The organism is Blautia sp. DFI.3.45, from assembly GCF_020593505.1.
GTDB classification, from domain to species: Bacteria; Bacillota; Clostridia; order Lachnospirales; family Lachnospiraceae; genus Blautia_A; species Blautia_A wexlerae.
On the sequence record NZ_JAJDMI010000001.1, the window covers coordinates 57672 to 173014 of the forward strand.

Sequence of the window (115343 nt, forward strand, 5' to 3'; positions counted from 1 at the left end):
GTGAACGATTAATGAGTGGGATGTGCAGGCTCTGCGGATGCTTTGTGGAACTGCGGGCTGTACAGAAGGTGCGAAAATGTCCGGATCTGCCGGCAAAATGGGAGGCGCAGAAATGAAAGAAGGTTTAAAGAGCAGTTTGCTGAATAAGGTAAAAGTAACGGATAAATTCTGGCGAGGATATCAGGAACTGGTAATGGATACAGTAATTCCTTATCAGGAGAAAATATTAAATGATGAGATTCCGGGAGTGGAAAAGAGCCATGCATTGGCAAACTTCCGTATTGCAGCGGGACTGGAAGAGGGTGAATTTTACGGAATGGTTTTCCAGGACAGTGATGTTGCCAAATGGCTGGAAGGTGTGGCGTATGCACTGGAAGTCCGACCGGATGCTGAACTGGAAGAACGTGCAGATAAGGTTATTGAAATCATTGAAAAAGCGCAGCAGGATGACGGTTATCTGAATACTTTTTTCACGATCAAAGAGCCGGAACACCGCTGGCAGAACTTACAGGAATGCCATGAATTATACTGTGCCGGACATATGATGGAAGCAGCGGCGGCTTACTATGAGGTGACTGGAAAAGACCGTCTGCTTCATGTAATGGAGCGCATGGCAGAACATATCGGGAAACGTTTTGGAACAGAAGAAGGTAAAGAAGCGGGCATTCCGGGACATCAGGAAATCGAGTTGGGACTTCTGCGTCTCTATGAAGTAACCGGAAAAGAAAATTACAAAGACCTTGCCAGATATTTCATTGAACAGCGTGGAAAAGATCCGGATTACTTTGTCAAAGAGAGGAAAAAAAGAGGCTGGGTTCACTTTGATATGGATGTGCATAACAGAGAATATAACCAGGCACATGCTACTGTCTATGAGCAGAAAGAAGCAGTAGGACACAGTGTCCGTGCAGTTTACATGTATACTGCCATGGCAGAACTGGCTTCTCTTTACAAAGATGAAAAACTCTATCAGGCATGCTGTGATCTCTGGGAGAACATGACTCAGAAGAGAATGTATATCACCGGAGGAATCGGCAGTACCGTAGACGGCGAGGCATTTACCATTGATTATGATCTGCCGAATGACACCGTTTATGCGGAAACCTGTGCATCCATCGGGCTGGTATTTTTTGCAAGAAAGATGCTTGATAATGTGATGGATGGACGCTATGCAGATGTGATGGAACGAGCACTTTATAATGGGATCATCAGCGGAATGCAGCTTGACGGAAAGAGATTTTTCTATGTAAATCCACTGGAAACAGAACCTGGAGTCAGCGGAAAATTATATGGATATAAGCATGTTCTGCCGGAGCGTCCGGGCTGGTATACATGTGCATGTTGTCCTCCCAATGTAGTGCGTCTGCTGATGTCTCTTGGCAAATATCTGTGGAGTGAGACTGAAGAGGGAGTTTATTCTCATATCCCGGCAGGCACAGAAGCACACTTTGATAAGATGGATGTAACTGTAGAAAGCAACTATCCGTGGGATGGCAGAGTGACCTATCATATAACCGGAAAAACAGAGGAAGAGACTATCCTGGGAATCCATATCCCATCCTGGGTACGCCCGGGTTCTGTTCAGGTACGTATAAATGGAAAAGAGAAGAATATCACTGCAGATGTGGAAAAAGGATATCTGATCCTTAAGAGAGTGTGGGAAAATGATGAAGTAGAACTTGCTTTTCCGATGAAGATCCGCAAGATTTATGCAAACCTTAAAGTAAGGGAAGATGCCGGCTGTGTAGCATTTATGCGCGGGCCGATCGTTTATTGTTTCGAGGGTGTGGACAATCCGGGCCTGCTTCAGTCTTACCACATCTTTGAAGATGCAAAGATGGAAGAGGAAGTCTGCAAAGAAGGCCTGCTAGAAGGCTGCGTCCTGCTTAAGATCAAAGCACGTAAGCTGGAAACAGTGGGAGATTCTCTGTACAGTGATATTGCACCGGTGAGAACTCTGACAACACTGACAGCAGTGCCGTATTACACATGGGGCAACCGCGGAGAAAATCAGATGAGAGTCTGGATGCGCGGAGAATAACCGGAGAATCAGATGAAATATAAAACAAAAGCAAGGAACTATGTGGCAAAACACATCGGTTCCTTGCTTTTTGCTGTTTTCAGATATTCTGTAAAATTATACATTTGGAGTATAATGCACTTTCACATTAATATCCTGATTATAGTTTCCGAAATCTTTTCCGAAGAGTGTCAGACCGCCAATATTCTGAGATGGTTCATCCACCTGGAAACGGAATACCATATCATCCTGAGAGGTAAAAGTGAGCTGCTGTGTATTCACATCAGAGATCTTTAATCCATCGATAAAAGTACCGTGACGGTCAATGACAAGCATCTTCAGAAGACCATACTGATTCCAGTTCGGGAACCACCAGTCGGGAGTGAACATACCGTGGACATCACCGAAATCTCCGGGGCTTGTCCAGGTTCCGACCTTTGTATTATTCAGGAAAAAGGAAATATCAGAAGGCCAGTCACTGTTGACTCCGGGAGCTTCTGAACTGATTTCAAAGGAGAGTGTCAGCCGGTCAATCTTCTGTCCCGGAGGCAACATATTTGGAATGCGGTAATCAATAAATCCCCGTCCAAACCATAAAATCTTTGCATCTACATGGCTCGGATGAGCAAAATAACGAGGATCATCTACCTCACCGATGAGATTATCGGTAGTAGACAGCCCACAGGTTGGATAGACAGAATAATTAAAGTAGTTGCCGATCGGAATGTCAATAGAGTAACTATCCTCAGCCGGGCTGTCATTGTTAGAGGCAATATCAACCAGGATCTTGTCAACATTAATGCGGCAGACCTTCTGGTTTCCGTGGCCGGAATGCTCCGGAAGAATTGCGAGAATTCCGGCTTCTTCGAGTTTCTTTACATGGCTGGTCAGGGCACCGTTGGTAATCCCCAGACTGGAAGCCAGTTCATTCATATTCATTTCCTGATGCTCAAGGAGAGTCTGGATCAGCCGTATGCGAATGTCAGAACCAAGAGCTTTGAAGACAGGGACCGCCTGCTCCAGACTTTTAATATATAACATAACGGATTTCCCTTTCTGTTAAAAATGATTTTACAGCGTTTACGGTAGATTATAACGAATCTGCAAAAAATGTGCAACGAAAAGAAAAAAATATAGTTGATATTTTCTGAAAAATGCAGTACAATTTTAAATACATAAAAAATAATTTATATAAATCTAAAATAAAAACAGACAGGGGGACACACAATGAGTGAAGAACTTAAGTATAATGAGCCATGGATTCTGCAGAGAGCAGATCCATATGTTTATCGCCACACAGACGGAAACTATTATTTTACAGCATCCATACCGGCCTATGACCGGATTGTACTGAGAAGAAGCGAAACTCTGGCAGGACTGAAAGATGCGGAAGAAGTGACAGTCTGGGAGAAACACAAAGAAGGAATCATGAGCGAACATATCTGGGCGCCGGAGCTTCATTATCTGGACGGAAAATGGTACATCTATTTTGCGGGCGGAGATAAAGATGATATCTGGGCAATCCGCCCTTATGTGCTGGAATGTGCAGATACAGATCCGCTTACAGGAGCCTGGACAGAGAAAGGCAAAATGGGACGTGCGGATGCAGATGAATTTTCTTTTGAAGCTTTCTCTCTGGATGCAACAGTATTTGAAAACAAAGGAAAACATTACTATGTATGGGCTGAGAAGGTAGGGGTCGGCAAGCAGATTTCCAACCTTTATATTGGCGAAATGGAAACTCCGTATAAACTGAAAACCGTTCAGGTACTTCTCACTTCACCGGATTATGACTGGGAAAGAGTTGGTTTCTGGGTGAATGAAGGACCGGCAGTTATTCATCATGACGGCAGGATTTATCTTACCTATTCTGCATCTGAGACAGGTGCTGCATACTGCATGGGAATGCTTACAGCAGATGAAGATTCTGATCTTCTTGACCCGAAATCCTGGACAAAAGAACGTTATCCGGTTCTTCGTACAGATGAGTCCAGAGGAATCTATGGACCGGGGCATAATTCCTTCACTGAAGACGAAGAAGGAAATCCGGTCATGGTTTATCATGCGAGAACAGAAGCAGAGATTGAAGGGAATCCGCTGTACAATCCAAACCGTCATGCCATGCTGATGAAAATCCGCTGGGATGAAAAAACAGGCGCACCGATATTTTCTTACGAAGATTAACGTAATCTGAGAGAGAATAATATTTGGAGAACAGGAGAGCTGGTATGAGAAAAAAATGGGGAATGATCCTGGGGCTGACAGGAATGATGCTTCTCGGAGCACAGAGTATATATGCTGCGGAAGCTGCTGATGGCACAGCAGAGACAACAGATGCGGCAAACGAAAAAGAAACAGCAGGCGCAGATGATATTGAGAGCAAGATTAAGAAAGGTGGCTTTACTGCCGGAGCTTCCGTGCATGATCCATCTGTCATCAAAGACAATGACACTTACTATATCTTTGGCTCCCATATGGAATCTGCGAAGTCTGCAGATCTGAGAAACTGGACCGGTTTTTCCTCCGGGGTCAATGCAGAGAATAAGCTGTTTGACAATCTTTTTGACGGAGAAGAAGACGGCGATCCGGCAGCGTTTACTTATGTAGGAAAGAACGAGGAAGGTGGTTATTCCGTGTGGGCACCGGATGTCATCTATAACAAAAAAATGGGAAAATATGTGATGTATTTCTGCACCACATCTTCTTATGTGAAATCCAATATCTGCTTTGCAACAGCAGATGATATTGAAGGTCCGTATCACTATGAGGACACATTCCTGTACTCTGGTTATAGCTATCATGATGTTAAGGAAAGTAATATCGAAGAACTGATGGGAACAGACCCAAGGCCATATACAGCAGCGTCTTATGACAATAATAACTGGCCAAACTGTATTGACCCGGATGTTTTTTATGATAAAGACGGGCGTATGTGGATGGTTTATGGCTCCTGGTCCGGCGGTATTTTTCTGATTGAGATTGATGAAGAGACCGGCTATCCGATTTATCCGGAAGCAGACGAGGAAAATCATGTGGACAGCTATTATGGCAAGAAACTTCTCGGTGGTTATCACAACTCCATCGAAGGTCCGCATATTATGTATGATGAGACCAGTGGATATTATTATCTGTTTTTGTCCTATGGAAATCTGCAGGCAAAAGGAGGTTATCAGATGCGTCTCTTCCGCTGTGACACTGTGGACGGAACTTATACAGATGCAGCAGGGAAGGATATGTATTTATTTGTGGAGCATAAAGATCATGGACTGAAAATGATGGGAAATTATACATTTCCAAGTCTTACCCAGACCTATATGGCACCAGGCGGACAGACTGCATTTGAAGATGAAGATGGTAAATTATACCTGGTTTATCATCAGCGTTTTGCTAAAACCGGAGAACTTCATGAGCCTCGTGTACATCAGTTGTTCCGCACAAAAGACGGATGGCTGGTTGCTGCGCCATTTGCCACAGACGGCGAGACGTTGAAAGAGGATGGATATTCCGGAGATGAAATCCAGGGTACTTTTTATCTGGTAAATCATGGTACGGATATTTCGGACAGGGTACATAAACCGCAGAGGATTCAACTTAATGCAGACGGAACAGTTACCGGAGAAGAACTGGAAGGCAAATGGGAAGCAGAAGAAGGCACACCATATATTGATGTGACTCTCGGTGAAAATACTTATACAGGAGTTGTCCTGGAAATGACCGATGAGGCAGGCAATGATACGATGTGCTTCAGCGCTAAGGGTGACAATAATGAAACTATATGGGGTGTGAAATATCTGTTGCCATAAATGGCTGTGGGAGTATTCGGGGCAGTATATAAATCTGAAGTCAGGCGGAGAAATCAGATGTTTTCGGGATGATAACCGATGGTAATCCGTATATGCTGGTTATAATCTCCGAAACCTGCACCAAAAAGAGTACACCCGCCGGGATGTTCGGCGCCCGGAAGAACAGAAAAGCGCAATTTCATAACGGACTGATCAGTGAGTGCAAGCTGTCTGGTGGAAACATCGGACAGCTTTTCTGTGTCCAGAAAAGTGCCTTCAGGGGTGATCGTCAGTTTTTTCAGCAAACCATACTGATTCAGAAAAGAAAACCACCAGGAAGGATTGTATTTCCCTCTGCGGTCCCCATAATCACCAGGGCTGGTCCAGGTGCCAAGGATTACACCGTTCAGGGAAAAGGTAATATCAGAAGGCCACACATTACAGAATCGGGGGGCTTCGGAACTGATCTCAAAGGAAACTGTCAGTTCTTCAATCACGCTGTGATCAGGGATGAAATTGGGCAGTATATACTCCAGATATCCGGTGGTGAACCAGACGATCCTTGCCTGGCGGCTGCCTGGGTGTATGAAATACCGTGGCTGATCCAACTGTCCCACAAAAGAAGTAGAAGTTGCCATACCACAGGTGGGAGTTACCGAGAAATCAGAAAAATGTCCCACGCCGATTTCTGCACTGTAAGTCTGCAGATCAGGACCGTAAAGCGCCATATTTACCAGAAGCTGATCCCAGTCTTTTATAAAATAGCAGCGTTTCTGTGTTCCGTGTGAGAGAGATTCATCCCTGAATTCTATCAGCCCGGCTTCGGCCAGAAGATTAAGGTGAGGGGACAGGGTTGTAACGGGAATTTTCAGGTTTTGTGCAATTTGTTTAATATTCAGACCTTCTCTTTCTTGGATCAGACGCAAAATTTGTACACGGACAGGGGAACCGAGAGCTTTGAAGATGGCAAGACCATCGGAAACAGAACAGGATTTCATGTAAAAACCTCCTTTTGACTGTATTTACAGGTATATAACACTAAATAAGAATTTTTAGAAAAATACGTTTTGATTAGTTATTTTACCATAAAATTGGTTAAAAAAATATAGGGAAATAGCAAAAAAATAGATAGATTGATGAATAAATAACGGGCATTTATTTTAGATAAAACTAAAATAATAAAAATAAATCAAAAATATATTGACATTTACAGGAAAGAATTATATAATATCAACATAAACCGGAGCTGAAAATAAAAAAGTTGTGCAAAATGACCATAACAAAAAGATGGACTATATATTTTAAAAAAATACGAAATGATTATGGGGTTTGTACAATGGCATCATTGAAACCGGAAGAGCGCAAAGAAATGCAAAAAAGGAGGATCTTTTTATGAAGAGAAGAAAATTGTTCGCGTTACTTATGACTGCGGCTATGGCAGTGTCCAGTATGAGCATGGCAGTGAATGTCTTTGCAGAAGAAGACACAACAGAGGAAGCTGCTGAGAGCGAAGAACCGGCTGAAGGAGAGCCTACAGCAGTAACAACCGTAGGTCCTGATGATGGAACAAAATTCGAGATGTGGTCATTCGTAGACCTGCATAATGAGTTTTATGGTCAGATGGTAGATAAGTGGAATGAAGAGAATCCGGACAAACAGATCCAGATTACATTCAGTACATATCCATACTCTGATATGCATAACAAATTAATGATGTCCTTACAGGCAGGATCCGGTGCTCCTGACCTCTGCGATATCGAGATCGGACAGTTCCCGAACTATTCCGGTGATGACAGCCCTCTGTATTCCATGAATGATGCACTTGCTCCTTATGAAGATACAATGGTGCAGTCAAGACTTGATGTTTATTCCAAAGCTGACGGAACAAGACTTGGTGTTCCTTTCCATGTAGGTGCAACTGTTATGTACTGGAACGCAGATCTTCTTGAATCTTATGGATTAGATTACAAATCTGTAAAGACATGGGATGATTATACAAAACTTGGTGAAGAATTAAAAGAAGCTTCCAACGGTGAAGTGTACTTAACTTCTGTTGATACAGGCGGTGTTGACTGGATGTGGCTTGCAATGGCTGAGAATGGTGAAGACTGGACAGGCGGTCCGGACGGAACTGTAAACGTACAGCTTGATTCTGTAAAAGAAATGCTCACAATGCAGCAGAACTGGTTAAACGATGGAATCGCAATGGTATCCACAGACGGACATGTTGACCTTGAAGCTGGTTTCTCCAACATCATGGAAGGTAAAATTGCTTCCTTCCCGAAAGCTATGTGGTACATGAGCCGTTTCAAAGATTACATGCCGGAGATGGAAGGCAAATATGACATCACAACATGCCCTGTATTTGAAGAAGGACAGAAATGCTCCGTTGGTATCGGTGGTACAGGTACTGTTGTAACAAATCAGTGTGAGAATCCTGAACTTGCAGCTGAATGGCTTGCATGGGCTAAATGCTCTGAAGAAGGTGAAAACCTGATCTGGAACGAACTTGGATTTGACGTCTGCAACACAGCATTATGGTCTGACGAAGATTTCGCATATGATGAATCCAATACTTATAACACATTCTTCCGTGTAAAACCATACGAAGTTCTGAATGAACTTGCTGAAAACGATGCAATCGGAACTATTTACACAACAAAGAACTCTCCGACACTGAACGATTACATGTGTACAACAACTCTGAACAATGTATTAGAGGATGGCATGGATGTAGATGAAGCGCTTCAGGATGCACAGGATTATCTTGATTTCGAGTGTGAATAATAAAATGATAATGGTTCACTGATCAAGTGAATAAAGAACGGTTACTGCAGTGACCGAAATGATATGGGAGGCCAGGGAACCGCATTCCCTGACCTCCTCTACTGTTATCCTGGTGAGAAATGAGATTTTCACAGGATGTGGAGTCTGATTTCTTTTCAGGATAATGGTAATAAGAAAAAAGAAATTATCTGTGACTGTTCAGTAAATCATGATTCTGTGAGATACTGAAAAGTTACCGCTATTTTTAGAAGAGGAGGAATTCATTGTGAATAAAGTGAAAAAGATGCTCTATTCTCAGAAGGTGGCACCCTACGTATTCGTACTTCCGTTTGTTATCAGCCTTCTGGTATTCTGGTTATATCCGCTCATCAGTGGTATTGTAATGAGTTTTCAGGATATTTCATTTGGCGGTTCTCAGTGGGTTGGTCTGAAGCATTATCAGAAACTGGCTTCCGATAAGTTCTTCAAGACGGCTGTATTTAACAGTGTGGAATACATGCTTTTGACACTGCTCCTGCTGATTCCAATCCCAATGATGCTTGCAGTACTGATGGAAAGCCGTCTTACCAAAGCCAAAGGCGTATGGAAAGTGATCATGTACATTCCGGCACTTACATCTGTAGTTATTTCCGGTATGTTATTCCGACTGATGTTCTCAGAAGGTGATAACGGACAGATGAACCAGTTAATGCATTTGCTTGGAAATGCAAGTATTCCATGGCTGAAAGAAAAGACTACCGGATGGATAGCTTTGTTATTACTCTGTATGTGGAGATGGACAGGTGTTAACATGCTGTATTTTATTTCCGGTTTAAAGAGTATTGATACATCTCTTTATGAATCAGCAGATATCGACGGTGCCAATGCAAAACAGAAATTCTGGTATTTGACACTGCCGCTTCTGAAACCGACAACCATCTATGTTATTACAATTTCCGTATATGCCGGTCTGTCCATGTTCCTTGAGAGTTTCATGTTGTGGAATGGTAACTCCTCACCGAAGAACATTGGTCTTACTATCGTAGGATATCTGTATAAACGTGGTATTGAGAAAAATGATATGGGTTATGCGTGTGCTGTAGGTATGGTGCTTCTGGTCATTGCCCTGGCTATCAATGTTGTCCAGCTTGTGGCAACAGGAACATTCAAGAAGGAGGAAAAGTGATATGGCAAAAACAGCAGCTCAGCCAAAGACAATGGAATCAAATCATAAAGTTGCGTCTGTATTATCCACAGGGCTTTTCGCTATCCTCTGTGTGCTGATCGCATTCCCGCTTCTTGCAGGTTTCTTCGCTTCCTTCCAGGAAGGCCGTGAAGTGGTTATGAAAGGTATGTCCCTGAATCTTGATTTTTCCAAGATGCATCTGGATAACTACAAATACCTGTTTTCCGGAAATGAGGATTCCCGAAAATATTTCATGTGGTATAAAAACAGTCTGATCCTGACACTGATCACAGTAGTTCTGACACTGCTGGTATGCTACTTCATCGCATACGGTCTGACCATGTACAAATTTAAACTTCAGGGATTTTTATTCTTCCTGGTAATCGCAACTATGTGTGTTCCTTTTGAAATCCTGATGCTTCCTCTGTATAACGAAGTTACATCTCTTGGAATCATCAATACAAGAGCCGGTGTTATTCTCCCCGGACTATGTGGTGCGTCGACGATTTTCTTCTTTAAACAGTACATGCAGAGTCTTCCGAAAGAGCTTCTGGATGCAGGAAGAATCGACGGATGCACAGAGTATGGTATCAGTGTTAAGATTATGATGCCGATCACCAAACCGGCATTTGCATCCATGGCAATCCTCTGTGCAATGGGTTCCTGGAACAACATGTTATGGCCGATGCTGGTATTCCGTGATACAAGTAAATTTACACTGCAGATCGGTCTGAATACACTGCTGACACCTTATGGAAATAACTACAACCTTCTGATCGCAGGTTCCATGTTCGGTATTCTTCCAATCCTGATCATCTACCTGATCTTCCAGAGATACCTGATCGATGGTATGACATCCGGTGCTGTTAAGGGTTGATCAAAAGTTGTAAGTATTTGAATCATAATTTACTGATATGATAAAAAATGAGCTGTCCCATTGAGTTTTGAAATTAATGTTACTGTAACTGGTGATCATTTAACATTACTTATGAGGCAGCTCAAATAATATAATGATAAACTAATTTTTCAAACCAATTACTAAGAACGGAGGTTCAAAAAACATTATGGCGAAACAGGCAAAAATGGTAGTGGACAAAGCATTTTCCATTTCCAAGATCGACAAAAGAATTTATGGTTCCTTTATTGAACATCTGGGAAGAGCTGTATACGATGGAATTTATCAGCCAGGACATCCACTTTCCAATGCTGACGGATTCCGTAAGGATGTCATTGATCTGGTAAAAGAGCTGGACGTGCCGATCGTACGTTATCCGGGCGGAAACTTTGTATCTAACTTTTACTGGGAAGACAGTGTAGGACCGGTTGAGGAAAGACCTCACAGACTGGAGCTTGCATGGAGAAGCCTGGAAAAGAACGAGGTAGGACTCCATGAATTTAAGAAATGGGCAGATGCAGCCAACTCAGAGGTTATGATGGCGGTCAATCTGGGAACAAGAGGAATCACAGATGCCTGCAACCTTCTGGAATACTGCAATCATCCAGGTGGAACCAAATACAGTGATCTCCGTATCAAACACGGACAGAAGGATCCATACGGATTCAAAACCTGGTGCCTTGGGAATGAAATGGACGGTCCATGGCAGATCGGTCACAAGACTATGGATGAGTATGGAAGACTGGCAGAAGAGACAGCCAAAGCAATGAAGCTTATTGACCCGTCTATTGAGTTTGTTGTATGCGGAAGCTCCAATCAGGAGATGCCGACCTTTGCACTCTGGGAAGACCATGTACTGAGCCACACATATGATTATGTAGATTATTTATCTCTTCATACATATTATGGAAACCGTTCTGATGACAGCAATGACTTCCTCGCAAAGTCCGATGATATGGACGAATTTATCCGCACCATTATCGCAACCTGCGATTATGTAAAAGCAAAAAAACGCAGCAAAAAGAATATGTACCTCAGCTTTGATGAGTGGAATGTATGGTATCATTCCAACGCTGTTGATAATGATATCACAGAAAACCATCCATGGCAGGTGGCACCGCCGCTTCTTGAGGATATCTACAACTTCGAAGATGCCCTGTTGGTAGGTCTGATGCTGATCGTTCTGATCCGTCATTCTGACAGAGTAAAAGTAGCATGCCTTGCACAGCTCATCAACGTTATCGCTCCGATTATGACAGACCCGAACGGTGGCGGTTCCTGGAAACAGACAATTTTCTATCCGTTTATGCATGCCTCCAAATATGGCCGCGGTGTTGCACTCCAGCCGGTGATCTCTTCCACAGAGCATGAGACAAGCGGACACGGAAGCATCACAGATATTGAAGCAGTTGCTGTTTACAATGAAGAGAAAGAAGAAGTTACTGTCTTTGCAGTAAACAGAAATCTGAAAGAGGATGTTGTTCTTAATACAGATGTAAGAAGCTTCGAAGGCTACAGAGTTGCTGAGCATATCGTACTTGAAAGCGATGACCTGAAGGTAGTCAATGCTTTCGGACAGGAAAATGTAAAACCAAAGACAACACAGCAGACAACAATGGACAATGGGGAATTGACAAGTATGCTGCATAAAGCATCATGGAATGTGATCCGTCTTGTAAAAGACAGTAAATAAAAATAATCCCTCTTAAGTAGACAAGGTAAATAACCAAAATCTTCTTAAGAGGGATTTTCTATGGCTATTTTGGCAGTGGATAGTGTCGGGAATGTTTCCTGCATATCAGAATTATTTAATCAGAAATGGCTGAAGTGTCTGTATCGTATATTCATGCAGAGCTTCTTTTTTGCTCCTGTCAATCTGCAGATAGTGAGCATAAAGTACATCCAGAACCAGCAGAATAGGAAACTGTGGGGAAATGATATTTCCATATTCCAGATGTTCCATGCTTGCGAAGATGAGCGTCTCATCGCAGAAGTCCTGATAGGATTTGTCCTGTCTTGCGGTCATAAGAAGTGTATAAGCTCCGTGCTGATGTGCAGCCTTCAGAGAAGAGATAATATCATCCGTCTGTCCGCTGACACTGATACCGATGACCAGACAGTTCTCATCCAGAATAACAGAATTCACCTTCATAATATGACTGTCTGTAACTGCTTCGATATTCAGTCCGATACGCATGAAACGAAGCTTCATCTCCTGAGCTACGAGACCGGAACTGCCTCTTCCGTAAACATAAACACGAGGTTTGGAAACCAGCAGATTTGTGATCCGTGTGATCTGCGCTTTGTCCAGCAGAGCGTTAGATTTATTCAGAAGTTCCTGATAAGTATTAAATTCCGATACTTCAAAATTCGGAATATTTTCTTCGGGACCTGGTGCCAGTCTCTGCTTATACTCATAAATAAATTCTCTGTATCCGTGAAAACCACATTTCTGGGCGAAACGTGAAAGTGAAGCTTCAGATACATAAAGAAGCCCGGAAATATTTCTGGAAGAAAAATCCTGCTCTTCAGTATTATGAATAAAGAAATCGGCGATTGTTCTTTCCAGCGGAGTGAATGTATGGTAATAAGATTCAATTAAAGGAATAATTTTATGTTTGTTTAATGACATATGGAATCCTTTCTGTATGGTGGAATTGCTATAGATTACTATAACATTGTACAATTTGTTTCACAAGGAGAATGTAAATATTTTCATGAAAAATATAAACAAGGAAAGTAATTTCGGCAAGCTTTAAAAACCGAACTGCAAAATGGCTCAAAATAATAAAAAATGAAAGAAGATTCTAAAAACAATACATTCATTGAAAATAGAACCAACGGGAATTATAATGAGCTTATAACAAATCGGCAGTGTCAGATGACACGCAAAAAAGGAGAAAACTATGATTATTTATGTAGGTAAAGATTATCAGGACGTAAGCAGAAAAGCAGCTAATATCATGTCTGCCCAGATTATTATGAAACCAAACGCAGTTCTTGGACTGGCAACAGGCTCTACACCGGTCGGATTATATAAACAGCTTATCGAGTGGTACAACAAAGGTGACCTTGATTTCTCACAGATCACATCTGTAAACTTGGATGAGTATAAAGGACTTTCCGGTGACAACGACCAGAGCTACCGTTATTTCATGAACACAAACTTGTTCGATCATGTAAACATTGACAAAAACAAAACCTATGTACCAAATGGACTGGAAGAAGACAGCGACAAAGCATGTGCAGATTATAATGAGATCATCCGCAGTGTAGGTGGAATTGATATCCAGCTTCTGGGAATCGGCGGAAACGGACATATTGGTTTCAATGAACCCGGAGAAGCTTTTGAGAAGGAAACTCATTGTGTAGACCTTACAGAAAGCACTATCAAGGCAAATGCAAGATTTTTTGAAAGTATGGATGAAGTTCCGAAACAGGCATACACCATGGGAATCAAGAACATTATGGCAGCAAAGAAAATTCTTCTTGTAGCAACAGGAAGTGCCAAGGCAGATGCTTTGTACAAATCTCTGTACGGACCGATCACACCGAATGTACCTGCATCTATCCTTCAGCTTCATCAGGATGTAACTGTAGTGGCAGATGAAGATGCTTTAAGTCTTATTAAAGAAAAAGGACTTTTATAATATCGGCTCTTGTGTGATAATAACAGTATCAGTGGAAAGAATTGCCTGACAGAGATAAGGTCAGGGAAATACTTAATAATTCACTTCAGCGAGAAAAGAGGCAAAAATCAGATGATTATAAAGAATGGAAAAGTTTTTCAGAAAGATGGCAGTTATAAAGTCACAGATCTGTATGTAGAGAACGGCAGAATTGTGGCTTCAGCAGATGAAGTAACCGACAAAACGCAACTGGATGCATCGGGACTGAAGGTTCTGCCCGGACTGGTAGATATCCACAGCCATGGTGCAGTCAGACATGATTTCTCAGATGCAGATGTTGATGGGTTAAGAACAATCCTTCAGTATGAAAAATCTCATGGAATCACATCCTATTGCCCGACATCCATGACACTTCCGAAAGAAGAATTACTTAAGATTTTCCAGACTGCAAAAGATGTAGAACAGGATGAAACCTGTACACGTATTGTGGGTATCAATATGGAAGGGCCTTTCCTTGATCCTGTGAAAAAGGGAGCACATGTAGAAGGCTATATCCGTAAACCGGATATTGAATTTTTCAGAGCATGTAACGAAGCTGCGGGCGGAATGATCAAACTGGTAACTCTTGCACCGAATATGGAAGGCTCTGAGGAATTTATCAGAGAATTACATAATGAAGTGGTTATTTCCATCGGACATACAGCAGCAGATTATGGCTGCGCAGCAGAAGCGATGAAAGAGGGAGCACTTCATGTGACTCATCTTTATAATGCCATGAATCCTATGGGACACAGAGAACCCGGTGTGATTGGCGCAGCAGCAGACAATCAGGACTGTATGGTAGAACTGATCGGTGATGGGATTCATATCCATCCTGTAACTGTACGCAATACCTTCCGTTTATTTGGAGACAGCAGAGTCGTCCTTATCAGTGACTCCATGATGGCAACAGGTATGGAGAATGGATTGTATGAACTGGGCGGACAGGAAGTGACCATGAAAGACAGAAAGGCAACTCTGGCAGACGGAACGATCGCCGGTTCTGCAACCTGCCTTTTTGATTGTATGAAGTGTGTTATTTCCATGGGTGTACCGGAAAGAGAAGCGATTCTGGCAGCAACAGCAAATCCGGCGAGAAGTATTGGGATTTATAATGAAGTGGGTTCCCTTACTCCCGGAAAACGGGCAGATATTGTGTTGACAGACGAAGAGTTGAATATTGTTAAGGTACTGTAGTGTAAAAGAAAAGCTTTCCGACAGAATGTGCACAGATAAGAGTATGGACATTTTGCCGGAATGCAGTTCTGTATCAAGGAGAAAAATGATAACTAAAAAAGAAATTTTAGATGCGATTCATGGAAAAATGATCATTTCCTGTCAGGCGGTAGAAGATGAACCATTATATGTAGAAGAGAAATCCATTATGTACCTGATGGCACGCGCTGCAAAACAGGCAGGTACACCTGCAATCCGTACAAGCAGTATCCGCGATGTCATAGCGATCAAAGAAGAAACAGGTCTTCCGGTAATCGGTCTGGTGAAAATCCAGTATCCCGGATATGAAGGATATATCACACCTACCATGAAAGAAGTAGACGATCTGGTAGCAGCAGGATCTGATGTTGTAGCTCTTGACTGTACACTTCGCAAGCGTGGTGATGGCATAACTGTCAATGAGTTTATCGCACAGATCAAAGAGAAATACCCGGATATTATCCTGATGGCAGATATTTCTAATTATGAAGAAGGTATCAATGCATGGAAGTGTGGTGTGGATATTGTTGGAACAACCATGAGCGGTTACACTGATTACACTTCAAAAAAGGATGAACCAGATTATGAACTGATGGAGAGGCTTGCAAAAGATACAGATATTCCGGTTATCGGAGAAGGCAAGATCCATTATCCGGATCAGGCTGTAAAAGCACTACAGACAGGTGTATGGGCGATCGTGGTAGGCGGAGCGATCACACGTCCGCTGGAAATCGCACAGAGATTTCAGAAGGCAATTGAAGCAGGTAAATAAAATGCGAACAAAAAAGGATGTGTCAGAGTTGCACATCCTTTTTTTGTTATAGCAAGTGCAGTATTTTATGGAATGGCTATAAATAAACAGCCGGCCGACTTTTGCAGTAACTGAACCGGACTGCAGAGAATTTTTGGTGCAGAAACCGGAACTTGGTGTTAGAATAGAAGCGTCATATGATAAGCAGAACTTATCCACATCAGAAGATATTTAGTTACTGTGAACGGAGTGAACAGTAACAATATTTATGAGGAAACAATCCCTCCGGTTACAGAAGAATGTGGAAATTAAAAAAACTCAGATAAGATCTATGAATGGAAGATGCCAGACTATTTGGATACGATCTGATCTGAGATAATAGAAGAACTGAGACAAAAGAAAGGAACAATACGAATGAGATTATTGATCGTGCGACATGGAGATCCGGATTATTCCATTGATTCTCTTACAGAAAAAGGCTGGAAAGAAGCAGAATATCTATCAGAAAGACTGTCAAAACTTGATGTAAAGGATTTCTATGTATCACCTCTTGGAAGGGCAAAGGATACAGCCTCTTTTACATTGAAGAAAATGAACCGTACAGCAGTTGAGTGTGACTGGCTGAGGGAATTTGATGTTCTGATCGATCGCCCGGATGTTACTGACAGGCAGAAGAGATTATGGGACTGGCTTCCGCAGGACTGGACACAGGACGAGAGATTTTACCAGTATGATCACTGGTATGAAAACGAGAGACTTCAGCAGTCTGATGCCAAAGGATACTATGACTATGTAACAGGAAAGTTTGATAAGCTTCTTGCCGAACATGGTTATGTACGTGAAGGACATTATTACAGAGTGGAGAAACCAAATGAAGATACGCTGGTATTCTTCTGCCATTTTGGTCTGGAATGTGTGCTTCTTGCGCATCTGATCGGTGCTTCTCCAATGGTACTGTGGCATGGATTCTGCGCAGCACCAAGTTCAGTGACAACTGTCAATACAGAAGAACGAAGAGAAGGAATCGCAAGTTTTCGTATCAGCGCATTTGGTGATATTTCCCATTTATATGTGCATGATGAACCACCGGCATTTGCTGCAAGATTCTGTGAAATGTACAGTAATACGGATGAGCGCCACGATTAATTAACCAGGTAATTCACCTGCGGAGCCATGCATTTCCTGCAGGAACTGGTTCAGGATTATCTGATCCTGGCACATCCACAGGCAGATCTTCCGCAGATTAAGCATGCAGAGGAAATTACACATGGAGATAAAGAAGAGATATCCACCGGAAAGTCCGCTCCTGTGGAGTTTCCATCACTGTTTTACTGACAGCAATGATGCTGTGTTCTATTCGGGAAGAGATTCCAAAGAATCAGCAGAAACGACCGGTAGCATTGATGATTCCGGTGAATCTGAGAAATTATTTTCCGTCTCAGTCTATGACAAATTTCTTTGGATGGATTGAGGTGGGATATATATTTTCTGATGAAACAACCTTTGAAGATGTACTTTTATCTGTGAAGAAACAGTTCGAAGAAGAACTGGTAAAAGAAAAGATTGCCATGCATATGAGCGGATATGTGCGCATTGAGAAGAATCCTTTTGTACGTGCTGTTCCGTTGGAGATCAAGAAATATTTTCTGATGATCGGAGCCAATCTGGGAAGCAGGAGCATTACGGCAGTTTATTCTAATATCGGCATTATTCGTTTGCCGGAGGAGTACAAAGAATATATTCAGCATTTTGGGATTTTTGCAAGTACCAATTCTCTGCAGATGTGTTCCTGTTCTTATGGGGATGAGATGGTACTGGGATTTACTTCCAAGATACCGGATGACAGTATCCAGAGGAATTTCCAGCGGATGCTCGGCGAGGAGAATGTTTCCCACAGAGAATTAAAGAATGAATTTCCGGGATATGGGGAAAAGCACAGGCTTGAGAAAAAAGAAAATCAGAAGGTTATCCAGACTTTCAGCTTCCTGTGTCTGGCAATTGCGGTAATCTGCGGAATGATTAATTTTATGATGGCAGGTGTACTGAACTGGTTCTGGTTTGCAGGAGCAGGATGTGCCTGTGCATGGCTGGTTGTTATGGTAGCATATTATAAACGCAGGAATATTCTGAAGAATGAAATGTGGCAGCTTTTGCTCATATCAGCAATCGCAATCCTATGGGACCGGTTTACCGGATGGAAGGGCTGGTCTGTGGATTTTGTGATTCCTTTCGGGATATTGGCAGTGCAGTTTTCTGTTCCTGTGATCGCAAAAATAAACCGTCTGGAAAGGGAAGAATATCTGTTTTATCTTGTACAGGCCGGAATTGCAGGACTGATTCCGATGATATTGGTTTGGACTGGAATCGTGCAGTTTGCCGTACCTTCAGTAATCTGTGCCGGAATCAGTTTTCTGACATTGGCTGCACTGTTTATCTTCTGCAAGAAGGATACGATGCGGGAGTTTCATAAGAAACTGAGGATGTAGAAATATGGTCTTGACACACATGGGATAAAAGATTATACTTTATCCATGTAAAGAAAGGGGAGCTTGTGAGTGCAGGCTGAGAGGAAGTCATCAACTTCGACCCATATACCTGATTTGGATAATGCCAACGTAGGAACCTATAAGATATGATTTTAAAGGGAGATGACTGGCATCTCCTTTTTATTTATCTCATGCATTTGAAGAAATTCAGCTGTCCGGTAATCAATCTGTAATAAGTGAGAGAAAACCGGGGGCTTACAGGGAAATTTACATTATAACAGATGAATATTGGGAAAGATGAGAGTGAACAGAGTTCATGAAGGGGTGCACCACCGCGGGTGTATTCTTTTGTGGACTCTTTTTTATGTTGTAGAGGCCGGACCTTCTTTTCCCGGAAAGGAGAAAGTATGCTTATTACTGTTAATGGAAAAACAAAAGAATTGCAGAATACTCTTACAATAGGGCAATATTTGGAGGAAAACAGCTATGTGCCCAGCCAGATCGCAGTAGAATTAAATGAAAGAATTCTGTCAAAAGCCGAGTACAGCACTACTGTTTTACATGAAAATGACATACTGGAAATAGTCAGCTTCATGGGAGGTGGAAGATAAACAGGAATATCCTGATATCACATTATAATATACGAAAGAAGGACTTAAATTATGAGTACAAATAATGAAGACAAACTGATTCTGGGAGGTCATGAATTTACTTCCCGTTTTATTCTGGGATCCGGAAAATTTTCTCTGGATCTGGTGAAAGCATGTATTGAAAAGGCAGATGCGCAGATCATCACTCTGGCTCTGCGTCGTGCCAATGAAGGTGGACTGGCAAATATTCTGGACTATATTCCGAAAAATGTTACTCTTCTTCCCAATACTTCAGGTGCCAGAAATGCAGAAGAAGCAGTTCGTATTGCCAGACTTTCCAGAGAAATCGGATGCGGTGATTTCGTAAAGATCGAAGTGATCCATGATTCAAAATATCTGCTTCCGGATAACTATGAAACTGTCAAAGCTACAGAAATTCTTGCAAAAGAAGGATTTGTAGTAATGCCTTATATGTACCCGGATCTGAATGCTGCCAGAGATCTGGTAAATGCCGGAGCTGCCTGCATCATGCCGCTGGGTTCTCCGATCGGCTCTAATAAAGGTCTGTGCACTAAGGAATTTATCCAGATTTTGATTGACGAAATTGAGCTCCCAATCATTGTAGATGCAGGAATCGGACGTCCTTCTCAGGCGTGTGAAGCCATGGAGATGGGGGCATCTGCAGTTATGGCAAATACTGCGATTGCCACAGCAGGTGATGTGCAGATAATGGCTGAAGCATTTAAAAAAGCTATTGAAGCAGGACGAAGTGCATACCTTGCCGGACTGGGAAGAACCCTGGAAAAAGGTGCAAGCGCATCCTCTCCACTGACTGGTTTTCTTCATGAGTAATAAATAAAAAATCATTCTAAAATGAGATTTTTGATTATAGCAATCCTCGTAAATAATGCATTTAAGACAGTTCAGCAGCGTGCGAAAGACAAGGAAGATATCTGCAGGCGTGCTGACGCACGGCAAAGATATCTGACGCAGGATTTCACACTCTGATGGGCTGGATTAAGATGCATTATTTTAGAGGATTGCTATAACTGCGGAGTAGGTATTAATTTATAGGAAAACGAAAGTTGCCAAATGGTAATAAAGAGGAGAAAACATCAATGGAAACAACAGAAAAAAATATGGAACATGGGGAACACTTCAACGAAAGTATTGTCAATGAAGTGATTCTGGAAGATATGAAAAAGAACAGGATCGATCATATGAAATATCTTCCGGGAATGGAAGTACTGGAAGAATCAGACGTGATGGATCAGGTTATTTCTGCCATGAATGCTTACGATTATGATAAATATACAGAGGCAGATGTACGCAGGGCACTTGCTCATGATAACCGTACACCAGAGGATTTTCAGGCACTGCTGTCTCCGGCTGCATTGCCTCTTCTGGAGGAAATCGCACAGGCTGCGCAGAAAGAAACCAGGAAACATTTTGGGAACAGTGTGTATATGTTTACCCCTATTTATATTGCAAATTATTGTGAGAATTACTGTATTTACTGCGGATTTAACTGCCATAATAAGATCCGCAGAGCAAAGCTGAATGCAGAAGAGATTGATAAGGAAATGGCTGCTATCGCAAAGACAGGACTGCAGGAAATCCTGATTCTTACAGGAGAGAGCAGAGCAAAATCTGATGTAAAATATATCGGAGAAGCATGTAAGATTGCCCGGAAATATTTCAAAGTAATCGGACTTGAAGTTTATCCTATGAATTCAGATGAGTATGCACATCTCCATGAATGCGGAGCTGATTATGTAACGGTATTCCAGGAGACTTATAATTCAGATAAGTATGAAACTCTGCATCTTGCAGGGCACAAGCGTATATTTCCTTATCGTCTGAACGCACAGGAACGTGCTTTAAAGGGTGGTATGCGAGGGGTAGGATTTGCTGCACTTCTGGGACTGGATAATTTCCGTAAGGATGCTTTTGCCACCGGATATCATGCATATCTTTTGCAGAGAAAATATCCTCATGCAGAGATTGCATTTTCCTGTCCGAGACTTCGGCCGATCATCAACAATGACCGTATTAATCCTATGGATGTACATGAACCACAGCTGCTTCAGGTGGTCTGCGCCTATCGTTTGTTCATGCCATTTGCAAGCATTACGGTATCTACCAGAGAGTGTGAGCGTGTCCGCGATAACCTGGTTGGAATTGCTGCGACAAAGATTTCAGCAGGAGTCAGCACAGGAATCGGAAGTCATGTGGAGGATATCGAAGATAAAGGAGATGACCAGTTTGAGATTTCAGACGGAAGGTCTGTAGATGAAGTCTATAAGGCACTTTTGGATCATGATCTTCAGCCGGTTATGAATGATTATGTGTACCTCTAAAATGCAGAAAAATCCTTATGAAAATGTAATTGCAGTGACCAACCGCTCCCTGTGTCAACGTCCCTTTGCAGAACAGATCGAGCGTGTATGCAGCCTTCATCCGAAGGCGGTTATTCTGAGGGAAAAGGATCTGCCGGAGGAAGAATATTCTCGTCTGGCAGAGCAGATACTGGAAATCTGTAAGAGATATCAGGTTCCCTGCATATTACATACCTATGTAAACGTAGCAGAAAAACTGCATCATCCATACATTCATCTGCCAATATTTCTGTTGGAAAAATATGAGGGAAAGCTTGGAGGTTTCCGGCAGATCGGAAGTTCGGTCCACTCCGTAGAAGATGCATTGAAAGCAGAAAGTCTGGGAGCTGATTATCTTACGGCAGGACATATTTATACAACTGACTGTAAAAAAGGACTTCCACCCAGAGGACTGGAATTTCTGGAGAATGTCTGTAAAGCAGTAAAGATTCCTGTATATGCCATAGGAGGGATACATCCGGGAACAGGACAGTTAAATGAGATTATGGAACATGGTTCAGCCGGTGGATGTATTATGTCAGATATGATGAAGATATAGTAAATAAAAAGCCGTATTTCAACAATCAAACATGTTGAAATACGGCTTTTATAAAAGCATCATTCATCAAAAATAGTAACAATTTCACCATCCAGAATACGGTTTGTATTCTTTACGGCACAGAAGTTTCCGCACATACTGCAGGTGTCTTCTTTCTCAGGTTTGGCCTCTGCGCGGTAGCGTCTTGCTTTCTCAGGATCCATGCTGAGTTTGAACATTTCTTCCCAGTCAAGACGTTTTCTCGCTTCGCTCATCTTATAATCCCATTCTGCGGCACCGGGAACTCCTTTGGCAATATCAGCAGCATGAGCAGCAATTTTGGCAGCGATAATTCCCTCTTTTACATCAGCTGCATTTGGCAGACGAAGATGTTCTGCAGGTGTTACATAGCAGAGGAAAGCAGCACCTGAATAAGCAGCAATCGCACCGCCGATTGCGGAAGTAATGTGGTCATATCCGGGAGCAACATCTGTTACAAGCGGTCCAAGTACATAGAAAGGAGCGCCATGGCAAAGAGTTTTCTGGATTTCCATATTAGCTGCGATCTGGTTCAGCGGCATGTGGCCAGGTCCCTCGATCATAACCTGAACATCCTTTTCCCATGCACGTTTGGTAAGCTCACCGAGAGTGATCAGCTCTTCAATCTGTGCAGTATCAGTTGCATCTGCAATACATCCGGGACGACATGCATCTCCCAGACTTAAAGTGATATCATACTCTCTGCAGATATCAAGAATTTCATCAAAATGCTCATAGAACGGGTTCTCTTTTCCTGTCATTTCCATCCATGCGAACATAATAGAACCACCTCTGGAAACAATGTTCATGAGACGTTTATTCTGTTTGAAACGTGCTGCGGTTGCACGATTCATACCGCAGTGGATAGTCATAAAATCCACGCCGTCTTCTGCATGCATACGTACGATATCAATCCACTCTTCAGAAGTAATCTTGCCAAGTGCTTTGTGATAATATACTACTGCGTCGTAGATCGGAACAGTACCGATCATTGCCGGACATTCGGATGTAAGTTTGCGGCGGAAGCTTCTGGTATCTCCGTAGGAGCTGAGATCCATGATGGCTTCTGCACCCATTTCTACTGCTGAATGTACCTTTTCATATTCCATATCAACGTCTTTCCAGTCTCTGGAAACACCTAAATTTACATTGATCTTGGTGGTCAGCTTTGCACCGACACCGCTCGGACTGATGCTCTTGTGATTTTTGTTGCAGGGAATAATTACCTGTCCTTTTGCAATCAGTTCTCTTAATTCTTCCACGTCAAAGTGTTCTTTTTCTGCTACGATTTCCATCTGTGGTGTGATGATTCCCTGACGTGCCGCGTCCATCTGCGTTGTATACTGTGTCATTTTTTCCTCCTTGCCCTGCACTGTGGGCTCTTAATTGCTGCACATAGTAATAGATAAACAGCAATATTAAATGAACTGCGTCTCCTGCATACAGCAGGGACTTGCACCTGCGCATATTCGTAAGTTTTTAAGTAAACTACTGGTGTGACAGAGAGTGGTGCCCCCGGTCTGTCGTGGCAATATTTTATTGCCTTTCAAGCGTATGAAATCATTTGCCTGACTATTTGTCCGCAATTAAAACAGGGGGGGAGATAATATGATATGTCCGTTCAGAGTAAAAGGAAAACTGCAACATGCCAACAAGCATATTGCAGTGTGGAAGAACTATAACTTTCCCTACGTTGGCATTATCCAAATCAGGTAATGGGTTAAAGCGATACAGCTTACTCTCAGCCTGTTTACACAAGCACCCCTTGTCTCAATTATAATCAGTGTATCACTTAGATATGGGAAAGTCAATATAAAATTTTGGCTACGTCATTGATAACGTAGCCGGATTTATGCAATTGCTATGGATAACTATGGTCAGACTAAGGACATATTATAGGCTTTGGAATCAGAATGCCATACTTTGTTTTTCACTTTTTTATTGGCAATTACCTTAATGCCGTACTTGGTATTCTTTTTCATTCCGGTGAGTGTAAAGAAATTGGAAGTTGTTGTTTTTACTTTTTTGAAAGAACTGCTTCCCGGATATTTTATGTAAATACTGTAATTGTCTGCACCGGCAGTTCTGTTCCATTTTACGCTCATGGAGCTGTTTGTGTTGCCTGCTTTCTGAAGAGTGATGACATTGGAAATATATCTGTCCGTAGAGGTTGAACTTACATACCGTTTATTTCCCAGAACCAGGTAAGGGTAAATCTTCACCTGATAAAATGTATTGCCGGATATTGGAATGGTAAAGGAATATCTGGTATTAAAATATTTAGTTATAAGTTTGTGGGCTGCAGAACTCTGGTATACAACCTTATAACCTGTAATGGAGTTTGAAGGGTTTACAGTCTGCATATTGAAGGTATATCTGCCGGTTGATGCATAGGAAGATTTAATCTTTACCTTTGAATAAAGCGTGGTACATCCCACAGTACGGGAAGAAATCGCAATGCCGGATGAATTCAGTGCTGTGATTTTAATAACGTAAGCAGTTCCTGCTTTTAGCTTATTGATCTTAGCTTTGTTGTGGGTATTGCCAATATAGCCGAGAAAACGATAGGAAGAGGAACTTAAAGGGCTGATATTGACAGCATATTTGGAAGCATTGGTAACAGGGTTCCACTGAATAGTTACAGAATTCTCGGAAGCTGCTGTCTGTCTGATCCCTGGCTGGGCGGTAAGAGAAGCGCAGGCATTCTGTGCATCGGATGATTCAATGGCAGGGGTGTCAGAATCGTCACTTTGAGCCAGTTCCACAGATTGTTCAGCGGGTGCCAGCTGTGCTGTGGCTGCGAATACAGAGGAAGCGGACGATAACGTGAGAACAGCACTGAGTGCAATACTCACAAAGAACTTTTTGAACTTTTTTGCGTTCATAGTAAAACCTCCTTTTTTGAAGTGCAAAACGAGAGAAAAAAATCGTTTTGCAGATAGTACACCGAAGTGCGTCTGAGCAGATTTAAATGATAAAAAAGCTCCGTTAATGTTTGTTTTATTGTAACATAACGGAGCTGAATTTCTGTAATTTGTCGTTGCGGGTAGTGGTTACTCATCCCATCCGTCATACATACGGATGTTGACCTGAATATTTCTTACAATATCTCCCTCCAGCAGATCCAGATCGGATTCATCGGAAATTGCAGGGAGATCCATTTCATCTTCCATTACTTCTGCATAAATCCAGTTATAAGCAGCCTCGTTTGCATTATCGATCGCATCGTCGAGAGTGTCGCCTTCAGCTTCACAACAGGCAAGATCCGGAAAAAATGCTTTATATCTGCCTTCTTCATTTTTGCGGAAAACCGCAGGATATATAAATTTCATTGGTAAGAACCCCTTTCTGCTTTACGTTTATACTTAGAATAGTATATAATACATTCATATATTCATCAAGAAAAAAAAGAGTTATTAGTAACGTTACTGAGAACGGAGTGAACAGTAACATTGGTAACAGAAGGATAAGGGGTTATATAGTATGCTGACAATAGAAATGGATAATTTTGACCTGGGGCAGATCTGCAGATCCGGGCAGTGCTTTCGGATGGATCAGATCGGTGATGACCGTTACCGGGTGATTGCGGGAGATAAATATCTGGAACTGACTCAGGAGAGAGGAATTGTCAATTTCTTTTGTCCGGAAGAAGATTTCATTTTCTTCTGGATCCGGTATTTTGATCTGGATTGTGATTACAGTGAATATATAAACATGATCAATCCAAGGGATAAATATCTGACAGCAGCAGGAGAGATGGGAAGCGGAATCCGCATTCTGCAGCAGGACCTGTGGGAGATGATTATTTCATTCCTGATCTCTCAGCAGAATAATATTACAAGAATAAAGAAGTGTATTGAAAATATCAGCCGGGAATTTGGAGTAAGAAAAATAAGCAGTACAGGCGCAGAATATTATGCGTTTCCGACTGCACAGGCACTGGCTTTGGCAACGGAAGAACAGCTTCGGGAGTGCAATCTGGGATACAGAGCAAAATATGTTCTGGATACAGCCAGAAAAGTCTGTTTCGGAGACATTTCACTTGACAGTCTGCATGATATGACTTATAAAGCTGCACGAAAAGAACTTCTGGGACTGTACGGAGTTGGTGAGAAAGTAGCTGACTGTATCTGTCTTTTCGGACTGCATCAGCTGGATGCATTTCCTGTAGATACTCACATTCGCCAGGCATTGGATGCCCATTATAAACGGGGATTTCCAAACAGACGTTATAAGGGTTGTCGGGGCGTGATGCAGCAGTATATATTTTATTATGAACTGATGAAGTAACTGTTCAGTCAGGGATTCTGCATGAAAATGGCAAAGTTGATTTTCAAGAGAGTCTTACTTGTATCAGGAGGAGTGTAAGCTCCTTCTGATAAACTGCGGAGCAGTTATTCGGTGTAGAGCTGCGTAGCGAAGCGGATTGCAAATATCTGCTTGACTAAAAAGTATATAAGAGGAGGAATGTTATTATGGAAGTCGGGGCAATGTTAGACGAATTAAGAGAAAAAGCACTGAAAGACCGTAACATCTGGCAGGAACTGATGGATACCAGAAAGGCGGAACAGCCGCTTGCCGCTTTCTGCGCGAAGTGTCGGGAACTGGGATATCAGATTTATGAGATGGATCTGATCACAGCCGGAGAAGAATTTTATGCTACCATGCGAAGAAGTACAAACGGTGGAGGTGAAAACTCTCCGAAGCTTGCAGGGGAAGACGATTTCTATGAACTTTTCTTCGCAAGCCTTGAGGAGCACATTTAGACAAATAAGAAAGTCCTCATCTGCTGAGCTAGAGTGTGTCTGAAAAATCATTCCCGCAATCTGCACGCCCCACTTTGCGGGATATTTCACCCGAATTCAGTTGCCGTAGCCCACTACGGCGCCCTCATCCGGGCAAAATATCCCACAAATTGTGACGCACATCTTGCAGAAAGCCTTTTTCAGACACGCTCTGGTTAAAGAAACACAGAGATGGGGATTTTCTTTGGGATAATGTGTATAATGGTATGGATTATTTTGGTTATATGTGTATAAAATAATTATTCCCGGCTGTCTACACCATTTTTTTCACAGATATCATTCAGACAGCACCTGTCACAGTAAGGTTTAGTGCGTGCTGTACAGACATCGCGGCCATGATTGACCAGGCGGTGACAGAGATCATTGCCTTCTTCGGGCGGAATGATCTTCCATAAAGCCATTTCTACTTTCTTAGGTTCTTTCATATTATCGACCAGACCGATGCGGTTGGAGAGACGGATGCAATGGGTATCTGTCACGATCGCCGGTTTGCCGAATACATCTCCCATAATCAGATTGGCACTCTTTCTTCCAACTCCGGGAAGCTTCAGCAGAGCATCAAAATCCCCGGGAACATTGTCATGATACTGTTCGTGGAGGATTTTCATGCAGGCACTGATATCTCTTGCTTTACTCTTACCCAGACCACAGGGACGTACGATTGCTTCGATATCTGCAACATCTGCATTTGCAAGAGCTTCTACAGTAGGAAACTTTGCATACAGATCCTGTACAACTACATTTACTCTTGCATCTGTACACTGTGCAGCCAGACGCACACTTACCAGTAATTTCCATGCATTATCATAATCCAGAGTGCAGTCTGCATCAGGATATTCCTTTTTTAACCGTTCAATGACCTCGAGAGCCAGTTCCTGTTTTGTCATAAGTGTTCTATCTCCATTCTGCTGATATTTTATATTTGTTTTTCCTCAGGTGTATTTGAAAAATCATTCTCACAAATTATGACACACATCTTGCGAAAAACATTTTTCAAACACGTTCTTTTATTTCAGATGAGTTACTGTTTACTCTGTTCTCAGTAACGCAGCCAAAATTCATTCCAGATTGCCTGCGGCAATGGGATTTTGGCTTGTATGTCTCGGGATTTTGGCATATTTATGCTAAAACACCTCGCGGAATAGTGATATGTGAACAGTAACCAGTAATCATACGACACTATAATAACACAAACAACACCCTCTTGCATTTCCAATTTCCCTATATTAAAATAAAACTAACCATTGTAAACAAGAGGGAAAAGAATGAAGGTACGAATGTATAATGTAGGTTTCGGAGACTGCTTCTGTCTCCGGGACAGAAAGAAGAGTCTGCTGGTAGATTTCGGAACAAATAACAGCAGGATAGAGGGGCGCCCCAGAAGAGAAATATTTGATGTGATCATCTCAGATCTGTCTACGATCAAGAGTAAAAATCTGCTTCTGACACATTTTCATATGGATCATCTGTCAGGGCTTCTTTATATGATGAAGAAAAAAGATATTTCTGTTGACTTTGGGAAAATTTATCTTCCCGATGTTTTTTCAAAAAAAGAAATGAGCAGAACACTGGTGCTGCTGCTTCTGGCAGATTTGTTAAAAGAATCCGGATTGCCAAGCCGTCAGGTCAGCCTGTTTGCACTGGTGGATGCACTTCTGGAGAACAAACAGAACGTGGAACTGTTAAGCAGGGGAAAACTGTTTGAAAACAAATATCAGGCACTCTGGCCGGATACAGATGTAATCCGGAAGGAGACGGACGAAGTCTATAACAGAATCTGCGAAGATGGGAAATTTAAAGAAGTAATGGATGTTCTGCTTGAATTTGCAGAGAAACTGAGACTGATCGTATGGTCTATGACTGCTGAAGGCAATAAACCGGCGGAAACTGTGGAAAAAGAAACAGATTTAACAGCATCTGAGCTGACAGAACAGCCGGAGGTCCGTCAGAAAATTATCCGGGCATATGTGTATGAGCGTGAATTTCGCAGAATCAAAGCACTTCCTGATTTTAAGAAACTGCTGGCATGGCTGAATGAGAATCAGATAAATCTGCGGCAGTTCAAACATAAGATCAGTATTGTGTTCCAGAATGCCAGAGACGGAGAATTAAATCTTTTGTTTACCGGGGATGCACAGCCTGAGCATCTGAAAATGATCGCAGAGAACTATGATGGAAAATTGCCATTATACGAACATTACTGGTGTATCAAGGTGCCCCATCATGGAACACAGGGACATTATTTTGATTTCTCTCAGTATGAACCTGAAAATATGCTGATCTCTAATGGAATCCATTTTGCCAACAGCAAGAAAGAGTCAAAAGAACTCCGTACTTCACCGCTCTATGGAGGCTTGTTTTATATCCCGGATACTCATATGTACTGTTCAAACTGTGACTGCTGCGACAGTTACGAGAACGGATGTTCCTGTAAGGAGGCGGATGTTATCTCTCCTGCTTATTACAAGGATATATAAAGCGGTATATTTTGCTCGGATTCGGTTGCCGTAGTTATAGTCTGATTTGAATTAATACAGTGGGAGATTTTTATGATTTTATGATCTGATAAACATAAAACAGCAGACATCTGTATATTCCATCGAATATACAATGCCTGCTGTTTGTTTTTTACAGAATTTATATGATCACAAATTTTATTGGATTATTTTGCCGGTGTCAGGTGCCAGATATCGTTGTTGTACTGTTCGATAGTTCTGTCAGAAGAGAAGAATCCGGCTTTTGCAATATTAACCAGCATCTTCTTTGCCCATGTTTTTCTGTCTGCGTAATCAGCCAGTGCCTGATCTTTCTTCTCAACATAATCGTTGAAGTCAAGCAGTGTCATAAACCAGTCTTTGCTTACCAGTTCGTGGTGCAGTCTTTCGAGATTTTCTTTGTGGCCAAGTGCCAGCATCTTTTCACTTACAATGAAGTCAACACATTCCTTGATGCGTTTGTCATTTTCATAAATATCTCTGGAGCAGTAGTCAGCTTTCTCGTAATGTTCGATAACTTTCTCACTGGATTCACCGAAGATATAGATGTTATCTTCACCAACCAGTTCGCTGATCTCAACATTAGCGCCATCCATAGTTCCCAGAGTAACGGCACCGTTCAGCATGAACTTCATGTTACCTGTACCACTTGCTTCTTTGGAAGCCAGGGAGATCTGCTCAGAAATATCGCATGCAGGGAATAATTTTTCGGCTGCGGATACATTGTAGTTCTCAACCATAACAAGCTTCATGTATGGTGCAACTTCCGGATCATCTTTGATGAGATCCTGGAGTGTGAGCAGAAGATGAATGATATCCTTTGCAATCACATAAGCAGGAGCTGCTTTTGCACCGAAGATAAAGGTTACAGGCTGAGCTGGTTTCTTTCCACCCTTAATCTCCAGATATTTGCTGATGATGTACAGAGCGTTTAACTGCTGACGTTTGTACTCATGGAGACGTTTGATCTGGATATCATAAATGCTGTTCTCATCAATTTCAACACCTGTGTTAGAGAGGATAAATTCTTTACAGGTTTTCTTAGCTTCTGTTTTGATCTCAAGAAGCTTGTTCAGAACTGCCTCATCATCCTTATATTTCAGGAGATTTTCCAGAGCAGTTGCATTTGTTTTAAACTCATCACCGATCAGAGAGGTAATATAGTCTGTTAGCGGATGATTGCAGTGCATTAACCAGCGGCGGAATGTGATACCGTTAGTTTTGTTGTTGAATTTCTCCGGATAAATATCATAGAAAGCTTTCAGCTCGCTTGTTTTCAGGATTTCTGTATGCAGGGCAGCAACACCGTTGATGGAGAATCCATAGTGGATATCCATATGTGCCATGTGAACCAGGTTGTTCTTGTCGATGATGGCTACATTTTCCTGAGGATATTTTGCTTTGATCTTTTCATCCAGCTTTTCGATGATTGGTACAAGGTGAGGAACTACATCAAGAAGGTAGTCCATTGGCCATTTTTCCAGAGCCTCTGCAAGGATAGTATGGTTTGTGTAAGCGCATACTTTGGATACAATCTCAGCAGCCTCATCAAAGTCAATTCCACGCTCTGTCAGGAGACGGATCAGTTCAGGAATGACCATACTTGGGTGAGTATCGTTGATCTGGATCACTGCGTAGTCTGCAAGGTCATGCAGGTTGCAGCCTTTCTTTGTTGCTTCGTCCAGGATGAACTGAGCGGCATTGGATACCATGAAATACTGCTGGAAGATACGGAGTTTACGTCCGTCATCATCGCTGTCATCCGGATACAGGAACAGTGTCAGGTTGTGAAGGATGTCCTTTTTGTTAAAGGAAATTCCATCGTGAACCATGGATTCATCTGCCAGATCAATGTCAAATAAGTGCAGATGAATGGATTTGTTATTGTAGCCTGCAACGTCGATATCGTACAGGGAAGATTTCAGTGAGAATCCGCGGAACGGTACAGTATAGGAAACACCTGCAGGTGTGAGCCAGCTGTGTTCTTCAATCCATGGGTTCGGAGTTTCCTTCTGAAGTCTGTTCTCAAAGAGCTGTTTGAAAAGACCCAGATGATAATTCAGACCAATACCTTCGCCCGGAAGACCGAGAGTTGCGATGGAATCCAGGAAGCATGCTGCCAGACGTCCAAGACCACCGTTTCCAAGAGATGGTTCCGGTTCAACTTCTTCGATGTCAGCGATGGCTTTTCCATTCTCTTTTAAGAATGCAGCAACATCATCATAGATTCCCAGATTGATCAGGTTGTTGGATAATAATTTACCGATCAGGAACTCTGCGGAAATGTAATAGATTTTCTTCTTTCCATCCTGATAGCCTTTTTCGAAGAGCTGGTTTTTGGTATAAATCAATAATGCGTTGTAAATTTCTTCGTTTGTGCACTGGCGTGTGTTTTTCTTATACAGGTCGTAGATGAGCTTTTCTAAATTTTCCATCGTAATCTCCCTTTCTGAAATGAATATGTGTTTTTTTATGAGTTAGATTGCTTATTTTTTAGTTTTGAATAGTGTATTGTTTTTGATTTATATCAGGAAGAGAAGTTCTCTTGCTGACATCTATAACTATATCAGCAGTCTATTTAAAAAAATACAACAAAATTGCGATTTTATGACAGGTTTCTGCGAAACTTATGAGGAGACATTCCGGTTGCCTGCTGGAACTTCTTGATGAAATAGCTGGTGTTGTTGAAACCTACTTCCAGTGCGATCTCTGTGACAGAGGAGTCGGAGTGCAGAAGCATAGGCTTTGCTTTCTCAATGCGCAGGTCATTGATATAGGCAATCAGAGTCTTACCGGTATATTGCTTAAACAGTTTCATAAAGTAGTATTCGCTGTAATTAGAGAGAGCAGTGAGCTCTGCTGCGGTCAGCGGCTGTGAATAATTGAGGTTGATGTAGTCCAGGATCTTTTTAATAGAAGCAAGACTTTTGTTCTCTTCCTTATCTGCGGGAGTGATGTAATTTCCCATGAGCATTTCGTAGAAAAAGCTGAAGAACAGAGCCTTTAATTTTACGAAATAATATGGCTTTTTTTCTTTATGGCAGGCATGTATCCTGTCAAAAAGCTGGCAGATATTTCCGTAATTCTCATCAGATCTGGAAATAATATGGGTAAATTCCGCCTGATTATCCATCAGTAAGGAAATGACACGTTCCTGACATAAATCTCCCGCCGGGCCTGACAGGAAGTTCAGGTCAAAAACAATACTACGGAAATAAAGGATATTCTTCAGATCTGTTTTTATGCCATGGAGAACTCCACGGTTCACAATGATCAGGTCACCGGTCTTGACGCGGAGGATCTCTTTATTCAGACGGACCAGTCCACTGCCGGATTCAATATAGATCAGTTCCATCTCGTCATGCCAGTGGTTGTAGAGAGAATGGAAGATTTCGCAGTTGTCTGTATATGTTTCTATGGGAAGCTCAAAGGAGCCGTGAGAGCTTCGTTCTTTCAGGGTATCATCTACTTCGATTGTGGGAGTAACTGGCATGGAAAGCGCCTCCTTTTTTCAGAGATTTTTTATCTGTAGTAAGACAATGGAATCAAAAGTATTATTATGGTCGATCCACTGATAGGAGCCATTATACTTCTGGCAGATATCTTCAATAATAGAAAGCCCATATCCATGAGCTCCCGGTTCTGATTTCGTAGTCTTATGTGTAAAAGTCTGCATCGGGTTCTTGGTATTGTGCATATACACAGTCAGAAATCCGTTGGAAATGTTTGCAGACAGCCGGATTGCAGGATCAGGATTGCCGGAAGCGCTACAAGCTTCGATAGCGTTGTCCAGAAGATTAAAAAATATACTGCTCAGGTCAGTCGTATTAATGGAAATCTTTTCCGGTAAAAGGATCTCGTAGGATATATGGATATGTTCCTGTTCTGCACGAAGCCGTTTTCCTTCCAGGATTGCCTGTAACAGGTTATTTTGACAGTAAGGATGAAAACGCTTTTTCTGAAAAGTCTGATTCAGATTTCTGATTGCAGTATCAGCCTGTTCATATTTTCCCTGTTCCAGAAGTATCTGGAAATCCTGAAGTTCCTGTACAGTTTTGGTCTGAAAATCCCGAGTATCCTGTCTGCGGATCTGAAGACTGTAATCCTGTTCCTGTTTTAACTGTTTCTGTTTTTGGAGAAAAGTCAGTTCCATTTCAGTATTGGATTTCTTTAACACATCAGAAAGAACGCAGTATAAAAGGATACAGATAAGGACCATAAATACTGCCAGGATCAGAAACATATGATCAATTTTTTCTGTATAAATTGTAGACAGAAAATATAGTAGCTGGAATACAAAGAGGAAGAGAAATAAAGGAATCAATTTAATGTTCTTTCTCATGACTGCAATCCTCCTCTGGTTGTTTTTCTTTTGGTCTGCAATTAAGTCTGGACAGAACAGAAGCGGTATATGTTCCGGCTTCCTCATATTTTTTCATATCCATCAGATACATGACAGACATGATGTGATTCTCAATATCATGATTCCATTTCCGGAGACTGGCATATTCATTACTTAACTGAACGGAATCATTTATCTGCTTTTTCATCAGCTCAATTTCCATTTTTTTCTGTAAATATTCCCTGTGCTGTTGGGCTAAAGAATGGACTGCACGCAGAAACAACAGATAACTGCCGATGCATATGATCCAGTAAATGATGCTCAGAGCCAGAACTGCTTCGGGCTTTTTCTGAAGGGAAATTATAACATTGAGAAAAACCGGAGCGACCAGTGGCAGTAACAGTTGTAAAAAGGTGAGTATTTTCAAATAATCTATACACTGTCGCAGGATTTCTGATATTTTCCAGAGAAGAAACAGGCCAAGCAGGATGTTGGAGAGTTCGATAACGAAATATTCTGCAGGTGAACAACTGGATATCAGGTTGTGCGGAGTATAGGTATTGGTCGGTATAAAAAGATTATGAAGTGCAATGAAAACACTGGTACATAAAATTTCCGGACAGATTACCAGCAGCTGGAAAATAAAATAAACAGCTAATTTTTTCATAAAAGATGCCTGGAATAAAAAAAGTGTTACAAGAAATGTTGTAAGCTGAAATACGATTGTTATTCCATTATGCTGTGATTCACGCTTGAACCAAAATAACAATGCCATAAATACTGACAGACACAAAAACAGTGGAAGTGAGATCTTGCGTTTGCAGAGCAGGATTCTGCAGCAAAAGTAAAGCAGTCCAAAACACAGATAAAGGCTGGATAGAATACACAAAAATAGATTGATCATATGACTGCCCATTTACTGTACCTCCCTGTGACCGGCAAGCATCATGAAAGCAAATGAATCCTTAAACTGCTGGTAATAAGATCTGCTGACAGGGATCTCTGTGTTATCAGAAAGTATAATGCCCTTATGACTGTAAGTACGTACAGCATGGAGATTGACGGCAAAGCTGTTATGGCAGAGACAGAAATCTGGTTTCATTCTTTCTGTAAGAGCTGTCAGTCTTTCTTTTGTTGTATATGTTCCTGTTCTGGTATAGATCGTGGTCTGCCTCAGATTTCGTTCCAGATAAAGAATATCGGAGCAGAGCACCTGATAATTGCGTGAATTTCCGGAGAAATACAGATATCGTGTATGCAGTTTCTCGAGCTTCTGGCACGCTGCTCTCAGAGCCAGAGGAAGATACTTTTCCATCTGCTGTTTATGGATAAAGTAGGTGTGTTCTGTCTCATATACTGCGGTAGCATATTGCAGATACTGGCTGATAAAAATAATCTGAGTGTCCGGATTGATATGGTTGATCTTTTCTGCAAGTGAGATGCCATTTACAGTGTCAGAACCAAGATCAATATCCGTCAGTACAATGGGATAAGGGCATCCATTTTCAGCAACAGCCCGGAGAAATTCATCACCGGATATAAAATGTGTTATTTCAAAAGCTCCCGGAGGATACTTTTGCAGAATAGTATGTATTATTTCATAATGTGAAGGGTTGTCTTCGCAGATTGCAAGTTTCAAAATTGGATTAAGCTCCTTTGGATTAAAGTGGTTGTAGTTTCTTATGTCAGTGACAATATCTGTCGGATATGCCAGATGGATAAAATGAACTGTATTTCCAATAATCATACTATAAAAAATAACGGGATGCAATTTGTCTGTGAGGAAGATTGGAAAAAATTGGTTAAATATGTAGTGAAATATAGTTGTTTGTGTGAATGTATGCGATTTCGGGAGTCTGTGTGATACAATCAGGATATGGAAACAAAGAAGCGATTTTAAAGATTTTGTACGTGAAAAAATTATTAATTCCTGGTACTTTCAAGCGCTGAGTATAGAATATATGTGAAAGCGGTATTGTTTCCATGGGAGAAGAAAAATATTATAAGAATGACTGTCTGAAAATCATTATGGACATATATAAAGTGATTGGAAGTATCAGGAAACTTCTGGTAATAATACAAATGACGAAGGAATAGACAGAGAGTGGGAATGGGTTAGCTTACAAGAGCTTCCCATTCCTGCATTTCTTTTCTCGTATAGATAATCGGTAAGATGTTCTTCGTAAAGGACAATCAGCCCCTTTATTATTTCTCAGAGTATTTTTCGATTACACAATTATGTGTTTTCTGTTTTTTATCATAAGAAATTCCAACAAGTAAAATATTGTCAGTATAATTTGTAATAGCCTCAGGGTACTGCCTGTTTTTTATCTGCCGGATTGCGGTCTGGGCATTTTGATTCCATTTTAACTCAACAACAAGTGCAGGGTAATCTCTGGAATATTCTGGTTTTGGGAGGTAGACAAAATCTGCAAAACCTCTGCCTGCAGGAAATTCACGTATAGGTTTAAAATAATACCGCATAGTGCTGAGATAACCGATGGACAGAATGCTGCTGAGGGAGTTTTCGTTGTTGTACTGAATAGCTGAAGCGTATTCATTGTGTATTTTTTCAATGGATCTGGCCACAGTGTCTGCGTCCATGTCCAGAGTGGCATCCAGCAACTCTGAGGATTCCTGCTGGAATGTCAGAAATTCATTCCATTTCTTTCGTTTAACAGCTTTGGCAAGTTCCTGACGGATTTCTTCGTTTGGAACAAATGCAGAATGAGTGTCCTGATCATAACCCAGATATCCCAGATGGATCAGGCAGGTAAGAATATCATCTCTGCAGGTAAAGTTCACCATATCATTCTGGAAAGTCGTAGGATCGATTTCTACGGAATTACCGGACAACATTTCTATAATGGCAGTTTTGAGTCCGTCAAAATCCATATTGATCAGAGGCACAATTGCTTCGTAGGTTCCGGTATCCGACCAGTAGCTTTGGAATTTATTCCAGATCATTAATTCTACTACTGCTTTAGGATTGTATACCTGATATTGCTCCAGCAGATAACCGTCATACCAGTGCTTGGTTTTGGAGAAATCCCGGTGGTATTTTTCGCAGAGCATTCGTACTTCTTCCTCCGTAAAGCCAATATATCTGGAAAAGATCCTGGCGTCAGTCATTGTAAACTCCGCAAAATTGTTCAGAGCTGACTGTGTTTTGATTTTTTTGATTGGAAGAATCCCGGTGAGGTAAGCCAGTTGAATATATTTGGTAGGTTCAGAACCTTTGAACATACCGCGGAGAAAGTTGATGTATTCCTCTTGGACTATCAGGTCGGTAGAGGCATCTCGGATTAAAACATCCCATTCATCAATAATTACTACGAACTTTTGACCAGTGGCAGTGTTAATGCAGGACAGAGCCTCAGGCAGAGAGCTTATGGAGTCAGGCAGAATTTCAGGGTAATAATTTCTTAATTCCAGAATCGTTTTTTCAGTGATGTAGGAAACTACATTCTCCGGACCGCCGGCTGGTTCCATACACCATTGAATATCCAGATGGATCACATCATATTGATTCAGATATTTCGTGAAACCAGGTGCCTGACCGATTTCCAGAGATGAGAACATTTCTTCGGAACTACAGCCTTTACAGTAATATGCGGTGAGCATATCGGCAGTGATGGATTTCCCGAACCTACGGGGGCGACTGTTGCATATGAATTTTGCAGTGGTGTCCATAACCTTATTTGTATATGCCAGCAAACCGGTTTTATCTACATAGATTTCTGAATTCAGCGCAACCTGAAAAGCACTGTTTCCGGAATTTACAAATCGTCCCATGGAAATGACTCCTTTCTGTTCAGTGATTTTTATCATGTATACTGATTGGTTTCTTTGGTCTATTGTAAAATGCTATATTCAGAATGTCAATGAGGTATGGGAAAGATATCAGACATCTGATACGGGAGCGCAGGAATAAATTTTGTCAATAGAATAATCCCCTGGAAGTACTGATTAACTTCCGGGGGATTATCTTGTGATACAAATATGTACTGTTATATAGTGCGTATATAACGTTTTAACTCCTCGTAAAAATTTTCTCTGGTTCCGGCCATGATAACGATGATTATCAAATCATCAAGCTGTCTCACCCGATATGTCAGTTCATAATTAGTTTTATTATAATAAATGTCATAACCGTACATTCCTGCCAGATCACCTGTCTTTTCTTCGCCGATGGAATAATCTTCACATATCATTTCAATAGCTTCTTTGTACAGAGATTTCAGCTTTTTATCTTTAAGTTTTTTCAGAAATTTTGCTGCAGGTGGAAGGATCTGTACCTGTGTCATTTTTCATCCTCCGTTCCGAAAACATCCTCTAAGGAGTATCCTCCTGATTTAGATTCTGCGACCCGGTCTGCTTCGGCAAGCATTGCTTCAACTGCCGGACGGATTTTTCGCTGTGTCTGTTTAAATTTCTCAAGTAATTCTTCACCGCTATATCCCTGTCTGATCAGATCGGCAAGAATCTGTTCGGCAAATTCACCACTGGTATTTTCTTTAACGGGGCGTAAAACCAGTTCGTTTCCACGCATGATACATTCTGCTTCCGTATTAAAACCCAGAAGCGTAAAAAATTTCTGCGGGATAGTAATCTGGCGTTTAGATGAAATACTGACTTTTTTTGATTCCATGGATGTGCTGCCTTTCAATGGGATTGTTGCTGTTGCCATTCGTGTATGTCTCCTTCCTATTTTATGTTTGTTTATTCTGTAATATACATACTGCTTGGTTTCTTTGTTCTTTGTTATATTGTAAAATATTATGTTTGGGATGTCAATTACAGAGAAGTAAAATCAGTTTCTTTATTGAATAGAAAAATTTTTCTATTTGGCAGAAAATATGATTAGTGATATCATAAAAACATATCTGTAAAATTGTGCAAATGTATCCTGCTTCTGCATTGCGGTAATTCCATGAAACGATGCAATGGATTCTTTTATCAAGTGTGTTAAACAGAATCGGCGAAAGACATTGTACAGAAACAGCAGGAGTTAAGGATGGAAGATATAATGGAAGACAATTTTGAAAAATTAAATCTGCTTCTGGAGCAGGAACAGTGTGAATTTGTGGATATTCCAGATGGTTTTACCGGACAGACGGAGAGTGGAGAATTACGACTGATCTATCTGATGAATGATGCAGTGGAGAGTTTTCTGGTTCTGAAAAATGCCAGGATGACGGGAAATTATGTCAGGGATTATGAAGGTGAGTTTGAGGGCTCTGTAGAGAAGGCAGACAGGGATTTATGTGAAGTAGAGTATATTCTGGTGGTTCATCAGGGGCGAAATGTGTTTACTGTATTTTTTGAAGATATTTTGTTGGAAACACAGTTGTATAATTATGGAGAGCTGGGACATTTCTGGGTGAAGGGCTATGAAAATCTCAGGGTAATGGAGTATCAGATTGCCATATTGCGTGATAAATATGAGTATCTGGGAGAAAAATATTGCACTGAGTATGAAGGAAAGCTGGCAATGCTGCGTGATTTCCCGCCGTTAAACTATCTTTTTTATCCGGCAGTACCGGAGAAGTATATTGTTCCGGTGGACAACCCATGGGAGGTAACGGCGGAAGCACTGGCAGTTATGCAGGAACTGGCAACGGAAGCAGGAGATGAAAAACTGGGAAAAATGCTCAGGCGTTATGAAAAAAATCCGGATATATCAAATGCCAAAAAGATAGCCGGAATGCTTTGCAGGAGCAGTCATTTACCGGTGATTACTCTGCTGGGAGAAAAAATCAGGGAAGCAGCATCGGTCTATCCGGACAGAGATTTTGGCAGGAAACAGAATGAATATCTGCATGAACTGATGGAAAAAGCGGAACGAAGAAAAGAAGAATTGGAAGCAGAGAATGTTCAGACTCTGATCTACAGAGAAGAACCTTTCATTTATGACTGTGATTCCATATCGTTTCAGGTATATCTTATGATTGTGAGAAAAGGTGTATGGAAGCAGAAAATAATGGTTGAGAAAATATAAAGTAGTCCGAACAGGAATAAAGAAGGGATTATAATAATAATGGATAAATTATTAGACTTAACAAGAGACTTTGATGCAGCGAAAGCTGCTTTTGAAGCATATCTGGATGAATATGACAGAGCAGATGATAAGATTCATCTGAAGATCGTACATACTTATGGAGTGGTTGATGCAGCAGAGGACATTGCCCGCCGTATGGGGCTGGGTGAGGAAGATGTACAGCTGGCGAAGGTAATCGGATTGCTCCATGATATTGGAAGATTTGAACAGATTAAACGATTTGACAGCTTTGAACCGGGAACCATGGAGCATGCAGTATATGGTGCACAGCTTCTGTTCGGACCGGAGAAAATGATCCGCAGATTTGTGAAGGATGACAGGTTTGACAGTTTGATCTGCACTGCGATTGAGAAGCACAGTGATTTCAAACTGGAAGGAATTACGGACGAGAGAACCCTGCTTCATGCAAAGTTAATCCGAGATGCAGACAAGCTGGATAATTGCAGGGTAAAGCTGGAAGAGTCAATGGAAACACTTCTGGGAGTGGATGAGAAGGGTGTTGGTGAAGGAGTAATCGCACCAAAGGTATGGGAGTCCTGTATGGCAAAGGAATCTGTATTATCTTCAGACAGAGTTTCAAAAGTGGACTACTGGATTTCCTATATTGCTCAGTATTATGACATCAATTTCCCGGAAACCTATGAGATCATGCGTGAACATGATTATGTGAAAAGGATCATGGACAGGGTTCCTTATGCATTGCCGGAAACACAGGAAAAGATGGATATTCTGGCAGCAGAGATGGGGGAATATATGGATGAGAGAATTCGAAACAAAAAATAAAAATTGCGAAAAGCAATAAACAGTGGGTGGGGACATATGAAAAGACAAGAGTGAACAAAATGGATATGGATAAAACAGAGAAGAATCAGGAGAAATTCACCTGCGGAGAATTTGAATATCAGGTCATAAGAAGTGCCAGAAAAACCATGACTCTGGAGGTTCGCAGGGATGGAAACGTAATCGTTCGCGCACCTCTCCGTACAGGTCTGCCGAGGATCAAAAGATTTGTAAACCAGAAGCAGGAGTGGGTTCTGGGATGTCTGGAACGGACAAAAGAATACCGGGAACAGAAGCCGCTGAGCGCAGATCTGAGCGAATCGAAACGAAATGTCTATATACGAAAAGCAAAAGAAACGATTACCAAAAGAGTTTCTTATTTTGCCAGACTCATGGGCGTTTCTTACCGCAATATCACCATCAGAGAACAGAAAACAAGATGGGGAAGCTGTAGCAGTGAGAAGAATCTGAACTTTAACTGGAAACTGATACTGGCGCCTCCGGAAGTGCTGGATTATGTAGTGGTACATGAACTCTGCCATCTGAAGGAAATGAATCATTCGAAGGCATTCTGGGACGAGGTCGGGAAAGTAATGCCGGAGTATGAGACGTACAAGTTGTGGCTGAAAGAAAACGGATGGAAGTTATAAATATATCTTTGGGTGTTGATATTTTATAACTCTGGAAAAGAAATACTTTGATGTGAATTTAAGGGGATAAATGTTAATGAAAATGATAGCTGATCTGCACATTCATTCCAGATTTTCCATGGCGACAAGCAAAGAGGGCACGCCTGAAAATCTGGATTTCTGGGCGAGAAAGAAAGGAATTTCACTGATTGGAACAGGTGATTTCACGCATCCGGTATGGAGAGAAGAACTGAAGGAGAGACTTGTTTCAGAGGGAAACGGCCTGTATCGTCTCAGAGATGAATACGTAAAAGAAGAAAGCCGGAAGTTCCCGGGAGAAGGAACACGTTTTGTTGTCTCCGGGGAAATCAGTTCTATTTATAAGAAAAATGGAAAGACCAGAAAAGTACACAATGTAATCCTGCTTCCCGGTCTGGAGGCAGCAGATGCCATGGCACAGCGTCTGGAAAAAATCGGAAATATTCACTCAGATGGTCGTCCGATTCTTGGTCTGGACAGTCATGATCTTCTGGAAATGATGCTGGATGTATGCCCGGAAGGAATTCTGATTCCGGCTCATATCTGGACACCGCATTTCTCTGTATTAGGTGCGAAATCAGGATTTGATTCTGTAGAGGAATGTTTCGAGGAACTGGCACCGTATATACATGCACTGGAAACAGGGCTTTCCTCTGACCCGGCTATGAACTGGAGAATTTCCAAACTGGACCGCTATCAGCTTGTATCCAATTCAGATGCACATTCCCCGTCTAAGCTGGGGCGCGAGGCGAATCTGTTGGATATTGACTGTTCCTATGAAGGACTTTATCGGGCAATCCAGACTGGCGAAGGGCTGGAAGGAACAGTAGAATTTTTTCCTGAAGAGGGGAAATATCATTTCGATGGTCACAGAAAATGCGGTGTATCATTAAGCCCGGTGGAAGCAGAACGGCTTGGAGGAATCTGCCCTGTCTGCGGAAAGAAGCTGACCATGGGCGTAGATCACAGAGTAGAACAGCTTGCAGACAGAGCGGAAGGTTTTGTGAAAAAAGATGGTAAGAAATATGAAAGCCTTGTACCTCTGCCGGAAGTGATCTCTACATGTATGGGCTATTCCGCTGCAAGTAAGAAAGTGCAGGGGTGTTTTGAACAGATGATTCAGACACTGGGGACAGAATTCGACATTCTGCGAAATGTACCGTCAGAAGATATTAAATCCTGTGCAGGAGAACGGATTGCGGAAGGAATTGAAAATGTAAGAACCGGAAATGTGAAGAGAATTCCGGGGTATGATGGGGAATATGGAAAGATTGAATTGTTTGATGAAAATTAAACATAGAATGATGAAATTATAAAACGGCCTATAAGAGAATGATTAGCGAGGAAATAGTGTATGAAGAAAATAGGGATTATTTCAGATACCCATGGCCTGCTCAGGCCGGAAATACTGGGAATTTTAAAGGGTTGCGACTGTATTATCCACGCAGGTGACGTAAACAAACCGGAAATTCTGGATACACTGCGTATGATGGGTTCTATTTATGTAGTCCGAGGAAATAACGACAAAGATTGGGCAGAGGGAATGGCGAAAACCTTACACTTTACCATAGAAGGGGTAAAATTTTTCATGACTCACAATAAAAAAGATGTAGACTGGGATTTAAAAGACACACAGGTAGTCATCTTCGGACATACCCATAAATACTTCGAAAAAATGATAGACAACCGTCTATGGCTAAACCCGGGAAGCTGCGGCCCCAGACGCTTCGACCAGGAGATTACCATGGCAGTAATGACAGTCGACAATGGAACCTATCAGTGGGAAAAGGTTGCTATGATTCCTGAAAAGTAAACAGAAGACAAAGTAGATTGGTCAGGAGGGAAGAAAAAATACACAGTAATGAAGGTGGTGATAATATGCACAAGTGGAATGAGATTACAGATGAGAATTCGCTGAAGGAATTTATGGAAAGAGTGTCGTTTTTCCATGATAGCTGTATCAAAGAGATGCATTATCTGAGCGGAGCATATGTTAATGAAAACCTGGATATGTATCCTGTAAACGATCGCAGGATTTTGAGAGTAATAATACAACGGCAGTATGAAGAAGATTCAATGATTGAAATGGAATTTCAGGGATTAAAATACTTAAAGTTATTTCCGGCAGACGAACGCTATTCATGCGAAATACTCGATTCCAATATAATTCTGAAAGAGGATTGTATCATCTGGAGCGACTGCGAAGATAAAACAGAGCTGGAAGATGGAGACACAGGAACTTTGGTATGTGCATCTAAACTTCGATGGCGTTCGATTTTCGGATATATGGGAGAGAAGAATTATTGGTAGGTGTGCCCTTTCCCACATTTCTTTTGACCCAAGGGGTGTGTAACAGCACAGTCTCTACTTCAATAATCCTTTGGATAAAGCCTTTATAATTTATGTAAAGTATATCGTATTTATTCTTTTTCGTAAAGAAGTCTGGATGGAAGTTCTGCTTACCACAGTATAATATATAGAAGAAAAAGTTTTTGCAGAAAAGAATCAGGATTCTGTAAAAACTTTTTTTTTACGCAGAAACAACCTTGCAATTTGTGATGAATACGCTATAATAAAAAAACGTAATGAACCAAGATTGGTTAGACCAATATAAAGGAGTTGAATATTTGAAAAATAAAAAAGAACGAGACTGGAAGTTTATCATCGGTATGATTGTTCTGCTCGCCATTTTTGCTGTAATGGGAGGTGCTTTCTGGAATATGGTAGGAAAGCAGGCACAGATAGTCAGGGAGGAAGAGCAGAAAGAGGAAGCAAATGCTATTTCTGCAATCTATATCGAGACAGGAGAATTTCTGAAGACCGGAGTTTTTGTGGATCTGAACAATGGAACTATTTTCAGCGCAGACATACCGGCAGAGGGCATTTACAATAAAAAAGGAAAATTAATTTCCGATGATGTATTGGAAAATGGGGATAAAGTAAAGATATACGGCGATGGGATCATGCTGGAATCTTTCCCGGGACAGTATCCGGGCGTGACAAAGATCCAGAGAACCGGTCGAGCATCTCTCGAGGAAACTCAGGAGTACGAAGATCAGGTAACTGGAATGATGAAGCCTGTAGCCGTTCAGTAAGGATTAGAGGAGACTGAAAATGAAATACGTAAGACAATTCTGGATTATTTTACTGATATCCGCAATGGGAGAGGCATTACATGTTCTGATCCCGCTTCCTGTACCTGCAAGTGTGTACGGACTGGTGATCATGCTGATCGCACTGGGAACACACATTATCAGGCTGGAACAGGTCAAAGAAGCAGCTGAATTTCTCATAGAGATCATGCCGGTTATGTTTATTCCGGCAGGTGTCGGATTACTGACAGCCTGGGGCATACTGAAACCGGTATGTGTGCCGATCATTCTGATCACAGTGATCACCACAGTTGTGGTAATGATTGTGACAGGTCGTGTCACACAGGCAGTTATTCGTATGGACAGAAAGAAAGGACAGAAAAGATCATGACACAATTTATGAGTAATTCCCTGTTTTTTGGCGCAGCAATCAGCCTGATCGCATATGAGGCAGGACTTCTTTTGAAAAGAAAATTTAAGATGGCAATTTTTAATCCGCTTCTGATCGCGATCATTGCAGTAATAGCTGTGCTTTGTTTACTGCATATTGATTATGACACCTATAATCAGAGCGGTCAGTATATCAGCTACCTGCTCACACCTGCAACGGTCTGCCTGGCAGTTCCGCTGTATCAGCAGATGGAACTTCTGAAAAAGAATCTGAAAGCTGTAATCATTGGAATTGTTTCCGGTGTGCTTGCCAGTCTGGTCAGTGTGCTGATCCTTGCAAAGCTGTTCAGCCTGAGTCATGAGCAGTATGTAACACTTCTTCCGAAGTCTATTACCACAGCAATCGGAATGGGTGTTTCCGAAGAACTGGGTGGTATAGTAACGATTACAGTTGCAGTTATTATCATTACCGGTGTTCTTGGAAATATGCTCGCAGAGACTGTGATCAAACTTGCGCGTATTGAAGAACCAATCGCTAAGGGCCTGGCACTTGGAACCTCTGCCCATGCTATCGGTACTGCAAAGGCAATGGAGCTGGGTGAAATAGAAGGTGCCATGAGCAGTCTTGCGATTGCGGTTGCAGGTCTGCTGACAGTTGTAGGTGCATCTGTGTTTGCTCAGTTTATGTAAAAAATATAACATTAAAATCAGATAAGAGGATTGTCGTGGCAGGTGATGAGTGGCACGGCAGTCTTTTTTATGTTATAGGAAATTACTCCGTAATGTTCCTATAACATAAAAAAGCCCTCCGGGCAGGATTCTTTCTTAATTTTAAGTTTCAGAATCCGGAAAAATTTATAATAAAAAAAACGGCAAACAAATGTTCTAAAAACTCTTCCATTTTTGAAATGGGTATGTTATTATATATCAAAAGAAAGAGAATATATGTTCGGAAAATATGTTCGGGCATAATCGATCAGAGGATAAGGGCGATTTTTATCTGTCTGACATGAAGGAGGAGTAAAATGATGAATGCAGTAAATACCACACAGAGAATGAGAAGAAAGGAAAGACATAAATTTTCAAGGACAATGGCAGTGATCCTGGGGCTGATCGTTACCTTGGAAGTGATGGTTGCAGGTGGTATGATATTTAATATTGATTTTCATTCTGCTGACATGGTTGCAGTAGTTATGGGATTTATGGTGTTATATGCGGGGATTGTGGCAATCCTGACAGACAATTGATTACTGTACGGAAAATGTTACTGAGAACGGAGTGAACAGTAACACCGGAAAATTATGTGATAAGATATTTCCGGTAGAACATTAGACAAAAAGCATACCAGATGATATGATTAGCAGTAGATGATCAGAGAAGAGATAACGTGAAAATAATGGGACAGAAAGTAAGAAAGGGAAATTATGACTGTAAAATCAAGTCTTTTGGAAATGCTGGAGAAGAATAAAGGGGAGATACTTTCAGGTGAGAGTATTGCCGGTGAACTTGGCTGTACAAGAGCTGCAGTGTGGAAGGCAGTAAAGTCGCTCCGGGAAGAAGGATATCATATAGAAGCAGGACCGAATAAAGGATATATGCTTGCGAAGGATACGAACCGTCTGTCGCAGGAAGGAATCCGCCTGTTTCTGGATGATCCGAAGGTTAAGATAGATATTTATGATGAACTGGAATCTACGAACCAGACTGCCAAGAAAGAAGCTATGATGGGAGAGGCCGGACACGGGGCATTTGTCATTGCCAGGAGCCAGACTGCAGGCAGGGGGCGCAGAGGCCGGGAATTCTATTCTCCTGCAGATACAGGTCTTTACATGAGTGTGATCCTGAAGCCACAGGGAACCATACATGACAGTCTGCTGATCACAACTGCGGCAGCAGTGGCAGTCTACAGAGCAGTTGCTCAGCTCTGTGGAATCCAGCTTGATATTAAATGGGTTAATGATCTGTTTTATAAAGGAAAGAAAGTCTGTGGAATACTCACAGAGGCTGTCACAGATTTTGAGAGTGGAAATATTGAGTTTGTGGTAGTTGGCATGGGATTGAACCTCTATCTGGACCAGGAGAACCTGCCGCAGAAATTAAGAAGTATAGCAGGAGCCCTTTATGAGACAAAAGAAGATGCGGAACAGACTGACCGTAATAAACTGACTGCAATGATCGTGAACGAGTTGAGAAAAGAAACAGCAGATCTGAAATTATCTCCGGATTATGTGACACATAACATGATCCCGGGACATCAGATCACAATTGCAGACGGAAACTCTTCCAGACAGGCATTTGCATTGGAGATATGTAGGGACGGACGGCTGAAAGTACGGGAAGAAGATGGACAGGAGACAATATTGTCCTTTGGAGAAGTTTCGGTATCCATGTGAGGATAATGAGAATGGGATTGTTACATGAAGGTAGATTCCTTGATGTGACAATCCCATTTTGTGTCATGATTCAGAATTTGTTGTTTGTGATGAAGCATCCTCCTGAGACACTTCGGCGGCAGAATCTTTTTTCAGAGATACCGGGCTTTTGTTGTTTGCGGTGTCCGTGACATCGATATCTGTACAGCAATCAGGATTTACTGTGTCTGTGGTATTTTTAACCGCGTCAGTTTCCATATTCGGAACATTCTGCTGATACGGACGATAAGGTGTCCAGTAATGTTCTTCCTCAGTAAAGCTGTCAGGCTGTTCTTCATCCAGTGCATCCTTCTTGCGGGTGAGAATATAAATCCCTGTAAAAATGATAGCAGCTGCAATCACAAGCTGCGGCAGATGATATGTGAATCTGCTAATAACATCAGCCAGATATCCGGGTAAGATCATATAGAGGAAATCTACCAGAGTGTTCCATAGAATAGAAGCACCAAGGAAAATCAGCAGAATCGCAGTTATCTTTCCGTGATGTTTGAGCAGAGAACTGATGTCTCCTGCCAGTTCATCCATATGAAGGACATAGGAATCTTCTATGGAGTAAAATTCTTCCTCAGAAAGAGACTTCAGATTGTGCACATTAAAGAAACTGTAGAACCATATGATCGGAATCAGGAACACAAGCCAGTCCATTCCGGTACATGCTCCGATGGCAAAGACACCCCAGAATAAGAACATAATACTGATTCCCTGTTTTTTGAATCCCATGTACATTTCTCCTGCGCCTGGGATCAGGGAGAAGATAAAAAGCCAGAATCCACGTTTTTGTTTTTGCATACTTTTATTTGCCTCCATTCATTAATTTGCTGGAAAAATCACTGACATATTTTATAAAAGAGCTGGTGCCATCACCAATGTTCTGTCCGAGTTCTCTGGTGAACTGGTAGAGTCTGCCGTTTTCATGTTCGGGTAATATTCTGTCTGTCTGAGAGGAAGTATCCTGATATAAGGAAGTGAAATCCAGATTTGGGATACTGAATAAAAGCAACAGGGCAACCATCACACCGGCAGCAGTCTGAAGACTGTAATGGAGCAGCCGGATTTTGCGGGATGCTTTATTTGCTGCCCGGGCAAGCTGCACTTCACCGGAGGCTGCTTTGTCCAGAATCTGTTCCATCAGATAGGCAGGAGCAGTATCCGTACTGCTGTCTTCCTGTTCCATCATCTGATCCAGACAGAAATCGCAGTGATCAAGATGTGACAGAAACTCAATGACTTCCTGTGTGTTCATATTTCCGTTGTCAAATTCTATTAAATCCTTCTTATTAATATGCATCTAATCACCCCTTTCAAGCATTTTTTTCAGCATTGCCCTTGCGCGATAGAGCTGTGTCTGAATTGTTTTCGGATTTTTCCCTGTCTGCTGTGCAATCTCAGGTACTGATAATTCTTTGCAGAAATGTGCGTAAGCGACTTCTTTGTAAGGACTTTTCAACTGCATACATAATGCTTCTACGTGAGTGTTGGATGCAGTTTTCATATATTCATCTTCGGGAGAGGATTGCCTGTCCGGAATCTGGGAAAAGTAGGTGTCTTCTGTTGGAATACTTCGCCGCCCGGCTGCTTTCAGATAATCCAGACACTTTCGGACAGCGATCTTACTTAACCAGGCTTTCTCATAATTACCATCAAAACGGGAAAGGTTCTTATAGGCAGACAGAAAGACTTCCTGAGTGAGATCTTCGGCATCAAATGGATTGCCGACAGATTTCAGGCAGATCGAATATATTAAGTTCTGGTATTGCTTAATCAGATATTCCAGATAGTGCTTTTCTGTGATCATTACTGTCTCCTTTTCCCTGTTCATTTAATTATAACGCAGGAGGTGGGGGAATGGATTCAGATATTGGAGGAATTTTGAGAAAAAGGGGACGCGCAGAAAAATAGTTTGTTTTGTGTGCGGTTTCGGACACTAAGATATTCTAAGCTGGCAAAAATCTGCTAAAGGCATGAGAAAAATGCCACAAACTCGCCGCATGGCGGCTCAGACAGTGTGTCATTTTTCTCATAACGCAGATTTTTGCCAGCTAAGAATATCTAAGTATCCTGCAAATGCACACAAAACAAACTATTTTTCTGCGCTGGTTATTGGCTGTTTTGATTAACAGATTTTTTTATAGAAAATATCGCTGAGTGACGGTCTTGCGAAGCCTTTTGATTTGGTCTATACTTGATTGAAATGAAATGAAATACAGCATTTATGTTTATATGGAAGATAATGCGGGGCAATATGACAGATGAAAAAGGAGAGACAGATTATGACAGAAACAAGACGTTTATACTATGAAGATGTATATAAAAAAGAATTCACCGCAACCGTAGTAGAGTGTAGGGAGCAAAAGAAAGGCTATGTGGTCATTTTGGATGAGAGTGCTTTTTATCCGGAGGGCGGCGGTCAGCCAAGTGATGTGGGGACACTGGGGGATGCAAAGGTGACAGAGGTTCATGAGAAAGATGGAGAATTACTTCATTATACTGATAAGGCTCTGGAAGTGGGTGCGAAGGTTGAAGGAAAGATTGACTGGGTGCACCGTTTTGACCTGATGCAGCAGCATTCCGGTGAGCATATGGTCAGCGGTATTATCCATGAGAAGTATGGTTATGATAATGTAGGTTTTCATATGGGAAGCGATGTGATCACTGTAGATTTGAATGGTATGCTGGATGACTCGCAGCTTGCAGAAATCGAGCGTGAAGTAAATGAGAGAGTGTGGGAGGATAAGGAAGTTGTAATCACTTATCCTGATGCTGAGAAACTGAAGACTATTGATTACAGAAGTAAGAAAGAATTGACAGGACAGGTTCGTATCGTGACGTTTCCGGGAGTAGACGTATGCGCCTGCTGTGGAACCCATGTGACACATACAGGTGAGATTGGAATGGTGAAGCTTCTTTCTGTAGTGAAATTCCATGATGGTATCCGTATGGAGATGATCTGCGGTAAACGTGTTCTGGATTATCTGAATATGGTGAATGAGCAGAATCATCAGATTTCCATGAAGCTTTCTGCAAAGATGGACAGAACAGCAGATGCAGTACAGCGTCTGCAGGATGAAAATTTCCGTATGAAAGGCCAGGTTGCCCGTATGGAAGAAGAGATGTTTAGGGCAGAAGCTAAGAAATGGGAAGGTGCAGGAAGTGTCCTGATCTTCAAAGAAGGTCTGGAAGCAGATTCTGTACGTAAACTTGCGGATGCAGTGATGAATACCTGTGAGGGCTGCTGTGCAGTATTTTCCAGAAATGAAGATGGAAGCTATAAGTATGCCATGGGCGAGATTGACGGGGATTTACGGCAGTATACAAAGGAAATGAATGCTGCATTAAACGGAAGAGGCGGCGGAAAGCCATTCTTTGTCCAGGGGTCTGTGCAGGCAGCAGAAGACGAAATCCGAAATTTTTTTGAAAAATAAAAAATTGTAGATAAAAGATTATAGATAAAAGATTAAGTAAAACTGCGGAGTGGTTATTGAGCATAGAGTTGCATAGCGAAGCGGATGAGTTTATCCGTCTGACTCTATGTTTTGAATTAAGAAAGCAGCAGGGAAGAGGAAGAGAAACGGGAAATGTTTGGAGAATGTCATGCGCATATCATTATGGATGGCGTGAATTACCGCCATGCAGTTGAGGTGCATAAAAATGGACCGGACGATAAGATCATAAGAGAACATCTGAAGGCATACCAGGAACGGGGAATTGTTTTTGTACGGGATGGCGGTGATGCGCTGGGTGTTTCTGCGAGAGCGAAAGAGCTTGCACCAGAGTATGGAATAGATTACAGAACTCCGATATTTGCCATTCATAAAGAAGGACATTATGGTTCTATTGTGGGAAAAGGTTTTGCCACAATGGTGGAATTTCATAAGCGTGTTTTGGAGGCGAAACAGGCAGGGGCAGATTTTATTAAGATCATGACTACCGGGATTCTGGATTTTAATGAACATGGAGCGATTACCGGAACACCTCTGGATGGGTCAGAGGTAAAGGAAATGGTACATATTGCACATGAAGAAGGTATGGCTGTTATGTCCCATACCAACGGAGATTACGGAGTGCAGGCAGCAGTGGCTGCCGGAGTGGACAGTCTGGAACATGGAAACTATATGAATGAAGAAAGCCTTGCCATGCTGGCAGAGAGCGATACAGTCTGGGTTCCGACTCTGGTTACAGTGAGAAATCTTCTGGGAGACGGGCGTTATGATGATGAGACTCTGAAACCGATCATAGAATCCGCAGAAGAGAATATCAGAAAAGCATTCCGGCTGGGAATAAAAACAGCCCCCGGAAGTGATGCGGGGGCTTACAGAGTTCTTCATGGAAAAGGAATCCGGGATGAAGTTCAGTCCTTTGCAGAAATCCTGGGAGATCAGGATGCTGCATACCGCTGGCTTGCGGAAGGTGAAGCGGAAATCAAGAAGAAATTTACGGTTACTGTTCACTGGTGATATCCCGCGAGGTGTTTTGTGTGAGCGAAGGTCACAGAAAACCCGAGACATACCGCGCGAATTTATGCGATTAGCATAAATTAAGTTTGTGAAGCAAACGATACTCCTTGGGCATTGCACAAGGAGGTTCATATTTCCTGCATCGCGAAGCGTGTTGCTGAGAACGGAGTGAACAGTAACAATTTACGCATCCTGTACCTTAATTGCTGTATAAATATTAGAAGATTTTGATTTGGATGGATGGAAGGTAATACACACATAGTCGCCGTATTCCATGCCGCCTGCAGTGAGGTTCTGCGCGTTTTCTGTACGGAAGGTATCTATGGCACCGTCATCTGTCTGTACAGTGATGGTGTTGGCAGTACTTCCAATGATCGTGCCGGTTACTGTAAAGGAAATATGTTTGTCATTAATGGTATCAGGATCCTCACCTGTCACAGCAATAATACGGACTTCTTCTAGGGATGTTGTTTCCAGATCTCCGATATAAGTAACATTAACATGAGATCCCGGGGCAATTCCTCCCTTGAAGTAAGCGGGGATTGCTGACATATCCAGATTAAAGGAGGTGTCACTTCCGGCAGGAAGAATCCGGAGGATATTCAGATTTACTCCCTGTACAGTTGCCAGCAGCTGTTTTTCTTTATTTTCTATCTGCTCCGGTGTCTGTGTGAGTTTTGGATCCGGAGTTGGGGTGGGATCCGGTATTTCCAGATCTTTCAGATCAGAAATACTCAGCACTTTCAGGTGACTGGCATTTAAGGATGCGGAAGAATCATTGGAAATATCCGGGAATTTTCCCTTGAATGTAAGGTAAACCCAGTCACCGGCCTTGATTCCGTTCTGATAATATTGTTTTGTTCCTGTGATCGGATAGGTGGCTGTTTTTCCTTTCTTTGATTTTATTGTGATGGTATTGGAAGTCAGGGAAATGACCTGCCCATGTGCAGTGCGCTTTTTCAGTTTGTTTTTTTTATGAAATTCATCTACAACCTTCAGAACATGTACACTGCCTGTGTCAGTACCGGAAAGCTGACCTTCGTAAATGATACTGATCTCATCGCCGGTGATCATGCCGCCTTTACATTCCAGGGTGGCATTGGAAACATTAAATACATAGGAGGCACTGTCCGTGTTCAGAATAAGCTGGCTTCCTGAAAAATCCTGCAGGGTACCGGAAAGTTCATCCATATAGATACGGCCTTTTGTTTCGGTTTCAGTTGTGGTGTCAAATGAAGAAGTAAGTTCCCGGACGGATGTGTCTCCGGTGGATGTGAATTGTTCCAGTATGGTTTCAGGGCTGCATCCGGCAAAAGAAAAGCTAAGGCCGGCACAGACACATGCAGCAAGCAGTTTTTTCATAATATAGACAGGACCTCCAATAAATCATTCGTTTGAACATGATTCCTGCCGTATGCAATAATTATTTACAGGGAGGGATATTGCTTTCCGGCGGTTCGGGGATAAAATCAAAAATTTTCCGGTAGCTTTCCCATTCGTCATTATCTTTGGCAGGAGTGCATATCAGGCCGGTACATTCCGTACAGGCGTTGGTATTCAGGTAATTATCATAACATATATTATAAGGATTTTGGCAGTTATTTTTACATATTTCTGACATTTTTTACCTCCATGATTATAGCAGACCGGGGCGGGATATCTGTATTCATGTAATTTCTCATTGCTGAAGATGCCGGACTGCTGCATAATGTTATAGTATTAGTATATGCGGCTGTTTTATTCATAGACTTACGAGTGTTTGCAGCAATATTCTCAAGTAAAAAAAGCAGACCATTCGTATAGAATGAACAAAAAACAGCATTCAAATTTGTGAAAATAATAACGGAAAATATATTGCAATTTCTATGGATTGTGTTATAATTTCGATAAATAAATAATAGCGAAGTAGGATTTTATGCGTCAAGTGTTCACAGGCTGGGGAGTCGCCGTGAAACGAAAAGCAGAAAGCGTGCTGCTTACGATATAATTTCCGCACCCGTTGCTACATATGAGAGCATCTCATAATGTGGAGGGATTATTATTTATGTAACTACTCTATTTTTTAAACACATTATGGAGGTGTTTTTATTATGCAGAAAAAACAATATTGGAACGTAAAAACATTGGTGTTCATGGCTCTTCTGATCGCCATGCATCTGGTACTCACACGAGTTCTGGTCATTGATCTTGGTGCGTACCGTATTTCTGTGGGAAGTGTATGTACAATCCTTGCAGGTCTGTGGCTTGGCCCGGTAGCTGGTGGTGTCTGTGGATTATGTGCGGATATTATCGGGTGCTTTATGAAGGGCTATGCTGTAAATCCGTTTATCACAGTTGCAGCAATCCTCTGGGGTGTGCTTCCTGCCCTTGCAAAACCATTATTTGCAAACAGAAAGAAAACAGGAAAGACAGTTGGTATCTGCGTATCTATCGTGGTAACTGCAGTTCTCAGCTCTCTGGTGCTTACAACAGCAGGACTTGTGATCATGCTTGGATATAATTTCTATGCGATCATGCCCGGAAGACTGGTACAGTTTGCAATTATGATCCCGATTTACTGTGTATTAACATGTCTGCTGTATTTCAGCCCTCTGACAGCGATGGTGGTAGGTAATACATCACCTGCAGTGCTGAAAAACAAAACAGTATAATTGAGTTACTGTTCACACACCACTATTCCGCGAGGTGTTTTGGCATGAATATGCCAAAATCCCGAGACATACAAGCCAAAATTCCATTGCCGCAGGCAATCTGGAATGAATTTTGGCTACGTTACTGTGAACGGAGTGAACAGTAACATAATTGAGTCAGAGATAAAATACAGAATAAGACTTGAATATTAAAATTAAAATGATATACAATATAGTTGGCGCGAACTATGTTAAATGAATCAACTGATTCCCCGAAAAAGAAAAGTTAAAATCTATAAAAATTAAGAACTATCTGTAAAAGCAAAAAATGAAAACGCTTTACAGATAGTTCTTTTTATTTCTCAGGTGGGAAATTTCCGTTTTCATCCGGCTGTACGCGGAACCAGTAAGTATAAAGCTGCTGGAATCCAAGTGATCTGTATAATGCCCGGGCATTGTCATTTCCCTCTACAACCTGAAGATATGCATTCTGTGCACCTTTTTTCATTCCTTCTTTCAGAAGTCCTGTGCAGATCTGACGGGCATAGCCATGTTTGCGGTATTCCTCTTTGACATGGATGGCGTAAATACCGATGTAGTCTCTGTCCAGGATACCAAGCCCTGTTGCAATGATCTGCCCGTCTATGCGGATGCAGGCGCAAATGGTTTCTTTGAGAATTGCCTGATACATGGATGGTACAACTTTTCTGTGAATCGGATTTATAGTATTTTTTAGATTGAACAGACTTTCAATCCATTCAGACGGAATGTTATTGTAGAATGTTACATCAGGATATGGAGTATCCAGATGTGCGGCGTTCATGCTCATTGCCATGACATTGGTGGTATGCTGGATGGCATATCCCCGATTCTCCAGAACATAATCAAAGTCAGGAGAGACAAGAGGACTGATCTTAAATACAGCGGGGGTTCCCAGACGCTTATATACGCTTTCACAATATGGGATTTTTTCCCGCCAGGTGAGGGTGGAATTGCCGAACTGTTCTACGCTGTTGGTTCTGTGTGTATAAAAATAAGAAAATCTCAGGATCCAGCCGTCGTATAATTCCATCTTGTGAGATGGCCAGGCATTCAGAGACATATCTTCAATCTGTTTAATTGTAGTTTCCATAATATAAGGAAGACTCCTTTCCATAATAAGTCCGCAGATATGAGCGAGGACAGTGATTTATTATACAAAGTTCCGGGAAAATGCGCAATAGTTTATCTGTTCAGGGATTGTTATCAATGCTTTGAAGGAGAGGGAACAGTTTCTCGGCCAGAAGCTTATGCCCATACAAAGTAAGATGAATCCCGTCCGTTGTTATGGCATCAAATCCCGATTGAGTTGCTTCCTTATTAAAATAGTTATGCAGAGGCAGAAATGGAAGTCTGAATCTGACAGAGAGCTGTCGGATAATATCAGACATGGTATGGACATAGGGAATCCATGTCTCATATTCTTCCGGATGTGGAAAGATAAAGGGTTCCATAAGGATTACCTGCCTGGCATCTGCAGTGAGCAGATCCAATAATTCATTGTAATGAGTGGCAAACTCTCTTATCATCTGTTCTTTCTGAGAATCCATCCGGTCTGTGTTCATTATCAGACCGATATCATTGATGCCGATCAGCAGAGTTACAACAGGAGAGTGATGCAAAGAAATACGGTGTTGGCGGATATTTTCAAGGACTCTTGTCACAGTGAAGCCATCTATTCCACAGTTCCTGAAATGTATGGCACCTGTTGATTTATCTGTTAACTGTACAGCGCTTGATGAGCGTCTGACGGTATTTGCGGATATGGAGAAAGAAGGAGTTTGATTACGGAACATTTCTGAGAGTATCTGTACATACCCATTTCCCAGAGGAAAATCTTCAAATAAATGATTACAGTCCGTAATGCTGTCTCCCAGACAAATGATTTGCATAAAAAACCTCCTGTTTGGTATTACCAATATAAGGATTGGTAAGTGCAGAGATATAAAATTTATATAAAAACCATATAAAATAATATCATCTGCTTACAGTTCGGTCAATGAAAATTGCCTTTTTTTCGTGAAAATGCATTAAAAAAATTATGAAAATCTATTTTTCAATCAAAATGTCTGGATGAAATGCACAAAAAGAAAATCTATTTTTGCCAGAAATAGTCAAAATAATTGTTGACTTTTTAACGGATTTTAATATAATAATCTCAAAATCTTGAATCGATGGAAAGCTTATGAAATATTTTACAGACATAAGTTTAGGAATCCTGGCTGAGGCATCTGAGGCAGACAGCATAAAAAGCCAGAATATCTTCCGGAGATTTAAATAGAAAAAGGAGGGAAAAGAAACGGGTAATTTAGCAGACACGTTAATGGAAGAACTTCAATGTAAGACAGTTTTTACCATACCGGTGTTTGGAGGAATACCAGTTGCAGAGTCAGTAGCAGTGACATGGGTGATCATGGCAGTGCTTTTAATTTTGTCATTGGTGCTCGTAAGAAACCTGAGTGTGGAAAACCCCGGTAAGAAACAGCTTTTGCTGGAAACCGGTGTCAGTTTTCTTCATAACTTCTTTAAGGATATCCTTGGAGAAGAGGGAAAAATGTATATTCCCTATCTGATGACAGTTGTCATTTACATTGGAATTGCAAACATTTTCGGTGTGTTTGGATTTGTACCGCCTACAAAGGATTTAAACTGTACGATTGGTCTTGCAATCACAAGTATTTTTCTGATCGAGTATGCAGGATTCCATAAGAAAGGTCTGAAAGGCTTTCTTAAAAGCTTCGCAGAGCCGGCACCGATTATGCTGCCGATTAATATTCTGGAGGTCGTTATTCGACCGACATCACTTTGTATGCGACTTTTTGGTAATGTGTTAGGAAGCTATGTGGTTATGAAACTTCTTGAGTTTATATGCCCGGCAGTTCTTCCTATTCCATTCAGCCTGTATTTTGATTTCTTTGACGGATTCATTCAGGCGTATGTATTTGTATTCTTAACTTCTTTATTTATCAAAGAAGCTATTGAATAAAAAAGATTACTGTTCATACAGGAATATGACACCTATATAAGACCTGAGACGCGGGACATAAGGGATAAGACAGCAGTTATGAACAGCACTTAAATGCTGCCCGGATATTCGGTGGGTCATAACGGTCATAAACAACCGTTGGTACAGACATCTGTTGTACAGGCATCAAATGATCTCATCGGAATATCGACAGGATAGCATATTGTGAAGAAAGATTTGTAATATTTAGTTTATTTCAGTTAAACAACAGGAGGAAAAAGTTATGTTAGTAGCTATTGGAGCAGGAATCGCAGTTTTAACAGGTATTGGCGCTGGTATCGGTATTGGTATGGCAACATCTAAAGCAGTAGAAGCAATCGCAAGACAGCCGGAAGCAGAAAGCAAGATCAGCAAATCCCTTCTTTTAGGATGTGCCCTTGCCGAGGCAACAGCTATTTACGGTTTCGTTATCGGTCTTCTGATCGTTATCATGCTTGGCTAATTAATGGATAAAGAATAACTAAGAAAGGCAGGTGGGACAGGTGATCGAGATTAACATCAACCTGGTCTTTACAATTATTAACCTGATTGTTCTTTATCTTTTAATGAAAAAGTTCTTATTTGGTCCGATCCTCAATGTGATGGAGCAGAGAAAAAACATGATCGACCAGCAGTTCGCAAGTGCCAAAGATACAGAAGAACAGGCATATGAACTGAAAGGCAAATATGAAGATGCACTGAAATCTGCGAAAGACGAATCCATGCGTATTGTAAACCAGGCAAAGGATGAGGCAAAAGTACAGGCTGAGCGTATTGTAAAAGATGCAAACACACAGGCTGGTGCAATGCTTGACAAAGCAAAGGCAGATATCAGGACAGAGCAGGAAAATGCTATGAAGGCTATGGAAAGCAGAGTGGCAGAGATCGCGCTGGATGCAGCCTCAAAGATCATGGGAGAGAAAAACAGCAGTCAGCAGGATTTGTCCCTTTATGACCAGTTTATAAAAGAGGCAGGTGATTCCAATGACGGAAACAAGCATTAATTATGCAAAAGCATTATATGAGCTTTCTGTCCCGGAAGAAGCTGTTTTGGAGACAGAAAAGATTTTCAGGGGTACCCCGCAGTTAAAAGGTGCCCTTGAGAATCCACTGGTTTCTTTAAAAGAAAAAGAACATGTAATTGACAGAGTCTTCCCGCAGGAGATGAAAAATTTCCTGAAGGTGACCTGTAAATATCAGAAAATCAGCAGCATTTATGATATCCTGGAAGCATATGGCAATTACAGCCGCAAGCAGAAAGGAATCCTGAAAGCTGTTCTCACATATGTAACAAAACCGGAAGAAGCCCAGAAAGAGAAGATGGAAGATTTCCTTCGCAGGGAATTTGGAGCAAAGGAAGTAATCCTTACTCTCAGAGAAGACAAATCTTTGATCGGAGGCTTCATTCTTTCTGCCGGAGACAAAGAGTTCGACTGGAGTCTCCGCGGACGTTATAACAATTTAAGACAGAAATTGACACGGAGGTGAATAAAAGTTGGCTGCAATGAATCCAGATGAAATCATTTCGATTCTGAAAGAAGAAATTAAGAATTATGACGAAATCAGCAAGGACCAGGAAGTAGGAACAGTCATCTCCGTCGGAGATGGTATTGCCACGGTACATGGTATTGATCATGCTATGTATGGCGAGGTTGTAACCTTTGAGAATGGTCTGAAAGGTATGGTTCAGGATATCCGTGCAAACAGCATCGGATGTATCCTGTTCGGTAAAGATACAGGAATCAAAGAAGGAACAAAGGTAGCAAGAACCCAGAAGCAGGCAGGTGTGCCTGTAGGTGACGCTTTTATCGGAAGGATCGTAAACGCTCTGGGAGCGCCGATCGATGGTAAAGGTGAGATCAAGGCAGACGGGTATCGTCCGGTAGAGAATCCGGCACCTGGAATTATTGACAGAAAATCTGTAACAGTTCCTCTGGAAACAGGTATTCTTTCTATTGACTCCATGTTCCCCATCGGCCGTGGCCAGCGTGAGCTGATTATCGGTGACAGACAGACAGGTAAGACTTCCGTTGCACTGGATACCATTCTGAACCAGAAAGGCAAAGATGTAATCTGTATCTATGTTGCGATCGGACAGAAAGCTTCCACAGTAGCTAAGATCGTATCTACTCTGGAGAAACATGGTGCTATGGACTATACAACAGTATTCTCCTCTACAGCCAGTGACTGTGCACCGCTTCAGTATATTGTTCCTTATGCAGGTACTGCACTTGCTGAGTACTTTATGTATAAGGGAAAAGATGTATTAATGGTTTATGATGATTTATCCAAGCATGCAGTTGCATATCGTGCACTGTCATTGCTTCTGGAACGTTCACCGGGACGTGAGGCTTATCCTGGAGATGTATTCTATCTCCATTCCAGATTACTGGAGCGTTCCAGCCGTCTGAATGAAAAGGTTGGCGGTGGTTCTATCACTGCTCTTCCTATCATTGAGACACAGGCAGGTGACCTTTCCGCATATATTCCTACAAACGTTATTTCCATCACAGATGGTCAGATCTTCCTGGAGAGTGACCTGTTTAACTCCGGTATGCGTCCGGCGGTTAACGTAGGTCTTTCCGTATCCCGAGTTGGTGGTGCTGCACAGGCAAAAGCCATGAAGAAAGCAGCAGGAAGTGTCCGTATCGATCTGGCTCAGTATCGTGAGATGGAAATCTTTACACAGTTCAGTTCTGATCTGGACGAGGCTACAACTCAGCAGTTGAAATACGGAAGTGGACTTATGGAACTTCTGAAACAGCCGCTTTCAAGCCCGTTAAGTCTTCATGAGCAGGTCATCACTCTTTGTGCGGCAACACACAAGGCAATGATGCACGTGGAAACCAAGAAGATGAAGAAGTATCAGAGAGATATGCTGGACTACTTTGACAGTGCTTATCCGGAAATCGGAAGAGAGATCGAGGAGAAGAGACAGCTTCCGGATGAACTGGCAGAAAAGATCGTGAAAGTGGCAGAAGAATTTGCAGATAAGAGCAGGTAGGTGTTGATATGGGCAGTACGAAAGAGATTCAGACTCGAATGAAAAGCATTCAGGACACCATGAAGATCACCAATGCCATGTATATGATCTCTTCATCCAAGATGCAGAAGGCCAAAAGAATCCTGTCCGATACAGAGCCGTATTACTATAATATGCAGGCAGCAATTTCCCGAATCCTGCGTCATATGCCGGATACAGAGCATCCTTTTTTCAGTATCCGTCATAAGATCGCAGAGGAAGACCGTAAGATCGGCTGTATCGTAGTTACCGGTGATAAGGGTATGGCAGGTGCCTATAACCATAATATCCAGAAAATGACAGAACAGTTTATGGCAGAGCATGAGCACTGCAAGCTTTATGTGCTGGGTATGGTAGGCCGTCAGTATTTCACGAAGAAACATATGGATATCGCAGAGAACTTTCCATATACAGTACAGAAACCGACCATGCACAGAGCGCGCCTGATCTCAGAGGAGATTGTCAGAGCGTTCCTGGACAGAGAACTGGACGAAGTCCGTATTTTCTATACGGAGATGCAGAGTGCAGTTGCCATGGAGCCGGTGAATATGCAGCTTCTTCCATTGAAGAAAGCAGAGTTCCTGCCAAATCAGGCAATGCTTGCGGATATGCCACAGGAGGAAATCGTGCTGTCACCATCAGCCGATGTACTTCTGAATACCATGATCCCAAATTACCTGACCGGTCTGATCTATGGATGTCTTGTAGAAGCGTATGCCAGTGAAAATAATGCCAGAATGATGGCAATGCAGTCCTCTACGGACAGTGCAAAGAAGATGCTCAGGGAGTTATCCATTGAGTACAACCGTGCGCGTCAGGCTGCCATCACACAGGAAATCACTGAGATTGTCAGCGGTGCAAAAGCACAAAAAAGGAAGTGACGACGATGAACAAAGGTAAAATTGTACAGGTTATGGGACCTGTTGTAGACGTTGTTTTTGAAGATGGAAATCTTCCTGAGATCAAGGATGCCCTTGAGGTAGAGAACAACGGTAAAAGATGTGTAATGGAAGTTTCCCATCATCTGGGAAACAATATGGTACGCTGCATTATGCTGAGCGCAAGCGAAGGCTTACAGCGTGACAGAGAAGTCATCGCCACAGGAAGCGGCATTAAGGTTCCTGTAGGTGATAAGACACTGGGACGTTTATTTAACGTACTTGGTGATACAGTAGATGACGGTCCTTCCCTTGAGGGAGAACAGAAATGGGTCATCCACAGAGATCCGCCGGATTTCGAACATCAGAAACCGGCTGTAGAAATCCTGGAAACAGGTATTAAGGTTATCGACCTTCTTGCACCATATGCAAAAGGTGGTAAGATCGGTCTGTTCGGTGGTGCCGGTGTTGGTAAGACAGTCCTGATCCAGGAGCTGATCCAGAACATTGCCACAGAGCATGGCGGATATTCCATTTTCACAGGTGTTGGAGAGCGTTCCCGTGAAGGTAACGACTTATGGTCAGAAATGAAAGAGTCCGGTGTTCTTGAAAAAACAGCCTTAGTGTTCGGACAGATGAACGAGCCACCGGGATCCCGTATGCGTGTTGCTGAAACCGGACTGACAATGGCTGAGTACTTCAGAGATGAGGAACACAGAGATGTGCTTCTTTTCATTGATAATATTTTCCGTTTTGTACAGGCTGGTTCCGAGGTTTCCGCCCTTCTTGGACGTATGCCTTCAGCCGTAGGTTATCAGCCAACACTGGCTACTGAGATGGGTGAACTTCAGGAACGTATCGCTTCTACTAAGGATGGTTCTGTAACATCTGTACAGGCTGTCTATGTACCTGCCGATGACCTGACTGACCCGGCTCCTGCAACTACATTTGCTCATCTGGATGCAACAACCGTTCTTTCCAGAAAGATCGTAGAGCAGGGTATTTATCCGGCCGTTGACCCGCTGGAATCTACTTCCCGTATCCTGGAGCCGGATGTTGTAGGTGAAGAACATTATGAAGTAGCACGTAAAGTACAGGAAATCCTTCAGAAATATAAAGAACTTCAGGACATCATTGCTATTCTTGGTATGGAAGAGCTTTCTGAAGAGGATAAGAGCACTGTATTCCGTGCAAGAAAGATCCAGAAGTTCCTTTCTCAGCCGTTCCATGTAGCTGAGAACTTCACAGGTATCAAGGGTAAATATGTTCCTCTGAAAGAAACCATCCGTGGATTCAAGGCAATCGTTGATGGTGAGATGGATCAGTATCCGGAAAATGCTTTCTTCAATGTTGGTACAATTGAGGATGTCATCGAGAAAGCAAAGACTGAGATGGGTCAGGAATAAGGAGCGGATTTTATGGCAGATACATTTGGTCTTGAGATTTATGCCAGTAATAAGCTGGCGTTTGCAGGACGTGCCAAAACCCTGACAATCCCGGCTGTTGACGGTGAGCAGGCCTTTCTGGCACAGCATGAGAATATTGTTGCTGCTATCATTCCGGGAGAAATGCGTTTCGAGGAAGCTGATGGCACAAAGCATGTTCTGGCTGTGAGCAGTGGGTTTGTGGAGATGATCAATAACCGTGTGAAGCTGTTCTGTCTGACGGCAGAGAGTCCTGAGGAGATTGATATCCGCAGGGCACAGGAAGCGAAGGAGAGAGCAGAAGAGCAGATGAGACAGAAGCAGAGTATTCAGGAGTATCATATGAATCAGTTGGCTCTGTCCAGAGCTATGGCACGACTTAGGGTTACGAGTCATAAAGAAATTTAAAGAAACAAAATATATCAATAAAAAGCATCTTTGGATGGTCTGATGAAGGCTTTCCGTAGATGCTTTTATTGCTTTGTACCATGTTCTGACTTATTTCTTGGCTGGTGAAAATTATTTTTGCAGAGTCCATTTTCTGTTTGAATTATTTCCAATTGGAGATACATCAGGTATTTCTTTTAAAATAGCCCGGGTTCGCGGAAGACTTAATCCAATATATTCAGCAATATCACTGGTTTTTGAGATATTGTTTTTAGATAAATACTCTCTGATTTTTTCTATATTTTCCAAAGTTTTTTGGTTTTGTTTTTTATGACAGGATTTATTCGCTTGTTTTTTATCGCTTGTTTTTATCGCTTGTTTTTTATCGCTTGTTTTTATCGCTTGTTTTTTATCGAAGCTAAGAATCAGAAGAGTTCTATCTGGATCAAATTGTTCTTCTATAACTGGTTCAACCCAGCCTTGATCCTCCCATGTGTTAAAAATGTTGGGTACTCCGCTGCCGGCACGCTCGCCGATATTGATCAGATTAAACATTTTCATGAGTACTTTGTTGCGAGGATCAGAAATTCCCCCTTTTTTCATTTGTTGTTTTCCTGTTCTGGAATATCCTGGATTTTCAAATACTATTCTGTCAGCTTCTTTTCGGACTACAATGCCTCGAACACCATAAAAGTCTGCATTTATCAAACAGTTTGCGAGGGCTTCCCTCAATGCTTCATGTACGGGAGTATCATCAATACGGTTTCCATCGATTGTTTTAAAAGGTACCTTGATATCTTTAACAAGTTTATTATATACTCGGAAGTAAAAATCACATATATTACCGGACCATTCACCGGAACTTGACTGTAAGCGATCGGTCCAGCGTATAGTTGGATCCAGAATTTCACGATAATCTAAAAAATATTCAGGGAAATGTCGTACAATGTTATATTCATCTCCAAACATTAGCATTCCTGCAGCTGTTGGATGAAGGCATTTATCAATATTGGAAATGGCAGCAGCTCCTATGCTGCGTAAATATTCAGAATCATTTAAACGGCCAAATGGATGTGCAGGTTTAAGGGCTCGATGTCTGTTGCGATATCCCTGAATGGTTTCATAATTTAGGTCGCTTATTGGAACATCATCCAGTACATCCATATCCATAGTGTTGTCTGTCTGGTCGCGGAGCATGGCTTTCACCTGAAGTTTGGTACAATGATAGTCTCCTTCGTGATTTCTTCGAAATGTTCCGCCAAATATATCATCATTAATATACACAGGTTTTTGTTCTCTGTTTGCCATAGGAACATAAATCACGATGATAGTATCTTCATCCTTCTCATATATCTCTACATCCTGATCAGATAGAAGATTTACGTTGACCTTTTTTCGATTATTGATTGTATCCCAGAAATGTTTTAACAGCTTGTCCCTGTCTGTACTTTTTAAACCTGTAGTTCTCCAGGTTCCATCTTTGTTTTCGGCAACTCCCAGAATAATTACGCCGCCATAACAATTTGCAAAAGCAGAGTAAGTCTCCCATAAAGAAGAAGGAAGGCCGCCATTTGCTTTTTTTACTTCGCGCCGGTTATCTTCTTTATATAAGTTGAACTTTGTAATATCAAAAAAATGTACCATTGTTATTACCTCTTTTTGAAACCAATAATTTGTCTTTATTATACCGTACAGAACTGAAAAATGGCAATGGCTATAATTAAAGAATATTTGTCGAAATTGCCACAGGTATAGAGTGCTTCACATTAATTCTGGAAACAGATATTCTGTTTTGCGAGTACAGGATATCGGATTAGGACTGTTGTATCCAGATTTTCACGATGCATATCGACAGCATTGATCTGATGATTTTCATAGGTGGTATAATAATAAATTCCCTTTGTTGTGTTGCAGCAGGAAGTGTAGAGAGTGATCTCATATTTGCCTTTTGCTACTTCGCAGCAGCCACGCTGTTGATCTACGGAGCCGAGGATGTGGAAGAACTGGCTGACGCTTTCGAGTTCGGAGTCGCCGGATCTGGAGTTCATTTTTGTGAAGGCAACTTTGGCAAAGCGGGAGGCGGAGGAAAGGTCTCCCGGGAGGCCGAGGGCGCCCATACCGCGGCTGTAGGATTGGAGTTCTAATCCTGGAGCGAAGGTGTTTTCTGGTTGGCGAGGGGAGAGAGACTGGTAGTTGTTAAGCTGGAACATCTGCTGTGGGAAGGGTGGGTTATTGGTTAGTACCCCTACAGGATTTTCGTAGATATGGAGGCCGTCCTGCATGGATTCGATAACGAGGCAGCCGGAAGCATCTGCGAGGATCCAGTGGAGCTGAGCACATGGGAAGTTCTCACTGAACTGTGTGTTGGTGAGATTCATAGTTGAGAGTCTCTGGCGGGCTTCTTTTAAGGTGGCACACTGGCTGAGAATCCATGGGATGAATTCGAACTGGGCTACGTTTTCTTTGTCCGATACTGGTTCTGCATAGACTGCATTTCCTACGAAATTCAGACCTGCCATGCCGAGACCTTTTTCATTAATGGCATCATAGTAGAGTGGATAGTCTCCGGCCACATGAGCCATTCCGATGATGGCATAGTGAGAGTCAGGGGCTTTATCAGAATGACGGAAATGGAATGGGTAGTTTCGTGGTGTGATGGTGATTTCATCACCGTAGGAAAATTCATAATCAAGGGTTCTGCCGAAATAGAAATCTTTTGTTTTATAAGTTGCTGCTGTGCACATATTTTCTTACCTCCTGGTGCCAAAATAGATATACTTGTAGAACGTGTATATTTTGAAGAATATTACCACAATCTTTTGTTTTTATGCAATATACAGATTTTGTTTTTTGCACAGATAAAATTTGGGTTATATTGCTGGTAAGAAAAAAAATCATGATGTATACTGGTATCAGATAACTATTCAGCAGTCCGTTATCCCGCAAGGTACTGAAAGAGTTTCAATTTCGGAAAATAAGCAAATCATAAGATTAAAAGCAAGGAGGATCAGGAATGAAGTTCACAGAAGGTTACTGGGAGAAAAATGAACGCGCAAACGCATCCTATGCGATGCAGGCTTTTACTGCGGAAGCAATTCCGGGAGGAATGAGAATTGTTTCTCCATTCCGCCAGATCACAGACAGAGGCGGTGCTCTGGATGTTGGAACTATCACTACAGAATTTATTTCTGTACGTAAAGATATCATAAGTGTAAGAAGTTATCATTATGAAGGTTATGTAAAAGGTGAGCCAAGGTATGAGCTGAATGAGGATCCACAGGAAACAGAGGTTGAGATTACAGAAGATGAAGCTGTGATGAAAGCCGGAAGAATGACAGTAAGAGTGGACTTGAAAGACTTTAAGATTACATATGAAGCAGACGGAAAAGTTCTCACAAACATCGGATTCCGCAATCTTGGCTATATGCAATATGACAGAGCTACGCTGACAAAATTCCCGGAACCGAACTATATGGCAGCACAGTATCAGCCATATATGGTGACAGAGCTTTCTCTTGCACCTGGAGAATGTGTATATGGTCTGGGTGAGAGATTTACAGCGTTTGTAAAGAACGGTCAGGTTGTTGATATCTGGAATGAAGATGGCGGTACAGCTTCTCAGATTTCTTATAAAAATATTCCATTCTATGTAACAAGCAAACATTATGGCGTATTCGTAGACCACAGTGATCATGTTTCCTTCGAAGTTGCAAGTGAAAAGGTTGAGAATGTGGGATTCTCTGTGAAAGGTGAAGAGATCAGATATCATATTATTTACGGAGATGACATTAAGGGTGTAATTGAGAACTACACAGATCTTACAGGAAAACCGGCATTGCCGCCTGCATGGTCCTTTGGATTATGGCTTTCCACATCCTTTACAACAAACTATGATGAAGAGACGACCAATTCCTTTATCCAGGGAATGGCAGACAGAGATATTCCATTGAGTGTATTCCATTTTGACTGCTTCTGGATGAAAGAGTTCCACTGGTGTGATTTTGAATGGGATTCCAGAATCTTCCCGGATGTACCGGGAATGCTGAAACGTTATAAGGATAAAGGACTTAAGATCTGTGTATGGATTAATCCATATATTGCACAGGGAACTAACTTCTTTAAAGAGGGTCTGAAGAACGGATACCTGGTACAGCGTGCAGACGGAAGAGGAATCAAGCAAATCGACAACTGGCAGCCTGGCATGGGCCTGGTTGACTTTACAAATCCGGATGCAGTGAAGTGGTATCAGAATAAGCTGAAAACTTTGCTTGATATGGGTGTTGACTGTTTCAAGACAGACTTTGGCGAGAGAATTCCGGTCGATGTGAAATATTATGACGGTTCAGATCCGGTTTCTATGCATAATTATTATACGTACCTTTACAACAAGGCAGTATTTGATCTGCTGAAGGAAGTAAAAGGTGAAGGTGAAGCAATCCTTTTTGCAAGAAGTGCGACAGCAGGCGGACAGCAGTTCCCGGTTCACTGGGGCGGTGACTGTTCTGCAACCTATGCCTCCATGGCTGAGAGCTTAAGAGGTGGTCTGTCCTTTACTTTATCAGGATTTTCCTTCTGGAGTCATGATATGGGCGGATTTGAAATGACAGCAGCACCGGATGTATACAAACGCTGGCTGCAGTTTGGTCTTCTTTCCACACACAGCCGTCTCCATGGTTCCAAGAGTTATCGTGTACCGTGGCTGTTTGATGAAGAAGCTGTAGATGTATGCCGTAAGTTTACAAAGCTGAAATTAAGATTACTCCCATATCTGTATTCTATGGCCGTAAAATCACACAAGACAGGTATTCCGTCCATGCGTGCAATGATCATGGAATTTAACGATGATCCTGCAACCAAATATCTGGATATGCAGTATATGTTAGGTGACAGTATTCTGGTTGCACCAATCTTCAACAAAGAAGGTCATGCAGAATATTATCTGCCGGCAGGAAAATGGACTCATCTTTTAAGCGGAGAAGTCAAAGAAGGCGGAAGATGGTATGAAGAAGATTATGATTTTTTTTCACTGCCTGTATTTGTAAGAGAGAATACTCTGCTTCCGATTGGTGCTGTAGATACTACCGTTGATTATGAACTGGAGAAAGATGTACAGATTCAGGTTTATGAAGTAAATGAAACTGCATCCTGTGAGGTAGTGACGCGTAAAGGAGAGACAGCTTTTACAGTAAAAGCTGTAAGAGAGGGAAATAAACTCACTCTGGAAGCTTCAGCAGAAAATGGAGGTATGACCTATCTGCTGAGAAATATTCATGAAATAGCCGATGTTACTGGTGGAAGCATAGTGAAAGATACAGAAAATGGTATTATCATTGTACCGGAAGGATGCAGACAGGAAATCGAACTCTAATTGACAGGTGCATGATATTCTTTCTGTGAAGTGCATTATAGCCGGGTTTATGTTACTGTTCAATTTGTTCTCAGTAATACACTTCGCATAGTATATTTCGGGATAGCAGCGTGTGGACAGGTAACAAGTTTATAAATATTTTAGAAATTCGACAAAAAATAGGACTGGACAAATGGATTGTCCGGTCCTATAATAATACTCACCAGAGTTCTTCTGGTGATTCAATCCCGTCAGTTCGGCGGTTAATTCCACTTTTATTTTTTTAAAATACCAAAGAAGAGACAGACTGTTTCCTATTGTATGAACAGTATCGAAACAGTTGCGAAAAATATAAGACTGGAGGTGATGCAATATGCATTTTTTCACCTTTTTCCTGTAACGGTTGCCGGAACTGCCATGATCATGGATATCCGTACAGCAAAAGTTGATAACGGATGGATTATTTTTTCCATGTCTGTGGGACTGTTTGTCTGTATATGGCAAAAGAATATTACGGGAATTGGATTTTTTATAATGGGAAGCGTAATGCCGTTATTTCTTATGATCCTCTTTGCTTTTGGGATGATAGGTGCCGGAGATATTAAATTATTCTGCGCACTGGGAGGGATAATGGGCTGTGAATCTATCATAAAATGCATCTTTATTTCTTTTCTGACAGGTGCAGGTATTTCTGCCGCACTTCTGATCTTTAACCACAATTTCTGTGAACGTATCCTTTATTTTATTGAATATGTGAAATGTACAGTCGGTACGGGAAAGATTAGTTCCTATCGGAGAAAAAATATTGCTGCTCCTGAAAATTTCCATTTTACGATTCCTGTTTTTATAAGTGTGTTGTTATATGCAGGAGGTATCTATTGAAAAGAAATATTTTTGCAGTATGCGATCTGGAAGTGGATTATGCGTTGAACTTTATGGACTATATGAATCGGAAGAAGAATATTCCCTTTGAGATACAGGCATTTACATCTGTAGAGAACCTGATCGCCTATGGGAAACAAACACATATAGAGTTGCTGTTGATCTCCGGGCGGGCTATGTGCCGGGAAGTCCGGGATCTGGATATCGGGAAGATCATCATTTTGTCGGAAGGGGTACACCCTCCGGAACTTGACCAGTATCCAAGTGTGTATAAATATCAGTCTTCTTCTGATGTTCTCCGGGAAGTGATGGCATGTTATGGCGCCGAAAAAAAGACAGTGGCAGATCAGATTGCTGTATTAAAAAAGACAACAGAAATTATTGGAATATTTTCACCTCTGGGACGTTGTCTGAAAACCTCTTTTGCATTGACACTTGGACAGATACTTGCCAAAGAACGAGCCGTTCTTTATCTGAATATGGAAGAATATTCCGGATTTGAAGAATTGATGGGAAAAGGTTTTGCCCACAATCTGAGTGATCTTCTTTATTATGTGAGACAGGATAACCAGAATCTTCTCTATAAGATGAACAGTATGATACAGACGATCAATAATCTGGATTATGTTCCACCTGTGCAGATGCCGGCAGATATCCGTACAACAGCCTGGCAGGACTGGGAACGGCTTTTTCAGATGCTTATACTTGACAGTTCTTATGAAGTGATTGTGCTGGATATTGGATGTGGGATTGATGAAAATTTCCAGCTGCTGGATATGTGTAAGAAGATTTATATGCCTGTATTGTCTGATGCTGTTTCACAGTGTAAGATTGCGCAGTTTGAGAATCTGGTCCGAATCTGGGATTATCCTCAGATTCTGGAAAAGACGGAAAAGATAAATCCACCGTTTCATATGGCAACCTGTCTGTCACCTGCGTATGTTGAACAGCTGATGTGGAGTGAACTGGGAGATTATGTGCGGAACCTTCTGAGGAAAGAAAGCCAGAAAAAAGAAAATTAAAAAAGTTCCGGAAAGATGCTGTAAAGGGAAAAAGGATGAACAAAGATGTATTTAGAAAGCTGCGGCAGATGCTGATGGAAGAACTGGATCTGTCCAGAGAATTATCGGATAAAGAAATCCTTGATGTGATTGATGAGCTGATTCTGAACCAGATAAAAGATGTCCGTCTTGCGCTGAAAGAAAAGGTACAGCTTCGTCAGGAACTGTTTTATTCTGTCCGCAAACTGGATGTGCTTCAGGAACTGGTGGATGATGAGACAGTGACTGAGATCATGGTAAACGGGCCGGATACTATTTTTGTAGAACGGGCCGGCAAGCTTATGAAATGGCATAAAAGTTTTACTTCTGCTGAGAAACTGGAGGATGTGATCCAGCAGATTGTTGGCAAATGTAATCGTGTGATCAATGAATCCATGCCGATCGTGGATGCAAGGCTGGAAAATGGTTCCAGGGTAAATGCTGTAATTTATCCGGTTGCATTAAATGGTCCGATTCTCACTATAAGGCGTTTTCCTGAACACCCCATTACAATGGAAAAGCTGATCGCACTGGGAAGTATCACACAGGAATGTGCAGAATTTCTGGAGAAGCTTGTGAAGGCCAGATATTCCATGGTCATAGGAGGCGGAACCGGAAGCGGAAAGACGACATTTCTTGCAGCAATGTCGGAATATATCCCCAGGGACGAAAGACTGATCACAATAGAAGATAATGCAGAACTTCGCATCAGGGGAATTGACAATCTGGTCCGGCTGGAAGCAAAGATGGCAAACATGGAAGGAGCAGTTTCTGTTACGATCAGAGATCTGATCAAATCTGCATTACGAATGCGTCCGGACAGAATCATAGTGGGAGAAGTCCGTGGCGGAGAGGCAATGGATATGCTTCAGGCATTGAATACAGGGCATGAAGGGTCGCTGTCTACTGCCCATGCCAATTCTGCCAGGGATATGTTATCCAGACTGGAAACAATGGTTCTGATGGGCGTTGATCTTCCATTGGAAGCAATCAGAAGACAGATTGCTTCCGGAGTGGATATTCTGGTACATCTGGGAAGAATGAGGGATAAATCAAGGAAATTGCTGGAAGTAACTGAGGTGTGTGGCTTTGAAAATGGAGAAATCCGTATCCGGCCGCTGTATCAATGGCAGGAAGGGAAAGGTCTTGTAAAGACAGCATCCCTCCTCCATGTGGAAAAACTGGAAAGAGCGGGGATTGAACTATGAAAGGGAAAGAAAAAGAACAGCTTTATCAGAAACGTAATTATGATCATTATCGTTTTTCTATGAAAGAACTTCTGAAATATATGGGACAGGCACTGGCGTTGTGCATAATGGCAGATTATCTTTTTTACAAAAGTAAATGGGTGTTGCTTCTTATGCTTCCCGTTCCTGTGTTTTATCTGAAATGGCAGAAAAATCGTATGATCAGGGAAAGACGGAAGAATCTGAATTATCAGTTTAAGGATGCACTTACTTCGCTGAGTGTTGCGGTTCAGGCCGGATATTCGGTGGAAAGCGCGGTAAAAACCTGTGTCAGAGATTTGGAGAGACTCTACGGAAAGGGAACGGATATTGTGGAGGAATTTCGCTATATTGAAAGCCAGCAGCATATCAGTGTTCCGCTGGAAGAGCTGTTTCTGGATCTTGGAGAAAGAAGTCAGATAGAAGATATCGAAAATTTTGCCTCTGTATTTTATACAGCCAAGCGTACAGGTGGTGATATGAACCGGGTAATTCAGAAGGTGTCTCGTATGCTTGGAGATAAGATTGACGTTAAAAAAGAGATAGAGGCTACACTGGCAGCAAAGAAGTCAGAACAGATGATCATGAGTCTTATGCCTGTGGGAATTATCCTGTACTTGCAGATGACTTCACCGGGCTTCTTAAGTGTTCTTTATGGAAATCCCTTTGGAATTGCAGCAATGAGTATCTGTCTTGTCATTTATGCTGCGGCATACTGGCTTGGCAGAAGGATTGTAGATATTGAGGTGTGACAGTACAAATGTGGATACATGTTGTCATTTTTGTTATGATCCTGTGTGCACTGACCGGCTGGAAAAAAGGATGGATTCCATCTTCCGGAATCGGAGGGAAGGATGGTATCAGACTTTTTGCGGTAGTAGCGATAGCCGGAAATCTGCTGGGCATGATCCTTACTTTGCAAAACGGTGGACAGGTGTATCCTCAGGGATACCGTCTGGAAAAGGAGGATACAGGATCATATGAGAAGGAATTTATGGTATCCGTTGACGGAGAAGAACCGGTCTCCATGTACATTCAGGTACCGGAGAAGGAACTGGAAGAGCAGGAGGAAGAACCGAAACAGAATAAGAAGCTGACCAGAAAAGAACAGGCACAAAAAAGTATTGCAGAGGCAGTATCCCGGTATAACGAGCAGCGCAGTGATCCGGATTATTATTATCTTCCGGATAAGCTGAATGGAAAAAAGGTAAAATGGGAAAGTCCGGCAGACACTTCCGGAATGCTTCTGACAGGACTGTTTCTTATTGCGGCAATGGCAATTCTTGTGATGAAAGGGAGAGAAGAACAGGTTCAGCTTCAGAAACGGTATGAAGAACTTCTTATGGATTATCCGGGACTGATCATGAAATTTACACTTCTGGTTCAGGCCGGGATGACTGTAAGAAAGGCATTCCAGAAAATTTCTCTGGATTATGGAAGAAAGAGAAAGCGGAATCCAAGACCTGCGTATGAAGAGATACGGATTGTCTGCTATGAGATGGAAAGCGGAGTTTCTGAAAGTGAAGCATACAGAAGATTTGGAGAAAGATGTGGTCAGGCAAAGTATAAAACATTTGCCACGCTTCTTATCCAGAATCTCCAGAAGGGCAGCAGACAGATGGCTGATATGCTTGAAAGAGAATCAACCGAAGCATGGGAAGAACGAAAGAGAAAAGCACGTGTTCTTGGAGAGGCTGCAGCCACAAAACTTTTGGTGCCGATGATCATGATGCTTATTGTCGTTATGGCAATTGTCATGATTCCTGCTTTTATGTCTTTCTACGGAGAAACATGATAAGGTGCTGCAGTAAATTCTGTGCAGCGTAAAGGGTGCTTTTGGATATGGAGGGAAAAAATGGGACAATTGATAAGACAGATAAAAAAGAAAAACGGACTGATACGAAGATTCGCAGAGGAAGAAGACGCTGTAGGTGTTGTGGAGATCATTCTGATTCTTGTAGTCCTGATCGGGCTTGTCATTATTTTCAAAGAGCAGCTGACCGAACTGGTGCAGAGCATTCTTTCAAAGATCGCCAAACAGAGTAATTCTATTTAAGATGAAAAGAGAAGGAGGTGTACTTCCTGTATGAAATATTGCGGAAAGGAAAGAGGAAGCATTACATTATTTCTTGCATTAATACTCAGTCTGCTTTTGTCTCTTGTATGTACAAGTATAGAATCTGTATGTATGGCATCGGCCAGAACCCAAATACTCAACAGTATGGATATCGGACTTTATTCTGTATTTGGACAGTATGACAGGAAACTTCTTGAGGAATATGATCTGTTTGCGCTGGATGGTTCCATGGGAGGCGGGCAGCTTAATCTCGCAAAGATCTGCGATAATCTGGAATCCTATATGAAACCGGTGTTAAAGCAGAACAGTCAGAAACTTGAACTGCATCAGAGCGGACTTACCGGTTACCGGCTTCTGACAGATGAGTGCGGAGAGGTTTTTTATCAGCAGATTGTGCAGTATATGCAGGAAACTCTTGGAAGTCAGGGGGTACAGCTCCTTCTCAACAAAATGTCTGATCGAGAGAGAAAAACAGAAGAGGCGGATCTGAAAGCGAAACAGGCGGAGACAGGAGGCTCCATCGACAGATATGATTCAGAAATGAATCAGGCTTCTCAGAAAAGCCGGCAGGCAGCACAGGAAGCTGAAAACAGGCAGCAACAGGAAGGACAAATATCAACCCAGCCAGCACCGACGCAGCCACAGGCTGACAATCCCATCAGTATTATAAAAAGAATTATGAAAATGGGAATACTGGAGCTGGTTTTGCCACCCGGACGGGAAATTTCCACCCGGACAGTCAGCAAAGACACAATGGTTTCGGGAAGACAGCTGCAACAGGGAATGGAGATGCCGGACGGAGTGACAGCAGATAGCAGTTATACTTCCGGGGTTTTGTTTCAGCAGTATCTGATGAATCATCTGGGAAATTACACAGATCCGTCAAAAGAAAGTCTTGCATATCAGATGGAATATGTTTTTGGAGGAAGAGACAATGATATAGATAACCTTAAATCTGTGGCATCAAAGCTCTTGTTCATCAGAGAAGGCGTAAACTTTGCATGTTTGATGGCAGATAATGTAAAAAGAACAGAGGCACAGGCACTCGCTGCAGCCATTGCGTCGGGATTTCTGGTTCCTCCGGCAGCGGTAGTGATAGAGTCTGCATTGCTTTTATGCTGGGCATTTGCGGAGAGCGTACTGGATGTGAGAGAACTTTTTGCAGGAGGGAAGATTCCCCTTGTAAAAACTTCCGCAGACTGGCAGATTTCGCTGTCTAATCTTTCAAGTCTGATGGAAGGACTGGATTCCATGCGGAAAAACAATGAACATGGATTGTCCTATGAGGATTACCTTCAGGTTCTGATATTGCCTGTTTCAAAGGAAAAGAAAGTGATGAGAGCTATGGATATGATCGAAGATGCGATAAGAAAGAAAGGCAGGGCAAATTTTTATATGGATTCCTGTGTTGTAGCTCTGGAGGCATTTGCGGAGGTAAAAGCAAACAGGAAAAAGGAATTTCAGGTGATACGTCAGTATTGTTATGAATGAATTGCTGAAAAGAGGTGTGAAAAGATGCTTTTACAGAAAGAAAAACAAAGCATTGAAGAAATCGGAAAAAAAGATAAAAAAATTTATGAAAGGAGAAAAGTCTCTCTAAGCAATATTTACGATCTTTTATTCCCCCAAAAGAGTCGGAAATATTTTCGGACAAATGCAAAAGAACATATTGGAGAAGTTCCTTCTGTAAAAGTATCTTTCTGCACCTCTTTTCGGGGAAAGATTAAGAAGGGAAGTCTGGCAGTAGAAACAGCACTTGTACTGCCGCTGTTCTTCCTGGGAATGGTTACGCTGATTTCGTTTATGGATATATATAAATTGCAGACGGAACATCTGACTGCATTGTGTACGAAGGCAAAACAGGCGGGAATGTATGCGTATCTTCCGGGTGGGGACAGTGTTGATGATATTACGCTGCCGGATATCTACACGTATAAACCCTTTGGTGGACTGATACCTCTTCCGGATGTTGGAGTTTATAACCATGTAAAAGTCCATGCATGGACAGGAACCGAATTTCCTGACAATGAAGGAGAGCAGGGAGAAACAGAACCGATGGTTTATGTAACTGCCTCGGGCAGTGTGTACCATAAAAATCCGGGCTGCAGCTATCTGAATGTTTCATTAAAACAAATTCCCGGAAGTTCCGCAAAATCTGCATCCAATAAGTACGGGGAGCATTATTCAGCCTGTGAAATCTGCAGCAGGAATCAGAATCCGGCAGGAGTGGTATATGTTACGGAACAGGGAAACAGATACCATAATCTGGAGTCCTGCAGTGGGCTGAAACGTTCGGTAAGACTGGTAAAAGCTTCCTCTGTTTCGGAAATGGGAGCATGTAGCAGGTGTGGCTGAATTTTGCCGGAGAGATGTATATGGAGATGAATGGTGTAAAAGAAATATGTGTACTTGGATTTCTGGGAATAAATTCATGGATAGATATCAGAAAAAAGCAGGTTGCTCTTCTGCTGATCATAATATTTGCAGTCTGCGGAACTGTGTGGACAATATATAGCAGAAGAAATGTTCCGGAGGTTCTTATGTGCGTGGGGACAGGTTTTCTCTTTGTGCTGATCAGCATCCTTACAGAAGGTGCTGTGGGAATGGGCGATGGCTGGCTGCTTATGGCACTGGGGACAGTGCTGTACCCGGAAGAATTTTTTTCAACACTTTTTATGGGAATGATCTGCAGTGCAGTATGGTCCGGCATCATGATGATGGGATTTTGCAGAAAGGGAAGTACGGAAATACCGTTTGTGCCATTTCTGCTGGCAGGATATCTGGGAGGATTTTTGATATGAAAGATAATTTTTGTATAACAAATGAATACAGTATAATTCGTAAGGGAAGTTTTACAATCGAGACTGCCTGTGTCATGCCGTTGATCCTGCTGGTGTTGATGGGACTTATCTATCTGAGCTTTTTTGTACATAACAGGGCATGGCTGACAGCGGCAGCTTATGAATCGGCAGTAAGCGGGAGCATGGAAGGGATTAAGAAAAACGGAGAAATATATGATACTGCAAGGATGCGCAGTGAGGAGCTGGGGAGTATTGGCTTTTTCGGGGCGGAGAATTTAGGTACCCAGACAAATGTGGGAAAAGAAGTGCAGGTAACCTATGACCTGGACACGATCTCGTCGTATGGCAATCTGAGCTGGCATTTGAGGACAGAAGGGAAATCCGCAGTGATAAATCCGGTGAAACATATCCGCAGACTGCGGGCGGCGCAGGCGGTACTGAGAGAAATGGGGGAATAGAATAGTATGCGGACAGAATATAAGAGGGATATGAATCATAATTATCTCATTGTCTATGGTGAGAATGAGATCAATACAGATTCCTATCAGGTAAGGATGCTTGCGGGAAATGTGATTCCCTCTCTTCTGAAGTGCAGGATACAGGGGATGGATGGCAGATTTCTTATCTATTTTGATATTACTTCGAAACAGGCGGTGAATGTGCTGTATGAAGAAAAGAAGATGGGAGTTGAAGATCTCAGGCTTATTTTCGGTGGTTTTGTAAAGGCTATGGAAGATGCGGCGGAATATCTGATCAATCCCGGACAGTTTATAATGTTGCCGGAATATATTTATACAGATATTGAAAAAAGACAGATTTATTTCTGTATGATGCCCGGATATGAGAAGGATATTAAAGAACAGTTTCAGCTTCTGACAGAATATATTCTGCCGAAAATAGACCATCAGGATCAGGATGCGGTAATCCTTGGATATGGAGTATATAAAAGAGCAATGGAAGACAGTTTTCATCTGGAGCATATTAAAGAAGAATTATATAAAACTCAGAGTTCAGATGTAAATGGGGAGAAGAAAGAAAAAATAAATGCAAAAAAGACAGAGCAGGAGATGGAGTTTGCAGAAGAAGAGACTTTCCCGGAAGATAATGAAAACCGGAATGAATTTGTAAGAGAAGGAGAAGATTCAAAAGAACCCGGCCGACTGAACCCGGTCGGTGTTATTGTGCCGGCTGCTGTTCTGATCTGTGGACTGGCAGCTGCTATCCTGAAGGGATATCTGCCACATGTGGAAATGGAAACCATACTTGGTGTAATTGTTATAGCTATAGCGGGTATCATGCTGGGCCTGCGTATTATAAAGACAAAAAAAGTTTTGCATCTCCCGGAACAGGCGTATGCATCAGGAGAAACAGTGAGACACATAGAAAAAATAAGAAATATGCCATCATGGAATAAAACAGAAAAGAAAACATCAGGGAAAAGATCAGGATGGAAAGAAGCAGAAGGAAAAGTGTCAGGGCAGAAATGGGAGGACAGATTATATGAAAACCTGTCCCAGACAGTGGAGAGAAATCAGCAAACAAATCAGAGTCAGCCGGTGAATGGGCAGAAAATGTCAGACTGTGGACAAAAAACTTCCAAATCATCCCGGATACATATGGACTATGGTGAAACAGTAGTACTATCTGCCGGAACAGTAAGCGGACCTGCAAGTCTGGTGAGCAAAGAACCGGGAGAACTGGCGACCATTTATCTTAATGAAGATCTGACTGTGATCGGAAAGCTGGAAACTGCCTGTGATGCGGTGGTCAGCCTGCCTACCGTAAGCCGTATCCATGCAAAAATACGAAAAAAAGAAGAAAACTATTTCCTTAGTGATATGAATTCCAGAAACGGAACGTCTGTAAATGGAAGATTACTTCGTCCGGATGAGGAATATCAGCTTGAACCGGAAGATGAAGTGGATTTTGCACAGGCAAGATATATATTTCTGGAATAAATGTTTTTACAAAATACAGGAGGTCTGCTACAATTAGTAATGGTACATTGTTTTTGAGATAAAGAAACAGAAAAGAGGTAAAACTTGGAAGAACTGAAAAAGGCACCGGTTACAGTGCTTCTCATTCTGGCGAATATTCTTGTTTTTACTGCAGTGGAATTTACCGGAGGATCAGAGGATACCATGCATATGCTTCAGTGCGGAGCGGCATATACTCCCGCCATTATGCAGGGAGAATACTATAGGATCTTTACAAGTATGTTCCTTCATTTTGGACCGCAGCATCTTGGAAATAACATGCTGGTACTGTTTGTGCTTGGAGGCAGACTGGAGCGTACAGTTGGAAAACTGAAATATCTGCTGATCTATCTTCTGGGAGGAATGGGTGGAAATCTGCTGTGTCTGTTCCTGGAACTGGACAGTGCGGATTTTGCAGTTTCAGCAGGTGCATCCGGTGCAGTGTTTGCTGTGATGGGTGCAATGATCTATGCTGTGATCAGGGGCAGAGGTCATATTGAAGATCTTTCTGCCAGACAGGTAGTGATCATGGCTGCTTTTTCGCTTTATTTTGGTTTTACAAGCGAAGGGGTGGACAATGCGGCACATGTAGGCGGTCTTATCTGTGGATTCCTGCTTGCAGTTCTGCTTTATCATCCTTCGCAGCGTGCAGGATAACCGACCTTTATTCAGGGGATGCCGGCAGATAAATATAAAAGGCAGAACCCTGACCGGGAGTGCTGGAAACCCTGATCTGACCATGGTGTGCAGAGATGATTTCTGCTGTTACTGCAAGCCCGAGACCGGTTCCTTCCGGTTTATATGTAATGAAGGGATGAAAGATATTCTCAGTCTGCTTATGCGTCATACCACATCCGTTATCTTTAATACAGATGCAGATGCCGGAATCTGCAGGGGTGAGATTTACAATAATCTTTCCGCCTGGCTGATCGATGGCTTCACAGGAATTTTTGATCAGGTTAAATATGACCTGACGCATTTTTATCCGGTCAAGAAAAACAGGTGAAGAAGTATGTTCCACATGTATTTCCAGCCGGATTCCCAGATAGTCCAGAGTGTTTTTCTGACAGGATAAAACAGTGGTCAGAAATTCCGCGGGATTTACGGGAACAAGAGTAACTGTCTGCGCATGGCTGAAGTCAGAGAGTTCTTTCAGCAGTTCTTTTACATATTCAAGGTTATCCATAAGACTGTCCCATTGTCTGTAACTGCACAGTTCCGGGTGAGAGGAAGCCATCAACTGAAGTTCACTGTTGATCAGCGTGACCGGATTACGGATTTCATGTGAAAGTCTGGATAAAAGAAAACGAAAATCTTTTTCTGATTGTTTTGTTATTTCAATCTGCATATTATCACCTCAGGAAAAGTGTATCATTGTGAACTTTCAGCCGCAACTGATTTCGTCCTGAAAAATTCGCAATAAAACGACAAGTATTACTGATTATTGCAAATCAAAATCTTGAATTTTAAGAAAGAAGGATTTAAAGATGGAAAATTGTATTTTTTGTAAAATCGCTAATGGAGAGATTCCTGCTGCAACACTTTATGAGGATGAGAATTTCAGGGTAATTCTTGACCTGGGCCCGGCGAGTAAGGGACATGCGCTGATCCTTCCGAAATCGCATGCTGCCAATATTTATGAATTATCGGATGAAATGGCTGCAAAGGCAATGATTCTTGCAAAGAAAATGGCGACAGCAATGACAGCAGCACTGAAATGTGACGGATTTAATATTGTACAGAATAATGGCGAGTGTGCAGGGCAGACAGTATTTCATTTTCATATGCATCTGATTCCGAGATATAAAGGAGATCAGGTGGGAATCACATGGCACCCGGGTGAACTCAGTGATGCAGATAAAGAAGAAATCCTGTTAAAAGTAAAGGAGCAGCTGTCCTGATATTCTGATACAGCACATTGCAAAAGATGGAGAATATAGATTTTGTAAGTATCTACAGGAAATACCGCTCTCGGGCGTTCAATATTGGAAAATTTATCCTTGGCGATGAAGACGAAGCAGAAGATGTCTGTCAGGATGTATTTGAGACTTTGTTTCATATGGGCCGGAGTGTGGATTTTTCAGATGAAAAGAAACTGGAGAATCTGATTGTCAGAATCAGCTACCATAAGGCATCCGATCATCGCAAAAAGGCCTTCAGGAAATATGAATATGCGAACTCAGATGCGATTCTGGAAATGACAGATATGCGGGTAAGAAAAGGTAATCGTGTAGATGAGATTGTTCTGAATCTGGAGGCAGCAGGATACCTGCAGTCGATATTTGAAAAACTGAGAGAAAAGAACAGGACAAATTATGAAATCTATGTCAGTGTAACGTTATATGACATACCAACGCGTCTCGTTGCCAGACATTATCATATCACAGAAAATAATGTGAATAACAGAGTCATGAGGACGAGACGCTGGCTTGCCAGGGAATATAAGAAAATAACCCGGTGATTACTGTTTATTTACGCAGTCTTCGATCAGCCCGGTGATTTTTTCAATAGAATTCATATGACTGCTTTCTGACATGGCATGAACATAGGACTCTCTGTTCTGGTACAGTTCTCGGATTGCGTTTAAAAGTGTGCTTTCTGTAATCTCTTCTTCCTCAAGTACCATGCTGAATCCCTGACGTTCAAATGAACGTGCATTGAGAATCTGGTCACCGCGGCTGGCATTTGCAGAAAGCGGGATCAGAAGATTGGGTTTTTTTAAAGCATTCAGTTCACAGATTGCATTGGCACCTGCGCGGGAGATAACGATATCAGACAGAGCAAACAGATCGGCAAGCTCCTGTTTAATATATTCATACTGTACATATCCTTTTGTGTCTTTGAGACTTTCATCCATTTTTCCCTTACCACACAGGTGGATAACCTGAAACTCTTTTAAAAGTTCCGGAAGGATTTTGCGGATATTTTCATTGACAGATGCAGCACCAAGACTTCCGCCGATCACCATAAGAACCGGTTTGTCATCTGTGAAACCACAGAATTCGCGGGCTGCCTCTTTACTTCCGTTTAATAATTCCTGACGGATAGGAGTACCTGTAAGTACTGCTTTGTCAGCAGGAAGACTTTTTACAGTCTCAGGGAAGTTACAGCATACTTTTGTGGCAGATGGAATGCAGATCTTATTTGCAAGTCCGGGAGTCATATCTGATTCATGAATGATGGTAGGAATTTTACGTCGACCGGCAGCGATTACAACCGGGACAGTCACGAAGCCACCCTTGGAGAAAACCACATCTGGTTTTAATTGTTTCAATAATTTTTTGGCCTCACCGAATCCTTTCAGTACACGAAATGGATCTGTGAAGTTTTTCAGATCAAAATAACGTCTCAGCTTTCCGGATGAGATTCCGTAATAAGGAATATTCATTTCTTCAATAAGCTTTTTTTCGATTCCATCGTAGGATCCGATATAGGAAATTTCGTATCCAAGCTCCTTAAGGCGTGGGATCAGAGCAATATTCGGAGTCACATGTCCGGCTGTGCCGCCGCCGGTGAGCACAATATGTTTCATAGAGATTCCTCCTGTTTTATTCTGAATAGTTACAACAATTCTATAAAAGACTGCAGGGAATATGTGAAATCCTGCGAAAATGTCCGGATTCATTATTTTATGGAATTGCTATACGTTACTATTTAATATGAACCCAGGGGGAGAAATTGTCAAGGAAAGTTAAATATTATGAAGAACAAAACAGATATACAGACAAAAAATCAGCAGATAGACAAAATACTTCAAGAGCAGTATGATGTGGAAACCAAAATACTTGAATCCGCATTGCTGAACGTAGCAGGCAAAACCTCATGGGATGAATTTCCGGAAGAATCCGAGGAGAAGATCCGGGCGGGGTATGATCGGCTGATCACCCGACTGAGAGAAACAGGGGATTTCAATGAAGCAGCCAGGGCTGAAAAGACAGGAAGCACCGGGGCGGCAAAGGAAAAACTTGAAAGTCTTGAGTATGACGGGAACAGGACTCACAGAATCCTGAAATCTGCAGCTGCCGCAGTGGCAGTAGTTATGTTGACTGCGCTGGTGGGAATGACTGCTATAGCTGACTATCGATATCCGGATAAAAATACGCAGACATATCAGAAGACATCCGTTTTTGAAAAAAAATAAAAAAATTTTATTTTTTTGTGTGATATTTGCCGATTTGATTCGCATAGTATATGTAATGAAAGTTTGCGAAGCAGAAATCCGGCATTTTATTCTTCGGATAAGTGTGCGGATCAAAGGCTCGGAACAAAACGTTATATATTTATGCACTGACCGACAGAGAATCATTAAAATATCGGCAAATTTTTAAAATTCTTACGTGGCAGATGCAAAGAAAGGCAGGAACAGTCGAAAAAAACTGTTTCTGCTTTTTGTTTTCAGAAAAGATATTGTTAATTTGTTTCATTGTAGTGTATAATTAATACAATATAGAAGGATCATAAAAGCAGTAAAAAGTTGCCGGGTTAAACAGGCAAAATGCAGCAAAACAATTGGGGATATCAAAAAGATTCCGAGAGTACATCAAAATCTGAAGGGAGGTTTTTATATGAAGATTACATTTATCGGGGCAACTCATGAGGTTACGGGATCCTGTTATTATCTGGAGGCAGCAGGTCACAAGTTTCTTGTAGACTGCGGAATGGAGCAGGGACCGGATTATTATGAAAATGCAGAAATACCAGTGGCTTTGGGAGAGATAGAATTTGTTCTTCTGACACATGCACATATAGATCACTCAGGTAATCTTCCGGCTATTTATGCAAAGGGGTTCAGGGGACCGGTATATGCCACAGATGCCACCAGCCATTTATGCGATATTATGCTCAGAGACAGTGCGCACATTCAGATGTTTGAAGCAGAATGGAGAAACCGTAAAGGCAGACGACAGGGCAAACCGGAATTTGTTCCGGCTTATACAATGGAAGATGCCATGGGAGTGATCAGAAACTTTGTGGGATGCCCGTACAATAAGATGATCACTCCTGCAGAGGGAATCTCAGCCCGGTTTATTGATGCAGGCCATTTGCTGGGCTCTGCAAGTATTGAGCTGACGATCAGGGAGGAGGATACAGAGAAAAAGATTGTATTCTCCGGAGATATTGGAAATACCTGCCAGCCCTTGATCAAGGATCCTGAGTATCTGCACCATGCAGATTATATAGTTATGGAATCCACTTACGGTGACCGCAGTCATGGAGAAAAGCCTGATTATGTGAAACTGTTGTCAGAAATCATCCAGGAAACCTTTGACAGAGGAGGAAATCTTGTGATTCCTTCTTTTGCAGTGGGACGTACGCAGGAAATGCTGTACTTTATCAGACAGATCAAGGCAGACGGACTGGTGTATGGACATGACGGATTTAAAGTATATGTGGACAGTCCTCTTGCAAATGAAGCTACCACGATTTTCTCGGAGCATCAGTATGACTGTTTTGATGAAGAAGCGATGGAACTGATCCAAAAGGGAATTAATCCAATCAGTTTCCCTGGATTGAAGGTTTCCGTCACCAGTGATGATTCGAAGTCGATCAATTATGATGAGGAGCCCAAGGTAATCATTTCAGCCAGTGGTATGTGTGATGCAGGCCGTATCAAGCACCATCTGAAACATAATCTGTGGAATGAGAAGAATACGATTCTTTTTGTAGGATATCAGGCGGTCGGTACTCTTGGAAGAGCACTGATCGAGGGGGCTGCAGATGTGAAACTGTTTGGTGAACCTGTTCATGTGGCAGCGCATATCTGCCAGATGCCGGGAATCAGCGGTCATGCGGATGTGAATGGCCTTTTAGACTGGGCGAAGGCATTTGAGGAGAAACCGCAGAAAGTCTTTGTTACTCATGGAGATGATACAGTTACAGAGATTTTTGCAAAACGTCTGACAGATGAACTGGGGTATGATACAATGGCTCCGTTCAGCGGTACGGTTTATGATCTGGCAGACGATGTATGTCTGTATGAGGCAAAGGGTGTGAAAATCCAGAAAGCATCTGCATCACCGAAGGCAACAAGAGCAGCCAGAGCCTTCGAGAAACTTCTGGCACTTGGTTACAGGCTTATTACGGTTATCAGGAAAAATGAAGGAACGCCGAATAAAGATCTGGAAAGATTTTCAAGAGATGTTCAGTCCCTGTGTGATAAATGGGACAGGACAGATATGTAAATTAAAAAAATATCCCACGAAACTTTATCTATAGCAATCTTTGTAAATAATATATTGATTCAATTTACATTATTTAAGAGGCTTGCTATAGTTTTCGTGGGATATTTTATATGGTCACCTGCGTAACTGTTCAGTATTTCCACAGTTGTTTATTTGTTCAGAACTTCCTCCAGTGCAGTGGAAAGCTGATCCGGACATGAGGTATTCTTAAATCCGCATTTGATTCCTTTTAATCTGCTGATCACTTCCTCTGCATCCATTCCCTCTACAAGACTGGCTACACCCTGGGTATTTCCGCTGCATCCGCCGATGAAACGGACATTGTGGACTTTCTTATTGTCATCTACTTCAAATTCAATATGGCTGGCGCAGACACCTTTTGTTTTATACGTCATGATATGTTTCCTCCTGTGTGAAAAAATGTAACTATAAATGCTGCTGTTCATATACCACTACGTTACTGTTTACTTCGTTCTCAGTAACGTAGCCAAAATTTATTCCAGATTGCCTGCGGCAATGGAATTTTGGCTTGTATGTCTCGGGATTTTGGCATATTCATGCCAAAACACCTCGCGGAATAGTGATATGTGAACAGTAACATAAAATAGCAATTGTATTATAACAGAGGATAAAAAAAGTTTCCATATAAATAAAGTTTTGCTATAATAAAGAAATGTCAGGAACATTTGTCACTGTTTACACATCTGAACCTGATACCATGAAAATGAAAAATTACAATATACAAAGAAGAGGTGTTTTAATAATGAAATGTATCGGAATTATCGGAGCAATGGAACAGGAAGTTGCAAAAATCAAGGAAAAAATGCAGGATGTCACAATTACATCCAGAGCCCGTATGGATTTCTATGAGGGAACTCTGGAAGGAAAGAAAGTAGTTGTTGTACGCTCAGGAATCGGAAAAGTAAACGCAGGTATGTGCACACAGATCCTTGCAGATGTATTTGGTGTGGAAGCGGTGATCAATACAGGAATTGCAGGAAGTCTGAATAATGATGTAAATATTGGGGATATTGTTCTTTCCACAGATGTTTTGCATCATGATATGGATGCAATCGGCTTCGGATATAAGAAAGGTCAGATTCCGCAGATGGATGAATTTTCCTTCCCTGCTGATGAAAAACTTCGTAAACTGGCTGCAAAAGTATGTAAAGAAGTAAATCCTGAGATCAGTGTATTTGAAGGAAGAATCTGTTCCGGAGATCAGTTTATCTCAGATAAGAGCGTTAAAGATGCCATCATTTCAGAATTTGGCGGATTTGCAGTAGAGATGGAAGGTGCTGCTATCGGTCAGGCTGCTTATCTGAACCATATTCCATTCCTTGTAGTAAGAGCAATCTCTGATAAGGCAGACGGAAGTGCTCACATGGATTACGCTGAGTTTGAGATGGCGGCAATTGAACACAGTGTCAAATTAACTGTAAGAATGATCCAGGAATTGTAATCTGCAAGAAGCAGATGAAATAAAGCGGCACGTGAACTGTATTTCGGCACAGTCTGCAGAACTTTGCATATACTGAAATAGACAATCGAAAAGAATGCAGGATCGTACGATGTATCTGAAAGAATATTTTCCGTTTTATACCACATATGCAAATCCTCTTCTGTATGAAGGAGAACGGATGCAGGATAAAGAATTTAACCTGATGAAATCCTATTATCCGGGGACTGTACAGCATATTCAGGAGAAAATAGAAGAGGAATGTGATCTCATGGATTATGAGGGAAGCCGCCTTTATGATGAATATCCGGATAAATATATGATTTATCATTTAAGCTGCAAGATCAGGGAGAGTATGGAACCGGAAATAAGCACTCAGGCTATCAGGGAGGATTTTCTGGATGAACTGATACAGGTAATGCTTTGTCAGGAAATATCCAGAAGAAGATGCCGCAGATATCGCTGCAGGAGATACTTTTAAAACAGATTGTAATTGTTCGGGAAATCGGTTTGCTGGTACACCGGACAGTTACAACAGATTATATAACATTAACAGACAGAAAGAGCAATGAAAAATTTAAGAGAATATTTAGAAGAACAGATAAATGAAAATCTGATACAGGCTGTTCTGAGTGCCGGCAGAAATAAAGATGGCATATCAAAAATAAAGATTCGTCCGATCCGGCTGAAAGGACAGATCTGTTATCAGGCATCTGCCACAGAAGGACAGAAAGTTCTGCATAAAAACTACGGGCGTACGGAACTGATTGAATATGTGGAAAAAGAACTTGCAGAGAATTTCAGACAGTTTCAGGCACAGGGTGCAGTAACAGACGGGGTTGTTCTTGTCAGTAAAAAGGGGAAAATGACTATTAAACAGAAACACCATGAACAGAAAGAAAAAGTTCAGATCCAGGCACATAACCGGGTGAAACAATATATTCTTAAAGAAGGCGTTCCGGTTCCGTTTTTGATCGATCTGGGAGTTATGAATGAACAGGGAAAGATTATCCATGCCAGATATGACAAATTCAGACAGATCAATCGTTTCCTTGAATTTATTGAAGATATACTTCCCAGACTTTCCAGAGACAGAGAAATAACGATTCTGGATTTTGGCTGTGGAAAGAGTTATCTTACCTTTGCCATGTATTATTATTTAAGAGAACTAAAAGGATATGATGTAAATATCATAGGTCTTGACCTGAAAACAGATGTAATTGAGAAATGTAATTCTCTGGCACTCAGATACGGATATGAGAAGCTGCATTTCTATCATGGTGATATTGCAGATTATGAAGGTGTATCCTGTGTGGATATGGTGGTAACGCTTCATGCCTGTGACACAGCTACCGATTATGCACTTGCCAAGGCAGTGGAATGGGGAGCTGAAGTCATTCTTTCCGTACCCTGCTGTCAGCATGAAGTTAATAAACAGATCAAAAATGAAATGCTGGAGCCGGTTCTGCGCTATGGAATCCTGAAAGAAAGGATGTCTGCGCTGATCACAGATGCTGTGCGTGCAGATCTTCTGGAGAGCAAAGGTTATGATACCCAGATCCTGGAGTTTATTGATATGGAACATACACCTAAGAATCTCCTGATCAGAGCAGTCAGAACAGGGAAAAGATCAGACCAGGGTAAGGTGGAGAAAATGCTTGCAGCCCTGAATATCCATCCCACACTGGACAGGCTTCTGAATGAAAAAGAACAGGAAGGGAGTGTGCGATGAAAAGGATACTGAAAAAAGCAGGTATTCTTCTTCTGGTATTTCTGCTTGGTACAGCAGGTACTGCATTGCTTCTTAACAGTGAATCCACAGATAACCGTTCTGATTTTAATGACGCAGTGTTTCCGGAAGTCATGGTGGATATGAATGATACGCTGATAAACCGGATGTATGGATATGCGCAGCCTATGCAGGCGGATTTTACCAGAGACAGTGTGACTCCTCTGGATACATCAAAAAAACTGACATTTAAAGTGAATCCCTATGATTCGGAAGTAAAGAGTTTTTCTTATGAGATCCGTACATCTGATGGAAGTAAAGTCCTTGAAAATAAGAAGATTAAGAATCTTGTAAAAGAAGATCAGTATTTGTCCGTAGACGTGGAGATTGGCAGTGATCTGCGTATGAATCAGGAATATTCCATGCAGATTGCCCTGGAACTGGATGAGGGTACAGCATATTATTATACGAGAGTTGTTTCCAGGTCACAGGTACATGTATCAGATTATGCAGCTTTTGTAAAATATTTTTATGAAGCGTGTCTTGACAAAGAGTCAGCAGATGCACTGGGAAGTTATCTGGAACCACAGACAACAGGAGCAGCAACGAATTATTCGGGGATTAATATTAATTCTTCCCTGAGTGAGATCAGTTGGGGGAATCTTGCTCCGCAGCTGTGTCAGGAGGGAATTCCTGTGATCAAAGAGATCAATGAGACAACTGCCAGCGTTGTGCTGGAATATCAGCTGACTTCGCAGAATGATGATGAGGAAACGGAATTATATGACGTAAAAGAATTTTACAGAATGAAATATCAGGATACCAGGATTTATCTGCTGGATTTCCAGCGTTCTGCAAATCAGGTCTTTGATGGTACACTGCCTGTTTATGAGGATGATGGGATTATCCTTGGAGTGCGCGATAAGAATGTAGAATATATGATGAATGATGCTGCTACTGTGATAGCTTTTGTGCAGGAGGGAGATCTGTGGTCCTATTCACCGGGCAATGAAAAGGTAAATCAGGTTTTCAGTTTCAGAAAATTGAAGGACGGAGATTTCCGCGATTCCAGAACTCAGCATGACATCAAGATCGTCAGAGTAACTGATGAAGGAGATATTGATTTCGTACTTTATGGATATATGAACAGAGGAAGCCATGAAGGATATGAAGGAATTGCAGTTTACCATTACAATCGTGATAAAAACGTGGCAGAAGAAAGAGCCTTTATCCCTGTTTCGGAATCATTTGAATTTCTGAAAAAAGATCTTGAAAAACTGTCCTATGTCAATGAAAAGAATGAGCTGTTTCTGATTCTGGCGAAGAATCTTTACAGAATCAATATCGAAGAGAACTCCAGTGAAATTCTTGAAAAAGGAATAAAAAATGCGAATTTTGTATCTTCCGATAATAATGATCATGCAGCCTGGCTGGTTTCAGAGGGGGATGAAAAAGGAAATATCAAGGAAATTGATTTTGATACCTGTAAAACCCGACTGATCGCACCGCAGAAAGGCCAGAGACTTCGTACAGTTGGATTTATGAATGAAGATCTGATTTATGGAATGCTGAATAAAGAAGATATTCTTACAGATGAGGAGGAACATAAATCTGTTGGGATCCGCATTCTGCGTATTGAAGATTTTGAAGGAAATGTAAAAAAAGAATACCGGAAAGACGGACTTTATATCACTGATATTTCAGTAGGAAATACTCTGATCGAGTTTGAACTTTCTGCAAAATCCGGAGAAACCTCTTATGTTGCCCAGAAGAAAGATACGATCATGAATAATAAAAAGGCAGCGGCAAATACAGTAAAAATCGAACTTATTTCTGCATCCAGGACAGGTGTTCGTGTGAAACTGGTATTTAACACAACCAAACAGACAGATTCTCCGCTGACTATGTATGCAAAGGTAAGCAGTTCCGACCGGAAAGACATTGTTCTGGACACTCAGATTCCTCAGGAAACAGCATATTATGTTTACGGACAGGGCGGACTGAACGGTATCTATACAGATCCGGCGAAGGCTGTATTGCGTGCAGATACGCTGGGAGGTGTAGTGCTGAACCGTACACAGCAGTATGTATGGGAACGTGGAAATAAAAAGACAAAAATGCAGATAGATACAGAAGGGATTCCGGAGATTGTGCTTCAGGGAACCTATGATATTAAAACCCTGAAAAAGAGTCTCAAAAAGACCGGAACTGTGATCGATCTTTCCGGCTGCAGTCTGGACAGTGTGCTGTACGAGATAAGTGCACAGCGTCCGGTAATTGCCAAAACGGGAGCAGATACAAGCGTGGTGATCGTAGGATATGATGAATATAATACCTGGCTGTATGATCCGGTTAAAAAAGAGACCTATCCGTATGGAATGAATGACAGTACGGATCTTTTCCAGAAAGCCGGAAATGTGTTTATCACCTATATAGAAACAGTAAATTACTGATGAAAAACATAACCGGCAGGCAGCTGAGAACGGAGCGAACAGTAACGCGACAGCAACCTGCCGGTTATTCATCCAAAAAATTGTAAAAATGCTTCTTTACATTTCACTGATATTTGAGTATTCTAAAAAGGACAAACAGTGGCAGAGAAATTTATTGTTTAAATACGTTACTGTAAGAGTGAAACAGTAACAGCGAAACGGAGGAACGTACAGATGTTATATGAGAACATTAAAAAATTAGTACAGTACGGAGTAGAAACAGGACTTACACCGGCCTGCGAGAAGAATTATACAATAAATCTTCTTCTGGATGTCTTTAAAGAAGACGAATATGTGGAACCTGAGGAAGAGTACAGGGATATCAATCTTGAAGAGGTATTAAATGCACTTCTGGATGAGGCTGTGAAGAGAAATCTCATAGAAGACAGTGTTGTGTACAGAGACCTTTTTGATACCAGACTTATGAACTGTCTGATGCCGCGTCCGGCGCAGGTACAGAATGAGTTCTGGAGCAGATATGAGAAAGATCCACAGGAAGCAACCGATTACTTCTATAAACTCAGTCAGGACAGCGATTATATTCGTCGTTATCGTGTAAAGAAAGATCAGAAATGGACAGTAGACAGTGAATATGGTAAAATCGATATCACCATCAATCTTTCCAAACCGGAAAAAGATCCGAAGGCAATCGCTGCTGCCAAGCTTGTAAAATCCAGCAGTTATCCGAAATGTCTTCTTTGCCCGGAGAACGAAGGATATGCAGGAAGAGTTAATCATCCTGCCAGAGAGAATCACAGAATCATTCCTATCACTGTAAATGACAGCCCCTGGGGATTTCAGTATTCCCCATATGTGTATTACAATGAGCATTGCATCGTCTTTAACAGTCAGCATGTTCCGATGAAGATTGAGAAGAATACATTTATCAAACTTTTTGATTTTGTAAAACTTTTCCCGCATTACTTCCTGGGATCCAATGCAGACCTGCCTATCGTAGGCGGTTCTATTTTAAGTCACGATCATTTCCAGGGCGGACATTATACTTTCGCAATGGCAAAAGCACCGATCGAGAAACATGTGACTATTCCGGGATATGAGGATGTAGAAGCAGGTATTGTTAAATGGCCTCTTTCAGTTTTAAGGATCCGTCATAAGGATGAGAAGAGACTGATAGAGCTTGCTACACATGTTCTGGAAGCGTGGAGAGGTTATACAGACGAAAGTGCGTTTATCTTTGCTGAAACTGATGGAGAACCGCACAATACGATCACACCGATCGCCCGCAGATCCGGAGATATGTTTGAACTGGATCTCACACTTAGAAATAACATTACTACTGATGAGCATCCTCTTGGTGTATACCATCCGCATGCAGAGTATCACCATATCAAGAAAGAGAATATTGGTCTGATCGAAGTAATGGGACTTGCCGTACTTCCGGCAAGATTAAAAGAAGAATTGGAACTTCTGGCAGAATATATTCTGGAGGGAAAAGACATTTCTTCCAATGAGAAGATTGAGAAACATGCAGCGTGGGTTGCAGAATTCCTTCCGAAATATGACAACCTTGATAAAGACAACATTCAGGATGTTCTCAGAAAAGAAGTCGGTAATGTATTCGTTCATGTACTTGAGGATGCCGGCGTATATAAATGCACTGCTGAAGGCAGAGAAGCATTTATGAGGTTTATCAATAAATTATAAGGAATATTTTCAACCATAAGAAAACAGTGTTTACATAGCAGGATGACAAATCTGGTATTATTTACATATGAGCAGGTTGTGGCGGTTCTGATCAAAAGCCGGGCAGTCTGAAGATGTTTTTGAATGATTGGGAATGCATAGAGAACGTCCCGCATATTTTATGTTGGGACGTTTTTGCAAAATGGAGGTAAATATGTACAGAAAAAGACACAAAAGAGGAAAGCGTCTGGCAAGTGTGTTTCTGACTGTGGCACTGATCACTGCAACAGTTCCCGTACAGGCAGCAGAGTTCGGCACTCCGGACAGTTTTGAAGAGATTTTCAGTTCAGGGGAAGAAGATTCGTGCATAACTGATACAGAAAATACTTTGCCGGCAGCTTCTGATTCGGAGAAAGTAATGGCATCGGAACTGTCACCAACACCAACAGTGACTTCGACACCGGAGGGTACACCTGCACTGACAGAAACACCGACTCCTTCGGTCACACCGATGCCGTCTTCAACACCGACTCCTTCAGTCACACCATCACCATCTCCCACGCCGACGATTAATCCGGAGAAAGAGGTAATGCTCCGGTTTATAGACGGAGAAGGAAATGAATGCGAACAGCTGCGAACAGTGATGTCCTGGGGTGAATCTTTGATCCTTCCCAATGTACCGGATACAGGTGCACCAGATATGTGGAAACTGGAAAAAAATGAAAAACTTGGAGATGCGATCACTCTGAAGGGTGGAGATATTCTTACTCTGAAGAAAGGCGAGAGCTGGAATCTGTTTCTCGAAAAAGGCATCCTGAACTTCTATATGCCAAAGAAATGTACGGTTTCCCTTTATAATAATTCAGGAACCAGTGTGTTTTCCAATGGGATTCTGCAGGCATATGAGACAAAAAACGTCATACTTCCGGATATGCCATCATCTAAATACATTAATTATGGATGGACAGATACAAAGGGAAGTTCTGCTGTAAAATATGAACTGAATTCAGAATTTACAGTGACCGGCGACACAGATTTTTACATTGTGCGCCGTACAGCACTTCAGGTGAATTTTAAGACCAATACGGGGGCAAGCAACAGTAAATTTACCAGACTGAATCAGAAAGTCGGAAAAGGACTTACAGTTACAATACCGCAGGTGCCTGTCAAGACAGGATATCAGTCTTTGGGATGGTCAAAGAATAAAAAAGCCTCCAAAGCTGACTATAAAGCAGGCCAGAATGTGACTATATCAAAAACACTGACTTTCTATGCTGTATATAAGAAATTGCCTTACACAGTTACTTTCAATAACAATAATGGAACAAGTACCAGCAAAATTTATACTTCGCTCACCATGTATGCGTCAAAAAATCAGAAAGTGACACTGCCTGATGTGCCGAAAGTAAAGGGTTATACAAATCTGGGCTGGACAACTGTAAAGGGAGAAACAGAACCGGAATATTCATCCGGTGATACAGTAAAGATTACAAAGGCAACTCGGTTCTATGCAGTGCGCAGAAAGAGTAATTATTATACGGTCAGCTACTATCTGGGAAATGGAAGCACTAATGCGGCTTATCAAAAACTTACTCAGACAGTAGAAGAGGGAACGGTTGTTACCTTTGCAAAAGTACCGGCAAGAACCGGTTATGTTAATCAGGGATGGTCAAGTAAGAAAAATTCCGAGAAAGCAACAGCAAAGGCGAAATGTACAGTCAACAAAAATATCACTCTTTATGCGGTACAGAAGAAGGCAGTACAGCTGACTTTTCACAGATGTGACGGCAGCACCTGGCAGAAAACGACTCTGGCAAAAGGAAGTTCTTATTCTCTTCCGGGCGTAAGGGATGCAGAAGGTTATACTTTTATGGGGTGGTCCACAAAACCGATGCAGAGTGTTTCTCCGCAGTATGAGGCAGAAGAAAAAATCACGGTAAATGGAAATGTGGATCTCTATGCAGTGGTATTTAACAGAACAACGGAAACAGACCTTACAGAGGATCAGCTTCCGCAGGTAGATATCTATAAATATAAACAGGTGATTTTTGTAGGTGATTCCCGTACGGAATTTATGGAAAATGTTCTGACAGGAATGGGAGAATCTGTGACTAAAAATGTGAAGTTTGTCTGCTCGGCAGGAAAGGGACTGGACTGGTTTACCACTACAGGATGGGCTCAGCTTTATTCCATAGTACAGCACGATTCCAACAGTATTCTTTCAAAGAAAACCGCAGTGATCTTTAATTTTGGAGTAAACGACTTGTCAAAATCTGCAGATTATGCGGAGTATTATAACTGGATTGCACCACAGCTTAAAAGCAAAGGATGTGAACTGTACTTCATGTCTGTAAATCCGGTGAATCGTCTGATGCTTCCCAATGCGGGAAGAGCGGACAGAAGTGAGGCGGCAGTCAGATCATTCAATCAGTATATGAAAGCAAATCTGTCTTCTGCTTATACTTATATTGATATGTATTCTTATCTGAAATCAACAGGATACAGCTTTGCCAGTGATCATTACGGAACCGGTACGGTAGATGACGGGCTTCACTATACTACAAGGACATATAAGCGTATTTTTGCAAAATGTATGGATTCATTGAGAGTGCCTGCCTGACCAAATGGCAGAGAGCATGATTTTGCTACACCTGACAAAAGAAAAAACATAGTTAAATACCAGATTACTCCTTGCGTGAAAACAGGGAATAGTCTATACTAAAAGGCGAGACGGCTGTTATCTGAAACAGCGTTTCGTCTTTTTGTGTAAGACCAGAACGATGAGGAGAAAGAGGAAACATAGATATGAAGTTAACAACAGTAAAAGAGATTTACAAAGAGAGAGAAAAATACCTGGATAAAGAGGTTACAGTAGGTGGATGGGTACGAAGCGTACGTGACTCCAAGACATTTGGATTTATCGTGCTTCACGACGGAAGCTTCTTTGAGACTCTTCAGGTAGTTTATCACGATACAATGGAGAACTTTGCTGAGATCAGCAAATTAAACGTAGGTGCAGCGATCATTGTCAAAGGTACACTGGTAGCAACTCCACAGGCAAAACAGCCATTTGAGATCCAGGCAGCAGAAGTTACAGTAGAGGGTAATTCTGCACCTGATTATCCGCTTCAGAAGAAACGCCACAGTCTTGAATACTTAAGAACCATCACACATCTCCGTCCGAGAACAAACACATTCCAGGCAGTATTTCGTGTACGTTCTCTGTGTGCCTATGCGATTCACCGTTTCTTCCAGGAGCAGGGATTTGTTTATGTGCATACTCCGCTGATCACAGGAAGCGACTGTGAAGGAGCAGGTGAGATGTTCCAGGTAACTACTCTGGATATGAACAACGTTCCGACAGATGACAAGGGTGCTGTAGATTACTCTCAGGATTTCTTCGGAAAAGAAACTAATCTGACAGTAAGCGGACAGTTAAACTGCGAGACTTTTGCACAGGCATTCCGCAATGTTTATACTTTCGGACCAACCTTCCGCGCTGAGAATTCCAACACAACCCGTCATGCGGCAGAGTTCTGGATGATCGAGCCGGAATGCGCATTTGCAGATTTAAATGACAACATGGATCTTGCAGAGGCAATGCTGAAATATGTGATCCGTTATGTACTGGAGAATGCACCGGAAGAGATGAATTTCTTCAATTCTTTTGTTGATAAGGGACTTCTGGACAGACTGAACCATGTGATCAATTCTGAGTTTGGTCATGTCACTTACACAGAAGCAGTAGAGCTTCTGGAGAAGAACAACGATAAATTTGACTACAAAGTATTCTGGGGATGCGATCTGCAGACAGAGCATGAACGTTATCTTACAGAAGAAATCTTTAAGAAACCTGTATTTGTAACAGATTATCCGAAGGAGATCAAAGCTTTCTACATGAAGATGAATGAGGATAACAAGACTGTTGCAGCTATGGACTGTCTGGTGCCTGGAATCGGTGAGATCATCGGTGGAAGCCAGAGAGAGGATGACATTGAGAAACTTGAGAAACGTATGGACGAGTTGGGACTTAAGAAAGAGGATTATGACTTCTATCTTGATCTTCGTAAATATGGTTCCACACGCCATTCAGGATTTGGTCTTGGATTTGAACGTTGCGTAATGTACCTTACCGGCATGGGCAACATCCGCGACGTAATTCCATTCCCAAGAACTGTTAAAAACTGTGATTTATAATTTGACTGATATCAGTATTGTGGGAGCATTGAAGCTGCAGAGCAATCCGCAGATATCAAAAATGTTATAGAAAGAGAGATTGGCATGAGATTTATTCATCTTGCAGATGTACACCTTGGTGCAGTTCCTGACAGGGGCTGTCCATGGAGCAGCAGGCGGGAGGAAGAAATCTGGGAAACTTTCCGCCGGGTTATTGCGGGTATCCGCGAGAATCCGGTGGATTTGTTATTTATAGCAGGAGATTTGTTCCACCGCCAGCCTCTTCTACGGGAACTGAAAGAAGTAAATAACCTGTTTTCCACCATCCCGGATACCCGGGTTTATCTGATGGCAGGAAATCATGACTATATTAAGGCTGATTCTTTTTACCGGGATTTTCAGTGGGAAAAGAATGTGACATTTTTTAAGAATGAACAGCTTACCTGTGTGAAAGATGAGAAACTGGATGTTTATGTATATGGACTGAGCTATGAACATCAGGAAATAGAGAATCCTCTGTATGATTCCATACATCCTGCAGAGGGAGAGGGGGTTCACATTTTACTGGCTCATGGTGGAGATGCGAAGCATATCCCCATGAATATCAAATCAATTGCTGCGTCAGGATTTGATTATATTGCATTAGGACATATTCATAAACCCCAGATTCTGATCCGGGATAATGCAGCTTATGCAGGTGCGTTGGAGCCTGTTGACAGAAATGATCTGGGTGATCATGGATACATAGAAGGACATCTGGAAAATGGAAGGCTTAAGACAAATTTTGTTCCTTTTGCCTGCCGTTCCTATGAGCAGATTCTTCTGATGCTGCGTGAAGATTCTACACAGGCATCTCTGGAGGATATGTTGAAGGCGGATCTGGCGAATAAAGGACGCATGAATATCTACAGGATCGTAATCCAGGGAACCAGGGCACCGGAGCTTCTGCTGCTTCCCGAGAGACTGAAGTCTTTTGGCTACGTAACAGAGGTTCTGGATGAATCAAAGCCTTCCTATGATCTGGAAGCACTTCAAAAAAAATATAGTGGAACACTGATTGGTGACTATATCAGTTATTTTCTTGAAAAAGACAGAAATGCAGTGGAGGAGAAGGCATTATATTATGGTCTTCAGGCTTTACTGGAAACAAGCAGGTGACAGACAGAATATGATTATCAGACAGTTAAATATTAAAAACTCTGGAGAAATCCATGATAAAACTTTAGAGTTTTCTCCGGGAATTAACGTTCTGTATGGAGAGAATGAAAGCGAAAGAGCGATAGTACATACGTATATTAAAAATATGTTTCTCGGAGATATCAGTGAAGCAATCTACGATAATGCAGTTTTTGCTGCGAAGTTAAAGAGTCCGACAGAACAGGATCTGGCTCGGGAGCTGCAAAAATTTATGACCGGCTATCAGGGAACTGCAGACAGCTCCATGGATCTGGGACGGGCCATGCAGATGCTCAAGATGTCCAGAAAGGGTTATCTGGTACAGGCAGACAGAAAACAGAAAGAGACAGAACAGGAGAGGCAGAAACTTCTGACCAGGATGGATGATATCATAAGTGATCTGAATGATCTGAATGGAAAGCTGGATCAGATTAATGAGAAAGAGGAGTCGTTACGGATGCATCCCGGAGATGAAAATGGTGCGGTTATTCTGGATGAGAGAATGGCACAGGCAAAGGCAAAAAGAAACAGCTTTGCAATGGGAATGCTGATATCGGCCGCTGCCGGCATCTTTGGATTGATTTTGACTGCGATTATAGCGGACAGTGTTTCGGTAAGTCTGATCGTAGCGGTTATTGCAGCTGCGTTGGTGGGATTTTGTGGAAAACAGCAGCTGAAGTATGCAAGGGAATTTCAGAAGAGAATACGGATGAAGAAACGTTGGGTATCCAGGCAGGAGAAACTCAGATGCAGTAAAGAAAATCTCAGACAGGACTATGATGAGAAAGAAACAGAACTTTGTAACCTTAAGGAAGAATACCGGGAATACGAAGAAAATTCTTTTCTGCTTACATCGGAAGAGCGGGAAGTACAGGCTCTGAATATGGCGATGGAAACCATAGAGAGAATGTCAGGAAATATTCATCTTCAGGTGGGACGAAAGCTGCAGATACGTACTTCTCAGATTTTGAGTGAGATTACAGATGGTGAATATCAGGACGTACAGATGGATGCGGCATCCCACATGACAGTAACTACCGGGAACGGAGCGGAAGCACTGGAATGTCTCAGCCGCGGCACTCTGGAGCTGATTTATTTTGCCATGCGCATGGCTGCAGGAGAGCTTCTGTGTCAGGAAGAAAGTCTGCCGGTGATACTGGATGATATCTTTGGGATGTATGAGGAAGAAGATCTTGAGGCAGTTCTTGAATGGATGTATAAGGAGAAAAAGCAGGTTATCATCAGTACCTGCAGTAAACGCGAGATGGAACTTCTGGACAGAGAGGGAATCCCTTATGGGAAGCAAATTATTTCCTGAATTTTAATCAGACTGCGAAGCAGTTATTCAGTGTAGGGCCGCATAGAAGAGTGGATTGCATTATATATAACAAAAAGAGAGATTTCATGTACTGCAGGAATTTCGGATGAAACAGCCGGAACAGAACATGAAATCTCTTTTTATAAATTTTACAGAAGTTATTTATTTCTCATCATACTGAGCCATATAATTGCTTACGCAGCGGTTGATCCTGTCAACCGGGTTGAGCAGATAGCTTACGGACTGATCATGATTAAGAGTATCAATGATCAGGGCGATATATTTACTCATATCACAGGAAATGTAGTAATCTTTTGCAAGAAGCTCAGGAGACTGATAGATTAGGTTTGTAGTGAGCAGTTTGTCAAACACTCCTGCCTTATGAGCCTCATCAAATTTCTCGAGTCCGTTTGTAAACAGTCCGAAAGTAGAGCAGATATAAATTCTGCCTGCTCCTCTTTCCTTGAGGAGAGAAGAAATCTTAAGAACTGTATCACCGGAAGAAATCATATCATCGATCAGGATCATATCTTTGCCCTTAAGGTTTGGACCGAGGAATTCGTAAGCTGCGATTGGGTGACGTCCATTGATTCTCTTGGAGTAATCCAGACGTTTGTAATACATACCCATATCAACACCAAGGATATTGGCAAGATAGATTGCGCGGTTCATGCTTCCCTCATCAGGGCTGATGATCATGAAATGATCGTTGTCGATGTGAAGTCCTTTCTCATGATTGAGAAGAGCTTTGATAAACTGATAGGATGGCTGTATAGTCTCAAATCCATGCAGAGGTGTTGCATTCTGCACGCGCGCGTCATGTGCGTCAAAAGTGATGATGTTTTCCACACCCATACTTACAAGCTCCTGAAGTGCTGTTGCACAGTCCAGGGATTCTCTGCCGCTGCGGATATTCTGGCGGCTTTCGTACAGATAAGGCATGATCACGTTTACTCTGCGGGCTTTGCCGCCGATTGCGCCGATCACACGTTTCAGATCCTGAAAATGGTCATCAGGAGACATAAGATTCTCGTATGGTCCGATGCTGTAGGTAAGACTGTAGTTACATACATCAACCATCAGATAGATATCGTCACCACGTACAGATTCCATGATCGTACATTTCGCCTCACCGGAACCGAAACGTGCTGTCTGGACCGGTATCAGATAGGACTCTCTCTGATAACCCTCAAATGCAAAAGAATCAAGCTCTTCGTGGCTGCGCTCTTTACGCCACTGTATCAGCCATTCATTTACTTTTTCACCCAGATCCTTACAGCTGATCAGGGGGATCAGACCAAGTCTGCCCACCGGAAGTGTAGTTAAATCTTTAGTTGTTGCCTGTGCCATGTTTTATTTTCCTCCTAAAAAAATTTTCTGTATACGGATATCCTTTCCTTCCAGCTTCACCATACGGTAGTTGCTGGCGATTCTCGAAAAGGTTCGTTCGGAATAAGTATCCGAGAAATTTTCCAGTTTCAGATTTGTTGATATGATCGTAGACTTCCTGCGCATGATGCGTTCATTTATGCACAAAAACAACTGGGAAGAGACAAAGCTGTTTGTAAGTTCAGTTCCCAGGTCGTCGATGATCAGCAGATCGCTGTCAAATACAAATTCCTGTCCTTCTGTTTTATCTCTGGAGAATTTGGAGTCTGCCAGCAGTTCAAACAGATCAAATGCGGAAAAGTACATAACGCAATGTGCTGATTCCAGAAGATCATGAGCAATACAGTGAGAAAGAAAAGTCTTACCCACACCGGTATCACCGTAAAGAAACAGATTCTCAAAGGAACTGTCAAAATTTCTCACAAAACCTCTGGCAATATCATAAGCTCTCCGGGCCGTCTCTCTTTCTGTCAGTCCGGTAGCTTCATTCTTCATTGTATCAGAATAATAATCAAAAGAAAAGTGGTCAAAGTTTTCTTTTTTGAGAATTTCTTTTAAATTGGACTGCGTATAGAGCAGTTCTATCTCTGCTTTCTTAAAACAGGTACATTTTTGGCTTCCGACGTAACCGGTATCCTGACAGACCGGACACTTATATGGAAGTTCCAGATAATCCTCCGGATATGAGTTACATACCAGCAGGGCATTGCGCTCCTGGGACAGAAGAGAGATTGCAGCTTTAAGGTCCTCAAGACCTGATGATTCTCCGCTTAAGAGTGCTCTTGCTTTTTTGGCGCTTAAGGTGGCAACCTCTTCATCTATTTCGTGGATGCGCGGGATTTTTTTATAAATCTCCTGAGTACGCTCCTCCAGAATACGTCTGTTCTGAGACTGGGTCTTGCTGTATTCCCGCATGATCGTATCATACTGATAATTCTGTAAAGGCATGACTTCACACCCTTTCGTTTGTTTTTTTGTAGCTGTTCAGTGACTTTCAGACGATTATGTCACTGCCGTTACTGATTCAGTAATTTCTTTTCATATTCGTTAAAGTCGTACTGTCGCTGATGGAAATTGTTAAACCGGTTTGATGCAGCCGGTTTGGAAGCTGCTTTTCGCTGGGTATTCTTTTCCAGCTTCTGGCGCTGATGCTGAGCATCGAGGAGCCGGACATCTGCAAGTGTACGGACATTTTTATCTTTCCATCCGGAAAGGATTTTATCTGCATACTGGAAACTTGGCTGTCCGGTAGAGAGAACTGTACGGCTGCAGGCTTCCTGGATGATATCCATGGTAAAACCATAATCATTCAGCCAGGTGTTCATAAGAGAAATCTCTGTATCTACCGGATTTCGTCCGCTGATTCCCATTGATTTAAAAATAGTAAAGTATTCTTTGGCATAACGGGAATTTGCCTCTTTTGCCATGGTGACAGTGGTGATTCCCTCATCTGCCCAGGCAAGAGCAACGGTTTCTATGTAACGCATACTCTTATGCCCGCGGCTGACACTGTATTCGATCAGGTACTCGATCAGATCAGGCGAGAATTTCAGCTCATCATAGAAAAACAGGATCTTTTTCATCTCGGTAGGAGTGAGCGTTTTGCCGAGATACTGTTCTGCGATATAGAGGAGCTGTACGATCTCATCATTTTGCTTTAATTCTTTTACACGGTCAGGAGACAGTGCAGTGGCTGATCTGGTGGTCTGCTTCACAGGCTGTGCCGGCGCAGAAGAAGTCTGGGGTTCTGTTTTTGTGACAGGGGCTGCCGAAACAGTTGTGTCGGAAGCAGCAGATTTTACAGGTGGTACATTCAATATGATATCTGCTATATCTTCGTTATTTCTGTAGGTTAAAGTAAGGAGTTTTTCTTTCTCCCAGTATTTCAGAGCGCGGATAATGTCACGTTCTGTACAGAAGAAATGATCAGCCATCTGCTCCAGACTGAAGGGTACAGAGGTGTCAGAAAGAAGCCTCAGAAGATAGATATATACTTTCACAAATTCTCCATTGGCCCCAGGCATATAGTTGTCTATGAAATTGTTGGTTAATACAGTTACTTCCGCATTGCGGGAATTCTGTAAAGTGATCATAGCCATGAATTTCCACTCTCTTTCATAATAATAAGATGTTAGGGTCAAAAGGTATTTTGCCCCTAACCTGATATCCACGAATTGCTCCGCTGCAAAGCAGCTCCCACAATTCTCATAATAATAAGATGTCAGAGTAAAAAAAGATATTTTTCCTCTGACTTGATATCTATGAATTATAGCACAATATTTTTTAAAAGAGAATAGGGGATTTTTGTCGAAGATTTCATCCACATTTGAATGTGGATAATGTGGATAATGTGGAAAGGTGAAATGTGGTATATATTATTGGAAACCTGAAAAATGTTGAATTTCAGGGAAAAACGGAGTATTACGGGGACGAATAATGTCGAATTATGTTAAGTGATTTATGCACATATACATCCACATATGCAGGCAGATGAAAATGTGTATAACGATGTGGAAAATGTGGATAAGTGATCTGAACTGTTATAAATAAAGGAAGAACTGAGGGGGATAAAATGTTTATAACTTTTTAATGGAAATTGTCGACAGAGACACAAGTGTTCAGTATCTTCTGTTGCTATAAGTGCTATAAGTTGGGCGGTTGTAAAAAACAGGACAATTCTGAAAAATTATTTTCCGAATTGTCCTGTGTAAATTGCTGATATCTATGTCTGGCAGCGGATTGCAAATAACTGTCTGACAACTGTCTGTTATAATAGGAAGTTATCCGTGAGAAATATTATTTGCCCAGCAGATGTTCCCCGATATTTACAACATCTCCGGCTCCCATGGTGATGAGCAGATCTCCCTCCTGGCAGTTTGCGAGAAGATAATTCTCAATCTCATCAAAGGTCGGGAAATATTCGCATGGCGTTCCAAGTTCCTGGATACGCTTCTGCAGATCCTCTGAAGAAATTCCAAGAGTATCGGTTTCTCTTGCTGCATAAATATCCGCAACTACCACATGATCTGCCAGGCTGAGTGCTTTGGCAAACTCCGGAAGCAGAGCTTTGGTACGGGTATATGTATGTGGCTGGAATACACACCATAATTTCTTATGGGGATAATTGTGTGCGGCATGAAGAGTTGCTTCAATTTCTGTAGGATGATGTGCATAATCGTCTACGATCGTAACCCCTGCAACTTCTCCTTTATACTGGAAACGGCGGTCTGTTCCTGTGAAACTTCCAAGTCCCTTGATGATCACTTCTTCGGAAAGACCAAGAAGATGACCGAGGGCAATTGCTGCCAGTGCATTGGAAACATTGTGGATGCCCGGCACTTTCAAATAATAGCTGCCAACCTTAACGCCATTGCGCAGAACGGAGAAGGAAGCATGTCCATATTTGTCATAAGTGATATCTGCTGCCTGATAATCTGCATCATGTTCCAGACCATAAGTGATCACATTACATGGAAGATCCCGGATGATATCTTCATATTTCGGAGTATCTGCATTGATGATCAGTGTACCGTCAGCAGGAAGAAGCTCTGCAAAGCGGCGGAAGGAATGACGGATATCGTCAATATCCTTAAAGAAATCCAGATGGTCTGCATCCATATTCAGGATAATACTGATCTTCGGGAAAAAGCTCAGAAAGCTGTTTGTGTATTCGCAGGCTTCTGTGACAAAAGTCTCAGAATTGCCTACGCGGATGTTTCCGCCGATAGCAGGAAGAATACCTCCCACACTGATGGTCGGGTCACAGTCTCCTGCAAGAAGAATGTGAGATACCATAGATGTCGTGGTTGTTTTTCCATGAGTTCCGGAAATGGCAACAGGAGTATCATAATTCCTCATGATCTGTCCGAGAAGCTCTGCACGTGTGAGCATTGGAAGTCCTTTTTCCTTTGCACAGGCAAATTCCGGGTTGTCAGGATGGATAGCTGCGGTATATACCACAACATCTACGTCATCGGTAATGTTTGTGGCACGCTGTCCGTAATAGATGGTGGCTCCCTTTTTCTCCAGTGCCTGCGTAAGAGGACTGGATTTGGAATCGGAACCGGAAATGACAAAATCCTCGCCGAGAAGAATCTCGGCCAGTCCGCTCATGCTGATGCCGCCGATACCGATAAAATGTATATGAAGTGGTTTGTGAAAATCTATCTGATACATAGTATGTTCTCCTTGATTAATTATTTACAAATCTTTATAAATCCGGTAACTGTAACATATTCGCATAGTTACTGGAACTGTTTTATCTGTCTGTTTATTATACTCCCTGTGCCTTAAAATGAAAAGGACTTCTTTTGGTTGATAAAAAATTACAAAAAACGACATTGGATATATGAAAAATGCCTAATAATATATCGGTGGAAATACAGACTCAATAAAAAACGTGTGCAAAAATCATAAAAAAACAAAAAAAGAGAAACAAAAATTGTAAATAATGTTCACTAACAGATAAAAGTGTGTTATAATTAAATAATCATAACCTGTAACTGTTCAGTGCCTCGCGAAACAGCAGACTGACGAATAGTTACCATAACTACAACAAGAGGTGATTGCATGATTAAGAAAGAAATGATAGCTATGCTTCTGGCCGGCGGTCAGGGCAGCAGACTGGGTGTACTGACAGAAAAAGTAGCGAAACCTGCAGTTGCTTTTGGCGGGAAATATCGTATCATAGATTTTCCTTTAAGTAACTGTATTAATTCAGGCATCGATACAGTAGGTGTATTGACACAGTATCAGCCATTGCGACTTAATACACATATCGGAATTGGTATTCCATGGGATCTTGACAGAAACGAAGGTGGTGTAACAGTACTGCCGCCTTACGAGAAGAGTACCAGCAGTGAGTGGTACACAGGAACAGCCAATGCAATCTTCCAGAATATGGATTACATGGAACAGTATAATCCGGATTATGTCCTGATCTTATCCGGTGACCATATCTATAAGATGGATTATGAAGTAATGCTTGATTTCCATAAAGCGAATAAAGCGGATGTGACGATTGCCTGTATGCCGGTACCTATTGAGGAAGCAAGCCGTTTTGGTATCATGGTAACAGATGACATAGGACGCATTACGGAGTTTGAGGAGAAACCGGAGCATCCAAGCAGCAATCTGGCGTCCATGGGAATTTATATTTTCAGCTGGCCTGCTTTAAAGGAAGCACTGATGTCTCTGAAGGATCAGAACAGCTGTGATTTTGGCAAACATGTTCTTCCATACTGCAAGGAGAAAGGTGAAAGACTTTTCGCCTACGAATACAATGGATACTGGAAGGATGTAGGAACACTGGGTTCTTATTGGGAGGCCAATATGGAACTGATCGATATTATTCCGGAATTTAATCTCTATGAAGAATTCTGGAAGATTTACACAAAGGGAGATATTATCCCGCCTCAGTATATTTCGGCAGATGCGGTTACAGACAGATGTCTGATCGGTGAGGGTGCAGAAATTTACGGGGAAATACATAATTCTGTGATCGGACCAAATGTTGTGATCGGAAAAGGCAGCGTGATCCGTGATTCCATTATCATGCGCAATTCTACCATTGGTGAGGGCGTACAGATGGATAAGGCTATTATTGCCGAGGATGTTACTATTGGAAATAATGTTGTACTGGGATGTGGTGAGGAAGCACCGAATGTGCTGAAACCTGCAGTTTATGCATTTGGAATTGCTACGGTTGGTGAACGCAGCGTGATCCCGGATAATGTAAGGATCGGAAAGAATACAGCAATCTCAGGTATAACTGTTCCTGAGGATTATCCTGATGGTGAGCTGGCCGGCGGACAGGTAATTACAGCAAAGGACGGTGACGAATAATGAGAGCGATAGGTATTATTTTGGCTGGCGGTAATAATAACCGCATGAGAGAATTATCAAATAAGAGGGCAATCGCAGCAATGCCGATTGCCGGAAGCTACAGAAGTATCGACTTCGCACTGAGCAACATGGCGAGTTCTCATATTCAGAGAGTTGCTGTTCTGACACAGTACAATGCCCGTTCTCTGAATGAACATTTAAGCTCTTCCAAATGGTGGGATTTCGGAAGAAAACAGGGTGGTCTCTTTGTATTTACACCTACGATCACAAAAGAGAACAGTCTGTGGTATCAGGGAACAGCAGATGCTATTTATCAGAATCTGGAATTCCTTAAAAGCAGTCATGAACCATATGTAGTGATCGCATCCGGCGACTGCGTTTATAAGATGGATTACAACAAGGTTCTTGAATATCATATTGCGAAACGTGCAGATGTTACGGTAGTATGCACTACCTGCGATAATCCCAGTGAGATTGAGAGATTTGGTGTTCTCCGTATGAATGAGGACTGCAGGATTGAGGAATTTGAAGAGAAGCCAATGGTTTCTTCTTATAATACAATTTCAACAGGTATCTATGTTATCCGAAGAAGACAGCTGATCGAGCTGATCGAGAGAGCTGCGCTGGAAGGCAGACATGATTTTGTAAAGGATATTCTGATCCGCTACAAGAATCTTAAGAGAATCTATGGATATAAGATTGACACATACTGGAGCAATATCTCCACAGCAGAAGCATATTATAAGACAAATATGGATTTCCTGAAACCGGAGATCAGAAACTATTTCTTCAAACAGGAACCGACAATTAAGACAAAGATTGATGATCTGCCTCCTGCAAAATACAATCCGGGAGCACAGGTGAAGAACAGCCTGGTTGCCAGTGGATGTATTATCAATGGTACGGTGGAGAATTCCGTTCTTTTTAAAGACGTATTTGTAGGAAATAACTGCGTGATCAAGAACTCTGTGATTTTAAACAATGTATATCTGGGAGATAATACTCATATTGAGAACTGCATTGTTGAAAGCCGGGATACTATTCGTGCAAATTCGTATTACTGCGGCGACGGTGAAGTGAAGATCGTCGTGGAGAAAAATGACAGATATATACTGTAAATAAAACAGCCGGATAGATTCGGTAAATCGAAAGGAGTAAATTTGTATCATGAATATTACTGACGTGCGTGTGAGGAAGGTAGCAAAAGAAGGAAAGATGAAAGCGGTTGTTTCCATAACGATCGATGATGAATTTGTAGTACATGATATCAAGGTGATTGAAGGAGAAAAAGGGTTATTTATCGCTATGCCAAGCCGTAAGGCAACAGACGGAGAATATCGTGATATTGCACATCCGATCAATTCTGCAACACGTGACAGGATCCAGACGATCATTCTGGACAAGTTCCAGGAAGTTATGGATGCGGAACCGGAAGAAGCTGCAGAAGCGGAATAACCGGTGAATAAAGCACTGTAAACAAATAAGAAGATGCACAGGCACTGTCTCTGAAAAAGGGGCAGTGCCTGTTTTTTGCTGAGCATTAGTGAAGATAAAATGTTGTTACTGTTCACTGACAGTATCCCGCGAGGTGTTTTTTGTGAGCGAAGGTCACAGAAAACCCGAGACATACTGCGCGACTTTATGCGATTAGCATAAAGTCTGTGCATCGCGAAGCGTGTTACTGAGAACGGAGTAAACAGCGACAAAATGTTACATAATTATTACATAAATTAATAAAAAGTGTTGATTTTTTTACGAAATATGATATACTGGGTTTCAGATTAACGAGAAAGGTGATTAATTTATGAAGAAAAAAGTTTTTTCATTACTGTTGGCCGGAATGCTTACTTTTTCCATGGGAACAACTGCATATGCAACAGAAGATGCGATTGCTGATATGCAGGCTCAGAAACAGCAGGCAGAAGCCGGACTTGCCCAGACACAGGCGAATATTGACAGCCTTCAGAGCAAGAAGCAGGAGCTGGAGAACTATCTGTCTGATTTGAATACACAGTATGAAGACCTGACTAATGCAATTTCTGAACTCAGCATACAGGCCGGAGAGAAAGAGAATGAGCTGAAACAGCTTCACACAGAATTAAAGAAAGCCAAGAAGGCATTAAATAAACAATATGATGATATGAAGCTCCGCATCCAGTATATGTATGAGAATGGCGGTACATCTGCATTAGAGACTTTGCTGTCATCTAAGGATCTTTCTGAGTTCCTCAACAATGCAGAGAGTGTTGCGAAGATTTCCCAGTATGACAGGACTATGCTGGAGAAATGCGAGAACCTTCAGAACACTATCAAAGATCAGGAAACAACTGCTGAGGAAGAGAAGGCTGCTATTGATCAGCTTCTTGAAGAGAGGGCGGCCAAACAGCAGGAGGTTCAGAATCTTGCAGCAAGCACAAGTGATAACATATCTTCCTATGTAAGCCAGATCAGCGCAAGCCAGGAAGAAGCAGCAGCACTGACTGCAGAAATCAACAATGCAGATAACAGCATTGCTCAGCTTGTACAGCAGGCAGAAGAGGAAAAAGCAGCCAGAGAGGCAGCGCAGGCACAGGCCGAAGCAGAGGCGGCAGCGGCACAGGAACAGGATGCAGAAGAGAGTTCTGATGATTATGAAGAAGATACAGATTCCTATGAGGAAGACTCTTCGGACAGTCAGGATTCTTCGGAGACTGAAGAATCTGAGGATACTTCTGAAGATTCAGGGGATTCTGATGATGAAGATACATACGAAGAGAACGATGCAGATTTCTATGAGGGAGACTCTGACAGCAATGAATCAGAAGATACATCTGACAGCCAGGCATCCTCAGACAGTTCTTCCGGTCAGGGAAAATACCTTGGCAACTTTACACTGACTGCATATTGCAACTGTGCACAGTGCTGCGGTACAGCAGGTAACCTGACAGCCAGCGGAACAGTTCCGACAGCAGGACGTACTGTGGCTATGGCGGGAGTACCCTTTGGAACACAGCTTCTGATCAACGGAAATGTATACACAGTAGAGGATCTGGGAACACCTTATGGACATGTTGATATTTATTGTGACAGCCATTCAGAAGCATTAAGCTTCGGACTTCAGTCTGCTGAGGTTTATCAGTTGAACTGATAACAAAACAATAATGTGATTAAGAACTCTGGTAAAACAGGGTTCTTTTTTTCGGATTTTTGTCCGGATTGCTATAACATAGGTGGTTTAACTTGAGGATTCAGATGCCTGATGATAAAATGATATATCAGATTTATATACGGTAAAATATAATTGGAATGGAGATAAACAATGAGAATCTGTGGCTTTAATAAAACGACATTGCTGGACTATCCGGGAAAGGTAGCCAGTACTATATTTCTGGGTGGATGCAATTTCCGCTGTCCGTTCTGTCAGAATGGTATATTGGTTGTGGCTCCCGGAGAACAGCCGAATTACAGTCAGGAGGAACTTTTGACTTTTTTGAAAAAAAGAAAGGGGATTCTGGACGGGGTCTGCATTTCAGGAGGGGAACCTACACTGTCAGATGGTCTGGAGGAATTTCTGGGAAAAATCAAAGAGCTGGGCTATGCTGTTAAACTGGACACCAATGGCTCGCGTCCGAAGATTGTAAAACATCTGGCAGAAGCCGGACTGATCGATAAAGTAGCTATGGATATCAAAGCCTGTCCGGATAACTATGGAAATCTGACCGGAATAGAAAAGCCTGATATGGACAGTATTTTTGAGACAGCAGATTTTCTGCTGCATGGGAATCTGGACTATGAATTCAGAACAACAGTAGTACGGGAACTGCATACGCAAAAGGATTTTGAAGAAATCGCCGGGTGGCTGGCAGGAGCGAAAGAATATTATCTGCAGGCTTATAAGGACTCAGATGGAGTCCTCAGGCCTGGATATGGAAGCTATACTTTTGAAGAACTTCAGAATTTTCAGAAGATTCTTCAAAAGACGATTTTATCTGTGGGAATCCGGGGCATCGATTAAACGATACCAGTAACCGCCGCGCATTTTTGGAATCTCTATATAGCTGCTTTCTTTGAAGTAAGGAAAGCCAAACATATTTGCCATAAAGCGTTCCTGCTGATTATAAACGCCGGGAACGCCGAGGATATACTGTCCGTTATTTCTTTGTCCTAAAAGCAAATATCCGAAATTATAATGCCCATACTGGAGAAAACGGTTATTGCGCAGTGCACAGTAATACCGCGGAAAATGCTTCAGGTCATCAAGGTGTATCTTCCATGCAGAAATCAGTTCGCCATCGGAGAAGGGGGAAAATTCGGCAGAGGTTTTTCTGTTTTCTGCATTTCTTTCCGGGACAGGATTGCCGGCATTTTCAGAACTATTGGAATCTTCAACAGTATTATCTGAGATATAGGATGACTCTGTTCCTGGCTTGTTATCAGATGTTCCCTGAGCCGGAATGTTGGCAGACGGTTCAATTGATAAAGAATCGTCAGGAACTTTTGTAAGCGAGGTATCTTCGGGTTTTTCTGAAATATCTTCAAGTTCTTCGGGCATTTCCTGTAATACCATATCTGCCGGAACTTCGGGTTTCTGTGAAGTGATTTTCGCAGATTCAGGAATATCTGCGTCAGGCATAGTTTTTATTTCATGGAAATTCTCCGGACGTATAGGCTGATCGTCCCATTCAGTACCAAAGAATCCGCCAGTATCTGAAGTAATGATCATTCCGCCCAACTTACCCATTGCAACGCCGGAGTCATTCATATCTGTTGCATCTGTTATGATCAGGCATTCTACAGTTTCTTTTTCTGTCTCGCAGGTATCCAGAAGAATTCCGTTGATCAGGCCATCCTTTCGTGTAAATCCATAAATATTGCATTTTACATTTTCAGGCAGCCCCGGACAATGCAGATGAATCTCAACAGAACATTGCTGATCTTTTACTTCAACTTTAATAAATCCGCAATTGCTGCCTTTCTTTCCGCTTTCATAGTCATATACATATGCGATAAAACGCCGATATCCAGCCAAAATCCTTCCTCCGTAAAACCAGATTCAATAATGTATATGACCATCAGAAGAAAATATTCGAAAAAATTAAAAAAATTTGAAAAAATCTATTGACAAACTGCGATTTTATTAATATAATAGCACTTGCATTGACGAAGCGTGGCTCAGTTTGGTAGAGCGCTGCGTTCGGGACGCAGAGGTCGTGGGTTCGAATCCCGTCGCTTCGACTACGCATAGGAAGTCTGAAACCAATTGGTTTTCAGGCTTTCTTTTTGCTATTCTGGTAGTGATGCAACAGCAGAAAGGAAAAGAAAAGTTGACAGATCAGGAACGTTTTATGAAAGAAGCTATCCGTCAGGCGAAGAAGGCAGAAGCTCTGGAAGAAGTGCCAATCGGCTGTGTGATCGTGCATGAGGGTAAGATCATCGCACGTGGATATAACAGAAGAAACACAGATAAAAATACACTCTCCCATGCAGAACTGAATGCAATCCGCAAAGCCAGTAAAAAACTTGGAGACTGGCGGCTGGAGGGATGCACTATGTATGTGACGCTGGAACCATGCCAGATGTGCTCCGGGGCACTTGTCCAGTCCAGAATAGATGAAGTAGTGATCGGCTGTATGAATGCCAAAGCGGGCTGCGCAGGTTCTGTGATGAATCTTTTGCAGGTGGATGGATTTAATCATCAGGTAAAGATTATACAGGGAGTTCTGGAAGAGGAATGTTCTTCTATGTTGTCTGAGTTTTTCAGAAAGCTTCGTGAGAAAAAGAAGCAGGAAAAGGCAGCCCTTAAAGCTGCACAGGAAAATCCGGAGGGAGAACCGGAACAATAAAAGTAAAAGACAGACAAAAACAGGAAGAATCTTAAAGGCAATAGGAGTAATAAAAGTAATAGAAGTAACAGGATTAATGTTACAGGCAGAAATAAAAAGAGGCGAATAAAAAGAATGAAAAAAGATACAACAAACGACATGACCGTCGGCAGTCCGGTGAGTCTGATAATAAAATTTATGATCCCAATGTGCCTGGGAAATCTTTTTCAGCAGTTTTATAATATTGCAGATTCCATTGTTGCCGGAAAATTTATCGGAGTAAATGCGCTTGCAGCTATCGGAAGCACCGGTTCACTGATGTTTTTTGTGACCGGCTGGCTGAATGGACTCAGCAGTGGATTTGCGATTATCGTAGCCCAGATGTTCGGAGCGAAAAAGTTTGACAGGATGCGCCATTATGTTGCCATGTCCATTTACCTTATGGCTGCATTTTCCATTGTCATGACCATAGGATTCAGTCTTGCGAACAAACCAATCCTGCATCTGATGAATTCGCCGGAAGAGGTATTTGGTGATGTAACTGCATATATGGGAATTATTTATGCAGGTCTTATTATCACAGGTGCATATAATGCACTTGCGGCTTTCCTGCGTGCGCTGGGTGACTCCAAGTCGCCATTGTATTTCCTGATCATTTCGGCTGTGATCAATGTTATTCTGGATGTAGTTTTTATTGTAGCCTTTGGAATGGGTGTAGAAGGATGCGGATATGCCACAGTGATCGCACAGGGAATTTCGGCAGTGTGCTGCCTGATTTATATTGTAAAAAGATTTCCGATCCTTCATCTGGAACGGAAGGATTTTGAGATATGCTGGGACAGTTTTGGCAGACTTCTGAAGCTTGGAATTCCTATGGGACTGCAGTTTTCGATTACAGCAATCGGAACCATTATTGTACAGAGCGCGGTCAATATTTACGGACCTGTACATATGGCCGGATTCTCTGCTGCCGGTAAGATCCAGAATATTTTTGCCACAGTATTTACAGCCTTCGGTGCAACTATAGCAACCTATGTAGGTCAGAACAGGGGCGCAGGAAAAATGGATCGTGTGAAACAGGGAGTCCGTTACACGCAGATGATGGTCCTGGGATGGAGCGTTTTTGTTATGTTCCTGATGTTTTTCTTCGGAAAATATCTGACATATCTTTTCGTAGATCCATCGGAACAGGACGTAGTAAATGTGTCTGTTACTTATTTCCGGACAGTATTCTGGGCATATCCGTTTCTTGGAAGTATTTTCCTCTATCGAAATACTCTGCAGGGAATGGGATATGGACTTGTACCAATGCTTGGCGGGGTATTTGAACTGGTGGCGAGAACCGGAATTGTCGTATTGATTGCGGGACATACTTCCTTTGCCGGTGTCTGTATGGCTGACCCGACCGCATGGATCGCCGCACTGATCCCACTGATTCCTTATTATTTTCATGTAATGAAGAAATATAAGAACAAAAGTCAGGTACAGGCAGTAGAGGATTAATTATTCTTTATCTGATGGAAATTGTATAAGGCTCTTTCCTGCTTCTGTTAATATATGGACTTTTGTAAACCACAAAAATAAGAAAAGCATTCAGAAAATTATCAACAGATAAAATTCTGAATGCTTTTTTATATGATGACCTGCATCATGAATATTCTTTTTTGCGCGCCGCACTTCGGAATGGTCCCACAGACGTTACCTCTACAGTTAACTCAGCCCAGGCACCCTTACGGCACACAAGAGCTTCTGCTTAGTGCTGCTACATTCCTGTCCTGACACGGTTCACAGATTCCTGTTGCGTAAGACCCAAACGTCAACGCCACTTATAGAGGGCAGCTCCACAGGATACAAGCCTCGGATTGGCATCACCCCTGCTGTAGCGGATTGCAGGTACAGGGCACCGCTATCTCCCCGGCTGCGCATTTCTGATTATATAGGCAGGAGGCTGTTTTGTCAATAGTGAATCATTATAGTAAAACTTATTACTGGGAACGGAGTGAACAGTAACAAACGGAGTGAACAGTAACGAACGTAGTGCGTGAATAGTAACTAAAACTTTTCTAACACTATTGTATGAAAACGATAAATATTATATAATAAACAGAAATAAACTATCTTTATTCTGGAAATGGATATGCCAGAGTACACAACATGTCTTGTATGTATGGATATGGATAATTCTTAAAACACAGAAATGGAGGATACTATCATGATTAAAAGAATAGGTATGCTTACCAGTGGCGGTGACTGTCAGGCTCTTAACGCTACCATGCGAGGAGTAGTAAAGGGACTGAGTAACAATTTGGATGAACTGGAAGTTTATGGATTTGATGATGGATATAAAGGACTGATCTATGGTAAATACCGTATGCTCACATCCAAAGATTTTTCCGGAATCCTTACACAGGGCGGCACAATCCTCGGAACATCCAGACAGCCATTCAAACTGATGCGTGTCCCGGATGAGAATGGCCTGGACAAGGTTGAAGCAATGAAGCAGACTTATTATAAACTCTGCCTGGACTGCCTTGTGATCCTTGGCGGAAATGGTACACAGAAGACAGCAAACCTTCTGAGAGAAGAAGGACTGAACATTATCCATCTTCCAAAGACTATTGATAATGACATCTATGGCACAGACATGACCTTTGGTTTCCAGAGTGCGGTAAACATTGCCACAAATGCCATTGACTGTATCCATACGACAGCATCTTCACATGGACGTGTATTTATCGTAGAGATCATGGGACACAAGGTAGGAAGTCTGACACTTCATGCAGGTGTTGCAGGCGGTGCGGATATCATCCTGATTCCTGAAATCCCATATGATATCAAAAAAGTTACCGCAGCAATCCAGAAACGTGCCAAAGCAGGCAAGCGTTTCACAATCCTTGCAGTTGCAGAAGGTGCGATTTCCAAAGAAGACGCAGAACTTCCTAAAAAGAAATACAAAGAGAAACTGGAAGCCCGAGCAAAGAAATATCCGTCCGTTTCCTATGAGATTGCTGACCAGATCTACAAAGAGATCGGAAGCGAAGTCCGCGTTACAGTTCCGGGACATACACAGAGAGGCGGAGAACCATGTCCGTATGACCGCGTTCTTTCCACAAGAATCGGTGCAGGTGCAGCGCAGGCGATTATGGATGGTGAATATGGCATCATGATCGGCGTGGTAAACGGCAAAATTAAACGTGTACCTCTTGAAGAGTGTGCAGGTAAGCTTAAGATGGTATCGCCGAAAGATCAGCTTGTAGTTGCTGCCAAACAGATCGGTATCAGCTTTGGTGACTGATTAAGTGAAACAGTACTTGACTGACAGATACTTTTTCATATAAGATATGGATGTAAAAAAGACCGCCGCGGGAATTTTTTCCGCGGCGGCTGTGATAATAAGATAGAGATAACTATTTGGCGCGCTGCTGACAGTGGGGGTGCTGAATAGTTACGATAGGAGTTTACTCATGAGTTACACTGCTCTTTACAGAAAGTTCAGACCGGATAATTTCGCGGATGTCAAAGGTCAGGATCACATAGTGACTACTCTGACAAATCAGATTAAGCATA

At 42.0% G+C, this 115343-nt stretch carries 107 protein-coding genes, 1 tRNA gene, 1 other RNA gene, 3 pseudogenes and 3 riboswitches (2 of these 115 cut by a window edge); of the genes and pseudogenes, 79 read left to right on the plus strand and 33 right to left on the minus strand.

Features of this window, described 5'->3' with window-relative positions:
• On the plus strand, window positions 1-116 hold the 3' end of the coding sequence (locus LJE09_RS00270; RefSeq protein WP_008707104.1) for a DUF6171 family protein. It extends 157 nt beyond the left edge of the window; the window shows 116 of its 273 coding nt (coding positions 158-273); its start codon lies beyond the left edge, outside the window; it ends in the stop codon at window positions 114-116.
• Window positions 113-2041 (plus strand): glycoside hydrolase family 127 protein, encoded by a 1929-nt coding sequence (locus tag LJE09_RS00275; protein ID WP_118409210.1) that lies wholly within the window; start codon window positions 113-115, stop codon window positions 2039-2041. Before LJE09_RS00270 ends, LJE09_RS00275 begins: the two co-directional genes overlap by 4 nt.
• A gap of 96 nt (window positions 2042-2137) precedes the next feature.
• Here the strand turns inward: LJE09_RS00275 and LJE09_RS00280 are convergent, their stop codons facing one another.
• The gene (locus LJE09_RS00280) at window positions 2138-3061 is read right to left on the minus strand and encodes an ArsR/SmtB family transcription factor (RefSeq protein WP_055060147.1); all 924 of its coding nucleotides are present in this window, start codon (window positions 3059-3061) and stop codon (window positions 2138-2140) included.
• 186 nt (window positions 3062-3247) lie between these two features.
• Here LJE09_RS00280 and LJE09_RS00285 point away from each other — a divergent pair, with 186 nt between their 5' ends.
• Window positions 3248-4204 (plus strand): glycoside hydrolase family 43 protein, encoded by a 957-nt coding sequence (locus tag LJE09_RS00285; RefSeq protein WP_025577880.1) that lies wholly within the window; start codon window positions 3248-3250, stop codon window positions 4202-4204.
• A 44-nt stretch (window positions 4205-4248) separates the two neighbouring features.
• Window positions 4249-5823, plus strand: coding sequence for a glycoside hydrolase family 43 protein (locus LJE09_RS00290; RefSeq protein WP_118409209.1), 1575 nt, complete (start codon window positions 4249-4251; stop codon window positions 5821-5823).
• 53 nt (window positions 5824-5876) lie between these two features.
• Here LJE09_RS00290 and LJE09_RS00295 read toward each other — a convergent pair whose 3' ends face one another.
• Window positions 5877-6800: an ArsR/SmtB family transcription factor gene (locus tag LJE09_RS00295; protein WP_118409208.1), complete on the minus strand. Its 924-nt coding sequence runs from the start codon at window positions 6798-6800 to the stop codon at window positions 5877-5879.
• A 394-nt stretch (window positions 6801-7194) separates the two neighbouring features.
• Here LJE09_RS00295 and LJE09_RS00300 point away from each other — a divergent pair, with 394 nt between their 5' ends.
• The 4 genes from LJE09_RS00300 (at window position 7195) to arfA (ending at window position 12342) form a co-directional block, all read left to right on the plus strand.
• Window positions 7195-8589, plus strand: a complete 1395-nt coding sequence (locus tag LJE09_RS00300; protein ID WP_025577875.1) for an ABC transporter substrate-binding protein — start codon at window positions 7195-7197, stop codon at window positions 8587-8589.
• A gap of 265 nt (window positions 8590-8854) precedes the next feature.
• Window positions 8855-9754: a carbohydrate ABC transporter permease gene (locus LJE09_RS00305; protein WP_330610738.1), complete on the plus strand. Its 900-nt coding sequence runs from the start codon at window positions 8855-8857 to the stop codon at window positions 9752-9754.
• Window position 9755: 1 nt separating this feature from the next.
• Window positions 9756-10631: a carbohydrate ABC transporter permease gene (locus tag LJE09_RS00310; protein ID WP_172678313.1), complete on the plus strand. Its 876-nt coding sequence runs from the start codon at window positions 9756-9758 to the stop codon at window positions 10629-10631.
• Window positions 10632-10818: 187 nt separating this feature from the next.
• Window positions 10819-12342, plus strand: coding sequence for an arabinosylfuranosidase ArfA (arfA, locus tag LJE09_RS00315; protein ID WP_118338964.1), 1524 nt, complete (start codon window positions 10819-10821; stop codon window positions 12340-12342).
• Between the two features lie 111 nt (window positions 12343-12453).
• On the opposite strand, the gene LJE09_RS00320 is transcribed toward arfA, so the two are convergent.
• Entirely contained in the window at window positions 12454-13281 is an 828-nt protein-coding gene (locus LJE09_RS00320) for a MurR/RpiR family transcriptional regulator (protein WP_055060142.1), read from the minus strand.
• A gap of 274 nt (window positions 13282-13555) precedes the next feature.
• Here LJE09_RS00320 and nagB point away from each other — a divergent pair, with 274 nt between their 5' ends.
• From nagB to LJE09_RS00370, 10 genes are all read left to right on the plus strand, one after another.
• The gene (gene nagB, locus LJE09_RS00325) at window positions 13556-14299 is read left to right on the plus strand and encodes a glucosamine-6-phosphate deaminase (RefSeq protein ID WP_055053331.1); all 744 of its coding nucleotides are present in this window, start codon (window positions 13556-13558) and stop codon (window positions 14297-14299) included.
• Between the two features lie 111 nt (window positions 14300-14410).
• Entirely contained in the window at window positions 14411-15514 is a 1104-nt protein-coding gene (gene nagA / locus LJE09_RS00330) for an N-acetylglucosamine-6-phosphate deacetylase (protein WP_055053332.1), read from the plus strand.
• Window positions 15515-15599: 85 nt separating this feature from the next.
• Entirely contained in the window at window positions 15600-16304 is a 705-nt protein-coding gene (locus LJE09_RS00335; RefSeq protein WP_207736080.1) for an N-acetylmannosamine-6-phosphate 2-epimerase, read from the plus strand.
• 393 nt (window positions 16305-16697) lie between these two features.
• Window positions 16698-17429, plus strand: a complete 732-nt coding sequence (locus tag LJE09_RS00340) for a histidine phosphatase family protein (protein ID WP_055057683.1) — start codon at window positions 16698-16700, stop codon at window positions 17427-17429.
• Window positions 17430-17456: 27 nt separating this feature from the next.
• On the plus strand, window positions 17457-17618 hold the full coding sequence (locus LJE09_RS00345) for a hypothetical protein (protein ID WP_226852835.1): 162 nt from the start codon (window positions 17457-17459) through the stop codon (window positions 17616-17618).
• A gap of 5 nt (window positions 17619-17623) precedes the next feature.
• Window positions 17624-18769 carry a DUF6320 domain-containing protein gene (locus tag LJE09_RS00350; protein WP_227310892.1) on the plus strand — a complete coding sequence of 382 codons (1146 nt, stop codon included), beginning with the start codon at window positions 17624-17626 and terminating at the stop codon, window positions 18767-18769.
• Between the two features lie 45 nt (window positions 18770-18814).
• Window positions 18815-18923, plus strand: a riboswitch (TPP riboswitch).
• A gap of 253 nt (window positions 18924-19176) precedes the next feature.
• Window positions 19177-19380, plus strand: coding sequence for a sulfur carrier protein ThiS (thiS, locus tag LJE09_RS00355; RefSeq protein WP_008707075.1), 204 nt, complete (start codon window positions 19177-19179; stop codon window positions 19378-19380).
• Window positions 19381-19431: 51 nt separating this feature from the next.
• Window positions 19432-20211: a thiazole synthase gene (locus LJE09_RS00360; protein WP_008707074.1), complete on the plus strand. Its 780-nt coding sequence runs from the start codon at window positions 19432-19434 to the stop codon at window positions 20209-20211.
• Window positions 20212-20477: 266 nt separating this feature from the next.
• Window positions 20478-21719, plus strand: coding sequence for a 2-iminoacetate synthase ThiH (thiH, locus tag LJE09_RS00365; protein WP_227310893.1), 1242 nt, complete (start codon window positions 20478-20480; stop codon window positions 21717-21719).
• A complete protein-coding gene (locus tag LJE09_RS00370) occupies window positions 21700-22296 on the plus strand; it encodes a thiamine phosphate synthase (protein WP_008707071.1) in 597 nt (198 codons plus the stop codon). Before thiH ends, LJE09_RS00370 begins: the two co-directional genes overlap by 20 nt.
• A 59-nt stretch (window positions 22297-22355) precedes the next feature.
• On the opposite strand, the gene thiC is transcribed toward LJE09_RS00370, so the two are convergent.
• The 3 genes from thiC to LJE09_RS00385 all read right to left on the minus strand — a co-directional run bounded on the left by thiC (window position 22356) and on the right by LJE09_RS00385 (window position 25646).
• Complete coding sequence (gene thiC, locus LJE09_RS00375) at window positions 22356-23666, minus strand: phosphomethylpyrimidine synthase ThiC (RefSeq protein WP_008707069.1); 1311 nt, start codon at window positions 23664-23666, stop codon at window positions 22356-22358.
• Between the two features lie 315 nt (window positions 23667-23981).
• Window positions 23982-24090, minus strand: a riboswitch (TPP riboswitch).
• A 101-nt stretch (window positions 24091-24191) separates the two neighbouring features.
• The gene (locus tag LJE09_RS00380; protein ID WP_227310894.1) at window positions 24192-25199 is read right to left on the minus strand and encodes a fibronectin type III domain-containing protein; all 1008 of its coding nucleotides are present in this window, start codon (window positions 25197-25199) and stop codon (window positions 24192-24194) included.
• A 168-nt stretch (window positions 25200-25367) separates the two neighbouring features.
• On the minus strand, window positions 25368-25646 hold the full coding sequence (locus LJE09_RS00385; RefSeq protein WP_008707065.1) for a type II toxin-antitoxin system HicB family antitoxin: 279 nt from the start codon (window positions 25644-25646) through the stop codon (window positions 25368-25370).
• A 151-nt stretch (window positions 25647-25797) separates the two neighbouring features.
• Here LJE09_RS00385 and LJE09_RS00390 point away from each other — a divergent pair, with 151 nt between their 5' ends.
• Entirely contained in the window at window positions 25798-26604 is an 807-nt protein-coding gene (locus tag LJE09_RS00390; RefSeq protein ID WP_227310895.1) for a DNA-3-methyladenine glycosylase family protein, read from the plus strand.
• A gap of 212 nt (window positions 26605-26816) precedes the next feature.
• Here LJE09_RS00390 and LJE09_RS18555 read toward each other — a convergent pair.
• A pseudogene (locus LJE09_RS18555) lies at window positions 26817-27221 on the minus strand (DUF6783 domain-containing protein).
• Here LJE09_RS18555 and LJE09_RS18560 point away from each other — a divergent pair.
• Window positions 27180-27278 (plus strand): annotated as a pseudogene (locus LJE09_RS18560) (DUF6783 domain-containing protein); the annotation flags it as partial. The pseudogenes LJE09_RS18555 and LJE09_RS18560 overlap by 42 nt on opposite strands.
• A gap of 80 nt (window positions 27279-27358) precedes the next feature.
• On the opposite strand, the gene LJE09_RS00400 reads toward LJE09_RS18560, so the two are convergent.
• The gene (locus LJE09_RS00400; protein WP_022380941.1) at window positions 27359-28006 is read right to left on the minus strand and encodes an endonuclease III domain-containing protein; all 648 of its coding nucleotides are present in this window, start codon (window positions 28004-28006) and stop codon (window positions 27359-27361) included.
• 378 nt (window positions 28007-28384) lie between these two features.
• Here LJE09_RS00400 and LJE09_RS00405 point away from each other — a divergent pair, with 378 nt between their 5' ends.
• Complete coding sequence (locus LJE09_RS00405; RefSeq protein WP_008707060.1) at window positions 28385-29596, plus strand: MBL fold metallo-hydrolase; 1212 nt, start codon at window positions 28385-28387, stop codon at window positions 29594-29596.
• A 185-nt stretch (window positions 29597-29781) separates the two neighbouring features.
• On the opposite strand, the gene LJE09_RS00410 is transcribed toward LJE09_RS00405, so the two are convergent.
• From LJE09_RS00410 to LJE09_RS00445, 8 genes are all read right to left on the minus strand, one after another.
• Window positions 29782-32049 (minus strand): glycogen/starch/alpha-glucan phosphorylase, encoded by a 2268-nt coding sequence (locus tag LJE09_RS00410; protein ID WP_173702367.1) that lies wholly within the window; start codon window positions 32047-32049, stop codon window positions 29782-29784.
• A 170-nt stretch (window positions 32050-32219) separates the two neighbouring features.
• Window positions 32220-33107, minus strand: a complete 888-nt coding sequence (locus LJE09_RS00415) for a helix-turn-helix domain-containing protein (RefSeq protein WP_173702368.1) — start codon at window positions 33105-33107, stop codon at window positions 32220-32222.
• A gap of 18 nt (window positions 33108-33125) precedes the next feature.
• Entirely contained in the window at window positions 33126-33956 is an 831-nt protein-coding gene (locus LJE09_RS00420; protein ID WP_173702369.1) for a sensor histidine kinase, read from the minus strand.
• Window positions 33940-34623 (minus strand): hypothetical protein, encoded by a 684-nt coding sequence (locus tag LJE09_RS00425; protein WP_227310897.1) that lies wholly within the window; start codon window positions 34621-34623, stop codon window positions 33940-33942. Before LJE09_RS00425 ends, LJE09_RS00420 begins: the two co-directional genes overlap by 17 nt.
• A 249-nt stretch (window positions 34624-34872) precedes the next feature.
• Window positions 34873-35595, minus strand: a complete 723-nt coding sequence (locus LJE09_RS00430) for a LytR/AlgR family response regulator transcription factor (RefSeq protein ID WP_227310898.1) — start codon at window positions 35593-35595, stop codon at window positions 34873-34875.
• Between the two features lie 566 nt (window positions 35596-36161).
• On the minus strand, window positions 36162-37751 hold the full coding sequence (locus LJE09_RS00435) for an AAA family ATPase (protein WP_227310899.1): 1590 nt from the start codon (window positions 37749-37751) through the stop codon (window positions 36162-36164).
• Window positions 37752-37966: 215 nt separating this feature from the next.
• Complete coding sequence (locus LJE09_RS00440) at window positions 37967-38263, minus strand: type II toxin-antitoxin system RelE/ParE family toxin (protein WP_144136894.1); 297 nt, start codon at window positions 38261-38263, stop codon at window positions 37967-37969.
• Window positions 38260-38646, minus strand: a complete 387-nt coding sequence (locus LJE09_RS00445; RefSeq protein WP_144136893.1) for an AbrB/MazE/SpoVT family DNA-binding domain-containing protein — start codon at window positions 38644-38646, stop codon at window positions 38260-38262. The genes LJE09_RS00440 and LJE09_RS00445 overlap by 4 nt, the downstream gene beginning before the upstream one ends.
• A 327-nt stretch (window positions 38647-38973) precedes the next feature.
• On the opposite strand from LJE09_RS00445, the gene LJE09_RS00450 reads away from it, so the two are divergent.
• The 11 genes and pseudogenes from LJE09_RS00450 to LJE09_RS00500 all read left to right on the plus strand — a co-directional run bounded on the left by LJE09_RS00450 (window position 38974) and on the right by LJE09_RS00500 (window position 47340).
• Window positions 38974-39957 (plus strand): DUF3878 family protein, encoded by a 984-nt coding sequence (locus LJE09_RS00450; protein ID WP_227310900.1) that lies wholly within the window; start codon window positions 38974-38976, stop codon window positions 39955-39957.
• 39 nt (window positions 39958-39996) lie between these two features.
• Window positions 39997-40800 carry an HD domain-containing protein gene (locus LJE09_RS00455; RefSeq protein WP_055059455.1) on the plus strand — a complete coding sequence of 268 codons (804 nt, stop codon included), beginning with the start codon at window positions 39997-39999 and terminating at the stop codon, window positions 40798-40800.
• 59 nt (window positions 40801-40859) lie between these two features.
• Window positions 40860-41447 (plus strand): M48 family metallopeptidase, encoded by a 588-nt coding sequence (locus LJE09_RS00460; protein WP_055053344.1) that lies wholly within the window; start codon window positions 40860-40862, stop codon window positions 41445-41447.
• Window positions 41448-41523: 76 nt separating this feature from the next.
• Window positions 41524-42750 (plus strand): annotated as a pseudogene (locus LJE09_RS00465) (endonuclease Q family protein); the annotation flags it as partial.
• 69 nt (window positions 42751-42819) lie between these two features.
• Window positions 42820-43278 carry a metallophosphoesterase family protein gene (locus LJE09_RS00470; protein WP_055199850.1) on the plus strand — a complete coding sequence of 153 codons (459 nt, stop codon included), beginning with the start codon at window positions 42820-42822 and terminating at the stop codon, window positions 43276-43278.
• 65 nt (window positions 43279-43343) lie between these two features.
• Entirely contained in the window at window positions 43344-43775 is a 432-nt protein-coding gene (locus LJE09_RS00475; protein ID WP_008707032.1) for a hypothetical protein, read from the plus strand.
• A gap of 317 nt (window positions 43776-44092) precedes the next feature.
• Window positions 44093-44560: a hypothetical protein gene (locus LJE09_RS00480; protein WP_022380930.1), complete on the plus strand. Its 468-nt coding sequence runs from the start codon at window positions 44093-44095 to the stop codon at window positions 44558-44560.
• A gap of 19 nt (window positions 44561-44579) precedes the next feature.
• Window positions 44580-44948 (plus strand): CidA/LrgA family protein, encoded by a 369-nt coding sequence (locus LJE09_RS00485; protein ID WP_020993269.1) that lies wholly within the window; start codon window positions 44580-44582, stop codon window positions 44946-44948.
• Window positions 44945-45637 carry an LrgB family protein gene (locus LJE09_RS00490; RefSeq protein ID WP_055053348.1) on the plus strand — a complete coding sequence of 231 codons (693 nt, stop codon included), beginning with the start codon at window positions 44945-44947 and terminating at the stop codon, window positions 45635-45637. Before LJE09_RS00485 ends, LJE09_RS00490 begins: the two co-directional genes overlap by 4 nt.
• A 335-nt stretch (window positions 45638-45972) precedes the next feature.
• Window positions 45973-46194, plus strand: a complete 222-nt coding sequence (locus LJE09_RS00495; RefSeq protein WP_022380928.1) for a hypothetical protein — start codon at window positions 45973-45975, stop codon at window positions 46192-46194.
• Window positions 46195-46371: 177 nt separating this feature from the next.
• Entirely contained in the window at window positions 46372-47340 is a 969-nt protein-coding gene (locus tag LJE09_RS00500) for a biotin--[acetyl-CoA-carboxylase] ligase (protein ID WP_173706667.1), read from the plus strand.
• Between the two features lie 63 nt (window positions 47341-47403).
• Here the strand turns inward: LJE09_RS00500 and LJE09_RS00505 are convergent, their stop codons facing one another.
• The 3 genes from LJE09_RS00505 to LJE09_RS00515 are packed head-to-tail and all read right to left on the minus strand — an operon-like array spanning window position 47404 to window position 49174.
• Window positions 47404-48168, minus strand: a complete 765-nt coding sequence (locus LJE09_RS00505) for a hypothetical protein (protein ID WP_118670126.1) — start codon at window positions 48166-48168, stop codon at window positions 47404-47406.
• A 4-nt stretch (window positions 48169-48172) separates the two neighbouring features.
• Window positions 48173-48667 carry a hypothetical protein gene (locus LJE09_RS00510; RefSeq protein ID WP_227310901.1) on the minus strand — a complete coding sequence of 165 codons (495 nt, stop codon included), beginning with the start codon at window positions 48665-48667 and terminating at the stop codon, window positions 48173-48175.
• A complete protein-coding gene (locus LJE09_RS00515) occupies window positions 48668-49174 on the minus strand; it encodes an RNA polymerase sigma factor (RefSeq protein WP_227310902.1) in 507 nt (168 codons plus the stop codon).
• Window positions 49175-49649: 475 nt separating this feature from the next.
• Here LJE09_RS00515 and LJE09_RS00520 point away from each other — a divergent pair, with 475 nt between their 5' ends.
• Together LJE09_RS00520 and LJE09_RS00525 are read left to right on the plus strand one after the other, a co-directional pair.
• Entirely contained in the window at window positions 49650-50801 is a 1152-nt protein-coding gene (locus tag LJE09_RS00520; protein WP_227310903.1) for an alanyl-tRNA editing protein, read from the plus strand.
• A 153-nt stretch (window positions 50802-50954) separates the two neighbouring features.
• Entirely contained in the window at window positions 50955-51833 is an 879-nt protein-coding gene (locus LJE09_RS00525) for an amidohydrolase family protein (protein WP_055059447.1), read from the plus strand.
• A 183-nt stretch (window positions 51834-52016) separates the two neighbouring features.
• Here the strand turns inward: LJE09_RS00525 and LJE09_RS00530 are convergent, their stop codons facing one another.
• Window positions 52017-53195, minus strand: coding sequence for a hypothetical protein (locus LJE09_RS00530; protein ID WP_118616674.1), 1179 nt, complete (start codon window positions 53193-53195; stop codon window positions 52017-52019).
• 537 nt (window positions 53196-53732) lie between these two features.
• Window positions 53733-53837, plus strand: a riboswitch (THF riboswitch).
• An 86-nt stretch (window positions 53838-53923) separates the two neighbouring features.
• On the opposite strand from LJE09_RS00530, the gene LJE09_RS00535 reads away from it, so the two are divergent.
• Window positions 53924-54484 (plus strand): folate family ECF transporter S component, encoded by a 561-nt coding sequence (locus LJE09_RS00535; protein ID WP_008707011.1) that lies wholly within the window; start codon window positions 53924-53926, stop codon window positions 54482-54484.
• 334 nt (window positions 54485-54818) lie between these two features.
• Here LJE09_RS00535 and LJE09_RS00540 read toward each other — a convergent pair whose 3' ends face one another.
• Entirely contained in the window at window positions 54819-55595 is a 777-nt protein-coding gene (locus tag LJE09_RS00540) for a GNAT family N-acetyltransferase (protein WP_008707010.1), read from the minus strand.
• Between the two features lie 100 nt (window positions 55596-55695).
• Complete coding sequence (locus LJE09_RS00545; protein ID WP_008707009.1) at window positions 55696-56394, minus strand: SGNH/GDSL hydrolase family protein; 699 nt, start codon at window positions 56392-56394, stop codon at window positions 55696-55698.
• A gap of 431 nt (window positions 56395-56825) precedes the next feature.
• On the opposite strand from LJE09_RS00545, the gene LJE09_RS00550 reads away from it, so the two are divergent.
• The 8 genes from LJE09_RS00550 (at window position 56826) to atpC (ending at window position 63238) form a co-directional block, all read left to right on the plus strand.
• Window positions 56826-57488 (plus strand): F0F1 ATP synthase subunit A, encoded by a 663-nt coding sequence (locus LJE09_RS00550; RefSeq protein WP_008707008.1) that lies wholly within the window; start codon window positions 56826-56828, stop codon window positions 57486-57488.
• Window positions 57489-57750: 262 nt separating this feature from the next.
• Window positions 57751-57969, plus strand: a complete 219-nt coding sequence (gene atpE, locus LJE09_RS00555) for an ATP synthase F0 subunit C (RefSeq protein WP_008707007.1) — start codon at window positions 57751-57753, stop codon at window positions 57967-57969.
• A gap of 40 nt (window positions 57970-58009) precedes the next feature.
• Window positions 58010-58510 carry a F0F1 ATP synthase subunit B gene (gene atpF / locus LJE09_RS00560; protein WP_020993266.1) on the plus strand — a complete coding sequence of 167 codons (501 nt, stop codon included), beginning with the start codon at window positions 58010-58012 and terminating at the stop codon, window positions 58508-58510.
• On the plus strand, window positions 58491-58994 hold the full coding sequence (gene atpH, locus LJE09_RS00565; protein ID WP_008707004.1) for an ATP synthase F1 subunit delta: 504 nt from the start codon (window positions 58491-58493) through the stop codon (window positions 58992-58994). The genes atpF and atpH overlap by 20 nt, the downstream gene beginning before the upstream one ends.
• Window positions 58995-59010: 16 nt before the next feature.
• A complete protein-coding gene (atpA, locus tag LJE09_RS00570; protein WP_044951755.1) occupies window positions 59011-60510 on the plus strand; it encodes a F0F1 ATP synthase subunit alpha in 1500 nt (499 codons plus the stop codon).
• An 8-nt stretch (window positions 60511-60518) separates the two neighbouring features.
• Entirely contained in the window at window positions 60519-61409 is an 891-nt protein-coding gene (gene atpG, locus LJE09_RS00575) for an ATP synthase F1 subunit gamma (RefSeq protein ID WP_008707001.1), read from the plus strand.
• A gap of 5 nt (window positions 61410-61414) precedes the next feature.
• Window positions 61415-62812, plus strand: coding sequence for a F0F1 ATP synthase subunit beta (atpD, locus tag LJE09_RS00580; RefSeq protein ID WP_008706999.1), 1398 nt, complete (start codon window positions 61415-61417; stop codon window positions 62810-62812).
• A 12-nt stretch (window positions 62813-62824) separates the two neighbouring features.
• A complete protein-coding gene (gene atpC / locus LJE09_RS00585; protein WP_008706997.1) occupies window positions 62825-63238 on the plus strand; it encodes an ATP synthase F1 subunit epsilon in 414 nt (137 codons plus the stop codon).
• A 111-nt stretch (window positions 63239-63349) separates the two neighbouring features.
• Here the strand turns inward: atpC and LJE09_RS00590 are convergent, their stop codons facing one another.
• A complete protein-coding gene (locus LJE09_RS00590; protein ID WP_008706995.1) occupies window positions 63350-64861 on the minus strand; it encodes an ATP-binding protein in 1512 nt (503 codons plus the stop codon).
• A gap of 122 nt (window positions 64862-64983) precedes the next feature.
• Entirely contained in the window at window positions 64984-65961 is a 978-nt protein-coding gene (bsh, locus tag LJE09_RS00595; protein ID WP_008706993.1) for a choloylglycine hydrolase, read from the minus strand.
• Window positions 65962-66230: 269 nt separating this feature from the next.
• On the opposite strand from bsh, the gene yicI reads away from it, so the two are divergent.
• The 13 genes from yicI to LJE09_RS00660 all read left to right on the plus strand — a co-directional run bounded on the left by yicI (window position 66231) and on the right by LJE09_RS00660 (window position 79223).
• Window positions 66231-68585 carry an alpha-xylosidase gene (yicI, locus tag LJE09_RS00600; protein WP_062807082.1) on the plus strand — a complete coding sequence of 785 codons (2355 nt, stop codon included), beginning with the start codon at window positions 66231-66233 and terminating at the stop codon, window positions 68583-68585.
• A 345-nt stretch (window positions 68586-68930) separates the two neighbouring features.
• Window positions 68931-69446 (plus strand): prepilin peptidase, encoded by a 516-nt coding sequence (locus LJE09_RS00605; RefSeq protein WP_062807119.1) that lies wholly within the window; start codon window positions 68931-68933, stop codon window positions 69444-69446.
• On the plus strand, window positions 69443-70468 hold the full coding sequence (locus LJE09_RS00610) for a hypothetical protein (protein WP_022380463.1): 1026 nt from the start codon (window positions 69443-69445) through the stop codon (window positions 70466-70468). The genes LJE09_RS00605 and LJE09_RS00610 overlap by 4 nt, the downstream gene beginning before the upstream one ends.
• A 35-nt stretch (window positions 70469-70503) precedes the next feature.
• On the plus strand, window positions 70504-71694 hold the full coding sequence (locus LJE09_RS00615) for a CpaF family protein (RefSeq protein WP_008706987.1): 1191 nt from the start codon (window positions 70504-70506) through the stop codon (window positions 71692-71694).
• Window positions 71691-72464 carry a type II secretion system F family protein gene (locus tag LJE09_RS00620; protein ID WP_008706986.1) on the plus strand — a complete coding sequence of 258 codons (774 nt, stop codon included), beginning with the start codon at window positions 71691-71693 and terminating at the stop codon, window positions 72462-72464. Before LJE09_RS00615 ends, LJE09_RS00620 begins: the two co-directional genes overlap by 4 nt.
• An 8-nt stretch (window positions 72465-72472) precedes the next feature.
• Window positions 72473-73507, plus strand: coding sequence for a type II secretion system F family protein (locus LJE09_RS00625; protein WP_025578558.1), 1035 nt, complete (start codon window positions 72473-72475; stop codon window positions 73505-73507).
• Window positions 73508-73567: 60 nt separating this feature from the next.
• Entirely contained in the window at window positions 73568-73768 is a 201-nt protein-coding gene (locus LJE09_RS00630; RefSeq protein WP_020993262.1) for a Flp1 family type IVb pilin, read from the plus strand.
• A 30-nt stretch (window positions 73769-73798) separates the two neighbouring features.
• The gene (locus LJE09_RS00635) at window positions 73799-75280 is read left to right on the plus strand and encodes a DUF5702 domain-containing protein (RefSeq protein ID WP_055199837.1); all 1482 of its coding nucleotides are present in this window, start codon (window positions 73799-73801) and stop codon (window positions 75278-75280) included.
• 24 nt (window positions 75281-75304) lie between these two features.
• On the plus strand, window positions 75305-76144 hold the full coding sequence (locus LJE09_RS00640) for a TadE family protein (RefSeq protein WP_055199836.1): 840 nt from the start codon (window positions 75305-75307) through the stop codon (window positions 76142-76144).
• Window positions 76145-76164: 20 nt separating this feature from the next.
• Window positions 76165-76590, plus strand: coding sequence for a prepilin peptidase (locus LJE09_RS00645; protein ID WP_227194569.1), 426 nt, complete (start codon window positions 76165-76167; stop codon window positions 76588-76590).
• On the plus strand, window positions 76587-77048 hold the full coding sequence (locus tag LJE09_RS00650; RefSeq protein ID WP_025578565.1) for a TadE family protein: 462 nt from the start codon (window positions 76587-76589) through the stop codon (window positions 77046-77048). The genes LJE09_RS00645 and LJE09_RS00650 overlap by 4 nt, the downstream gene beginning before the upstream one ends.
• A 30-nt stretch (window positions 77049-77078) precedes the next feature.
• Window positions 77079-78548: a DUF6382 domain-containing protein gene (locus LJE09_RS00655; protein WP_165858219.1), complete on the plus strand. Its 1470-nt coding sequence runs from the start codon at window positions 77079-77081 to the stop codon at window positions 78546-78548.
• Between the two features lie 84 nt (window positions 78549-78632).
• Window positions 78633-79223, plus strand: coding sequence for a rhomboid family intramembrane serine protease (locus LJE09_RS00660; protein ID WP_020993258.1), 591 nt, complete (start codon window positions 78633-78635; stop codon window positions 79221-79223).
• A 7-nt stretch (window positions 79224-79230) separates the two neighbouring features.
• Here the strand turns inward: LJE09_RS00660 and LJE09_RS00665 are convergent, their stop codons facing one another.
• Window positions 79231-79914 (minus strand): sensor histidine kinase, encoded by a 684-nt coding sequence (locus tag LJE09_RS00665; RefSeq protein ID WP_008706975.1) that lies wholly within the window; start codon window positions 79912-79914, stop codon window positions 79231-79233.
• 139 nt (window positions 79915-80053) lie between these two features.
• On the opposite strand from LJE09_RS00665, the gene LJE09_RS00670 reads away from it, so the two are divergent.
• Entirely contained in the window at window positions 80054-80467 is a 414-nt protein-coding gene (locus LJE09_RS00670) for an HIT family protein (RefSeq protein ID WP_025578568.1), read from the plus strand.
• A 26-nt stretch (window positions 80468-80493) separates the two neighbouring features.
• Window positions 80494-81027, plus strand: coding sequence for an RNA polymerase sigma factor (locus tag LJE09_RS00675; protein WP_008706973.1), 534 nt, complete (start codon window positions 80494-80496; stop codon window positions 81025-81027).
• Here LJE09_RS00675 and LJE09_RS00680 read toward each other — a convergent pair whose 3' ends face one another.
• The gene (locus LJE09_RS00680) at window positions 81028-82098 is read right to left on the minus strand and encodes an undecaprenyldiphospho-muramoylpentapeptide beta-N-acetylglucosaminyltransferase (protein ID WP_008706972.1); all 1071 of its coding nucleotides are present in this window, start codon (window positions 82096-82098) and stop codon (window positions 81028-81030) included.
• A 168-nt stretch (window positions 82099-82266) separates the two neighbouring features.
• Between LJE09_RS00680 and LJE09_RS00685 the strand changes: the two genes are divergently transcribed.
• Both LJE09_RS00685 and LJE09_RS00690 read left to right on the plus strand, forming a co-directional pair.
• Window positions 82267-82707: a hypothetical protein gene (locus LJE09_RS00685; protein ID WP_055199834.1), complete on the plus strand. Its 441-nt coding sequence runs from the start codon at window positions 82267-82269 to the stop codon at window positions 82705-82707.
• Between the two features lie 424 nt (window positions 82708-83131).
• On the plus strand, window positions 83132-84748 hold the full coding sequence (locus LJE09_RS00690; protein WP_055199833.1) for an MBL fold metallo-hydrolase RNA specificity domain-containing protein: 1617 nt from the start codon (window positions 83132-83134) through the stop codon (window positions 84746-84748).
• Window positions 84749-84897: 149 nt separating this feature from the next.
• On the opposite strand, the gene LJE09_RS00695 is transcribed toward LJE09_RS00690, so the two are convergent.
• Entirely contained in the window at window positions 84898-85143 is a 246-nt protein-coding gene (locus LJE09_RS00695) for a TIGR03905 family TSCPD domain-containing protein (protein ID WP_008706968.1), read from the minus strand.
• 368 nt (window positions 85144-85511) lie between these two features.
• On the opposite strand from LJE09_RS00695, the gene LJE09_RS00700 reads away from it, so the two are divergent.
• The 9 genes from LJE09_RS00700 (at window position 85512) to LJE09_RS00740 (ending at window position 98742) form a co-directional block, all read left to right on the plus strand.
• Entirely contained in the window at window positions 85512-86210 is a 699-nt protein-coding gene (locus LJE09_RS00700) for a 5'-methylthioadenosine/adenosylhomocysteine nucleosidase (protein WP_008706966.1), read from the plus strand.
• A 109-nt stretch (window positions 86211-86319) separates the two neighbouring features.
• Window positions 86320-86688, plus strand: a complete 369-nt coding sequence (locus LJE09_RS00705) for a hypothetical protein (RefSeq protein ID WP_022379846.1) — start codon at window positions 86320-86322, stop codon at window positions 86686-86688.
• An 87-nt stretch (window positions 86689-86775) separates the two neighbouring features.
• A complete protein-coding gene (locus LJE09_RS00710) occupies window positions 86776-87939 on the plus strand; it encodes a class I SAM-dependent methyltransferase (protein WP_008706963.1) in 1164 nt (387 codons plus the stop codon).
• A complete protein-coding gene (locus tag LJE09_RS00715; RefSeq protein ID WP_022379845.1) occupies window positions 87936-90389 on the plus strand; it encodes a hypothetical protein in 2454 nt (817 codons plus the stop codon). The genes LJE09_RS00710 and LJE09_RS00715 overlap by 4 nt, the downstream gene beginning before the upstream one ends.
• A 213-nt stretch (window positions 90390-90602) precedes the next feature.
• On the plus strand, window positions 90603-92093 hold the full coding sequence (gene galT, locus LJE09_RS00720) for a UDP-glucose--hexose-1-phosphate uridylyltransferase (RefSeq protein WP_227310904.1): 1491 nt from the start codon (window positions 90603-90605) through the stop codon (window positions 92091-92093).
• Between the two features lie 193 nt (window positions 92094-92286).
• The gene (locus LJE09_RS00725) at window positions 92287-94692 is read left to right on the plus strand and encodes an InlB B-repeat-containing protein (RefSeq protein WP_227310905.1); all 2406 of its coding nucleotides are present in this window, start codon (window positions 92287-92289) and stop codon (window positions 94690-94692) included.
• A 185-nt stretch (window positions 94693-94877) separates the two neighbouring features.
• A complete protein-coding gene (asnS, locus tag LJE09_RS00730) occupies window positions 94878-96269 on the plus strand; it encodes an asparagine--tRNA ligase (protein WP_008706954.1) in 1392 nt (463 codons plus the stop codon).
• Window positions 96270-96353: 84 nt separating this feature from the next.
• Window positions 96354-97406 (plus strand): metallophosphoesterase family protein, encoded by a 1053-nt coding sequence (locus LJE09_RS00735; RefSeq protein ID WP_022380048.1) that lies wholly within the window; start codon window positions 96354-96356, stop codon window positions 97404-97406.
• Window positions 97372-98742: a hypothetical protein gene (locus LJE09_RS00740; protein ID WP_020993256.1), complete on the plus strand. Its 1371-nt coding sequence runs from the start codon at window positions 97372-97374 to the stop codon at window positions 98740-98742. The genes LJE09_RS00735 and LJE09_RS00740 overlap by 35 nt, the downstream gene beginning before the upstream one ends.
• Window positions 98743-98904: 162 nt before the next feature.
• Here LJE09_RS00740 and LJE09_RS00745 read toward each other — a convergent pair whose 3' ends face one another.
• The 4 genes from LJE09_RS00745 to murC all read right to left on the minus strand — a co-directional run bounded on the left by LJE09_RS00745 (window position 98905) and on the right by murC (window position 104307).
• Complete coding sequence (locus LJE09_RS00745; RefSeq protein WP_008706950.1) at window positions 98905-100092, minus strand: ribose-phosphate pyrophosphokinase; 1188 nt, start codon at window positions 100090-100092, stop codon at window positions 98905-98907.
• 3 nt (window positions 100093-100095) lie between these two features.
• The gene (locus tag LJE09_RS00750) at window positions 100096-101079 is read right to left on the minus strand and encodes an ATP-binding protein (protein WP_008706949.1); all 984 of its coding nucleotides are present in this window, start codon (window positions 101077-101079) and stop codon (window positions 100096-100098) included.
• 68 nt (window positions 101080-101147) lie between these two features.
• Complete coding sequence (locus LJE09_RS00755) at window positions 101148-102230, minus strand: DnaD domain protein (protein WP_055053371.1); 1083 nt, start codon at window positions 102228-102230, stop codon at window positions 101148-101150.
• A gap of 697 nt (window positions 102231-102927) precedes the next feature.
• The gene (murC, locus tag LJE09_RS00760) at window positions 102928-104307 is read right to left on the minus strand and encodes a UDP-N-acetylmuramate--L-alanine ligase (RefSeq protein WP_120062160.1); all 1380 of its coding nucleotides are present in this window, start codon (window positions 104305-104307) and stop codon (window positions 102928-102930) included.
• Window positions 104308-104700: 393 nt separating this feature from the next.
• Between murC and LJE09_RS00765 the strand changes: the two genes are divergently transcribed.
• From LJE09_RS00765 to LJE09_RS00785, 5 genes are all read left to right on the plus strand, one after another.
• Entirely contained in the window at window positions 104701-105975 is a 1275-nt protein-coding gene (locus LJE09_RS00765) for a glucose-1-phosphate adenylyltransferase (RefSeq protein WP_008706943.1), read from the plus strand.
• Window positions 105975-107093, plus strand: a complete 1119-nt coding sequence (gene glgD, locus LJE09_RS00770; RefSeq protein ID WP_008706942.1) for a glucose-1-phosphate adenylyltransferase subunit GlgD — start codon at window positions 105975-105977, stop codon at window positions 107091-107093. Before LJE09_RS00765 ends, glgD begins: the two co-directional genes overlap by 1 nt.
• A 49-nt stretch (window positions 107094-107142) precedes the next feature.
• Window positions 107143-107430, plus strand: coding sequence for a septation regulator SpoVG (spoVG, locus tag LJE09_RS00775; protein WP_055053372.1), 288 nt, complete (start codon window positions 107143-107145; stop codon window positions 107428-107430).
• 349 nt (window positions 107431-107779) lie between these two features.
• A complete protein-coding gene (locus tag LJE09_RS00780; RefSeq protein WP_118593406.1) occupies window positions 107780-109102 on the plus strand; it encodes a PcsB-like coiled-coil domain-containing protein in 1323 nt (440 codons plus the stop codon).
• Between the two features lie 171 nt (window positions 109103-109273).
• Window positions 109274-109969 (plus strand): anaerobic ribonucleoside-triphosphate reductase activating protein, encoded by a 696-nt coding sequence (locus LJE09_RS00785; RefSeq protein ID WP_118593407.1) that lies wholly within the window; start codon window positions 109274-109276, stop codon window positions 109967-109969.
• Here LJE09_RS00785 and LJE09_RS00790 read toward each other — a convergent pair.
• A complete protein-coding gene (locus LJE09_RS00790) occupies window positions 109940-110983 on the minus strand; it encodes a DUF6128 domain-containing protein (protein ID WP_118593408.1) in 1044 nt (347 codons plus the stop codon). The two genes, LJE09_RS00785 and LJE09_RS00790, sit on opposite strands and share 30 nt — an antisense overlap.
• Before the next feature lie 132 nt (window positions 110984-111115).
• On the opposite strand from LJE09_RS00790, the gene LJE09_RS00795 reads away from it, so the two are divergent.
• From LJE09_RS00795 to LJE09_RS00805, 3 genes are all read left to right on the plus strand, one after another.
• Window positions 111116-111189 (plus strand) — tRNA-Pro (locus tag LJE09_RS00795).
• Between the two features lie 89 nt (window positions 111190-111278).
• On the plus strand, window positions 111279-111797 hold the full coding sequence (gene tadA / locus LJE09_RS00800) for a tRNA adenosine(34) deaminase TadA (RefSeq protein ID WP_026649744.1): 519 nt from the start codon (window positions 111279-111281) through the stop codon (window positions 111795-111797).
• Window positions 111798-111911: 114 nt separating this feature from the next.
• Window positions 111912-113279, plus strand: coding sequence for an MATE family efflux transporter (locus tag LJE09_RS00805; RefSeq protein ID WP_020993252.1), 1368 nt, complete (start codon window positions 111912-111914; stop codon window positions 113277-113279).
• A gap of 161 nt (window positions 113280-113440) precedes the next feature.
• Here the strand turns inward: LJE09_RS00805 and ffs are convergent.
• Window positions 113441-113702: signal recognition particle sRNA large type (ffs, locus tag LJE09_RS00810), an RNA gene on the minus strand.
• 286 nt (window positions 113703-113988) lie between these two features.
• Here ffs and LJE09_RS00815 point away from each other — a divergent pair.
• Both LJE09_RS00815 and dnaX read left to right on the plus strand, forming a co-directional pair.
• Window positions 113989-115071 (plus strand): 6-phosphofructokinase, encoded by a 1083-nt coding sequence (locus LJE09_RS00815; RefSeq protein WP_008706927.1) that lies wholly within the window; start codon window positions 113989-113991, stop codon window positions 115069-115071.
• A 169-nt stretch (window positions 115072-115240) separates the two neighbouring features.
• Window positions 115241-115343, plus strand: partial view of a DNA polymerase III subunit gamma/tau gene (dnaX, locus tag LJE09_RS00820; RefSeq protein WP_055059435.1) — the start only. It continues 1517 nt past the right edge of the window; the window shows 103 of its 1620 coding nt (coding positions 1-103); the start codon lies at window positions 115241-115243; its stop codon lies beyond the right edge, outside the window.

Coding starts and splice junctions, on each gene's coding strand:
- LJE09_RS00275 (WP_118409210.1), top strand. CDS start 113: ATGAAAGAAGGTTTAAAGAGCAGTTTGCTGAATAAGGTAAAAGTAACG.
- LJE09_RS00280 (WP_055060147.1), bottom strand. CDS start 3,061: ATGTTATATATTAAAAGTCTGGAGCAGGCGGTCCCTGTCTTCAAAGCT.
- LJE09_RS00285 (WP_025577880.1), top strand. CDS start 3,248: ATGAGTGAAGAACTTAAGTATAATGAGCCATGGATTCTGCAGAGAGCA.
- LJE09_RS00290 (WP_118409209.1), top strand. CDS start 4,249: ATGAGAAAAAAATGGGGAATGATCCTGGGGCTGACAGGAATGATGCTT.
- LJE09_RS00295 (WP_118409208.1), bottom strand. CDS start 6,800: ATGAAATCCTGTTCTGTTTCCGATGGTCTTGCCATCTTCAAAGCTCTC.
- LJE09_RS00300 (WP_025577875.1), top strand. CDS start 7,195: ATGAAGAGAAGAAAATTGTTCGCGTTACTTATGACTGCGGCTATGGCA.
- LJE09_RS00310 (WP_172678313.1), top strand. CDS start 9,756: ATGGCAAAAACAGCAGCTCAGCCAAAGACAATGGAATCAAATCATAAA.
- arfA (WP_118338964.1), top strand. CDS start 10,819: ATGGCGAAACAGGCAAAAATGGTAGTGGACAAAGCATTTTCCATTTCC.
- LJE09_RS00320 (WP_055060142.1), bottom strand. CDS start 13,281: ATGTCATTAAACAAACATAAAATTATTCCTTTAATTGAATCTTATTAC.
- nagB (WP_055053331.1), top strand. CDS start 13,556: ATGATTATTTATGTAGGTAAAGATTATCAGGACGTAAGCAGAAAAGCA.
- nagA (WP_055053332.1), top strand. CDS start 14,411: ATGATTATAAAGAATGGAAAAGTTTTTCAGAAAGATGGCAGTTATAAA.
- LJE09_RS00335 (WP_207736080.1), top strand. CDS start 15,600: ATGATAACTAAAAAAGAAATTTTAGATGCGATTCATGGAAAAATGATC.
- LJE09_RS00340 (WP_055057683.1), top strand. CDS start 16,698: ATGAGATTATTGATCGTGCGACATGGAGATCCGGATTATTCCATTGAT.
- LJE09_RS00345 (WP_226852835.1), top strand. CDS start 17,457: ATGCATTTCCTGCAGGAACTGGTTCAGGATTATCTGATCCTGGCACAT.
- LJE09_RS00350 (WP_227310892.1), top strand. CDS start 17,624: ATGATGCTGTGTTCTATTCGGGAAGAGATTCCAAAGAATCAGCAGAAA.
- thiS (WP_008707075.1), top strand. CDS start 19,177: ATGCTTATTACTGTTAATGGAAAAACAAAAGAATTGCAGAATACTCTT.
- LJE09_RS00360 (WP_008707074.1), top strand. CDS start 19,432: ATGAGTACAAATAATGAAGACAAACTGATTCTGGGAGGTCATGAATTT.
- thiH (WP_227310893.1), top strand. CDS start 20,478: ATGGAAACAACAGAAAAAAATATGGAACATGGGGAACACTTCAACGAA.
- LJE09_RS00370 (WP_008707071.1), top strand. CDS start 21,700: ATGATTATGTGTACCTCTAAAATGCAGAAAAATCCTTATGAAAATGTA.
- thiC (WP_008707069.1), bottom strand. CDS start 23,666: ATGACACAGTATACAACGCAGATGGACGCGGCACGTCAGGGAATCATC.
- LJE09_RS00380 (WP_227310894.1), bottom strand. CDS start 25,199: ATGAACGCAAAAAAGTTCAAAAAGTTCTTTGTGAGTATTGCACTCAGT.
- LJE09_RS00385 (WP_008707065.1), bottom strand. CDS start 25,646: ATGAAATTTATATATCCTGCGGTTTTCCGCAAAAATGAAGAAGGCAGA.
- LJE09_RS00390 (WP_227310895.1), top strand. CDS start 25,798: ATGCTGACAATAGAAATGGATAATTTTGACCTGGGGCAGATCTGCAGA.
- LJE09_RS00400 (WP_022380941.1), bottom strand. CDS start 28,006: ATGACAAAACAGGAACTGGCTCTCGAGGTCATTGAACGGTTAAAAAAG.
- LJE09_RS00405 (WP_008707060.1), top strand. CDS start 28,385: ATGAAGGTACGAATGTATAATGTAGGTTTCGGAGACTGCTTCTGTCTC.
- LJE09_RS00410 (WP_173702367.1), bottom strand. CDS start 32,049: ATGGAAAATTTAGAAAAGCTCATCTACGACCTGTATAAGAAAAACACA.
- LJE09_RS00415 (WP_173702368.1), bottom strand. CDS start 33,107: ATGCCAGTTACTCCCACAATCGAAGTAGATGATACCCTGAAAGAACGA.
- LJE09_RS00420 (WP_173702369.1), bottom strand. CDS start 33,956: ATGAGAAAGAACATTAAATTGATTCCTTTATTTCTCTTCCTCTTTGTA.
- LJE09_RS00425 (WP_227310897.1), bottom strand. CDS start 34,623: ATGAAAAAATTAGCTGTTTATTTTATTTTCCAGCTGCTGGTAATCTGT.
- LJE09_RS00435 (WP_227310899.1), bottom strand. CDS start 37,751: ATGGGACGATTTGTAAATTCCGGAAACAGTGCTTTTCAGGTTGCGCTG.
- LJE09_RS00440 (WP_144136894.1), bottom strand. CDS start 38,263: ATGACACAGGTACAGATCCTTCCACCTGCAGCAAAATTTCTGAAAAAA.
- LJE09_RS00445 (WP_144136893.1), bottom strand. CDS start 38,646: ATGGCAACAGCAACAATCCCATTGAAAGGCAGCACATCCATGGAATCA.
- LJE09_RS00450 (WP_227310900.1), top strand. CDS start 38,974: ATGGAAGATATAATGGAAGACAATTTTGAAAAATTAAATCTGCTTCTG.
- LJE09_RS00455 (WP_055059455.1), top strand. CDS start 39,997: ATGGATAAATTATTAGACTTAACAAGAGACTTTGATGCAGCGAAAGCT.
- LJE09_RS00460 (WP_055053344.1), top strand. CDS start 40,860: ATGGATATGGATAAAACAGAGAAGAATCAGGAGAAATTCACCTGCGGA.
- LJE09_RS00470 (WP_055199850.1), top strand. CDS start 42,820: ATGAAGAAAATAGGGATTATTTCAGATACCCATGGCCTGCTCAGGCCG.
- LJE09_RS00475 (WP_008707032.1), top strand. CDS start 43,344: ATGCACAAGTGGAATGAGATTACAGATGAGAATTCGCTGAAGGAATTT.
- LJE09_RS00485 (WP_020993269.1), top strand. CDS start 44,580: ATGAAATACGTAAGACAATTCTGGATTATTTTACTGATATCCGCAATG.
- LJE09_RS00490 (WP_055053348.1), top strand. CDS start 44,945: ATGACACAATTTATGAGTAATTCCCTGTTTTTTGGCGCAGCAATCAGC.
- LJE09_RS00495 (WP_022380928.1), top strand. CDS start 45,973: ATGATGAATGCAGTAAATACCACACAGAGAATGAGAAGAAAGGAAAGA.
- LJE09_RS00500 (WP_173706667.1), top strand. CDS start 46,372: ATGACTGTAAAATCAAGTCTTTTGGAAATGCTGGAGAAGAATAAAGGG.
- LJE09_RS00505 (WP_118670126.1), bottom strand. CDS start 48,168: ATGCAAAAACAAAAACGTGGATTCTGGCTTTTTATCTTCTCCCTGATC.
- LJE09_RS00510 (WP_227310901.1), bottom strand. CDS start 48,667: ATGCATATTAATAAGAAGGATTTAATAGAATTTGACAACGGAAATATG.
- LJE09_RS00515 (WP_227310902.1), bottom strand. CDS start 49,174: ATGATCACAGAAAAGCACTATCTGGAATATCTGATTAAGCAATACCAG.
- LJE09_RS00520 (WP_227310903.1), top strand. CDS start 49,650: ATGACAGAAACAAGACGTTTATACTATGAAGATGTATATAAAAAAGAA.
- LJE09_RS00525 (WP_055059447.1), top strand. CDS start 50,955: ATGTTTGGAGAATGTCATGCGCATATCATTATGGATGGCGTGAATTAC.
- LJE09_RS00530 (WP_118616674.1), bottom strand. CDS start 53,195: ATGAAAAAACTGCTTGCTGCATGTGTCTGTGCCGGCCTTAGCTTTTCT.
- LJE09_RS00535 (WP_008707011.1), top strand. CDS start 53,924: ATGCAGAAAAAACAATATTGGAACGTAAAAACATTGGTGTTCATGGCT.
- LJE09_RS00540 (WP_008707010.1), bottom strand. CDS start 55,595: ATGGAAACTACAATTAAACAGATTGAAGATATGTCTCTGAATGCCTGG.
- LJE09_RS00545 (WP_008707009.1), bottom strand. CDS start 56,394: ATGCAAATCATTTGTCTGGGAGACAGCATTACGGACTGTAATCATTTA.
- LJE09_RS00550 (WP_008707008.1), top strand. CDS start 56,826: ATGGAAGAACTTCAATGTAAGACAGTTTTTACCATACCGGTGTTTGGA.
- atpE (WP_008707007.1), top strand. CDS start 57,751: ATGTTAGTAGCTATTGGAGCAGGAATCGCAGTTTTAACAGGTATTGGC.
- atpH (WP_008707004.1), top strand. CDS start 58,491: ATGACGGAAACAAGCATTAATTATGCAAAAGCATTATATGAGCTTTCT.
- atpA (WP_044951755.1), top strand. CDS start 59,011: ATGAATCCAGATGAAATCATTTCGATTCTGAAAGAAGAAATTAAGAAT.
- atpG (WP_008707001.1), top strand. CDS start 60,519: ATGGGCAGTACGAAAGAGATTCAGACTCGAATGAAAAGCATTCAGGAC.
- atpD (WP_008706999.1), top strand. CDS start 61,415: ATGAACAAAGGTAAAATTGTACAGGTTATGGGACCTGTTGTAGACGTT.
- atpC (WP_008706997.1), top strand. CDS start 62,825: ATGGCAGATACATTTGGTCTTGAGATTTATGCCAGTAATAAGCTGGCG.
- LJE09_RS00590 (WP_008706995.1), bottom strand. CDS start 64,861: ATGGTACATTTTTTTGATATTACAAAGTTCAACTTATATAAAGAAGAT.
- bsh (WP_008706993.1), bottom strand. CDS start 65,961: ATGTGCACAGCAGCAACTTATAAAACAAAAGATTTCTATTTCGGCAGA.
- yicI (WP_062807082.1), top strand. CDS start 66,231: ATGAAGTTCACAGAAGGTTACTGGGAGAAAAATGAACGCGCAAACGCA.
- LJE09_RS00605 (WP_062807119.1), top strand. CDS start 68,931: ATGCAATATGCATTTTTTCACCTTTTTCCTGTAACGGTTGCCGGAACT.
- LJE09_RS00615 (WP_008706987.1), top strand. CDS start 70,504: ATGAACAAAGATGTATTTAGAAAGCTGCGGCAGATGCTGATGGAAGAA.
- LJE09_RS00620 (WP_008706986.1), top strand. CDS start 71,691: ATGAAAGGGAAAGAAAAAGAACAGCTTTATCAGAAACGTAATTATGAT.
- LJE09_RS00625 (WP_025578558.1), top strand. CDS start 72,473: ATGTGGATACATGTTGTCATTTTTGTTATGATCCTGTGTGCACTGACC.
- LJE09_RS00630 (WP_020993262.1), top strand. CDS start 73,568: ATGGGACAATTGATAAGACAGATAAAAAAGAAAAACGGACTGATACGA.
- LJE09_RS00635 (WP_055199837.1), top strand. CDS start 73,799: ATGAAATATTGCGGAAAGGAAAGAGGAAGCATTACATTATTTCTTGCA.
- LJE09_RS00640 (WP_055199836.1), top strand. CDS start 75,305: ATGCTTTTACAGAAAGAAAAACAAAGCATTGAAGAAATCGGAAAAAAA.
- LJE09_RS00645 (WP_227194569.1), top strand. CDS start 76,165: ATGGAGATGAATGGTGTAAAAGAAATATGTGTACTTGGATTTCTGGGA.
- LJE09_RS00650 (WP_025578565.1), top strand. CDS start 76,587: ATGAAAGATAATTTTTGTATAACAAATGAATACAGTATAATTCGTAAG.
- LJE09_RS00655 (WP_165858219.1), top strand. CDS start 77,079: ATGAATCATAATTATCTCATTGTCTATGGTGAGAATGAGATCAATACA.
- LJE09_RS00665 (WP_008706975.1), bottom strand. CDS start 79,914: ATGCAGATTGAAATAACAAAACAATCAGAAAAAGATTTTCGTTTTCTT.
- LJE09_RS00670 (WP_025578568.1), top strand. CDS start 80,054: ATGGAAAATTGTATTTTTTGTAAAATCGCTAATGGAGAGATTCCTGCT.
- LJE09_RS00675 (WP_008706973.1), top strand. CDS start 80,494: ATGGAGAATATAGATTTTGTAAGTATCTACAGGAAATACCGCTCTCGG.
- LJE09_RS00680 (WP_008706972.1), bottom strand. CDS start 82,098: ATGAAACATATTGTGCTCACCGGCGGCGGCACAGCCGGACATGTGACT.
- LJE09_RS00685 (WP_055199834.1), top strand. CDS start 82,267: ATGAAGAACAAAACAGATATACAGACAAAAAATCAGCAGATAGACAAA.
- LJE09_RS00690 (WP_055199833.1), top strand. CDS start 83,132: ATGAAGATTACATTTATCGGGGCAACTCATGAGGTTACGGGATCCTGT.
- LJE09_RS00695 (WP_008706968.1), bottom strand. CDS start 85,143: ATGACGTATAAAACAAAAGGTGTCTGCGCCAGCCATATTGAATTTGAA.
- LJE09_RS00700 (WP_008706966.1), top strand. CDS start 85,512: ATGAAATGTATCGGAATTATCGGAGCAATGGAACAGGAAGTTGCAAAA.
- LJE09_RS00705 (WP_022379846.1), top strand. CDS start 86,320: ATGTATCTGAAAGAATATTTTCCGTTTTATACCACATATGCAAATCCT.
- LJE09_RS00710 (WP_008706963.1), top strand. CDS start 86,776: ATGAAAAATTTAAGAGAATATTTAGAAGAACAGATAAATGAAAATCTG.
- LJE09_RS00715 (WP_022379845.1), top strand. CDS start 87,936: ATGAAAAGGATACTGAAAAAAGCAGGTATTCTTCTTCTGGTATTTCTG.
- galT (WP_227310904.1), top strand. CDS start 90,603: ATGTTATATGAGAACATTAAAAAATTAGTACAGTACGGAGTAGAAACA.
- LJE09_RS00725 (WP_227310905.1), top strand. CDS start 92,287: ATGTACAGAAAAAGACACAAAAGAGGAAAGCGTCTGGCAAGTGTGTTT.
- asnS (WP_008706954.1), top strand. CDS start 94,878: ATGAAGTTAACAACAGTAAAAGAGATTTACAAAGAGAGAGAAAAATAC.
- LJE09_RS00735 (WP_022380048.1), top strand. CDS start 96,354: ATGAGATTTATTCATCTTGCAGATGTACACCTTGGTGCAGTTCCTGAC.
- LJE09_RS00740 (WP_020993256.1), top strand. CDS start 97,372: ATGGTCTTCAGGCTTTACTGGAAACAAGCAGGTGACAGACAGAATATG.
- LJE09_RS00745 (WP_008706950.1), bottom strand. CDS start 100,092: ATGGCACAGGCAACAACTAAAGATTTAACTACACTTCCGGTGGGCAGA.
- LJE09_RS00750 (WP_008706949.1), bottom strand. CDS start 101,079: ATGCCTTTACAGAATTATCAGTATGATACGATCATGCGGGAATACAGC.
- LJE09_RS00755 (WP_055053371.1), bottom strand. CDS start 102,230: ATGGCTATGATCACTTTACAGAATTCCCGCAATGCGGAAGTAACTGTA.
- murC (WP_120062160.1), bottom strand. CDS start 104,307: ATGTATCAGATAGATTTTCACAAACCACTTCATATACATTTTATCGGT.
- LJE09_RS00765 (WP_008706943.1), top strand. CDS start 104,701: ATGATTAAGAAAGAAATGATAGCTATGCTTCTGGCCGGCGGTCAGGGC.
- glgD (WP_008706942.1), top strand. CDS start 105,975: ATGAGAGCGATAGGTATTATTTTGGCTGGCGGTAATAATAACCGCATG.
- spoVG (WP_055053372.1), top strand. CDS start 107,143: ATGAATATTACTGACGTGCGTGTGAGGAAGGTAGCAAAAGAAGGAAAG.
- LJE09_RS00780 (WP_118593406.1), top strand. CDS start 107,780: ATGAAGAAAAAAGTTTTTTCATTACTGTTGGCCGGAATGCTTACTTTT.
- LJE09_RS00785 (WP_118593407.1), top strand. CDS start 109,274: ATGAGAATCTGTGGCTTTAATAAAACGACATTGCTGGACTATCCGGGA.
- LJE09_RS00805 (WP_020993252.1), top strand. CDS start 111,912: ATGAAAAAAGATACAACAAACGACATGACCGTCGGCAGTCCGGTGAGT.
- LJE09_RS00815 (WP_008706927.1), top strand. CDS start 113,989: ATGATTAAAAGAATAGGTATGCTTACCAGTGGCGGTGACTGTCAGGCT.